This window comes from Streptomyces sp. UG1 (genome assembly GCF_049974585.1).
Taxonomy (GTDB): Bacteria; Actinomycetota; Actinomycetes; order Streptomycetales; family Streptomycetaceae; genus Streptomyces.
On the sequence record NZ_JBNGGG010000027.1, the window covers coordinates 1 to 115,343 of the forward strand.

General features: G+C 71.2%; 97 protein-coding genes, 2 pseudogenes and 1 riboswitch (1 of these 100 running past the window's edge). Of the genes and pseudogenes, 63 read left to right on the forward strand and 36 right to left on the reverse strand.

Features of this window, described 5'->3' with window-relative positions:
• The first annotated feature begins 314 nt into the window (after positions 1-314).
• Entirely contained in the window at positions 315-608 is a 294-nt protein-coding gene (locus tag ACP4J3_RS28085) for an ArsR/SmtB family transcription factor (RefSeq protein ID WP_426538840.1), read from the forward strand.
• Between the two features lie 6 nt (positions 609-614).
• Here ACP4J3_RS28085 and ACP4J3_RS28090 read toward each other — a convergent pair whose 3' ends face one another.
• A complete protein-coding gene (locus tag ACP4J3_RS28090) occupies positions 615-1,313 on the reverse strand; it encodes a haloacid dehalogenase type II (protein WP_426538841.1) in 699 nt (232 codons plus the stop codon).
• A gap of 886 nt (positions 1,314-2,199) precedes the next feature.
• Between ACP4J3_RS28090 and ACP4J3_RS28095 the strand changes: the two genes are divergently transcribed.
• From ACP4J3_RS28095 to ACP4J3_RS28135, 9 genes are all read left to right on the forward strand, one after another.
• Positions 2,200-2,583 (forward strand): YciI family protein, encoded by a 384-nt coding sequence (locus ACP4J3_RS28095; protein ID WP_426538842.1) that lies wholly within the window; start codon positions 2,200-2,202, stop codon positions 2,581-2,583.
• 2 nt (positions 2,584-2,585) lie between these two features.
• The gene (locus tag ACP4J3_RS28100) at positions 2,586-2,831 is read left to right on the forward strand and encodes a hypothetical protein (protein ID WP_426538843.1); all 246 of its coding nucleotides are present in this window, start codon (positions 2,586-2,588) and stop codon (positions 2,829-2,831) included.
• Between the two features lie 309 nt (positions 2,832-3,140).
• On the forward strand, positions 3,141-3,785 hold the full coding sequence (locus tag ACP4J3_RS28105) for a choice-of-anchor M domain-containing protein (RefSeq protein ID WP_426538844.1): 645 nt from the start codon (positions 3,141-3,143) through the stop codon (positions 3,783-3,785).
• Positions 3,782-5,449: a choice-of-anchor M domain-containing protein gene (locus ACP4J3_RS28110; protein WP_426538845.1), complete on the forward strand. Its 1,668-nt coding sequence runs from the start codon at positions 3,782-3,784 to the stop codon at positions 5,447-5,449. The genes ACP4J3_RS28105 and ACP4J3_RS28110 overlap by 4 nt, the downstream gene beginning before the upstream one ends.
• An 86-nt stretch (positions 5,450-5,535) precedes the next feature.
• Positions 5,536-7,068, forward strand: a complete 1,533-nt coding sequence (locus ACP4J3_RS28115; protein ID WP_426538846.1) for an anchored repeat ABC transporter, substrate-binding protein — start codon at positions 5,536-5,538, stop codon at positions 7,066-7,068.
• A gap of 8 nt (positions 7,069-7,076) precedes the next feature.
• Positions 7,077-8,657 (forward strand): TIGR03773 family transporter-associated surface protein, encoded by a 1,581-nt coding sequence (locus tag ACP4J3_RS28120; RefSeq protein WP_426538847.1) that lies wholly within the window; start codon positions 7,077-7,079, stop codon positions 8,655-8,657.
• Positions 8,650-9,399, forward strand: coding sequence for an anchored repeat-type ABC transporter ATP-binding subunit (locus ACP4J3_RS28125; RefSeq protein WP_426538848.1), 750 nt, complete (start codon positions 8,650-8,652; stop codon positions 9,397-9,399). Before ACP4J3_RS28120 ends, ACP4J3_RS28125 begins: the two co-directional genes overlap by 8 nt.
• A complete protein-coding gene (locus tag ACP4J3_RS28130) occupies positions 9,396-10,277 on the forward strand; it encodes an anchored repeat-type ABC transporter permease subunit (protein ID WP_426538849.1) in 882 nt (293 codons plus the stop codon). The genes ACP4J3_RS28125 and ACP4J3_RS28130 overlap by 4 nt, the downstream gene beginning before the upstream one ends.
• A 221-nt stretch (positions 10,278-10,498) precedes the next feature.
• Positions 10,499-11,263 (forward strand): class I SAM-dependent methyltransferase, encoded by a 765-nt coding sequence (locus ACP4J3_RS28135; protein ID WP_426538850.1) that lies wholly within the window; start codon positions 10,499-10,501, stop codon positions 11,261-11,263.
• A gap of 24 nt (positions 11,264-11,287) precedes the next feature.
• Here ACP4J3_RS28135 and ACP4J3_RS28140 read toward each other — a convergent pair whose 3' ends face one another.
• Positions 11,288-11,707, reverse strand: coding sequence for a (2Fe-2S) ferredoxin domain-containing protein (locus ACP4J3_RS28140; protein WP_426538851.1), 420 nt, complete (start codon positions 11,705-11,707; stop codon positions 11,288-11,290).
• Positions 11,704-13,674 carry a heavy metal translocating P-type ATPase gene (locus ACP4J3_RS28145; RefSeq protein ID WP_426538852.1) on the reverse strand — a complete coding sequence of 657 codons (1,971 nt, stop codon included), beginning with the start codon at positions 13,672-13,674 and terminating at the stop codon, positions 11,704-11,706. Before ACP4J3_RS28145 ends, ACP4J3_RS28140 begins: the two co-directional genes overlap by 4 nt.
• Before the next feature lie 97 nt (positions 13,675-13,771).
• Here ACP4J3_RS28145 and ACP4J3_RS28150 point away from each other — a divergent pair, with 97 nt between their 5' ends.
• Positions 13,772-14,164, forward strand: a complete 393-nt coding sequence (locus tag ACP4J3_RS28150) for an ArsR/SmtB family transcription factor (protein WP_426538853.1) — start codon at positions 13,772-13,774, stop codon at positions 14,162-14,164.
• A gap of 490 nt (positions 14,165-14,654) precedes the next feature.
• On the opposite strand, the gene ACP4J3_RS28155 is transcribed toward ACP4J3_RS28150, so the two are convergent.
• From ACP4J3_RS28155 to ACP4J3_RS28180, 6 genes and pseudogenes are all read right to left on the reverse strand, one after another.
• Positions 14,655-15,470 carry a sulfite exporter TauE/SafE family protein gene (locus ACP4J3_RS28155; protein WP_426538854.1) on the reverse strand — a complete coding sequence of 272 codons (816 nt, stop codon included), beginning with the start codon at positions 15,468-15,470 and terminating at the stop codon, positions 14,655-14,657.
• A 227-nt stretch (positions 15,471-15,697) separates the two neighbouring features.
• Entirely contained in the window at positions 15,698-16,537 is an 840-nt protein-coding gene (locus tag ACP4J3_RS28160; protein ID WP_426538855.1) for a metal ABC transporter permease, read from the reverse strand.
• Positions 16,534-17,376, reverse strand: coding sequence for a metal ABC transporter permease (locus tag ACP4J3_RS28165; protein WP_426538856.1), 843 nt, complete (start codon positions 17,374-17,376; stop codon positions 16,534-16,536). Before ACP4J3_RS28165 ends, ACP4J3_RS28160 begins: the two co-directional genes overlap by 4 nt.
• Entirely contained in the window at positions 17,376-18,170 is a 795-nt protein-coding gene (locus tag ACP4J3_RS28170) for a metal ABC transporter ATP-binding protein (RefSeq protein WP_426538857.1), read from the reverse strand. Before ACP4J3_RS28170 ends, ACP4J3_RS28165 begins: the two co-directional genes overlap by 1 nt.
• Entirely contained in the window at positions 18,167-19,120 is a 954-nt protein-coding gene (locus ACP4J3_RS28175) for a metal ABC transporter substrate-binding protein (protein WP_426538858.1), read from the reverse strand. Before ACP4J3_RS28175 ends, ACP4J3_RS28170 begins: the two co-directional genes overlap by 4 nt.
• 381 nt (positions 19,121-19,501) lie before the next feature.
• Positions 19,502-19,931, reverse strand: a pseudogene (locus ACP4J3_RS28180) (IS1380 family transposase); the annotation flags it as partial.
• Between ACP4J3_RS28180 and ACP4J3_RS28185 the strand changes: the two are divergent.
• The 5 genes from ACP4J3_RS28185 to ACP4J3_RS28205 all read left to right on the forward strand — a co-directional run bounded on the left by ACP4J3_RS28185 (position 19,867) and on the right by ACP4J3_RS28205 (position 24,042).
• A complete protein-coding gene (locus ACP4J3_RS28185) occupies positions 19,867-20,004 on the forward strand; it encodes a hypothetical protein (protein ID WP_426538975.1) in 138 nt (45 codons plus the stop codon). The pseudogene ACP4J3_RS28180 and the gene ACP4J3_RS28185 overlap by 65 nt on opposite strands.
• A 464-nt stretch (positions 20,005-20,468) precedes the next feature.
• Positions 20,469-21,011, forward strand: coding sequence for an IS110 family transposase (locus ACP4J3_RS28190; protein WP_426538859.1), 543 nt, complete (start codon positions 20,469-20,471; stop codon positions 21,009-21,011).
• A 186-nt stretch (positions 21,012-21,197) separates the two neighbouring features.
• Positions 21,198-22,496 carry a 4-carboxymuconolactone decarboxylase gene (pcaC, locus tag ACP4J3_RS28195; protein WP_426538860.1) on the forward strand — a complete coding sequence of 433 codons (1,299 nt, stop codon included), beginning with the start codon at positions 21,198-21,200 and terminating at the stop codon, positions 22,494-22,496.
• 74 nt (positions 22,497-22,570) lie between these two features.
• Positions 22,571-23,206, forward strand: a complete 636-nt coding sequence (locus ACP4J3_RS28200) for an MBL fold metallo-hydrolase (protein ID WP_426538861.1) — start codon at positions 22,571-22,573, stop codon at positions 23,204-23,206.
• A 56-nt stretch (positions 23,207-23,262) separates the two neighbouring features.
• Positions 23,263-24,042 carry an exodeoxyribonuclease III gene (locus ACP4J3_RS28205; RefSeq protein ID WP_426538862.1) on the forward strand — a complete coding sequence of 260 codons (780 nt, stop codon included), beginning with the start codon at positions 23,263-23,265 and terminating at the stop codon, positions 24,040-24,042.
• A gap of 83 nt (positions 24,043-24,125) precedes the next feature.
• Here the strand turns inward: ACP4J3_RS28205 and ACP4J3_RS28210 are convergent, their stop codons facing one another.
• Positions 24,126-25,892 (reverse strand): SGNH/GDSL hydrolase family protein, encoded by a 1,767-nt coding sequence (locus ACP4J3_RS28210; RefSeq protein ID WP_426538863.1) that lies wholly within the window; start codon positions 25,890-25,892, stop codon positions 24,126-24,128.
• A 252-nt stretch (positions 25,893-26,144) separates the two neighbouring features.
• On the opposite strand from ACP4J3_RS28210, the gene ACP4J3_RS28215 reads away from it, so the two are divergent.
• A complete protein-coding gene (locus ACP4J3_RS28215; protein WP_426538864.1) occupies positions 26,145-26,552 on the forward strand; it encodes a DUF6278 family protein in 408 nt (135 codons plus the stop codon).
• A gap of 260 nt (positions 26,553-26,812) precedes the next feature.
• Here the strand turns inward: ACP4J3_RS28215 and ACP4J3_RS28220 are convergent, their stop codons facing one another.
• Positions 26,813-28,381: a CocE/NonD family hydrolase gene (locus ACP4J3_RS28220; RefSeq protein WP_426538865.1), complete on the reverse strand. Its 1,569-nt coding sequence runs from the start codon at positions 28,379-28,381 to the stop codon at positions 26,813-26,815.
• Positions 28,382-28,497: 116 nt separating this feature from the next.
• Positions 28,498-29,265, reverse strand: a complete 768-nt coding sequence (locus tag ACP4J3_RS28225; RefSeq protein ID WP_426538866.1) for a hypothetical protein — start codon at positions 29,263-29,265, stop codon at positions 28,498-28,500.
• A 117-nt stretch (positions 29,266-29,382) separates the two neighbouring features.
• Here ACP4J3_RS28225 and ggt point away from each other — a divergent pair, with 117 nt between their 5' ends.
• Positions 29,383-31,182, forward strand: a complete 1,800-nt coding sequence (ggt, locus tag ACP4J3_RS28230; protein WP_426538867.1) for a gamma-glutamyltransferase — start codon at positions 29,383-29,385, stop codon at positions 31,180-31,182.
• A 23-nt stretch (positions 31,183-31,205) separates the two neighbouring features.
• On the opposite strand, the gene ACP4J3_RS28235 is transcribed toward ggt, so the two are convergent.
• Entirely contained in the window at positions 31,206-33,761 is a 2,556-nt protein-coding gene (locus ACP4J3_RS28235) for an ATP-dependent Clp protease ATP-binding subunit (RefSeq protein WP_426538868.1), read from the reverse strand.
• A gap of 259 nt (positions 33,762-34,020) precedes the next feature.
• Positions 34,021-34,788 carry a type I methionyl aminopeptidase gene (gene map, locus ACP4J3_RS28240; protein WP_426538869.1) on the reverse strand — a complete coding sequence of 256 codons (768 nt, stop codon included), beginning with the start codon at positions 34,786-34,788 and terminating at the stop codon, positions 34,021-34,023.
• Positions 34,789-34,874: 86 nt separating this feature from the next.
• On the opposite strand from map, the gene ACP4J3_RS28245 reads away from it, so the two are divergent.
• The 9 genes from ACP4J3_RS28245 (at position 34,875) to ACP4J3_RS28285 (ending at position 46,336) form a co-directional block, all read left to right on the forward strand.
• Positions 34,875-35,135 (forward strand): helix-turn-helix domain-containing protein, encoded by a 261-nt coding sequence (locus tag ACP4J3_RS28245; protein WP_426538870.1) that lies wholly within the window; start codon positions 34,875-34,877, stop codon positions 35,133-35,135.
• A gap of 130 nt (positions 35,136-35,265) precedes the next feature.
• Positions 35,266-37,176: a hypothetical protein gene (locus tag ACP4J3_RS28250; protein ID WP_426538871.1), complete on the forward strand. Its 1,911-nt coding sequence runs from the start codon at positions 35,266-35,268 to the stop codon at positions 37,174-37,176.
• A 191-nt stretch (positions 37,177-37,367) separates the two neighbouring features.
• Positions 37,368-38,210, forward strand: coding sequence for a nitrilase-related carbon-nitrogen hydrolase (locus tag ACP4J3_RS28255; protein ID WP_426538872.1), 843 nt, complete (start codon positions 37,368-37,370; stop codon positions 38,208-38,210).
• On the forward strand, positions 38,207-39,490 hold the full coding sequence (locus ACP4J3_RS28260) for an aspartate aminotransferase family protein (protein WP_426538873.1): 1,284 nt from the start codon (positions 38,207-38,209) through the stop codon (positions 39,488-39,490). Before ACP4J3_RS28255 ends, ACP4J3_RS28260 begins: the two co-directional genes overlap by 4 nt.
• Positions 39,491-39,554: 64 nt before the next feature.
• Complete coding sequence (locus ACP4J3_RS28265) at positions 39,555-41,123, forward strand: PucR family transcriptional regulator (RefSeq protein WP_426538874.1); 1,569 nt, start codon at positions 39,555-39,557, stop codon at positions 41,121-41,123.
• A gap of 155 nt (positions 41,124-41,278) precedes the next feature.
• Positions 41,279-42,121, forward strand: a complete 843-nt coding sequence (locus ACP4J3_RS28270; protein WP_426538875.1) for a nitrilase-related carbon-nitrogen hydrolase — start codon at positions 41,279-41,281, stop codon at positions 42,119-42,121.
• Positions 42,122-42,215: 94 nt separating this feature from the next.
• A complete protein-coding gene (gene hydA, locus ACP4J3_RS28275) occupies positions 42,216-43,619 on the forward strand; it encodes a dihydropyrimidinase (RefSeq protein ID WP_426538876.1) in 1,404 nt (467 codons plus the stop codon).
• 11 nt (positions 43,620-43,630) lie between these two features.
• Positions 43,631-44,656, forward strand: coding sequence for a TIGR03842 family LLM class F420-dependent oxidoreductase (locus ACP4J3_RS28280; RefSeq protein WP_426538877.1), 1,026 nt, complete (start codon positions 43,631-43,633; stop codon positions 44,654-44,656).
• A gap of 129 nt (positions 44,657-44,785) precedes the next feature.
• Positions 44,786-46,336: an NCS1 family nucleobase:cation symporter-1 gene (locus tag ACP4J3_RS28285; RefSeq protein WP_426538878.1), complete on the forward strand. Its 1,551-nt coding sequence runs from the start codon at positions 44,786-44,788 to the stop codon at positions 46,334-46,336.
• Between the two features lie 39 nt (positions 46,337-46,375).
• Here ACP4J3_RS28285 and ACP4J3_RS28290 read toward each other — a convergent pair whose 3' ends face one another.
• Together ACP4J3_RS28290 and ACP4J3_RS28295 are read right to left on the reverse strand one after the other, a co-directional pair.
• The gene (locus ACP4J3_RS28290) at positions 46,376-47,041 is read right to left on the reverse strand and encodes a hypothetical protein (protein WP_426538879.1); all 666 of its coding nucleotides are present in this window, start codon (positions 47,039-47,041) and stop codon (positions 46,376-46,378) included.
• A gap of 160 nt (positions 47,042-47,201) precedes the next feature.
• A pseudogene (locus tag ACP4J3_RS28295) lies at positions 47,202-47,798 on the reverse strand (carboxymuconolactone decarboxylase family protein); the annotation flags it as partial.
• Between the two features lie 554 nt (positions 47,799-48,352).
• Between ACP4J3_RS28295 and ACP4J3_RS28300 the strand changes: the two are divergent.
• Entirely contained in the window at positions 48,353-49,456 is a 1,104-nt protein-coding gene (locus tag ACP4J3_RS28300) for a sensor histidine kinase (RefSeq protein WP_426538880.1), read from the forward strand.
• Complete coding sequence (locus ACP4J3_RS28305; protein WP_426538881.1) at positions 49,453-50,145, forward strand: response regulator; 693 nt, start codon at positions 49,453-49,455, stop codon at positions 50,143-50,145. The genes ACP4J3_RS28300 and ACP4J3_RS28305 overlap by 4 nt, the downstream gene beginning before the upstream one ends.
• Here ACP4J3_RS28305 and meaB read toward each other — a convergent pair.
• The 3 genes from meaB to ACP4J3_RS28320 are packed head-to-tail and all read right to left on the reverse strand — an operon-like array spanning position 50,091 to position 55,080.
• The gene (meaB, locus tag ACP4J3_RS28310; RefSeq protein WP_426538882.1) at positions 50,091-51,119 is read right to left on the reverse strand and encodes a methylmalonyl Co-A mutase-associated GTPase MeaB; all 1,029 of its coding nucleotides are present in this window, start codon (positions 51,117-51,119) and stop codon (positions 50,091-50,093) included. The genes ACP4J3_RS28305 and meaB overlap by 55 nt on opposite strands.
• Positions 51,116-53,278 (reverse strand): methylmalonyl-CoA mutase, encoded by a 2,163-nt coding sequence (scpA, locus tag ACP4J3_RS28315; RefSeq protein WP_426538883.1) that lies wholly within the window; start codon positions 53,276-53,278, stop codon positions 51,116-51,118. The genes meaB and scpA overlap by 4 nt, the downstream gene beginning before the upstream one ends.
• Positions 53,278-55,080: a methylmalonyl-CoA mutase family protein gene (locus ACP4J3_RS28320; RefSeq protein ID WP_426538884.1), complete on the reverse strand. Its 1,803-nt coding sequence runs from the start codon at positions 55,078-55,080 to the stop codon at positions 53,278-53,280. The genes scpA and ACP4J3_RS28320 overlap by 1 nt, the downstream gene beginning before the upstream one ends.
• 187 nt (positions 55,081-55,267) lie before the next feature.
• Here ACP4J3_RS28320 and ACP4J3_RS28325 point away from each other — a divergent pair, with 187 nt between their 5' ends.
• Positions 55,268-56,326, forward strand: coding sequence for an enoyl-CoA hydratase/isomerase family protein (locus ACP4J3_RS28325; RefSeq protein ID WP_426538885.1), 1,059 nt, complete (start codon positions 55,268-55,270; stop codon positions 56,324-56,326).
• Positions 56,327-56,386: 60 nt separating this feature from the next.
• Here ACP4J3_RS28325 and ACP4J3_RS28330 read toward each other — a convergent pair whose 3' ends face one another.
• Positions 56,387-57,127, reverse strand: a complete 741-nt coding sequence (locus ACP4J3_RS28330) for a class I SAM-dependent methyltransferase (RefSeq protein WP_426538886.1) — start codon at positions 57,125-57,127, stop codon at positions 56,387-56,389.
• Between the two features lie 183 nt (positions 57,128-57,310).
• Positions 57,311-57,498: riboswitch (cobalamin riboswitch) on the forward strand.
• 56 nt (positions 57,499-57,554) lie between these two features.
• Here ACP4J3_RS28330 and ACP4J3_RS28335 point away from each other — a divergent pair.
• The 4 genes from ACP4J3_RS28335 to ACP4J3_RS28350 are packed head-to-tail and all read left to right on the forward strand — an operon-like array spanning position 57,555 to position 60,766.
• Positions 57,555-58,586 (forward strand): ABC transporter substrate-binding protein, encoded by a 1,032-nt coding sequence (locus ACP4J3_RS28335; RefSeq protein ID WP_426538887.1) that lies wholly within the window; start codon positions 57,555-57,557, stop codon positions 58,584-58,586.
• A complete protein-coding gene (locus ACP4J3_RS28340) occupies positions 58,583-59,596 on the forward strand; it encodes a FecCD family ABC transporter permease (protein ID WP_426538888.1) in 1,014 nt (337 codons plus the stop codon). Before ACP4J3_RS28335 ends, ACP4J3_RS28340 begins: the two co-directional genes overlap by 4 nt.
• Positions 59,593-60,366, forward strand: a complete 774-nt coding sequence (locus ACP4J3_RS28345) for an ABC transporter ATP-binding protein (RefSeq protein WP_426538889.1) — start codon at positions 59,593-59,595, stop codon at positions 60,364-60,366. The genes ACP4J3_RS28340 and ACP4J3_RS28345 overlap by 4 nt, the downstream gene beginning before the upstream one ends.
• 1 nt (position 60,367) lies before the next feature.
• On the forward strand, positions 60,368-60,766 hold the full coding sequence (locus ACP4J3_RS28350; RefSeq protein ID WP_426538890.1) for a (2Fe-2S) ferredoxin domain-containing protein: 399 nt from the start codon (positions 60,368-60,370) through the stop codon (positions 60,764-60,766).
• A 427-nt stretch (positions 60,767-61,193) separates the two neighbouring features.
• Here ACP4J3_RS28350 and ACP4J3_RS28355 read toward each other — a convergent pair whose 3' ends face one another.
• Positions 61,194-61,874, reverse strand: coding sequence for a YHS domain-containing protein (locus tag ACP4J3_RS28355; RefSeq protein ID WP_426538891.1), 681 nt, complete (start codon positions 61,872-61,874; stop codon positions 61,194-61,196).
• 206 nt (positions 61,875-62,080) lie between these two features.
• Between ACP4J3_RS28355 and ACP4J3_RS28360 the strand changes: the two genes are divergently transcribed.
• Positions 62,081-62,413, forward strand: a complete 333-nt coding sequence (locus ACP4J3_RS28360) for a hypothetical protein (RefSeq protein ID WP_426538892.1) — start codon at positions 62,081-62,083, stop codon at positions 62,411-62,413.
• An 80-nt stretch (positions 62,414-62,493) separates the two neighbouring features.
• Here the strand turns inward: ACP4J3_RS28360 and ACP4J3_RS28365 are convergent, their stop codons facing one another.
• Positions 62,494-63,030, reverse strand: coding sequence for a hypothetical protein (locus ACP4J3_RS28365; protein WP_426538893.1), 537 nt, complete (start codon positions 63,028-63,030; stop codon positions 62,494-62,496).
• 567 nt (positions 63,031-63,597) lie between these two features.
• Positions 63,598-64,119 carry a nitroreductase family deazaflavin-dependent oxidoreductase gene (locus ACP4J3_RS28370; RefSeq protein ID WP_426538894.1) on the reverse strand — a complete coding sequence of 174 codons (522 nt, stop codon included), beginning with the start codon at positions 64,117-64,119 and terminating at the stop codon, positions 63,598-63,600.
• Positions 64,120-64,288: 169 nt separating this feature from the next.
• Here ACP4J3_RS28370 and ACP4J3_RS28375 point away from each other — a divergent pair, with 169 nt between their 5' ends.
• The 3 genes from ACP4J3_RS28375 (at position 64,289) to ACP4J3_RS28385 (ending at position 66,890) form a co-directional block, all read left to right on the forward strand.
• Entirely contained in the window at positions 64,289-65,377 is a 1,089-nt protein-coding gene (locus ACP4J3_RS28375) for a PP2C family protein-serine/threonine phosphatase (RefSeq protein ID WP_426538895.1), read from the forward strand.
• Between the two features lie 34 nt (positions 65,378-65,411).
• Entirely contained in the window at positions 65,412-65,948 is a 537-nt protein-coding gene (locus ACP4J3_RS28380; RefSeq protein ID WP_426538896.1) for a MarR family winged helix-turn-helix transcriptional regulator, read from the forward strand.
• A gap of 204 nt (positions 65,949-66,152) precedes the next feature.
• Positions 66,153-66,890 carry a hypothetical protein gene (locus ACP4J3_RS28385; protein WP_426538897.1) on the forward strand — a complete coding sequence of 246 codons (738 nt, stop codon included), beginning with the start codon at positions 66,153-66,155 and terminating at the stop codon, positions 66,888-66,890.
• On the opposite strand, the gene ACP4J3_RS28390 is transcribed toward ACP4J3_RS28385, so the two are convergent.
• Entirely contained in the window at positions 66,891-67,634 is a 744-nt protein-coding gene (locus ACP4J3_RS28390) for a DUF4142 domain-containing protein (protein WP_426538898.1), read from the reverse strand.
• 47 nt (positions 67,635-67,681) lie between these two features.
• Positions 67,682-69,361, reverse strand: a complete 1,680-nt coding sequence (locus ACP4J3_RS28395) for a chloride channel protein (RefSeq protein ID WP_426538973.1) — start codon at positions 69,359-69,361, stop codon at positions 67,682-67,684.
• A gap of 388 nt (positions 69,362-69,749) precedes the next feature.
• On the opposite strand from ACP4J3_RS28395, the gene ACP4J3_RS28400 reads away from it, so the two are divergent.
• The 4 genes from ACP4J3_RS28400 to ACP4J3_RS28415 all read left to right on the forward strand — a co-directional run bounded on the left by ACP4J3_RS28400 (position 69,750) and on the right by ACP4J3_RS28415 (position 75,035).
• Positions 69,750-70,478, forward strand: coding sequence for an AfsR/SARP family transcriptional regulator (locus tag ACP4J3_RS28400; RefSeq protein WP_426538899.1), 729 nt, complete (start codon positions 69,750-69,752; stop codon positions 70,476-70,478).
• Between the two features lie 137 nt (positions 70,479-70,615).
• Positions 70,616-73,522, forward strand: a complete 2,907-nt coding sequence (locus ACP4J3_RS28405; RefSeq protein WP_426538900.1) for a polyketide synthase — start codon at positions 70,616-70,618, stop codon at positions 73,520-73,522.
• Complete coding sequence (gene redW, locus ACP4J3_RS28410) at positions 73,519-74,697, forward strand: L-prolyl-[peptidyl-carrier protein] dehydrogenase (protein WP_426538901.1); 1,179 nt, start codon at positions 73,519-73,521, stop codon at positions 74,695-74,697. Before ACP4J3_RS28405 ends, redW begins: the two co-directional genes overlap by 4 nt.
• 26 nt (positions 74,698-74,723) lie before the next feature.
• Positions 74,724-75,035: a RedY protein gene (locus ACP4J3_RS28415; protein WP_426538902.1), complete on the forward strand. Its 312-nt coding sequence runs from the start codon at positions 74,724-74,726 to the stop codon at positions 75,033-75,035.
• Positions 75,036-75,091: 56 nt separating this feature from the next.
• Here ACP4J3_RS28415 and ACP4J3_RS28420 read toward each other — a convergent pair whose 3' ends face one another.
• From ACP4J3_RS28420 to ACP4J3_RS28450, 7 genes are all read right to left on the reverse strand, one after another.
• Positions 75,092-75,715: a DNA-binding response regulator gene (locus ACP4J3_RS28420; RefSeq protein ID WP_426538903.1), complete on the reverse strand. Its 624-nt coding sequence runs from the start codon at positions 75,713-75,715 to the stop codon at positions 75,092-75,094.
• Between the two features lie 451 nt (positions 75,716-76,166).
• Positions 76,167-77,417 (reverse strand): RedV protein, encoded by a 1,251-nt coding sequence (locus ACP4J3_RS28425; RefSeq protein WP_426538904.1) that lies wholly within the window; start codon positions 77,415-77,417, stop codon positions 76,167-76,169.
• Positions 77,418-77,430: 13 nt separating this feature from the next.
• Complete coding sequence (locus ACP4J3_RS28430) at positions 77,431-78,219, reverse strand: 4'-phosphopantetheinyl transferase family protein (RefSeq protein WP_426538905.1); 789 nt, start codon at positions 78,217-78,219, stop codon at positions 77,431-77,433.
• 1 nt (position 78,220) lies between these two features.
• A complete protein-coding gene (locus ACP4J3_RS28435; RefSeq protein ID WP_426538906.1) occupies positions 78,221-79,117 on the reverse strand; it encodes a DUF6206 family protein in 897 nt (298 codons plus the stop codon).
• 7 nt (positions 79,118-79,124) lie between these two features.
• Complete coding sequence (locus ACP4J3_RS28440) at positions 79,125-79,568, reverse strand: DUF6041 domain-containing protein (RefSeq protein ID WP_426538907.1); 444 nt, start codon at positions 79,566-79,568, stop codon at positions 79,125-79,127.
• 77 nt (positions 79,569-79,645) lie between these two features.
• The gene (locus ACP4J3_RS28445) at positions 79,646-80,878 is read right to left on the reverse strand and encodes a beta-ketoacyl-[acyl-carrier-protein] synthase family protein (protein WP_426538908.1); all 1,233 of its coding nucleotides are present in this window, start codon (positions 80,876-80,878) and stop codon (positions 79,646-79,648) included.
• The gene (locus ACP4J3_RS28450) at positions 80,875-81,123 is read right to left on the reverse strand and encodes an acyl carrier protein (protein WP_426538909.1); all 249 of its coding nucleotides are present in this window, start codon (positions 81,121-81,123) and stop codon (positions 80,875-80,877) included. Before ACP4J3_RS28450 ends, ACP4J3_RS28445 begins: the two co-directional genes overlap by 4 nt.
• Positions 81,124-81,448: 325 nt before the next feature.
• Here ACP4J3_RS28450 and ACP4J3_RS28455 point away from each other — a divergent pair, with 325 nt between their 5' ends.
• The 12 genes from ACP4J3_RS28455 to ACP4J3_RS28510 all read left to right on the forward strand — a co-directional run bounded on the left by ACP4J3_RS28455 (position 81,449) and on the right by ACP4J3_RS28510 (position 102,138).
• The gene (locus ACP4J3_RS28455) at positions 81,449-82,450 is read left to right on the forward strand and encodes a beta-ketoacyl-ACP synthase III (protein ID WP_426538910.1); all 1,002 of its coding nucleotides are present in this window, start codon (positions 81,449-81,451) and stop codon (positions 82,448-82,450) included.
• A 51-nt stretch (positions 82,451-82,501) separates the two neighbouring features.
• Positions 82,502-82,750, forward strand: a complete 249-nt coding sequence (locus ACP4J3_RS28460) for an acyl carrier protein (RefSeq protein ID WP_426538909.1) — start codon at positions 82,502-82,504, stop codon at positions 82,748-82,750.
• The gene (locus ACP4J3_RS28465) at positions 82,747-83,094 is read left to right on the forward strand and encodes an acyl carrier protein (RefSeq protein WP_426538911.1); all 348 of its coding nucleotides are present in this window, start codon (positions 82,747-82,749) and stop codon (positions 83,092-83,094) included. The genes ACP4J3_RS28460 and ACP4J3_RS28465 overlap by 4 nt, the downstream gene beginning before the upstream one ends.
• Positions 83,091-84,980, forward strand: coding sequence for an aminotransferase class I/II-fold pyridoxal phosphate-dependent enzyme (locus ACP4J3_RS28470; protein WP_426538912.1), 1,890 nt, complete (start codon positions 83,091-83,093; stop codon positions 84,978-84,980). Before ACP4J3_RS28465 ends, ACP4J3_RS28470 begins: the two co-directional genes overlap by 4 nt.
• 22 nt (positions 84,981-85,002) lie before the next feature.
• Entirely contained in the window at positions 85,003-86,634 is a 1,632-nt protein-coding gene (locus ACP4J3_RS28475; RefSeq protein ID WP_426538913.1) for a D-alanine--poly(phosphoribitol) ligase, read from the forward strand.
• 11 nt (positions 86,635-86,645) lie between these two features.
• Positions 86,646-94,472 carry an aminotransferase class I/II-fold pyridoxal phosphate-dependent enzyme gene (locus tag ACP4J3_RS28480; RefSeq protein WP_426538914.1) on the forward strand — a complete coding sequence of 2,609 codons (7,827 nt, stop codon included), beginning with the start codon at positions 86,646-86,648 and terminating at the stop codon, positions 94,470-94,472.
• Between the two features lie 55 nt (positions 94,473-94,527).
• On the forward strand, positions 94,528-95,406 hold the full coding sequence (locus ACP4J3_RS28485) for a thioesterase II family protein (protein ID WP_426538915.1): 879 nt from the start codon (positions 94,528-94,530) through the stop codon (positions 95,404-95,406).
• On the forward strand, positions 95,394-96,485 hold the full coding sequence (locus ACP4J3_RS28490; protein WP_426538916.1) for an SAM-dependent methyltransferase: 1,092 nt from the start codon (positions 95,394-95,396) through the stop codon (positions 96,483-96,485). Before ACP4J3_RS28485 ends, ACP4J3_RS28490 begins: the two co-directional genes overlap by 13 nt.
• A gap of 19 nt (positions 96,486-96,504) precedes the next feature.
• Entirely contained in the window at positions 96,505-99,222 is a 2,718-nt protein-coding gene (locus tag ACP4J3_RS28495) for a PEP/pyruvate-binding domain-containing protein (RefSeq protein ID WP_426538917.1), read from the forward strand.
• A 73-nt stretch (positions 99,223-99,295) separates the two neighbouring features.
• Positions 99,296-100,465 (forward strand): Rieske 2Fe-2S domain-containing protein, encoded by a 1,170-nt coding sequence (locus ACP4J3_RS28500; RefSeq protein WP_426538918.1) that lies wholly within the window; start codon positions 99,296-99,298, stop codon positions 100,463-100,465.
• A 69-nt stretch (positions 100,466-100,534) separates the two neighbouring features.
• Positions 100,535-101,215 (forward strand): DUF1295 domain-containing protein, encoded by a 681-nt coding sequence (locus tag ACP4J3_RS28505; protein ID WP_426538919.1) that lies wholly within the window; start codon positions 100,535-100,537, stop codon positions 101,213-101,215.
• 38 nt (positions 101,216-101,253) lie between these two features.
• The gene (locus ACP4J3_RS28510; RefSeq protein WP_426538920.1) at positions 101,254-102,138 is read left to right on the forward strand and encodes a lysophospholipid acyltransferase family protein; all 885 of its coding nucleotides are present in this window, start codon (positions 101,254-101,256) and stop codon (positions 102,136-102,138) included.
• Here ACP4J3_RS28510 and ACP4J3_RS28515 read toward each other — a convergent pair.
• The 4 genes from ACP4J3_RS28515 to ACP4J3_RS28530 all read right to left on the reverse strand — a co-directional run bounded on the left by ACP4J3_RS28515 (position 102,130) and on the right by ACP4J3_RS28530 (position 104,862).
• Positions 102,130-102,636: a nitroreductase family deazaflavin-dependent oxidoreductase gene (locus ACP4J3_RS28515; protein ID WP_426538921.1), complete on the reverse strand. Its 507-nt coding sequence runs from the start codon at positions 102,634-102,636 to the stop codon at positions 102,130-102,132. The genes ACP4J3_RS28510 and ACP4J3_RS28515 overlap by 9 nt on opposite strands.
• Before the next feature lie 92 nt (positions 102,637-102,728).
• Complete coding sequence (locus ACP4J3_RS28520) at positions 102,729-103,562, reverse strand: hypothetical protein (protein WP_426538922.1); 834 nt, start codon at positions 103,560-103,562, stop codon at positions 102,729-102,731.
• Positions 103,549-104,208, reverse strand: a complete 660-nt coding sequence (locus ACP4J3_RS28525) for an ABC transporter ATP-binding protein (protein ID WP_426538923.1) — start codon at positions 104,206-104,208, stop codon at positions 103,549-103,551. Before ACP4J3_RS28525 ends, ACP4J3_RS28520 begins: the two co-directional genes overlap by 14 nt.
• A gap of 9 nt (positions 104,209-104,217) precedes the next feature.
• Positions 104,218-104,862: a TetR/AcrR family transcriptional regulator gene (locus tag ACP4J3_RS28530; RefSeq protein WP_426538924.1), complete on the reverse strand. Its 645-nt coding sequence runs from the start codon at positions 104,860-104,862 to the stop codon at positions 104,218-104,220.
• A 403-nt stretch (positions 104,863-105,265) separates the two neighbouring features.
• On the opposite strand from ACP4J3_RS28530, the gene ACP4J3_RS28535 reads away from it, so the two are divergent.
• From ACP4J3_RS28535 to ACP4J3_RS28575, 9 genes are all read left to right on the forward strand, one after another.
• Positions 105,266-107,092 (forward strand): gamma-glutamyltransferase family protein, encoded by a 1,827-nt coding sequence (locus ACP4J3_RS28535; protein ID WP_426538925.1) that lies wholly within the window; start codon positions 105,266-105,268, stop codon positions 107,090-107,092.
• 105 nt (positions 107,093-107,197) lie between these two features.
• Positions 107,198-108,046, forward strand: a complete 849-nt coding sequence (locus ACP4J3_RS28540) for an inositol monophosphatase family protein (RefSeq protein ID WP_426538926.1) — start codon at positions 107,198-107,200, stop codon at positions 108,044-108,046.
• A gap of 176 nt (positions 108,047-108,222) precedes the next feature.
• A complete protein-coding gene (locus ACP4J3_RS28545) occupies positions 108,223-109,635 on the forward strand; it encodes a phytoene desaturase family protein (RefSeq protein ID WP_426538974.1) in 1,413 nt (470 codons plus the stop codon).
• A 176-nt stretch (positions 109,636-109,811) separates the two neighbouring features.
• Positions 109,812-110,798, forward strand: coding sequence for an SCO3242 family prenyltransferase (locus ACP4J3_RS28550; protein ID WP_426538927.1), 987 nt, complete (start codon positions 109,812-109,814; stop codon positions 110,796-110,798).
• Positions 110,799-110,830: 32 nt separating this feature from the next.
• Entirely contained in the window at positions 110,831-111,694 is an 864-nt protein-coding gene (locus tag ACP4J3_RS28555) for a sugar phosphate isomerase/epimerase family protein (RefSeq protein WP_426538928.1), read from the forward strand.
• A 56-nt stretch (positions 111,695-111,750) separates the two neighbouring features.
• Positions 111,751-112,434, forward strand: coding sequence for an EboA domain-containing protein (locus tag ACP4J3_RS28560; protein WP_426538929.1), 684 nt, complete (start codon positions 111,751-111,753; stop codon positions 112,432-112,434).
• A 2-nt stretch (positions 112,435-112,436) separates the two neighbouring features.
• Positions 112,437-113,291, forward strand: a complete 855-nt coding sequence (locus ACP4J3_RS28565; protein WP_426538930.1) for a TatD family hydrolase — start codon at positions 112,437-112,439, stop codon at positions 113,289-113,291.
• A 7-nt stretch (positions 113,292-113,298) separates the two neighbouring features.
• Positions 113,299-114,456, forward strand: coding sequence for a metabolite traffic protein EboE (gene eboE, locus ACP4J3_RS28570; protein ID WP_426538931.1), 1,158 nt, complete (start codon positions 113,299-113,301; stop codon positions 114,454-114,456).
• Positions 114,453-115,343: the 5' portion of an alkaline phosphatase family protein gene (locus ACP4J3_RS28575; protein ID WP_426538932.1), read on the forward strand. Its footprint extends 498 nt past the window's final position; the window shows 891 of its 1,389 coding nt (coding positions 1-891); the start codon lies at positions 114,453-114,455; its stop codon lies off the right edge, out of view. The genes eboE and ACP4J3_RS28575 overlap by 4 nt, the downstream gene beginning before the upstream one ends.

Consider the following 115,343-nt stretch of genomic DNA (forward strand, 5'->3'; position numbering starts at 1 on the left):
CGAGCACTTCCTGGCCTTCACCAGCATCGCCTGCACCCTCATCTGCTACCGCCGACTCACCAAATGAGATGACGTCTAAGATGCTGGTGGTCCGGGAGGACAGGGTGTGGCTAATGGTGACCTGCCAGTGATGGCTTTGAGTGCGTTGGTCTTCTGGCACAGCGGTTCGCGGTGATGCGGGAGTAGGCGGTGGCACCGTGGGGTCGATCAGGTGTCGTGCCAGTCCGCATGCGAAACCACAGCTTTCTGAAGCCGGCCGATCCGTCATCGCCAGTACGGCCTGCCCGACGCCACTTCACAGCTGGTACGCGTGGATGCATGCGGAAGAGGGCGCCGCCCATGAAACCGACCTCCACCCCACGGCAGGAGCAGATGCCGCGCGGGCCGAGTGTTCGGACACCGACACCGTGGCCCGGTTCTTCCGCGCCCTGTCGGACCCCGCACAACTGCTGCGGAGTTCTGTGGAGCACGCCGGCAGCTCCCAGCCGCGGGTCTCCGTGCACCTGTCCTGTCTCGTCGACTGCGGCTACGTCACCGCACGCCGGGACGGCAGAAAGCTGCGCTACAACGCCGCCGCCCTGGACTGCTGCCCTCGCATCCCCGGATAAAGGGGTTCACGTCCTGTCGGCGATCAGGGCGTCGGCGAGTTCGCGTAGGTCCCGCGCGCTGTACGTCGGCCGGGACATCGACTGCGGATAGGCGGTCGCGCCACGCCGCAGCCACGCGCCGTCCAGCCCCGCCCGCACCGCGCCGTCGACGTCCCAGGGGTGCACCGCGACCAGCAGGGCCTGCTCCGGCCGCACCTCTACTTGATCAACGGCATACCTGTACGCGGCCTTCGCGGGTTTCCAGCACCGTGGCCCGCGCACGTCCAACAGCTCCTCGAACAAGTCCACCAGCCCCGCCTTGGTGAGCAGCCGCTCGGTCAGCGTGTTACTGCCATTGGTCATGGTCACCAGCCGGAACCCGGCATCGCTCAACTTCCGTACGCCGTCCGGCACATCGGGGTGCACCTCCAACTCGGCGAAGCCGTCCAGGACATGCCGGGCCGCAGCCTCGACGTCCCCGGCCCACTCCTTGACACCGGGCAGCAGGGACCGCAGCCCGTCCAGGGCGACGGACGCGAAGTCCGCGTACGCCCCGGCGGCCGTCAGCGCGAACCCGTCCCGCAGCACCCCGGCGAACCAGAGGGGCATCAGATCCGCCGGCGCTCCGACATCCTCGAAGCGGACCCGCAGAGGGGTGAGATCGCTGAGCGTCTCATTTACGTCGAAGACCAGAACCCGCAGATCCTGGGCGCCGTCGTCGGACATGGTCTCCTCCCGTCACGCCGCGCTGATCGCCTTGCGCGGTTGGCACCACTCAACCGCGGTCAGCCAGGGTGTGTCATCCCGCGAGCGTGGGCTACGGAGGCGACGGGCTGCTGCCCGGACTGCTCGGTCGGGCGGCAGCGCGCGGGGGCTTGCGCTCCAGCGCCCGGTGCCGTGCCTGCCTCGCGGCCGCATCGCGATCATGGACCGGCCCGCCTGGTCGACGCGGCCGGACAGCCCCATGGCGCGGAGTAAAGCCTCCTGACCACGGCGTGCCACCGGTGCCGGACACAGCCGCGCCCCGGTGGCACGGGGGAAACCACCGGGGCGGGCTACCCGGCATCGTTCGGGCGCGCCGCCCCGCTGGACACCTACTCGGTCGTCTTGACCATGGTCTTACCGCAGCAGCACGTCGGGCTGTGTTGTCCCGTGCAGGTCGGCGGGGCGCCCTTGGTCACGGTCAGCTGGCGATCACCTCACTCGAGGTTGCGGCCATGGCGCTCTCGGGACTGACGATCGGCAGGCCGCCCGAGCCGCCGGGGTCACACGCAAGGCGGTGCGGTGTGCGAAGCCAGCGGATTGCTGCCCGCCACCGAACGAACCACGGCCGGCTACCGGCTCACCCGCACTCGTCAGCGAGCCGACGCTCGGGCAGAGGACGAACCTGTCACCGTCCGCAAGCTCACCGAGGGTGCGTAGCCAGACCGGCGGAGGGGCGACGGAGCGTCAGCAAGCCCACTCAAGCGCCCCCTACGCCCTGAGGGGCGGTCCCCGAACTTGGGAGGGCGTGATCCGGTGCAGGGTTTGGGGCAGCGTGTCGATTTGCGGGAACGCCGTTCGTAGCAAGGGTGAGAGGCGGGAAGTGCCGACGATGACCAGGAGTGCCACCATGACGCGTTACCTGTTGTCCGTCCACAGCGGTGCCGGTGAGGGGCGTGCGCCGATGACCCAGGAGGAGATGCAGGAGTCCCACCGGCAGCTCAGGGCGATCGAGAGCGAGATGGCCGCGTCCGGCGCCTGGGTGTTCTCCGGTCGCCTGCACGATGCCGATACCGCCACCGTGGTGCGGGTCTCCGGCGGAGAGGTCCTGACCACCGACGGCCCCTTCGTGGAGTCGAAGGAGCACCTGGGCGGCTTCTACATCATCGAGGCCGACGACCTCGACGCCGCGCTTTCCTGGGCGGCGAAGGTCACCGCCGCCATCCACACGCCGATCGAGGTCCGCCCGTTCGCGGCGTTCGCGGACGAGCCCGACCCCGGGCTCGGGGCCTGACCTTGCCGGTCGTCGACCGGGCGGACGTCGGGCGGATCTTCCGCGAGGAGTCCGGCCGGGTCCTGGCCACGCTGATCCGCGTCCTCGGCGACATCGACGCCGCCGAGGACGCGGTGCAGGACGCATTGGCCGCGGCGCTGCGCAAGTGGCCGGTCATTTCTTTCACGATCTACATCGTCTGCCGGCTGGCAGGCACCTACCGGACCCGGCAGTGGGGAACCGGACGAACCGTTCCCGAGCCCGGCTGACCTACACCTGCGCCTGCCCTCCTGGCGCCTGATCTCCCGCGTCAACAGCGAAGTTGTCGGTGATCGCGCACGGCGGCCCGCGCTGTAGGCGGTGACGCCCCCGCCGGTGCCGCCGGTGCACACGATGTCCGGCGCAGGTGCTCCCTCGGTCCCGCATCCGGTCGGGGGTTCGCCCTCAACTCCCCTCGCCACGCTCGCCGTTCACGCCTCCGGACATCACCGCAATCTCATTGCCAACCGTTTATGAAAACGATTATCGTCTCTTGTTGTGCCCGAGGGGGCATGAACATGACCCATGGGGGGTTTCTCTTGCGCACCCGCAGACGCCTGCTGACCGTCGCCGGCATCGCCGCCGCCGCGCTCGCCACGGCCGGTCTCAACACCTCCGCCTTCGCCGCCACCACCCTGAGCAGCGGACACGTCGACGTCCTCGACGCCGAGTGGGACGGCGCCGACCTGCACCTGCACGTCCACGACGAGGAGACGAACACCGAGTACGACCCGGTCGATGTGACCTTCTCGGTGCCGGCGGCCGCGAAGGTGGCCAACCCTGGCTGCGGCTTCCTCGGCTCCGGCAGCCAGGTCTGGCTGCTGCCGGACACCGAGATCGAGGCCGACGCCGCCGGGGTGCTGTTCCCCGGCATCTCCACCGAGCACCTCACCACCGGGGTCTTCGCCAACAACAACGTCACGTACACCCTGGTCAGCGCCACTCGCAACGGTGCCGCCACCGAGGACTTCAGCATCTACGCGGGCAGCTGCGCCCGCTGGTTCGACAGCAACACCGCCACCACCAGCTTCAAGTCCAGGACCTTCGCTGTCGGCACCCACAACCACGCCAACTGGGCCTTCGAGGAGGCCGGCACCTACCAGCTCACGTTCCGCGTCCAGGGCACGGTCGGCGGCGTGACGGAGTCCGCCACCGAGACCTTCACCTTCAACGTCACCTCATGATCCGGGCCCTGACGCGCGACAGACGCGCCCTCACAAGCGCGGCGCTCATCGCGGCGACCGCGGTGCTCGCAGGCGCGGCAGGGCTGGTCGCCGGCGGCAGCGGGAACGCCCGCGCCGCCGGCGGTGCCGTCGTCCTGGACGAGGGCGAGCTCGACTTCACGCCCCGACTGGCCGACGGAAAGCTGGAGTTGCAGATCGACGACCGCAGCGGCGACACGGCGGTCGTGCGTGAGCCGTCCCAGGTCGTGCTGCACGCTCCGGCGTCCTCCCTGCAGTACACCGCGGACCCGGTGGCCACGGCGCTCGGCACGACGAACATGGACTCCTGGCAGCTCAACGGCTGGGAGGCGGAGAACATCTTCGCCCCCGAGCCGGGCTGGAACGGCTCCGCGGCGGGGGGAGACACAGAGATCTCTCTGTCCGGGTACGAAGGCCCCGGGGACTTCGGTCTGGCCCTGTACACCCGTGAGATGGACAACGCGAATGCTCCGGCGACCGCCTATCTCGGCAGTGTCGCCTCTGTCCAGCGCACGTTCACGCTGCCGCGCGAGGAGGAACGGCTGCTGCCCATCTGGCAGTTCACCACGGAGGGCGTCTACCGGCTCACCTTCACCGTGACGAGCGGTGGCACCTCGGACACAGAGACACTGGCCGTGGTGGTGGGCGACGACGTCGACCCGGCCGACGTCCTGCCCGGTGACGGCTCCACTCCGACGGCTTCCCCGACGGAGTCGCCGACCGGCTCGGCGACCGCGAGCCCGTCGCCCACCGCCCCGGCGGCGCACGTCATCGCCGAGGGCCACGTCGACCTGGCGGCCCGTCCGGCAGACGGCAACCTGGAGTTCCAGATCAAGGAGGGCACCGAGCTCAACCACAAGTGGTACGAGCCGGGCGAGGTCGTCATGCATGTACGGCCCGCCGCCAAGCGGAAGATCCCGGAGGGGTACGAGTTCCTCGGCACGCCGGGCGACGCGGTGTGGTGGCTGCCGCTGCAGCAGAACGCCGGCATCGTGTGGCCGGGCTGGAACACCACGGAGTACGCCAAGGCCGACCTCGACGGCCGCGTCTCCTTCCGGCTGGACTCCGTACAGGGCCCCGGAAACATCGCGATGTTCCACAACGGCGCGATGGGCGTCCCGGTCGTCTCGCTCAACAGCGGTGACGGTCTGCCCGACGCCCATACCCTCGGTGCGGGCACGCACAGCCACTTCGACTGGGTGTTCGGCGCCGAAGGTGTGTACCGCACTACCTTCACGGTCAGCGCGACTCTCGCCGACGGCACGAAGGTCAGCGACACGGAGACCATCGCCTGGGTGGTCGGGGACGATACGGATCCGTCGACCGTGACGCCGGGTGAGGGGGACGAGCCGACGGCGACGCCTACGGCCACCCCCTCGGAATCGGCCTCCGCGACGCCGACCACGACCCCGTCGGCGTCCGCCTCCGGCTCGCCGAGCGCCTCGGCCCCGGCGACGGACCCGGGTTCCGGCTCGTCCGGTACCGGCGGAAGTTCGTCGACGGGCGGCAGCGGCGGCACCTCGACGACCGGCGGGCTCGCCTCCACGGGTGCGCAGGTCGGCGCGATCGCAGGCATCGCCGTGGCCGCTGTGCTGGTCGGTGGCGGTGCGGTGTTCTTCGTACGACGTCGCCGTACCGCTCAGTGAAAGCTCCGCGTACGACGGACCGGCGCATGGCAGCCACCCGGTCCGTCGTACGCGGCATTGTCGTGTTCGAGAGAAGGAGGAGCCCCATGCGGGGCCACCCCAGACGCACCACCACCGTCGCGCTGATCGCGGCGAGCGCCGCCCTGCTCTCCGGGTGCAGCGGGCTTCAAACCGGAGCATCCAACGCCGAGTTGACGGTGTCGTCGACCACTGGGATCATCGCCGACCTCGTCGAGCAGGTCGGCGGCGACCGCGTCGACGTCACCTCGATCGTGCCGCACCACGGCGACCCGCACTCCTACGAGCCCAGCCCCGGCGACGCGGCCAAGGTCGCCAAGGCCGACGTCGTGTTCAGCAACGGCCTGCTGCTCGAAGAGCCCGGGATCATGAAGATGGTCCACAGCAATGCCCGTAAGTCGGCACCGAAGATCGAGATCGCCGAGAAGCTGGAGCAGTACGGCGGCACGGTGATCAAGCTGGAGGAGGACCTCGGGCTCGATGTGCTGTGGCTCGGCTGGGCCGTCGAGGGCAAGGTCGCCGGAGACGGCTCCCAAATCCGTACCACCGCGACGAAGCTGGAGGGCCCCGGCGAGCTGCGCGTATATCTCACCGACACGCTCGGCAAGCCGAAGGTGTACATCGACTCCGCCGACGGCCTCGACGACGCCGATTCCTTCACCCTGCCACCCGAGGCGCACACCCACGTCAACTGGGCCTTCAGCAAGCCCGGAACCTACCGGCTGACCGTCCAGGGGCAGACCGAGACCCTCGACGGCAAGACCGAGGAGATCGGCAGCGGCACCTTCACCTTCACCGTCGGCGACGACGCCGAGGCGCCCGAGGGGGCCAGAGTGCTCGACGGCGGGCACGCCGACGTGGCGCTGAACGCCGAGACCGGCAAGGTGTACGTCCGCGCCGACGAGGAGGCCAGTGGCGAACCGGCGCGGCTCGCCGCCGACGACGTAGTGCTCAACGTGCCCGACCGGGCCAAGGAGACCGTGCCGAAGGAGAAGCCGTACGCCTTCCTCGGCACGGCGGGCGACGACCTGTATGTGCTGCCGCAGGCCGTCATCGGCAAGCATGTGCACGGCGACATGGACCCGCATGCCTGGGCGGACGTCGCCAACGCGGCGGCGTACGTCCGGCGGATCGAGGCCGAGCTGATCAAGGCCGACCCGGACGGAAAGGCCGTCTACGAGAAAAACGCCGCCGCTTATCTGAAGACGCTCGGCGCCCTCGACGAGGAGGTCGCCAAGAAGCTCGCCGCAGTGCCCGAGCACAACCGCAAGCTGATCACCACACACGACGCCTTCGGCTACCTCGCCAAGGCGTACGGCATGGAGGTCGCGGGCTTCGTCGTGCCCGTGCCCAACCAGGAGCCCAGCGCGGCCGAGGTCGAGCAACTCGGCGACACCATCCGGGAGAAGAAGGTCCCGTCGGTGTTCCTGGAGCCGAACCTCGCGGCGCGCGCCGACGTGCTGCGCCGGGTCGCCGAGGACGAGGGGGTCGGCATCTGCACGATCTACGGCGACTCGTTCGACGACAAGGTCCACGACTACGTATCGATGATGCGGCACAACGCGACCGAGCTCGCCAAGTGCCTGGGGAGGGACGCCTGATGAGGGGCATGCGCAGAGTTCAACGGATCGCCGTGGCGGTGGTGCTCGCCGCCACTTTGGCAGGGGGCGGGGTCGCCGTCGCGGACGATGGTACGGCGCGTGCGGCGGGGTCCGGACTCGGCCGGATCGCTTACGCGGACGGGGCGCTGACCCTGGATCCGGCCGACGGCGCCCATGTGATCAAGGTCGGCAGCGCGGACGTGCCAGACGCCTCGGCACCCGGGTGGGACACCACCGGCGTACCCGAGGGCGCCGTGACCGGAGACACCGTGCGATGGTCCCTGACCGGGCTCGACGGTCCCGGTGACCTGAAGGTGTACTCGAACGAGACCGAGACCGAGACCGAGGCTGAGGACGAGGACCAGGACGCGGGCGACGGCGCCGAGGACGCGCTGCTGTTCGACAGCGCGGACGACCTGCCCGACGCGCAGAAGCTGCCGGTGGGCCACGAGGGTGCCACCCGCTGGGAGTTCAGCGAGGACGGCACGTACCGGGTCATCTTCACCGCCGAGGCCACGGCCGCGGACGGGCGGGACCTGTCCGTCGGGACCGTGTACACGGTGGTAATAGGGGACACACCGGACGGGCAGGACTCGGTCGCCGAGGAGCCGGTCGCCGAGGAGACCCCCACCGAGGAAGCCTCGGAGGAGGCGCAGACGCTGCCGACGGCCGGAAAGGCCGTGGCGGAGGCATCCGAGACCGAGCGGCGCACCGCCCTGGCCGCCACCACGGCATCCACCGACGTCGTGTCCGGCAAGAAGGTTCTCGACGAGGGCCACGTCGACTTCGCCGCCCGCGTCGTCGACAACAAGCTGCAGATCCACATCAAGGACGGCACGGTCTCGGGGAAGACCACCTGGCGCGAGCCCTCCTCCGTCGTCCTGCACGTCAAGCCCGCGGCCAAGAACACCCTCCCGGCGGGCGAGGAGTTCGCGTTCCTCGGCAAGGGCGGCGACCCGGTGTGGCTGCTCGACCAGGTGCAGCAGGACGGGCTGCTGTGGCCCGGCTGGTCCACGGACAACATCGAGGCGGGAAAGACCAAGGGAGGCGTGGAGTTCTCCCTCACCAAGGTCGACGGTCCGGGTACCTACGCGCTCTACACCTACGACGCGATGTCGGGCGCGAACGTGCTGTTCAACAGCAAGGACGGGGTGCCGGACTCCTTCGACGTGCCCGCCAACACGCACGCGCACGGCGGATGGGCGTTCACCAAGGAAGGGACGTACCGGCTCACCTTCAAGATGAGCGGCACGCTGGCGAACGGCGCGCAGGTCTCCGACACCGAGACGGTGACGTTCGTGGTCGGCGACACCGACCCCGGCACGGTGACGCCGGGCGACGGCTCGGGCAAGGGAACGTCCGGGACCGCCGGGTCGTCAGGGACGTCCGGTTCCTCTTCCTCGAACGCGGCAGGCTCCGCCTCCGACTCCGGCTCCACGGGCGGCTCTTCGACGGACGACACCGACGGCTCGATGGCCTCCACCGGCGCCGGTCAGGCCGTACTCCTGGGCTCGGCCGCCGCCGCGCTCACCGCCGTGGGCGCCGTGTCCTTCCTGGCCGCCCGGCGCAGGAGGACCGCACATGGCTGACAGATCCGATCCGCTGCTGCGGGTCACGGGCGCGACCGTCGTCCTCGGCGGACGGACCGCCCTGGAAAAGGCTGACCTGACCGTCGACGCAGGTGAGTTGGTCGGCCTCATCGGCCCGAACGGCGCCGGGAAGACGACGCTCCTGCGCGCCGTGCTCGGGCTCGTTCCGCTGGCCGCAGGCGAGGCGGCCGTCGAGGGCCGCACCGGCCGACGGGTCGGGCGGAGCATCGGCTACGTGCCCCAACGGCATGAGTTCGCCTGGGACTTCCCCATCGACATCGCGGGCGCGATCCTGAGCGGCCGTACCCGGCAGATGGGCTGGCTGCGCCGGCCGGGCGCGGCGGACCGGGAGGCGGTGGAGGAGGCGCTGGAGCTGACCGGGCTCGCCGACCTGCGTCGGCGCCCGATCGGGGAACTGTCCGGCGGTCAGCGACAGCGGGTCCTGGTGGCCCGCGCCCTGGCCGCCGGCCCGCGCGTCCTGCTCCTGGACGAGCCGTTCACCGGAGTCGACGTACCCACGCAGGAGTTGTTGAACGAGCTGTTCGGCCGGCTGGCCGGGGAAGGCAGGGCGCTGCTGATGACCACCCACGACCTGGCGGCCGCCGCCCGCACCTGCCACCGGGTGGCACTGATCAACCGCACGGTCGTCGCCGAGGGCGGCCCCGAACTCCTCGCCGACCCCGACCAGATGCTGCGTGCCTTCGGCCTCGACCGCGCGATCGGAACGGTGACCGCGTCATGAGTGACCTGATCGCTTTCTTCGCTGATCCCTGGCAACTGCCTTTCATGCAGCGGGCCTTCGCCGTGGCGGCGATCATCGGTGTGGTGTGCGGCGTGGTCGGCGTGTACGTCGTGCTGCGCGGCATGGCGTTCATCGGCGACGCGGTCGCCCACTCCGCCTTCCCCGGCGTCGCCCTCGCCTACGCCTTCGAGGGCAACCTCCTTCTCGGCGGCGCCGCGGCCGGCATCACCACGGCCGTGCTCATCGCCTTCGTCTCCCAGAACCGGCGGCTGAAGGAGGACACCGTCATCGGCGTCTTCTTCGCCTTCGCCTTCGGCCTGGGCATCGTCCTGGTCTCCACGAGGGACAGCTGGACAACAGACCTGTCCTCCTTCCTGTTCGGCCAGGTACTCGCGGTGAGTGCGACGGATGTGTGGACGGTGGCCGCCATCGGCGCCGTACTCGTCCTCGCCGTGCTGGCGATCGGCAAGGAACTGGTCGCCGTCAGCCTCGACCGCGAAACGGCACGTGCTGCGGGCCTGCCCGTCTTCCGCCTCGACTTGGGGCTCTACGTCGTCGTCACCACGACGATCGTGATGTCCCTGGAGGCAGTCGGGAACATCCTGGTCCTCGCCCTGCTCATCACCCCCGCAGCCACCGCCCGCATGCTCACCGAACGGCTGTGGGCGATGGCCCTCCTGGCCTCGCTCATCGGCTGCGCCGGCAGCGTCGCGGGTCTGTACGTCTCCTACACGTACGACCTGGCCGCGGGCGGCTCCGTGGTCGTGGTCCTCACGGCCCTGTTTGCCGTCACCTGGTGCCTGGCACCCCGCCACGGGCTCCTTGCGAAGCTCGTCCGGCGACCGGACCCCGCCGCTGTCTTGTCCGCCGGACCGTGAACGCCCAACGAGCAGCCCCGGGCACCCTGCCCCGATGGCATGCGAGGGTGTTGTGGTTCGGGCGGAAGACACGGCAGGGCGGCGTCGAGCTCCCGTTCCGCCGACTCCGTTGCGCGCTCCGACTCCGGAAAGCGCCGGTGTGCTCGCGCGACCGCGCACCGATGCCTGGGCGATCGGTTTGGAGAGGTACCTGCTCATCACCGAGAAAGGCCACTGCACAGATGACCAAGACCGCCGCGAGTGAGGCCGACCGCGCCGAGCAAGGGCTCGGTTATGCCGTCAACGGCCCCTACTACGACGTGATCTTCCCCGAGCCGGTACGGGTCTCGCTCACGGACGCCCTGCGGCGGCTGGTGTCCGGATCCCGCGCGGTGGCCGAGATCGGCCCCGGCACAGGGGTGTTCACCGAGACCCTGCTGGAGCTGCTCGGGACGGACGGCGAGATCTTCGCGATCGAGCCGACGCGCATCATGCGCGCCGCCCTGGTGACGCGCCTGTCCCGCATACCGGCAGCCGCGGACGCAGTGACCGTGCTGCCCGAGGACGCGCTGACAGCCGAGGTGGACACACCGCTGGACGCCGTGGTGATGTTCAACATGATCATGCACTTCTCGCCGGAGCAGCGGGCTCGGCTCTGGCGCACGTGGGCCGGTGCGCTCCGCCCGGGCGGAGCGCTGATCATGGAGTCGCAGCACCCTCAGACGGCGACCGCCATCCCGCCCTCGGTGATCCCTGGCGGCACGCTGGGACGGTACCGCTACGACACCCTCGCGCGGGCAGACGTCGTGGATGAGGACCTGATCCGCTGGGTGATGACCTACCGGACCTGGCGCGGCGACGAACTGATCCGGGAAGAGACCGCAGGGTTCGACTGCCATGTCATCTCCGACGAGACGCTGGCCGCTGAGTTGTCGGCGGTGGGGCTCGAACGACACCCGGCCGCGCCCGAGGGTATCCAGGCATGGCGGCGTCCGCAGGCCCTGTGAGCCTCTTCCCCGGCGTCTCGTGCGTCAGCCCTCCACCTGCCCCCGCACGCGGCGGGAGGGAGTGAAGCCGTACAGGTCGAGGATGCCGGGCGGGTCGGCGAGCCCGGGCCCGCCCTGCTCGATCCAGGCGGTGATGTCGGCGGTGGCGTCGGTGTCGTTGACCAGGCCGAGCCACTCGGGGCGGCCGCCGGCCGCGCGGCCGGCGGGTGAGGGCTGCACGACGACGACGTTGGCGTGCTCGCAGGCGTCCAGGCAGTCGGTGACGCGGACGGTCGCGGTGCCGTCGAGTGCCTGGCGCAGGCCGCGCAGCTGAGCCGCGTGGTCGAAGCCGGGGATCTTCGGCGTGCCGCAGCAGCACCCCCGGCACACGGTGACCGTGCACCGCGCCGCCCTCGCCCTGTCGGCGGGGGCGGCAGCAGCGGTACGGCGGGAGCGCTTGCTCACGCGGTGTCCTTCCCGGGGCTGGTCCAGGCGGCCTCGCGCAGCAGACGCAGGCCGTTGAGGCCGACGATGACGGTGGAGCCCTCGTGTCCGGCGACGCCGAGCGGCAGCGGCAGCGTACCGATCAGGTCCCAGGCGACCAGTACGGCGATGAACGCCCCGGCGATGACGAGGTTCTGGATCACCAGGCGGCGGGCGGTGCGGGACAGCCGTACGACGGTGGGAATGGTGGCGAGTTCGTCGCGCACCACGACGGCGTCGGCGGTCTCCAGAGCGAGGTCGGAGCCGGCCTTGCCCATGGCGATGCCGGTGTGCGCGGCGGCCAGGGCCGGTGCGTCGTTCACGCCGTCGCCGACGACCAGAACCTTCCGGCCTTCCTGCTCCCAGGTGCGGACGGCGGCGACCTTGTCCTCGGGCAGCAGCCCGGCGCGGACTTCGGTGATGCCGACCTCGGCGGCCAGATGCTGCGCGGCGCGTTCGTTGTCGCCGGTCAGCAGGGTCGGGGCGCGGCCGGTCAGGGCGGTGAGCGCGGCGACGGTCGCGGCGGCGTCAGGCCGCAGCCGGTCGGAAAGGCCCAGCACCCCGGCCGGTTCCCCGTCGACCAGGACCACCACCGTGGTGCGCCCGGAGTCCTCCAGCCCCTGGACGACCGCGTGGACCCGGCCCGCGTCGGCGGGCAGGAGCCGGTCCGGGGAGCCGACCTGGACGGTGCGGCCCTCGACGGTGGCCGTGACGCCCTGGCCGGGCACGGAGGCGAAGCCGTCCGCGTCCGCGAGGGTCAACCGGCGTTCGCGGGCGGCGTCGACGACGGCGCGGGCCAGCGGGTGCTCGCTGGGGTGTTCGGCTGCCGCGGCCAGGGCCAGCAGCTCATCTTCGCTCAGGTCGCTGCCGGTCAGCGGGCGGATGTCGGTGACACGCGGGGTGCCTTCGGTGAGGGTGCCGGTCTTGTCCAGGGCGACGGTGTCGATCTGGCCGAGGCGTTCCATGGCGACGGCGGACTTGGCGAGCACGCCGTGGCGGCCGGCGTTGGCGATGGCCGACAGCAGCGGCGGCATCGTGGACAGCACCACCGCGCACGGCGACGCCACGATCATGAAGGTCATCGCGCGCAGCAGCGCCGACTGCAACTCGTCGCCGAAGAGCAGCGGGACGGCGAAGACCGCCAGCGTGGCGGCGACCATCCCGACCGAGTAGCGCTGCTCGATCTTCTCGATGAACAGCTGGGTCGGCGCCTTGGTCTCGGAGGCTTCCTCGACCATCTTCACGATCCGGGCGATCACCGAGTCCGACGGATCCCGCTCCACCCGCACCCGCAGGGCGCCGGTGCCGTTGACCGTGCCGGCGAACACCTCGTCGCCCGCCTCCTTCGTCACGGGCAGCGGCTCGCCGGTGATGGTGGCCTGGTCCACCTCGCTCGCGCCGGCTACGACCCGGCCGTCCGCGCCGACCCGCTCACCGGGCCTCACCAGGATCACGTCCCCGACCGCCAGCTGTTCGGCCGGCACGCTCTCCTCGCCGCCGTCGGGCAGCAGCCGGGTCGCGGTGGAGGGCGCGAGGTCGAGCAGGCCGCGCACCGAGTCCGCGGTCCGGGCGGTCGCCACCGCCTCCAGGGCGCCGGAGGTGGCGAAGATGACGATCAGCAGCGCGCCGTCCAGGACCTGGCCGATGGCGGCGGCGCCGAGCGCGGCGACCACCATCAGCAGATCCACGTCCAGGGTCTTGTCCTTCAGAGCCTTCAGGCCCTCCCAGCCCGGCTCCCAGCCGCCGGTTATGTAGACGGCCGTATACAGCGGCCCCCACAGCCACACCGGGGCGCCGAGCAGATGCAGCGGGAGGGCTAGCAGGAACAGGACCAGGGCCGCGAGCGCCCAGCGGGCCTCGGGCAGCGCCAGGATCCGGGTGCGCCGACGCGGTGGCGCACCGGCGGTGCGGTGCCCCGGTGGCGCGGGGGCGGTCAGCGTGGAAGTCATAAGACGGGTGCCTTCGATGGGGACGGGTTTCCGACTCCTCCACCGTACAGGAATATCTGAACAGCTATTCATGGATTCATTCCCGTACGATGGGCCCATGGGCCACGGACAGAAACCCCCCGCGCGCGACTACGCCGCCCCGCGCACCCGGCTGACGCCGGAGAACGCGCCGAAGGTCGCCGAGACCCTCCAGGCCCTCGCCACCCCCTCCCGGCTACTGATCCTGGCCCGGCTGCGCGAAGGCCCCTGCGCGGCCACCGAACTCGCCGACGCCGTCGGCATGGAACAGTCCGCCTGCTCCCATCAACTGCGCGTGCTGCGCAACCTCGGCCTGGTCACCGGCACCCGCCGGGGCCGCTCCGTCGTCTACGCCCTGCACGACAACCACGTCGCCGGACTCCTCGACCAGGCCCTGTATCACATCGAGCACCTGCACCTGGGGATCACCGACGAGCCCGAGGAAGAGCCCGTGCCGGTCGCGATCCCCTGACGGCCGGCCGCGCGGGCAGCCTTCGTAGATGCGCGTCCTCTCAGCCTCGGCGGCGGGCGTCCGGGTCGCGTTTGGCGATATGGCCGCGCTTCTGAAGACGGCCCCGGCGCCGACGGCACTGCCACAAGCCGCCGCAGGCCGCAGCCGGCGGCCAGGTGTGTCGGCCCGGCACGTTGGTGACAGTACGGTCTTGCGCGGTGACACCCTTCGCCCGCCGTATCCGTTGTCCGCAGAGGGCTTGGCGCTTCTGTGGATAACATTGCTCGGGCTCGGCGCAGAACGCCACTTACTGGCTTCGTTCACTTCCAGTGCCGCCGCGCGGCCGTCCGCGACCCAGGACGTGAGCGGAAGGTCGGCGTCAGTAGCGGAAGGAACCCGTCATCACACACCGGTCAGGTCTGGGCCCGTACCCGCCTCGGTGCGGTCGGGTGCTCCAGTTGGCCACTTTGAGCGTCGCAGTTGGCCACAGGGCCGAGTCGGCTCCGCGGACTCAGTCGTGACGCGCGAGCTTCACCGCGGAGACGAGCAGGATCACGGCCAGGACGGGGATGAGTACCAGATCCGAGAACACACCGAGGAGCAGCCCGCCCAGCATGGCGCCGACGATCGAGCCGAAGACCATCACCAGGGTGAAGCGGCGGTTGGCGCGCAGCACCGCGAAGCTGCCGTCACGACTGTAGCGGGCGAAGGCAACGAGCATGGTCGGCAGGGACACCAGCAGGGACAGGCTTCCGGCCGTCTTGATGTCCACACCGAACAGCAGCACGACCGTCGGGATCAACAGCTCGCCCCCGGCCACGCCCATGATCGCGGCGACCACCCCGATGCCGAACCCGGCCACGACGCCGCCGGGCACCTCCGCCCACAGCGGCAGCGCGAGCGTTCCCAGGGCAGTGGTGTGCGTGACCAGCAGGGCCGCGGCCATGAACACCATCAACCCTGCCAGCACCTTGTAGAGAGTGGAGCTGCGCATCCGCACCGCCCAGGATGCTCCGGCCCAGGCACCCGCCAGGCTCCCGGCCAGCAGGTTGACCGCGACAGGCCAGTGCGCGGCCACTTCGGAGGCCGACACCGCTGCCAGGCGGGCGGGAAGTGCGATCACGACCACCACCAGGCTCATCGCCTTGTTCAGGATGACCGCGGAGAGTGCGGCGAACCCGAACAGGCTGATCAGCAGCGGCAGGCGGAACTCCGCGCCGCCCAACCCGATCATCCCGCCCAGAACACCGATGGCCGCTCCCGCGCCGAACACCGCGGGAGCCGAGTGCGTCGAACGAAGCAGGGCGAGCTCCTGGTCGGTGGTCATGGCGGGCATCTTCCCTGGCCGCGGGTCCTGCCCGCTACGGCATGGCCCCACCTTCAGGGAATGGCACCGATCCCTCACCCCAAGACTCGTCCGGTCCTCTGAAGCACCTGGTAGACCTCGGCCAGCTGCGATGCTCAGCGTGGCCACAGCCACCGCGCGGCCTTGGAGACCCTCGCCGAACGCATCCCCCTGGCCGCCAACCTCGCCGCCCAGCTGCCGCCCTGATCTCAGCCAGTCGGCACGGCGCGGCGCCGCAGAGGCAGCCCGAACAGGCCGCTGTGGGGGGAGAGGACCAGGGAGATCAGGAAGACGGCGGCGATGACGAGGGTGATGGTGCCGCCGGCGGCGAGGTTCCAGTGGGCGGACAGGGCGAGTCCGAGGGCGCAGGAGCCGGTGCCGAGGGCGACGGACAGCAGCATTGTCAGGCCGATGCGGTCGGTCCACAGGCGGGCGGTGGCGGCGGGGCCGACGATGAGGGCCATGGCGAGCATGACGCCGATGGCAGGAGCGGTGACGACGATGACGGCCTCGATGAGGACCAGCAGGAGGAGGTCGAGGGCGGCCGCGGGGTATCCGGCGGCGCGCTGGCCGTCGGGATCGAAGGCCCCGTACACAAGCTCTTTGTGGAGGGCGGCCAGGAGCAGCAGGACCAGCGCGCCTACCCCGGCCGTCACGGCGAGGTCGTGCCCGGTGACGGTGACGATGGAGCCGGTCATGAAGGCTTCGAGGTCGCGGCTGAAACCGTCGGAGGCCGACAGCAGGGCGACGCCGAGGGCGAAGCCGGCGGCCAACACGATGCCGGTCGCGGTGGTGGCGCCCTGGTCGCGGCGGCGGGAGACGGCAAGGACGCACAGGCAGACCAGCACGCCCATGGCGGCGCCGCCGAGGTAGATGTCGATGCCGGCCACGGCGGCGAGGACGACGCCGGGGAAGGTGGCGTGAGTCATGGCCATCGTGAAGAAACCCATGCGGCGCAGGACGACGTGCACGCCGATCGCGCCGCACACGGCGCCGACCAGCGCGGCCTCCAGCAGCGCGCGGTGGGTGTAGGAGTCGAGCCAGCTCATGCCCGTACCGCCTTCCGTGCGGCGAGCAGCAGGGCGTACGCGGCCGTCATCAGCAGGACGACCGCTGGTCCGGCGGCCAGTTGTATGCCGTGGCGGACCGATGCCTGGTAGCTGGCTGCCAGTCCGAGCCAGCCGCACAGCGCGCCGAAGGCCGCGCCGATGGCGGCGATGACCGGGATGCGGTGCGAGAGCAGCCGGCCGAAGGCGGCGGGCACGATCATCAGCGCGATCACCAGGACTGTGCCCACCGCGCGGACCGCCGCCACCACGACCAAGGCGATCAGGACGTTCAGCGCAAGGTCGAGCAGCCAGGTGCGGTAGCCCATGGCGCGGGCGCCTTCCGGGTCGAAGGCCCGCAGCGTGAAGTACCGCCCGAGCAGCGCCAGTGCGACCAGGCAGCCCGCGGCGAGCACCGCGCTCTGCACGATCTCGGCGCGGGTGACGGTGAGCACCTGTCCGAAGAGAAAGGCGTTCAGGTCGTGCCGGTAGTCGTGCTGCCGGGAGACCAGGACGACGCCGAGCCCGAAGCACGCGGTGAGGATGACGGTCAGCGCCGAATCCTCGCTGATGCGCGGCGCGCGGGTGAGCAGCATCAGCAGGACGGCGGTGAGCAGCCCGGCGACCAGCGCACCCCAGAAGACCCCGTCCGCCGCCCCGGCGGCGAACCCCACCACAACACCGGGGAACACGGTGTGTGTGAGCGCGTCGGCGACGTACGCGAGACGGCGTACGAGGACGAAGACGCCGACGGCGCCGCCCAGTACCCCTAGGATCAGCAACTCCACAAGGGCGCGGGCCATGTACGGCACCTGGAAGGGGTCGTAGAGCGGTGAGCCCATCACATCCCCGCCACGATCGTGCTGCCGTCGACTTCGAGCACGTGTGCGCCGTAGCAGCAGCGGAGATTGTCGGAGGTCAGCGTCTGCTCCGGCGGGCCGAAGCCGTACTGCCGCCCGTTGAGCAGACAGACCTGCCGGCACAGGGCGTGCGCGACCGACAGGTCATGCGTGGAGACGAGGACCGCGGCGCCGCCTGCCAGCAGTTCGCGCAGCGCGCCGAGCAGCGCGTCGCGGCTGACGGCGTCCACGCCGTTGAACGGCTCGTCGAGGAGGAGCACATCGGCCTGCTGGGCGATGGCGCGGGCCAGCAGGACGCGCTGGCGCTGGCCGCCGGAGAGGGTGCCGAAGCGGTCCCGGGCCCGGTCGGCGAGCCCCACCAGGTCCAGGGCGTCGGCGGCGATGGCCCGGTCGCGTTTGCCGGGGCGGTGCAGCCAGCCCGCCGCCCGGTAGCGGCCCATGAGCACCACCTGGCCGACGGTGACGGGGAATTCGGGGTCGAGGGTGTCTGCCTGGGGGACATAGGCGGTACGGGATCGGGCGGCGGCCGGGCGCTGCCCGCGCACGGTGACGGAGCCGGAGGCCACCGTGACCAGGCCGAGCGCGGCCTTGATGAGGGTGGACTTGCCCGCGCCGTTGGGCCCCACGAGGGCGGTTGCCTCGCCGACGGGCACTGTGCCGTGCACATCGCGCAGCACGGTCGCGGAGCCGTAGGCCAGGGTGGCGTGGTCGAAGACGATCGCCGGCGGCGGACCGTCCTCCGTGCGCGGCTGGGGTACGACGGCGGTGGCGGTCACTTCAGGGCGTCCACGACCGTCTTGGTGTTGAACTCCATGCTCTTGAGGTAGGTGTCGCCGGCCGAACCCTTCGGGCCGAGCGAATCGCCGTACAACGAGCCGTCGCCCGCGACCACCTTCACCCCGGACTGGCGGGCAATGGCCTGGGCGGTCTTGGGAGGCAGCGAGGTCTCGCCGAAGACGGCCTTCACCTTCTGCTTCTTGATCTTCTCCACCAGGCCGTCCAGCTGGCTGCCGGACAGCTCGGCCTGGTCGCTGAAGTCGGGGATGACCGAACCGACATAGGTCAGCTGGTAGCGGTCGATGTAGTAGCCGAAGGCGTCGTGGTTGGTGACGAGCTTGCGGTCGTCGGCGGGCAGGGAGTTGATCTGGCGCGCGATGTCCCTGTCGAGGGCGTCGAGCTTGGCCGCGTACTCCGTGAAGTTGTCCTGGTAGTCCGCCTTGTGCGCTGGGTCGGCCTTGATCAGGGCTTTCTCGATGGTCTCGCTCATGATCCTGGCGTTGAGCGGGTTGTGCCAGATGTGCGGGTCGTCGGCGGTCTCGCCGGTTTCGTGGTCCTCGCCCTGGCGCAGGGTGATGCCCGTGCTGGTGTCGACGGTTTCGCCGTCGAAGCCGGACGCATCAACGGTCTTGGGCAGCCACTCGTCTTCCAGGCCCACGCCGTTCTTCACCAGCAGTGTGGCCTCGCCGATCGCCTGGAGCGCGGCCGGGGTCGGCTCGTACTCGTGGGGCGAGGCATTGGGCTTGACCAGCTGGGTGACCGTCACCCGGTCTCCGCCGATGTTGCGGACGAAGTCGGCGACCTGGGTGGTGGTGGCCACGACCTTGACCGTGCCGTCGGCCTGGGCGTCGCCGCTGTCGGCATCGGCGGTGGTGCCGCAGGCCGTGAGCGAGGTGGCGGCGACCGCCGCGAGGGCGGCTGCGGCGGTGAGGCGCTGGGGGTGGTGCACGGTACTCCTCCGACCGATGGCCTTAATAGATATGGAAATCATTTTCATCTAGCATTCCGTATGGACCGGCTAACGGTCAACCGGCGGCGTAGATCGGTCGGCGCGTCGAGCAACTACCCCGCGGCCACGACTGGGTGGCCGGCGAGGACGGGCATCTGACGGAGGGTGTGGCGCAGCGGATCTCCCTTCCCCGAGGGCTGCCGGCCGACGTGACGGGCTCGATGGGGGCATATGGGCACTGCGGGTGTGCGTAGCGTTGTGGCGAGGACTGGCCTGAATACGGGCTCATCGGCGTGTACGGGGTCTTGGCGACCTTGGCGGCGACGCCTTGAAGTCCGCGTCGGCAGCCTTGTCGTTGTAGGTGACCCAGACAGCGCCGATCGTGATGTGATCGGCGGCGGTGTTGCTGCCGGCGTTTCCGGGCCTGAGCAGAGCAGGCACCGGCTCGACGGGACCCGCCCGTCCCGTGGTCGACGAAGCCCATCAGCCGGTGCTGGCCGAAAGTCTTCTTCCAGGCCGCAGCCGTGTCCCCCTTGTCGGAGCGCGCGATCACCAGGACGCCATCCAGGTCCACGGTCACAGAGCCGGCCGCATCCGGTGCCGTCTCCCCGGCCCGATGTCGGCCAGGCAGTCGCCACCTAGGCGACCGCGAGCGCCACACCCAGCAGGATCTTGCCCGGATCGTGCACGCCCGCAGCTTGCGCCAGGATGCCAGAGCCGCAGAGATCCCAGTATCCAGTCCCGTCTTGCGGACCGACTCCACCAGCAGCACGGTCTGCGAGACCACCGTCACGAGCCACAGCGGTGTCAGGCCGTCGTTCACCGCGGTGCGCGTCGTGTTGTTCACAGAGCCACTCGCGATCGGCGAGATCTGGATCTCGTAGCCGATCTTCTTACCGCTGGGCCCCGGCGACCGTTACATCAGTACGACGGCGACCATGTACGGCTCGGTCTTCGACGGAGACGCGGAAGCCCTGGCGGCCGTTCTTCTCGACGATGGTCATGAACCCGGGGCAGACGGTCCCGTAATCGTGGGCCCCGAGGCAGTACTCAAGCCACTGACAACGGAGTTCGTTGCCACAGCGGGCCTGGTCGGTGGCGGTGCCTCTGCCGACGAGCGACCGCCGCCCCCTGAACGCGTTGCTTGACTTCGTGCGCTGTTGTGGTCGGCTGGGATCAAGTTCTGGGTGTGGCGTGAGGGGGATTGAGCATGTTCTGCGGCCCTTGAGCGGGGATGAGATGGCGGCGGGAGGATGGGTGGGTGCTTGCCATGTCCAGTTCGGTCATGTCGAGTACGTCGCCTGCTTCACGGACCCGTCGTCGCCCTGTGGGGGAGGTGGTTCTGGGAGTGGATACGCACCGGGATACCCATGTGGCTGCGGTGCTCTCCGTGATGAGGATTGTGCTTGCCACCGACGAATTTCCGGCCACCGCGGCTGGATACCGCGATCTGCTGAAGTGGGCCAGGAAGTTGGGAGCCGTGAGGCGGGCCGGGGTGGAGGGGACCGGCTCCTTCGGCGCGTCCCTGTCGCGCTATCTGCTGGCCCAGGGCATAGACGTGTTCGATGTGAATTGGATGGACCGGGCAGATCGTCGTCGGCGCGGCAAGTCTGATCCGCTCGATGCTCAGAACGCGAGAATGTACAAGCTTACGAAGGTGTCGGCGATCAAAGCGCGTACCCAGGCGAGCAACCAGCTTGCGGGAAGGCTTGCCGGAGTGGGCAATGCCGAACTCTTCCGTACCTGTGCGCGGTTCACCGACGTGGGCAGTCGCGAGGAGGCCGGCGAGGAGTCTGTGCTGCAGGCCACTCGGATCACGCTGAGTCGTGGAATGTCATGCCCCGCAGCTGCTCGACGTGGTGGGGATCGGACCGGACACGGCCGTCACTGAGGCGTCCTTCGCTGCGCTGTGCGGGGTCAGTCCTGTCGAGCGTTCCTATCAAGGAGGGCAAGACCCGGCGCGAAAACGTCCGGTGTCTCAAACGCTACGTCGCCCGAGAGGTCTTTCACCTGATCCGGCCCGTTTCCTCACAACCCCCGTCATAGGGCGGTTGTGAGATGTGGGAGCGTGAGTCGGGTGAGCGAGAGTACGTCCAGCACCCTGCAATACCGCTTTGACGGGCCGGAAGAGGCACCCGTACTGATCTTGGCGCCGTCCCTTGGTACCACTTGGCACATGTGGGACCGCCAGGTCCCCGAGCTGACCCAGCATTGGCGCGTCTTCCGGTTCGACCTGCCCGGACACGGCGGCGCGCCCGCGTACCCGGCGGGTTCCGTCACCGACCTCGCCGAGCGGCTGCTCGCCACCCTCGACGGCCTCGGCGTGCAGCGCTTCGGCTACGCGGGCTGTGCGTTCGGCGGTGCCCTGGGCATCGAACTCGCCCTGCGCCACCCCGAGCGCATCGCCTCGCTCGCGCTGATCGCCGCCTCGCCGCGCTTCGGCACGGCCGACGAGTTCCGGCAGCGGGGCGTGATCGTGCGCACGAACGGCCTCGACCCCATCGCCCGTACCTCGCCGGACCGTTGGTTCACCTCCGGTTTCGCCGCCGCCCAGCCCGCGATCACCGAGTGGGCGGTGCAGATGGTGCGCACCACCGACCCGGGCTGCTACATCTCCGCCTGTGAGGCGCTGGCCTCCTTCGACGTACGGGACCGACTCGGCGGCGTCACCGTGCCCACGCTCGTCCTCGTCGGCTCGGACGACCAGGTCACCGGCCCGGCCGAGGCCCGCACCCTGGTCGCCGGGATACCGGACGCCCGGCTCGCCGTGGTGCCCGGCGCCTCCCACCTCGTCCCGGTCGAGCAGCCCGCCGCCGTCACCGACCTGCTGGTCCGGCACTTCTCCACCGCCTGGCAGCCCGCCTACGACACCAACACCGGCCAGATGGCCATCGTCGCCGCCCCCGCCAAGCCGGTGCTGGCCCCCGTACAGCCGCAGCCCGCCCCCGTCGCCGAGATCGCCCCGGCCCTCGTACCGCCGCAGACGACGGGCCGGCCGGATCCCTACGACGCCGGGATCAAGGTCCGTCGCGAGGTGCTCGGCGACGCGCACGTCGACCGGGCGCTGGCGCAGGCGGACGAGTTCTCGGGGGACTTCCAGGAGTTCATCACCCGGTACGCGTGGGGTGAGATCTGGGACAGACCCGGTCTCGACCGGCGTTCCCGAAGCTGTGTCACCCTCACCGCCCTGGTCGCGGGCGGCCATCTGGACGAACTCGCCTTCCACACCCGCGCCGCCCTGCGCAACGGCCTGACCCCGGTCGAGATCAAGGAAGTGCTGCTGCAGGCGGCGGTGTACTGCGGCGTGCCGGCGGCCAACAGCGCGTTCAAGGTCGCCCAGCAGGTCATAAGGGAGGAGACCACCCCGCAGGAGTGAGCCCCGCACGAGTGAGCCCCGCAGGAGTGAGCATGGTGTGAGCATCCCGAACGGGTGCGCGCCAGGATGGACCCATGAAGCTCACGAAGAAGTCGCACGCCTGTGTGCGCCTCGAGAAGGACGGACAGACGCTCGTCGTCGATCCCGGCGGGTTCAGCGAGGAGGACGCCGCGGTCGGCGCCGATGCGATCCTCGTCACGCACGAACACCCCGACCACTTCGACGAGGGCCGGCTGCGGGCGGCCATGGAGGCCAACCCCGCCGCCGGGATCTGGACGCTGAAGTCCGTCGCGGAGCAGATCTCGGCGGCGTTCCCGGGCCGTGTGCACACCGTCGGCCACGGCGACACCTTCACCACCGCCGGCTTCGACATCCAGGTCCACGGCGAGCTGCACGCCGTCATCCACCCGGACATCCCGCGCATCACCAACGTCGGCTACCTCATCGACGGCGGCCGCGTCTTCCACCCCGGAGACGCCCTCACCGTGCCCGACCACCCCGTCGAGACGCTGATGCTCCCGGTCATGGCGCCCTGGAACAAGATCGCCGAGGTCATCGACTACGTCCGCGAGGTCAAGCCGCAGCGCGCCTACGACATCCACGACGCCCTGCTCACCGACCTGGCCCGCCCGATCTACGACCGCCAGATCGGCGGCCTGGGCGGCTCGACGCATCTGCGGCTCACGCCGGGGGACTCGGCGGAGCTGTGACCGGTGCCACCCCGGGCGGGGCCGGGTTGTCAGTCCCGCCCGGTAGGTTGTGAGACATGCGCATCGCGACCTGGAACGTGAACTCGATCACCGCCCGCCTGCCGAGGCTCCTGGCCTGGCTGGAGAGCAGCGACACGGACGTGCTCTGCCTCCAGGAAGCCAAGGTCGCCGAGGAGCAGTTCCCGTTCGACCCGCTGCGCGACCTCGGCTACGAGGCGGCGGTCAACGCCACCGGCCGGTGGAACGGCGTGGCGGTGCTCTCCCGCGTAGGCCTCAAGGAGGTCGTCAAGGGCCTGCCGGGCGACCCGGGCTACGACGGCGCCGAGGAGCCCCGCGCCATCTCCGCGACCTGCGGCCCGATCCGCGTCTGGTCGGTGTATGTGCCGAACGGCCGTGAGGTGGACCACCCCCACTACGCCTACAAGCTCCAGTGGTTCGAGGCCCTCAAGGCCGCCGTCGCCGGCGACGCGGGCGGCAGCCGCCCGTTCGCGGTGCTGGGCGATTACAACGTGGCGCCGACGGACGACGACGTCTACGACCGCTCCGTCTTCGAGGGCTCCACCCACGTCACCCCGGCCGAGCGCGCCGCCCTCGCCTCCCTGCGCGAGTCCGGCCTGTCCGACGTGGTCCCGCGCCCCCTGAAGTACGACCACCCGTACACCTACTGGGACTACCGCCAGCTCTGCTTCCCCAAGAACCGCGGCATGCGCATCGACCTGGTGTACGGCAACGAGCCGTTCGCCAAGGCGGTCACCGACTCCTACGTCGACCGCGAGGAGCGCAAGGGCAAGGGCGCGTCGGACCATGCGCCGGTGGTGGTGGATCTCGACGTGTAGGGCACGCCCTCCAGTCCGTCCGGCGTTTGAGGACGAGGCCGTTCAGGCCGATACGGGGGTCCGGGGGCAGAGCCCCCGGACGGTCACGGCACCAACGCCCGCAGATCCACCGACTCGGCCAGCGCAGCGAGCCCCGCGTCTCCCGGATGCAGATGATCCCCACTGTCGTACGCGGGCAGCATCCGGGAGGGCCGCGCCGGGTCCCGAACCACGGCGTCGAAGTCGAGGACGCCGTCGAACACCCCGGCACCGCGGATCCACGCGTTCACCGCGGAGCGCTCGGCATCGACGGCGGCCGTGCACCGAGCCTCCCCCTCGCACGGCAGAATCGTCGCCGCCAGCATCCGCAGCCCCCGCGCATGCCCCCGGTCCGCGATCGCGCGCAGACCGGCGATCACCTGCTGCGAGGTCGTGCCCCACCGCACATCGTTGATGCCCTCGAACACCACCGCCGTACGTACTGACGTCTGGGCCACGACATCCCGGTCGAACCGGTACAGCGCACTCACCCCGGCCGTGTCCGTGGAGACCCCGTCCCCGGGATAGCGGTCGGAGACCACACGGTTGCCCGAGATCCCCTGGTTGAGCACCCCATAGCGCGGGACCACACTCTGGTTCAGCAGCCGTGTGGCCAGCACATCGGGCCACCGCCGGTTCGCGTCCGGCGTCGACTTGTCGCCGTCGGTGATCGAGTCCCCCAGCAGCACCACGGACCCCGGACCGCCGCCCACGTCGACGCCGGTCAGCAGCGGCCAACTGGTCAGGACGGTGCCGTACGCCGCCGCGGACGTGTCCGCCGTGTGGTCGCCCGGCGCGCTCACATATGACCGCTGCTGCGCGAGCCGGTGCACGGGCGCGGCCGGCACGGTCCCCGGCAGATGGAAGCTCACCAGCAGATTGGCGTCCGCCGGCACGGCGAAGCCCAGCGGATCGCTGTACGCCTGCGCCCCCGCCGGGATCTCGACGCCCGCCGCGCCCCGGAACGCCACCCGCACCGGCGTCGCCTTCGCCGCCGCGCCCGCCCGCTGCACCGCCACCGTGGCGCTGCCGATCCGTACCGGCCCCGCCGCGAAGGTGTTGTCGAACCGCAGCCGCACCCGCGGCCCGCCCACCGAGGTGTGCACCACCAGGCGCAGCGTCCGGTCGGTCCACGGCCCCACGGCCGGGTAGCCGCCCGTCGCCGTCGCCCAACTCCCCGTCCAGCCCGGGGTCGGGGCACGTACCGCCACCGCGAACACATGCAGCCCACTCGCCTGCGGCAGCCGTACGGCGGCGACCTCGCGGCCCCGCAGGATCGGGACGGTGACGACGTACAGCCGCGCCCGTTCGGCGAGTTGGCCGCCGGGGGTGTTGATGTGCGGGAGGGCGACCGCCTTCGTGGCGAGCGGGCCGGTGCGCCAGTCGGGGGCGGTCAGGTGGTAGGCGGACCGGGCGCCGTCGGCGTAGAGCACCGTCCCCGCGCCGCCGGTGTCGGTGCCGGCCGTGCCCGCCACCAGGAAGGCGAGCGCGTCGCCGTGGCCGTGCATGCGCACGTCCTGACCGGCGGCGAGGACGTTGTCCGGCTCGCCCGGCCGCCGGTTCGGCCAGGTCAGTGCGGCGCCCTGCACGGTCAGCGCGCGGCCGGGCGTCCAGCCGGCGGCCGCGAGGTCCCGCGCCGACAGGGAGGCGCCCGACCCGTCGAAGTTCGCCGCGGCGGGCCGGGCGTCGTCGCTGACGGCCCTGTTGTCGAAGAGCTGTTCCAGCGGGAGCGGCGCGGCTGCGCGCCGGCCCGCCGCCTGTGCGGAGACGCTCGGCACCAGGGCCGCGAAGAGGGCGAGGACGACCGCGGAGATCCACACACATCGGCGCACTGCCGACTCCTCCCGTTTCACGACCGCTCAGGACTGCGTATGACTGCGCATGACTTCAGGCGACACACTCGGGCGAGACGTTCAGTGAGACGTTCGACGAGACGTTCCGACGAGACGCAAGACGCACGGAGAAGTTAGAGAGGCGCCCGTGACCCGTCAACGAGCCATGCCAGAAGTCGACGTGAACTCGACCGGAATCGGGGGTCCGCGCGCCTGTGGTGCGTTCGGCAGTGCGAATGACACGCTGTGCGTATGAAGATCCCTTTTCTGGGCCACCGGCCCGAGAAACGCGGGGCCCCCGACCCCGAGGGCATCGCCGAACTCCTCTCCGAGTGCGAACTCCTGCGCTCCCACGCGTCCAGAGCCGGGATCCAACTCGATGACACCGCAGCATCGTTGGAGGCCCTGGATCAGTTGCTCCCGCGCTGGCGGGACGACGAGGAGGTGCTGCCCTGGCTGGGCAACGACGCCGGGCTGTATCTCGGCACCGTCATCGTGCGCACCGTGCCCGGGGCCGTCTGGGAGATCTGGCCGGACGGTCAGCCGGTCGTCCGGCTCGCCTCCGGCCGTGAGTTCGACGTCGTGTCCTCGGGCCGGGAGTGGGCCGCGAGCGGGGTGCCCGAGCTGTCGCAGGTGTACGCGGAGGTCGCGGAAACGTGAGGCCCTGATCCCGGCCCGACATAAGCGCGACGTAAATACGGCTTATGCCCGAAAAGTGCGTGTCGTGCGCTATGTTCAGTTTTGTCCGGATAGTTTGCGATCATCGCCAGACCGCTGAACAGGGCCCCCATCTCGCCGTGTCCGACCTCGACTACGATGTTCCGTCCGTCCCCAAGGCCGTGGCGGTGGCACCAGCCACGACCGGGGACGCTGCTGCCGCAGCAGTCACAGAGCCATACCCGTCCGGCGCCGGCCGGAGATCACTGCTCGCGCAGTGGGATCGACACGTACGACGGGTCGTTCGCCGGCGAGGAGAAGGTCAGCCGCGCGCCGGACGGGTTGTGCTCGATGTAGAGCGGGTCGACCGTGTCGACGACCAGGGCGAGATGATGCCCGGCCGGGACGTCGTAGGCCGTGGAGTACAGCTCCAGGTCGACGCCGAACGGCTGTCCGGGCGTTCGTCCGTGGAAGGTGTACGGCGCGTTGCTGACCAGCTTGCCGAGGCCGAGCGGGCCCATGTCGTAGAGGTAGGCGACGAGGGTGCCGCTCTCCTTGGTCGGGGTGACGGTGGTGTGCAACTTCGTGGTGCCGCGCACGCGTTGCGCCGTGGGGTACTTCTCGGACTGCCATACGGCCGCCCAGCGGCGGGGCAGCAGCGGGATCGAGGCCATCGGGGGCAGCTTGGCCACCTGGTCGAGGATGCTGGAGAGGAAGACGACGCCGCCGTTCGCCCCCGAGTCGATGTTGGTGTGGATCGTCTTCGTGCCGCCGAGGGCGATCTTCCTGTCGGTCGCGGCCACCGACTTCCAGTCCGGGTAGCCCTCGTAGCCGTCGCCGGAGCGGGACTTGAGCCGGACCGGCAGCTCGCGGTTGATGCCGTTGTCCGCGCCCTTGAGGTAGTGGTCGAACCAGCGCTCGGTGTCCTTCCACACGTCGTTGGGCAGGCCGAACAGCCCGGTCAGCTCGGCGGTGGCGTGGTCGCCGGGACGGAACTCCAGCCGCTTGGGGCCGGTCAGCTTCTCGTAGAAGCCCGCGTACTGGTTGGGCGGGAAGATCGTGTCACCCCAGGCGTTGGCCATCATGACCGCCGCGCCGCTGTCGTTGAGTTGGTCCACATATGTGGCGACCGAACGTTTCTTCCCCCAGTTGATGATGTCCTGTTCCCTGGACAGGTTGGAGGCGTAGAAGTCGTTGAAGATCTGCCGCAGTTCGGCGCTCTGGCGGCCGGTGACCAGGCTCGCGCCGTCGAGCAGGGCCGCGGCCTGGACGCTCTGGGTGCGGCCCGAGTAGATCGAGCCGATGAGGTCGGCCCAGCCGCTGAGGGCGGCGACCGCCCGGACCCGCTTGTCGTGCGCGGCGGCCAGCAGGCTGATGCCGGCGCCGTACGAGACGCCCGCCATGCCGACGCGCCGAGTGTCGGCCGGGGTGTTGGCGAGCGCCCAGTCGATCACCCTGGACGCGTCGGCTATGTCGGGCGGGCCCGCCACTTCTATCTCGCCGCCCGACTGCCAGAACCCGCGCACGTTGTAACTGACCACGATGTAGCCCGAGTTCGCGAGCCTCTGCGCCTGCGCGAAATACTCCACCTGGGGCAGGCCCCAGCTCGTGGGCAGTACGAGCAGCGGGTAGCGGCGGCTGCCGTCGGCGCCGGCCGGAGTGACGACGTTCGCCTTGAGGGTGGTGCCGCCGTCGCCGGTGATGTCGACGAAGCGGACGCTGGCGGGGGCCGCCTGGGCGGCGGGGGCGAGCCCGAGGGCGCTACCGGCGACCAGGGTCGCGGAGACGGCGCCCACGGCGGTCGTACGCAGGGCCTTGCGTTGGGTTCCCACAGGTCACTCCTCACTCGTGTCAATGCAAAGTGACCGAACGGTAACCGGGGCCTCTTACCGCAAGTAACCCGCCGGTAAGTTACGTGGGGGTAACGATTGCCGGAATGTGATGGACCTCAGGAGGCGCGGTGTGAGTTTCGTGCGGGGGCGGCCTCCGTGGACGGCAGGGGAGCCTGCGCGGCCCGCGTCACATCCGCGACCAGTTCGACGACGTCCGGGCCGTACGCCTGCGAGTTGACGACCTTCAGCAGCAGGACGAAGGAGGAGTTGCCGTGCTTGCGCAGCAGCTTCCCGTGGTTCCGGGCGAGGTAGCGCACGGCGGCGTGGTTGGTGTTGGAGTGCTGGCCGCAGGCGAGGAAGACGGGGCGGGCGTCCGAGCTCGTCCGGCCTGCCGTCAAACGGGCCAGCAGTACGTGCTCGACTGTCCCTCTTTCCCATCGGTAGCGTTCGCTGCCCACCCGGATGGCGCCCCGGTCCGGCCCCGGCTCGCTGTCCGTGTTGACCTCGACGCCAGGCAGCAGTGACCGCAGGTGCGCCGCCATCCGCTGGTTGGACACCGGCCCGCCGACACAGAACTCCGTGCGCTCGCCGAAGCCCTGCTGCATCGCGTCATGGGCCACGATCTGCGCGTGTGCCCCGCAGTCCTTGATGATCGCGGACAGCTCCAGCAGTGCGAACACATCGCGCCGTGCCACGGTCCAGTCGCCGCCGCCCGCCGACCGGTTGACCACCAGCAGGCACTCGGAGTTGTCCGGCAGCCCGAAGAACCGCTGCTTTCGGCGGAGCCTGCGCTTCCACAGGTAGGTGCGGGCCAGCCAGCCGAGCGCGGCACTGATGCCGGCCGCGACCACGCCCAGGACGATGTTGCGCACGTCGTCATTCATGGGCGCGCATGGTAGCGGGCGAACGCAAACCGTTGTTCGAGACAGGTGCCCGTGCGCTCCTGACGAGGGCATGCCGATCGAATAGGCTGCGCGAACGGTCCCTGACTGGAGGTGCGGATGCGTCGCCCTGTCGTGCGGAAACTGTCGGTCCTGGCGGTCTCGGCCGCCGTGGTGTCGGTGGGCGCGGCGGCGCCCCCCGCCGCCCAGCACAGCCCCGTCCAGAAGGTCCCGGTCGCCGTCGGCCACGGCGGCGCGGTCGCCAGCGTCGACGCGGACGCCTCCGCGGCCGGCATCGAGGTCCTGCGCAGGGGCGGCAACGCCGTCGACGCCGCCGTCGCCACGGCCGCCGCGCTCGGCGTGACCGAGCCCTACTCGGCCGGCATCGGCGGAGGCGGCTACTTCGTCTACTACGACGCCAAGTCCCGCACGGTGCGCACCATCGACGGCCGGGAGACCGCGCCGCTGAGCGCCGACTCCGAGCTGTTCGTCGAGAACGGCACCGCGATCCCCTTCGCCCAGGCCGTCAGCAGCGGCCTGAGCGTCGGCACCCCCGGCACGCCCGCCACCTGGCAGCAGGCGCTGGACAAGTGGGGGAGCAAGAGCCTGCGATCGGTGCTCGGGCCCGCCGAGCGCCTGGCCCGCGACGGCTTCACCGTCGACGACACCTTCCGCGCGCAGACCGCCGCCAACGAGACCCGGTTCCGCTACTTCCCGGACACCGCGAAGCTGTTCCTGCCGAACGGGGCGCTGCCGGTGGTCGGCTCCACCTTCAAGAACCCCGACCTCGCCCGCACCTACGCCGAGCTGGCGCGCAAGGGCGTCGGCGCGCTCTACCGGGGCGGCATCGCCGAGGACATCGTCGACACGGTCAACAAGCCGCCCGTGGACCCCGCCTCCGGCTGGAACGCCCGCCCCGGTGACCTGTCCGCCAAGGACCTGGCCGCCTACCGCGCCAAGTTCCAGGCGCCCACCAAGACGTCGTACCGCGGTCTCGGCGTCTACTCCATGGCGCCCTCTTCCTCCGGCGGCACGACGGTCGGCGAGGCCCTCAACATCCTGGAGAACACGGACCTGTCGAAGGCGAGCGAGGTCCAGTACCTGCACCGCTATATCGAGGCCGGCCGCATCGCGTTCGCCGATCGCGGGCGCTGGGTCGGCGACCCCGCCTTCGAGGACGTACCCACGAAGGAACTGCTGTCGCAGCGGTACGCCGACTCGCGCGCGTGCCTGATCAAGGACGACGCGGTGCTGACGAGCCCGGTCGCGCCGGGCGACCCGCGCAACCCGGCGGCCTGCGACGCCAGTGGCACGGCGGCGCCGACCACGTACGAGGGCGACAGCACCACCCACCTCACGGTGGCCGACAAGTGGGGCAACGTCGTCTCCTACACGCTGACCATCGAGCAGACCGGCGGCAGCGGCATCACCGTCCCCGGCCGCGGCTTCATCCTCAACAACGAGCTGACCGACTTCTCCTTCACCCCGGCCAACCCGGCCGTCCACGACCCGAACCTGCCCGGACCCGGCAAGCGGCCGCGCTCGTCCATGTCGCCGACCATCGTGCTGGACCGGCACGCCAAGCCGGTCGTCGCGCTCGGTTCGCCCGGTGGCGCGACCATCATCACCACCGTGCTCCAGACCCTGACCGGATTCCTCGACCGGGGCCTGCCGCTGGTCGACGCGATCGCCGCGCCGCGCGCCAGCCAGCGCAACCAGACCACCACCGAACTCGAACCGGGCCTGTACGACAGCCCGCTCAGGGCCCGGCTGGAGGCCATCGGACACGGCTTCCGGCGCAACCCCGAGATCGGTGCCGCCACGGCCGTACAGCGGCTGCCGGGCGGCAAGTGGCTCGCCGCCGCCGAGAAGGTACGGCGGGGCGGGGGCTCGGCGATGGTGGTGTGGCCGGCGTCCTAGGGCCTCGGAGTCCGGCGCAGGCCTCAGAGTTCAGGGGCGGGCGGCAGGTCCTCCGTGCGGAAGGCGAGCCGCCCGTTCTCCACGTCCACCGTCACCCGGCCGCCCTCGCCGATCCGGCCGTCCAGGAGCAGCCGGGAGAGCTGGTTGTCGACCTCCCGCTGGATGGTGCGGCGCAGCGGGCGGGCGCCGTACTCGGGCTGGTAGCCGCGCTCGGAGAGCCAGTCGACGGCCGCGCCGGTGAAGTCGACCGCCACGCCCTGGGCGTGCAGCAGCCGGCGCGTTTTGTCCAGCAGCAGGCTGGTGATCCGCTCCAACTGCTCGGGGGTGAGCTGGCGGAAGACGACGATCTCGTCGATGCGGTTGAGGAATTCGGGCCGGAAGTGCTGGCGCAGCGGCCGCAGGATGCGCTCCTGCCGGGCCTCCTCGTCGGCCTCCCGGTCGCCCGCGCCGAACCCGATCCCGGCGCCGCCCCGGCTGATCGCCTCCGAGCCGAGGTTGCTGGTCATCACGACGACCGCGTTGGTGAAGTCGACGGTCCGGCCCTGCGAGTCGGTCAGCCGGCCGTCGTCGAGCACCTGCAGCAGGATGTTGAAGACGTCCGGGTGGGCCTTCTCGACCTCGTCGAGCAGCAGCAGCGAGTACGGGTGCCGACGCACCACCTCGGTGAGCTGTCCGGCCTCCTCGTGGCCGACGTAGCCGGGCGGGGCGCCGATCAGGCGGCTGACGGTGTGCCGTTCCTGGTACTCGCTCATGTCGAGGCGGACCATGCGCTCCTCGCTGCCGAACAGCGCCTCGGCCAGCGCCCGGGCCAGCTCGGTCTTGCCGACGCCGGTCGGGCCGAGGAAGAGGAAGCTGCCGATCGGCCGGTCGGGGCTGGCCAGTCCGGCCCGCGAGCGCAGCACCGCGTCGGAGACCACGCGCACCGCCTCGTCCTGCCCGACGACCCGCTCGTGCAGATGCTCCTGAAGGCCGAGCAGCCGGTCCTTCTCCTCCTCGGTGAGGCTGCTCACCGGGATGCCGGTCTGCCGGGACACGACCTCGGCGATCGCCTCGGCGGTGACCTCCAGGTGCATGCCCTCGTCGACCTCCTCGTCGCCGGAGGCGTCCACGATGCGCTTCTTCAACTCGACGATGCGGTCGCGCAGTTGCGTGGCCTGCTCATAGCTCTCGTCGGCGACGGCCTGGTCCTTGTCCCGGGTGAGCTGCTCGACCTCGCGCTCCATGGCCCGTACGTCCGTGCCCTTGGTCCGCGCGCGCAGCCGCACCCGGGCGCCCGCCTGGTCGATCAGGTCGATGGCCTTGTCGGGCAGCCGGCGGTCGGTGAGGTACCGGTCGGACAACTCGACGGCGGCGACGAGCGCCTCGTCCGTGTAGCGGACCTGGTGGTGGGCCTCGTAGCGGTCGCGCAGCCCGCGCAGGATCTCGATGGCGTCCGCCGTCGTCGGCTCGGGAACCATGATCGGCTGGAAGCGGCGGGAGAGCGCCGCGTCCTTCTCGATCCTGCGGTACTCCTCCAGCGTCGTCGCGCCCACGACGTGCAGCTCGCCGCGGGCGAGGGCCGGCTTGAGGATGTTCCCGGCGTCCATGGACCCGCCCTCGCCGCCGCCTCCGGCGCCCACGACGGTGTGCAGCTCGTCGATGAACACGATCAGCCGGTCGGAGTGCGAGCGGATCTCGTCGACGATGTTGGTGAGCCGCTCCTCGAAGTCACCCCGGTAACGGGTGCCGGCCACCACGGCGGTCAGGTCCAGCGCGACCACCCGGCGCCCACTGAGCACGTCCGGCACGTCGCCGTCGGCGATCCGCTGCGCCAGGCCCTCCACGATCGCGGTCTTGCCGACGCCCGCGTCACCGATGAGCACCGGGTTGTTCTTGCCGCGCCGGGAGAGCACCTCGACGGTCTGCTCGATCTCCTCGTCCCGGCCGATCACCGGGTCGATACGGCCCTGGCGGGCGAGGTCGGTGAGATCGCGGCCGTACTTGTCGAGGGTGGGCGTACCGGTGTCGACGCGGGGCCGCTGGTCGACGCGGGGAGCCCGGGGCTGGGCGGCCTCCGGGACCTCGGGCGGCCTGCCGGACGGGGCGAAGTGGGCCGCGTTCAGGATGTGCCCGGCGGCCGAGTCGGGGTTCGCGGCCAGGGCGCTGAGCACATGCTCCGGGCCGATGTAGCCAGCGCCGCGCGCCCGGGCCAGGTCGTGCGCGTCCAGCAGGGCGCGCTTGGCGGCCGGGGTGAGCGAGAGCGACGTCGGCGGCGGGGCCTCGCCCGGCGGGTGCTGCACCGGGCCCGACCGCTCGTCGATCTCCGTCGCGAGCGAGTCGGGGTCCGCGCCGGCCCGCGTCAGCAGAGTCCGCGTCGGCTCGGCGGACAGCGCGGCGCGCAGCAGATGCTGGGTGTCCAGGTCCCGGCTGCCGTGCTCGGCGGCGTACTGGGCGGCGCCCCGCACCAGCTCCCGGGCCGGCTGACTGAGCAGCCGGCCGATATCGATCTGCCGGGGCCCGGGGCGCGGTCCGCCGAAGAAGCGGGCGAGGAATTCTCCGAAGGGGTCGTAGTCCTCGGGACCACTGAAGCCGCTGGTCATGGCGTTCCCATCCGGCGTCCCTGCGCGGGCAGGGTCGCCCTCGCTGATCGACGTGCCGGAATCGGGTAACCCGGGCGAAAGCCGGTTACACCTGGCCGCGCGTTCGTAGAACACCTTCGCACGAACGGGGGCGGGGGGCACCTTCAGGGACGGCGGGAATCTGTGTGAGCGCTCCGCTGGAAGTGCCGCGATGGGTCGTGTTTTGTCTGAGGCTGTGTGGGGGCTGGTCGCGCAGTTCCCCGCGCCCCTCGGGGCCCGCTCAGCGTGCCGTCAGGATTCGCGGTCCCGTCTCCGTGATCGCCACCGTGTGCTCCATGTGGGCCGCGCGGGAGCCGTCGTTCGTGCGTAGGGTCCAGCCGTCCGGGGCCGCGTGGTAGCCGTCCTTGCCGCTCGCGATGAGCATCGGCTCGATGGCGAGGACCATGCCGTGCCGCAGCGGCAGGCCTCGCCCGGGGCGGCCCTCGTTCGGCACCCCCGGATCCTCGTGCATCTTGCGGCCGATGCCGTGCCCGCCGAAGCCGTCCGGGATGCCGTACCCGGCTGAGCGGCACACCGTGCCGATCGCGTAGGCGATGTCGCCGATGCGGTTGCCGACCACGGCCGCGTCGATGGCCGCCGTCAGCGCCCGCTCCGCCGTCTCGATCAGCCGTACGTCGGCCGGACGCGCCCTGCCGACGGTGAAGCTGATCGCCGAGTCGCCCGCCCAGCCGCCCAGTTCGGCGCCGCAGTCGATGGAGACCAGGTCGCCGTCGCGCAGCCGGTAGCCGGTCGGGATGCCGTGCACGATCGCGTCGTTCACCGAGGCGCAGATGACGGCGGGGAAGGGGACGGGCGCGAAGGCGGGGCGATAGCCGAGGAAGGGCGACGACGCCCCCGCCCCGCGCAGCACCTCGCGCGCCACCTCGTCCAGCTCCAGCAGGGAAACCCCCACGTCGGCGGCCTTGTGCACGGCCGTCAGGGCCTGCCCGACGACCTGCCCGGCCTCGTACATCGCATCGATCGACTTGTTCGTCTTCAGCTCCACCATGCCAATTACTATACCGGTATTTGAATGGGGGGTGAGTGGGGTGGTGAGTGGGGCGGGCGGACGGAGGCGGTATTAGAATGGGTGTCATGGTGCGCACCCCTCTCACCCCCGAAGAGCGCGAACGCGGCGAGCGGCTGGGCCTGCTGCTGCGCGAGGCCCGTGGCGGTCGCAGCATGGCGGAGGTCGCGGCGAGCGCCGGCATCTCCGCCGAGACGCTGCGCAAGATCGAGACCGGCCGGGCGCCGACCCCGGCGTTCTTCACGGTGGCCGCGCTGGCGGACGTACTCGGGCTGTCGATGGACGAGCTGGTCGGGCGCTGCGCGTCGGTGGTCGAGGCCGCCGCCTGACGGGTGCGCACGTCACGTTCCGGCAGTTGGGGCGTACTCTGCGTTCAATTCGAAAACTTCCCGTAGCGCGCCCGTAACACGGCTGGTGTTGCCTAACGGACCGGAGTGTTCCGGTCTGGCGGGAGTTGAGATGTCAGTGGATCAACTCCCGGCTCGGATGCGGGAGTTCGTGGACTACCTGGACGGCCTCATGGCGCGCCTGGATCAGGGCGGCGGTTGGTGTGGGGTGTTCTGGCAGCGCGATCCCGAGGGCATGCGGGCCTGTCTCGACGGGCGGGAAGTACCGCCCTGGGACGTGGTGGCGTCCCTGCTGCACGACCTCGCCGCCCAGTACGGCACCGGCGGCGCCGGCCCCGAGACCGAACGCGCCCGCGCTCTGCACACCGCCGCCCTCGCCGCGTACGACGCCCGTCCCGGCGGGCGCGACGCCCTCGGGGACCGCCTCGACGTGATGCTCCGAGAACAGCGTTACGCCGCCGAACGGCAGGCGGAACTGGGCCGGTTGCTCGCCTCCGCCACCACCCGGGAGGAGGCCGACACCATCCGCCTCGACCTGGCCTGGGCCCGCGACGACCACGAACGCGCGACCGCACGATGCGCCGAACTCCGGGGCCGGATGGCCGACTTGGAGTGGCAGGCGGCGGGTGCGCGCGGGCAGGAGATACGGCGGGAGCGGGTGGGGGAGGGGGCCGTTTTCCGCGTCGATGAGGGGGGCGAGGGGCACGGGTCCGCTGGTGACCGGTCCGGCGACGACGGCGGGTTCGGCGAGGACCGGTTCCGGGGCGGTCGGACGGGCAGCGAACGGCATGGTGGCGGCGGCTCGCTCGCCGGCGAGGGCGAGTGGCACTCCCGTGCGGGGGCGACGGAGCGCCCTGGCTCCGATCGGGGGCGACCCGCGGGCCTCTACAGCGCGGGAGACCTCGCGGGGGCGTCCGACCGGCCGCAAGCGCACGGCCCTGCTGCCGACGGTCGCCGATCCGCAGCGGGTTCGATGGGCCACGCCGGTCCCGTGGAAGCCACTGGGGCCCGCGACTGGCCGCAGGTGCATGGCTCTGGTGTCGACGGTCGCGGATCCGCAGCGGGTTCGATGGGCCACGCCGGTCCCGGGGAGGCCACCGCGGCATCCGATCGGCCGCATGCGCCCGGCACCGGCACCGACGGCCGCCGCTTCGCCGCTGATCCGATGAGTCACCCCGGTCCCACGGCACCCGACCGGTCGGAGACGCAGCGGGCCCCCGCTCCCGCCGCGTCCGGCAATCCCGACCCGGCCCCGTCGAGCACCCCCGAACCCACCCCCAAGCAGCGCAAACGCCGCCGGGGCAGCGCGCGCTTCGCCGGGATCGTCGAGGAGGAGGCCGCCCCCGTCGTCGTACCGCCGACCGAGCAGCCCGTGCTCCCCGCTCAGGCCGCCGTCACCAGCCGCCGCACCCCGCGTGGAGCCCGGTTCGCCGGGGTCGCCGCCCAGGAGGCTGCCGTGCCGCCCGTGGAGTCGCAGGACCGGGCGCTGGGCACGGGGGATCGGCAGGAGGTCGCCGGGGTCGTGGAGGCGCTGGTGCGGCTGCGGGGCGAGGGGCGCAGCGGTGAGGCGCATGTGCTGCTCGTCGAGGCCGCGCACTGGCCCGCCGAACGCCTGCCGCTGCTGGCCGCGGAGATGCGGCGCGCCGGGCTCGGGGCGGACTGGGCGACCCTGCTGTGGGAGGCCGCCTCGCTGCCCGCCGAGCGGCTGGTCGCCGCCGCCGACGCGCTGACCGCGGCGGGGCGGGCCGAGGACGGGGAGCAGATCCTGCGCCAGGGCGTGCTGCGGCCCGCGCCGGAGATCGGGCAGGCCGTACTGGGGCTGGTCGGCGAGGGGCGCCGCCGGGAGGTCCGCGCGCTGCTCGACGCGTACGTCCGCATGCGCACCCCGGAGGAGGCGGCGCGCAGCGTCGCACCCGATCCGAAGACGCTTGTGCCGCTCCTGCTGGAGGCCGCCAAGGGCGTCTCCGAGGAGCGCCAGTGGGATCTCGTCCACGCCCTCCGGGTCGCCGGCGTCACGGCCTGATCCTTCCGGCGCGCCATGCCGTCCCACCCCTCCCACCGGCCCCATCCATCACCCACAGGAGGGTGAAACCTGATCGACTCGGCGGGTTAACGGCGACGGTCTTGGCAAGGCTCTCCCGGGGGCTTACTTTCGAGCCTCTACGGCCCCTCTACGGGCGTAGAGGCTCTGACGTCCCGTCGAAGGAGCAGCTCATGGCCAACGTCGTACGCGCCGCCCTGGTCCAGGCCACCTGGACCGGCGACACCGAGTCCATGGTGGCGAAACACGAGGAGCATGCCCGGGAGGCGGCCCGGCAGGGTGCGAAGGTCATCGGCTTCCAGGAAGTCTTCAACGCTCCCTACTTCTGCCAGGTCCAGGAGCCCGAGCACTACGACTGGGCCGAGCCCGTCCCCGACGGGCCCACCGTGCGCCGTATGCGGGAGCTGGCGCGCGAGACCGGCATGGTGATCGTCGTGCCCGTCTTCGAGGTCGAGGGCTCCGGCTTCTACTACAACACCGCCGCCGTGATCGACTCCGACGGCACCTTCCTCGGCAAGTACCGCAAGCACCACATCCCGCAGGTCAAGGGCTTCTGGGAGAAGTACTACTTCAAGCCCGGCAATCTGGGGTGGCCGGTCTTCGACACCGCCGTGGGGAAGGTGGGCGTCTATATCTGCTACGACCGCCACTTCCCGGAAGGGTGGCGGCAACTCGGGCTCAACGGCGCTCAGTTGGTCTACAACCCGTCCGCCACCTCGCGCGGTCTGTCCGCCTACCTCTGGCAGCTCGAGCAGCCCGCGGCGGCCGTCGCCAACGAGTACTTCATCGCCGCGATCAACCGGGTGGGCCAGGAGCCGTACGGCGACAACGACTTCTACGGGACGAGCTATTTCGTCGATCCACGTGGGCAGGTTGTCGGGGAGATCGCCAGCGACAAGAGCGAGGAGCTCGTCGTGCGCGACCTCGACTTCGACCTGATCGACGAGGTGCGGCAGCAGTGGGCCTTCTACCGCGACCGCCGCCCCGACGCCTACGAAGGACTGGTGCAGCCGTGACCAAGGACCTGCTGGGACGCCACCGAGCCGTCATGCCCGACTGGCTCGCCCTGTACTACGAGGAGCCGCTGGAGATCACCCACGGCGAGGGCCGCCACGTCTGGGACGTCGAGGGCAACCGCTACCTCGACTTCTTCGGCGGCATCCTCACCACGATGACCGCGCACGCGCTGCCCGAGGTCACCAAGGCGGTGAGCGAGCAGGCCGGGCGGATCATCCACTCCTCCACCCTGTACCTCAACCGGCCCATGGTCGAACTCGCCGAGCGCATCGCCCAGTTGAGCGGCATCCCGGACGCCCGCGTCTTCTTCACCACCTCCGGCACCGAGGCCAACGACACCGCCCTGCTGCTCGCGACGGCCCACCGGCAGAGCAACTCGGTCCTGGCGATGCGCAACAGCTACCACGGCCGCTCCTTCAGCGCGGTCGGCATCACCGGCAACCGCGGCTGGTCGCCGACCTCGCTGTCCCCGCTGCAGACGCTGTACGTCCACGGCGGGGTGCGCACCCGCGGCCCGTACGCCCAGCTCTCCGACGACGACTTCATCGCCGCCTGCGTCGAGGACCTGAAGGACCTGCTCGGCCACACCCGCCCGCCCGCCGCGCTGATCGCCGAGCCCATCCAGGGCGTCGGCGGCTTCACCTCGCCGCCCGACGGGCTGTACGCCGCCTTCCGGGACGTCCTCGCCGAGCACGGCATCCTGTGGATCGCCGACGAGGTGCAGACCGGCTGGGGCCGCACCGGCGACCACTTCTGGGGCTGGCAGGCGCATGCGGAGTCCGGCCCGCCGGACATGCTGACCTTCGCCAAGGGCATCGGCAACGGCATGTCCATCGGCGGGGTCGTCGCCCGCGCCGAGATCATGAACTGCCTGGACGCCAACAGCATCTCGACCTTCGGCGGCACCCAGATCACCATGGCGGCCGGCCTCGCCAACCTCTCCTACCTGCTGGAGCACGACCTCCAGGGCAACGCCCGGCGGGTCGGCGGACTGCTCCTGGAACGGCTGCGGGCCGTCGCCGCGCAGGTGCCGCACGTACGGGAGGTGCGCGGCCGGGGCCTGATGCTGGGCCTCGAGCTGACCAGGCCCGGCACGGACGAGGCCGACCCCGCTGCCGCGTCCGCGGTGCTGGAGGCGGCCCGCGAGGGCGGACTGCTCATCGGCAAGGGCGGCGGACACAACACCACGTCCCTGCGGATCGCCCCGCCCCTGTCCCTCACCGTCGCGGAGGCCGAGGAGGGCGCCGCGATCCTGGAGAACGCACTGCGGAGCATCTAGCAGGACCCACCTGAGCACACATGCAGCACATGCGGCACATGCAGCACATGTAAGGGAACCCGCCATGACCACCATCCCGGAACCCCTGGAACCCGCCCTGTCGGTCCGGCAGGTCCTCACCCTGGAGCGGGTGCTGGCCGGGGAGCCCGAGGTGGTGGCCGGCGCCGGTCAGCTCGACCGGCCGGTGCGCTGGGTGCATGTCGCCGAGGCGCCGGACGTCGGGGTGATGCTCACCGGCGGCGAGATGGTGCTCACCACCGGCGTGCTGCTCGCCGGGGACGAGGACAAGCAGGCCGAGTACATCCGCTCCCTGTACCGGGCCGAGGCGGCGGCCGTCGTCCTCGGTCTCGGGCGGGCGTTCCCGGCCCCGCCGGACGTGATGCGCCGGGCCGCCGAGCGGTGCGGGCTGCCCATGGTCGTCCTGCACCGGCCGTTCCCCTTCGCGGAACTGACCGAGGAGGTCCAGTCCCGGCTCGTGCGGCGGAAGTTCGCCGCCGTCAGCCTCTCCGAATCCGTACGGACCACGCTCACCGCGCTCATCACCGCCGGTGCCCCGCTGCAGAGCCTGCTCGACGAGGTCGCCTCGCACAGCGCCTGCCCCGTCGTGGTCACCAACCTCGCCCACCGCGTCCTCGCCACCGCGGGGGAGCGGTCCGCGGTGGACGACGTGCTGCGCGACTGGGAGCGCATCGCCCGGCAGGCCGGCGGCAGCGAGGGCGACGGCTGGATCCGCGCCGAACTGGGCGGACGCGGCGAGCGGTGGGGGCAGATCGTGCTGTGCGGGCACCGCGGCGACACCGCCACCGGACGCCTGCTCGCCGACCGTGCCGCCGAGGCCCTCGTCCTGCACCGCATGCTCGGCGGCAACTCCGCGCACACCTGGGAGGAGCAGTCCGCGCAGAGCCTGCTGACCGACCTCGTCAGCGGGGTCGTACCGGCGCGCCAGTTGCTGCCACGCGCGCGTGCCGCCGGGCTGCCCGTCAACCGGCGCACCTTCGTGCCGCTCGTGGTGCGGGACGGTGACGCGGCCCAACTGGAGCGTGTGCTACGGATGCTGGGGCTGTCCGGGATCGTGGCCGAGCTCGCCGACGGGGCCACCGCCGTGCTGCTCAGCCTCGCCCGGGACCAGGACGCCGCCGTGCTCGTCGCGAACTTCGCCGCCCGGGTGCGCTCCGAGTCGGGGGCCGCCCAGGCCGTCGTGGCCGCCGCGGACGCCCGTACCGCCTGGGACGACGTGCCCGCCGGGCTGCGCGAGGCCCAGCACGTCGCCGACGCCGTCGCCGACTCCTCGGGCGCCCTCGACCTGCCGGCCGTCGTACGCCTGAAGGACGTCCATCTGCGCGGCCTGATCCGGCTGTTGCGCGACGACCCGTATGTGCAGTCCTTCGCGGAGCGGGAGCTGGACGGGCTGCTGTGCACAGCGGCCGACGACGACATGCTGTCCGTGCTGCGGACCTATCTCGCGACCGGCCGGAACAAGTCCCGCACCGCCCAGCTCCACCATGTCTCGCGGCCCGCGCTCTACCGCCGCCTGGAGGCGATACAGACGCGGCTCGGCGTCGACCTCGACGACTTCGAACAGGCCGCGTCCGTGCACATCGCCCTCCTCGCACACGACGCGCAACAGCGCTGAAACCTGCCACGACCTGGGAAAACGGCGGTGAAACATGGGACCACGACAGGGTGACACCGTGGCACGCCGCACGCCCCCAGACGTGACACCGTGCAACTCAAACCGACGGACCGGACTTCCTAGGCTCCTCGCACACCGAGCGACCGGAGGTCCCGATGAGCCGAGTGATTCGTGCCGCCCTCTTCCAGACCGCGTGGACCGGCGACAAGGAATCCATGATCCAGGTACACGAGCAGGCGGCCCGCGACGCGGCCGCACAAGGTGCTCAAGTGCTGTGCTTCCAGGAGCTGTTCTACGGACCGTACTTCTGCCAGGTGCAGGACAAGGCGTTCTACGAGTACGCCGAGCAGATCCCCGAGGGCCCGACCGTGCGGCGCTTCCAGGCGCTCGCGAAGGAACTCGGCATCGTCCTCGTCCTGCCGATGTACGAGGAGGAGCAGCCGGGCGTCCTCTACAACACCGCAGCCGTGATCGACGCCGACGGCTCCTACCTCGGCAAGTACCGCAAGACCCACATCCCCCAAGTGCAGGGATTCTGGGAGAAGTTCTACTTCCGCCCGGGGAACAGCGGCTGGCCCGTCTTCGAGACCGCCGTCGGGAAGATCGGCGTCTACATCTGCTACGACCGGCACTTCCCGGAGGGCTGGCGGGCGCTGGGCCTGGGCGGCGCCGAGATCGTGTTCAACCCCTCGGCCACCTCCCGCGGGCTCTCCCGCTATCTGTGGCAGCTCGAGCAGCCGGCCGCGGCCGTCGCCAACGAGTACTTCGTGGGCGCGATCAACCGCGTCGGCGTGGAGGAACTCGGCGAGAACGACTTCTACGGCACCACCTACTTCGTGGACCCCGAGGCCCAGTTCGTCGGCGAGGTGGCCAGCGACAAGGAGACCGAACTGGTCGTACGCGACCTGGACTTGGCGAAGCTCCGGGAGGTCCGAGACCGCTGGCAGTTCTACAGGGACCGCGCCCCGGGGGCGTACGGACCACTGACAGCCCCGTAAAAACGCCGTCAGCGCCGCCAACCCAGGGGCGCGGGGAACTGCGCGACCAGCCCCACACAACCGCCACTTCGACACTGTGAGGAGCGACCACGACATGACCGGCCGAACAGTAATCCGCGGCGGCCTCGTCATCACCGCATCCGACGAGATGCACGCCGATGTCCTGATCGAGGACGGCCGTATCACCGCCCTCGCCGCCGCCGGAACGTCCGCCGCCGAGGCCTTCACCGCCGAGCGGACCATCGACGCCGCCGGGAAGTACGTCATCCCGGGCGGCGTCGACGCCCACACCCACATGGAGCTGCCGTTCGGCGGCACCTTCGCCGCCGACACCTTCGAGACCGGCACCCGGGCCGCCGCCTGGGGCGGTACGACCACCATCGTCGACTTCGCCGTGCAGAGCGTGGGCCACTCGCTGCGCGAGGGCCTCGACGCCTGGCACGCCAAGGCCGAGGGCAACTGCGCGATCGACTACGGCTTCCACATGATCGTCTCCGATGTGAACCAGGAGACGCTCAAGGAGATGGACCTGCTGGTCGAGGAGGGCGTGACCAGCTTCAAGCAGTTCATGGCCTACCCGGGCGTCTTCTACTCCGACGACGGCCAGATCCTGCGCGCCATGCAGCGCTCCGCCGAGAACGGCGGCCTGATCATGATGCACGCCGAGAACGGCATCGCGATCGACGTGCTCGTCGAACAGGCGCTGGCGCGCGGCGAGACCGATCCCCGCTACCACGGCGAGGTCCGCAAGGCGCTCCTCGAAGCCGAGGCAACCCACCGCGCCATCAAGCTCGCGCAGGTCGCGGGGGCGCCCCTGTACGTCGTGCACGTCTCGGCCATGGAGGCAGTGGCCGAGCTGGCACGGGCCCGCGACGAGGGGCTGAACGTCTTCGGCGAGACCTGTCCGCAGTATCTGTTCCTGTCCACCGACAACCTCGCCGAGCCGGACTTCGAGGGCGCGAAGTACGTGTGCTCGACGCCGCTGCGGCCGCGCGAGCACCAGGCCCAGCTCTGGAAGGGCCTGCGGACGAACGACCTCCAGGTCGTCTCCACCGACCACTGCCCGTTCTGCTTCGTGGGCCAGAAGGAGCTGGGGCGAGGCGACTTCTCGAAGATCCCCAACGGCCTTCCCGGCGTCGAGAACCGGATGGACCTGCTGCACCAGGCCGTCGTCGACGGCCACATCTCGCGCCGCCGCTGGATCGAGATCGCCTGCGCGACCCCGGCCCGGATGTTCGGCATGTACCCGAAGAAGGGCACCATCGCACCGGGCGCCGACGCCGACGTCGTGATCTACGACCCGCGCGCCGAGCAGGTCATGTCCGCCGGCACCCACCACATGAACGTCGACTACTCGGCGTACGAGGGCAAGCGCACCACCGGCCGGGTCGAGACGGTCCTCTCGCGCGGCGAACCCGTCATCACCGAGCGGGAGTACACCGGCCACGCCGGGCACGGCGTCTACACGCCCCGCTCCACCTGCCAGTACCTCAACTAGGAGCGGAGCCCATGGACTTCGGACTCGTCCTGCAGACCGACCCGCCCGCCTCGCGGGTCGTCAGCCTGATGAAACGCGCCGAGCGCAGCGGTTTCACCTACGGCTGGACCTTCGACTCCGCCGTGCTGTGGCAGGAGCCGTTCGTGATCTACAGCCAGATCCTGGCCAACACCCAGATGCTGACCGTCGGCCCGATGGTGACCAACCCCGGCACCCGCACCTGGGAGGTCACCGCCTCCACCTTCGCCACCCTCAACGACATGTTCGGCAACCGCACGGTCTGCGGCATCGGCCGCGGCGACTCGGCCATGCGCGTCGCCGGCCGCAAGCCCAACACCCTGGCCCGCATCAGCGAGGCCATGAAGGTCATCCGGGCGCTCGGCAGCGGCCAGGAGGCCGACCTCGGCGGCGGTACGGTCGTCAGGTTCCCGTGGATCAAGGAGGGCGCCCAACTCCCCGTGTGGATGGCGGCGTACGGCCCGAAGGCCCTGAAGATGACCGGCGAGGAGGCCGACGGGTTCATCCTGCAGCTCGCCGACCTCTATCTCACCGAGTACATGGTCAAGGCCGTGAAGGACGCGGCGGTCGCCGCTGGCCGCGACCCCTCCGAGGTGAAGATCTGCGTCGCCGCCCCGGCCTACGTCACCGAGGACGACTCGCCCGCCGCGCTCGCCCACGCGCGCGAGCAGTGCCGCTGGTTCGGCGGGATGGTCGGCAACCATGTGGCCGACCTGGTGTCCAGGTACGGCGAGCACTCCGCCGCCGTACCCGACGAACTCACCGACTACATCAAGGCCCGCGAGGGGTACGACTACTCCCATCACGGACGCGCCGACAACCCCGACACCGCGTTCGTGCCCGACGAGATCGTCGACCGGTTCTGCATCGTCGGACCGGTCGAGAGGCACATCGAGAAGCTGAACGCGCTGCGTGAGCTGGGCGTCGACCAGTTCGCCGTCTACGACATGCACGACGCGCAGGAAGCCGTGATCGAGGCCTACGGCCAGAAGGTCATCCCCGCGGTCAACGCCGCCTGACGTACGCCCCATCGCCTCGCACCGCTCCACCCGACCCCCCACCTTGTTCTCCCCTCCCGCCGTCCCGGGAGGGGGCCCAAGGCCCCCGCACGGCCTATCCCGTCCCGCTGCTCATCGATTGGCCTGCCCATGACCGACATAGCCCCCACGGGGTCGCCCAGCACCCTGAGAGCCCCCGACGGCCGGATCGAACTCGGCCCCGACGCCTTCCCCGCCGACAGCCCCTTCGCCAACGAGGACCTGCGTCCGGTGCCGCTCGCCGAGCGGCGCTGGACGACGTACAACTTCGCCGCGCTGTGGATCGGCATGGCGGTCAACGTCCCGTCGTGGACGCTCGCCGCCGGTCTGGTCGCGCTCGGCATGGACTGGAAGCAGTCCGTGCTCACCATCGCGCTCGGCAACGTCATCGTGCTGCTGCCGATGCTGCTCACCGGGCACGCCGGACCGAAGTACGGCATTCCGTTCCCCGTGCTGGCCCGTGCCTCCTTCGGGGTGCGCGGCGCCAATCTGCCCGCGCTGCTGCGAGGGTTGGTGGCCTGTGCGTGGTTCGGCATCCAGACCTGGATCGGCGGGCAGTCCATCTACTTCCTCGCCGGGAAGATGTTCGGCGCGGGCAGTTGGTGGAGCGACGCCGGCAAGGTGGGCGGCTATCCGTGGACGCAGTGGCTGTGCTTCCTGCTGTTCTTCGCCGTGGAGATCGTCATCATCCTGCGCGGCATGGACGCGGTGCGGAAGCTGGAGAACTGGGCGGCTCCGCTGATGCTGGCGGGCGCGGTGGCGCTGCTGGTGTGGATCGCGAACAAGGCGGGCGGCTTCGGCCCGCTGCTCGACCAGCCCTCGCAGCTCGGCTGGGGCGCCGACTTCTGGAAGGTCTTCTTCCCGGCGCTGATGGGCATGATCGGCTTCTGGTCGACGCTCTCCCTCAACATCCCCGACTTCACCCGCTTCGGCGCCGGGCAGAAGGCCCAGGTGTGGGGCCAGTCGCTGGGACTGCCCACCACCATGGCCGCCTTCGCGCTGCTGTCGGTGCTGGTCACCTCGGGCGCACAGGCCGTGTACGGCGAGCCGATCTGGGACCCGAGCCAGCTCGCGGCCCGGATGGACAGCACGGTCGGAGTGCTCTTCGCGCTCTTCATCCTGCTGCTCGCCACGCTGTCCACGAACATCGCCGCCAACCTGGTCAGCCCGGCCTACGACCTGTCCAACCTGGCCCCGAAGCTCATCAGCTTCCGTACCGGCGCGCTGATCGCCTGCTTCGTCGGCGTGATCATCTTCCCGTGGAAGCTGATCGAGAACCCGGACATCTACATCTTCACCTGGCTGGGCACGGTCGGCGGCCTCCTCGGCACCGTGGCCGGCATCCTCATCGCCGACTACTGGCTGGTCCGCCGCACCCACCTGGACCTGCCCGGCCTCTACACCGAGGGCAGCCGCTACTGGTACGGCTCCGGCTGGAACTGGCGGGCCCTGGTGGCCTTCGCCGTGGGCGCCGTCCTCGCGGTGGGCGGCTCGTACTCCAGTGTCGACGCCGACGGCAACAAGGCCGGCCCCTTCCCGGCGGACGGACTCGTGCCGTTCCTCAAGCCGCTCGCCGACTACGGCTGGGCGGTGGGCCTGGGCGCGTCGCTGGTGCTGTACGTGGTGCTGATGGGCGGCCGCAAGGAGCGGGCCGAGGCCTGACGATCCATCCTCGGAGTCCTCGGAGTCCTCGGAGGGCGGTCACTCCTTGCCGTCCTCCAAGGACGCCACCGCCTCCTTGGCCGCCTTGATCGCGCCCTTGTTGATCTCGTCCGTGTCCGGCGCCTTCTTCGACTCGAAGTCGCTGCCGCTGTAGGTGATGGAGACCAGCGCGTTGGAGGAGCGGACCATCACCACGCCCTCCCGGGTCTGCTGCTTGTCCTCGGTGGTGAGGTTCACGACGGAGTAGCCCGCGTCGCCGATACCGGGAACCTCGCCGCCGCCGCTCTTGGCCGCGACGCGCTCCTTGAAGGACTCCGCCGCGGCCTCGTCCGACGCCGTGATCTCGAAGGAGACGTCCAGCCAGCGGTAGTCGTAGCCCTTGAGCGCGTTCCACGAGCAGGTGCGGCGCAGCTTCGAGTCCGTCGACGGGATCTCCTTGCCGGCCGTCCTGGCGCCCGGCACGAGGTCCTTTATCGACGTCTCGGCGAGGCTGCCGCAGGGCGAGGGAGCGGCGGAGTACGTCTTCGACACGGCCGCCGTCGCGGGCGCCGAGGGTGAGTCGCCCTCGGTCTTCTGCGTCGCCGTCCGGTCCTCGGCGGCCGGCGTCGCGGCGGGGCCGGACGACAGCGCCCAGCCCGCCGCGGCGAGCACGACGACGGGCGACAGGCGCGCGGTGAGGGCGAGCGGCAAGGGAAGAGAACGCACGGCGCACTTTTCGTGGGGGACGGTGCGGAGGGGGTCCGCACTGCGGACGGGACGCCAGTGTCACACGACTCCCTGTGGGGCGGAAGTGCCAACTCGCTCCGTGCCGACGCCATTACGCAAGGGTCCCAATTGCGCGGTGACCTGGGGGAGTTACATGGCTTTACCGGGCCTCCTGGATGATTTGGGCGGAGATAGCGCTTTCAATCCGGTCCACGGCGAGGAAGGCGCCGTACGCGACCAGGTGCACCAGACAGTGGTCGGTGTGCTCCGGCCGGCGCCAGGCCGCCACGTCCTCGTCCGTGATCCGGTACGGCGCGAGGGCGGCCAGCAGCGCCAGCCGCGCCCCGGGACGCTCCCGGCGGTCCGGGAAGCCGTCCGGGGTGAGCGGCGGATGGGTGCCGTCCCAGTCCTGGAGGGCCGCCTCCAGGAAGTGGTGGTCGTCGGCGTCCAGCAGGCCCCCGCCCCGCATGGCCGCCCTGAGCAGCGCCGCGTACGCGAGACCGACGGGCGTGCCGCCCGCCCACGCGGGTGCCTCGCCGGGGTCGATGGCGTCGAGCAGCGCGAGGGAGTGGCCGGGACGGGCGGGGCGGCGCACGGTCCGGGACAGCGCGCGGCCCGCGATGCTCCGTACGGCCCGGAAGCGCTGGGCGCCCGCCGGGAGCAGGTTCTCGGTCAGCAGGGCCGACGCGATCCGGTTGATGAAGTGGAAGGTGAGCGCGGTGCCGAGGTAGGCGGGGGCGTGCTCGCGCGGGAAGGGTGGCAACTGCTCTCGAGGGGTGCATATGAGGCTGGCTTAGCTCGATCGTGTGATGACCGGCTTCCGGGCTTGCAGTGCGCTGGGCCGTTCGGGTTAGCGTTGCTGTGCGATCTGGGACGCCGGGTGCGGTGCCAGCGTGCGGGGCCCCTGTTTCACCGGAGTGATGGTTCAGGGCCTCCCCGTCGCCTCTGGCCGCACCCACATGGCCAGGTCGCGCAGGGAACTGGCCTCCCGGGCTCGGACCACGCACGCGATGCGTGTCGCCGCCCCGGGGTCGAGTACGCCGGGGACCAGTGCGCTCAAGACCGTTCGGGGCGTGCGGCTGATGGGCTTGGCTCCTGCTCAGCCTTCAGGAACGGTTCGGTGTGACGGAAGGGTGTGGACCCCGGCAGCAGCACGGGCTGCCGGGCTGGACAAGTCGTCTTACCGCCGACGCCAGTTGGGTCCGCGGCGGCCGGGCGGGCCGGTGAGCCGCACTACTACGCCGGGAGTAGTGCGGGAGCCGTCCACAGGGCTGACGTCACTGTCGGTGGCACGGTCTAGTGTGCGGGCATATGAGCGGGCACCGAATCACACGCGAGCGGCTCGCCGATCTGGCCGTCGCGGTCGTGGTCGGCGCGATCACCGTGCTCGCCGCCGTGGCGGACGACCGCGCCGGGCTCCTCGACTGGGCGCTGATCCTCGCCGGTTCGCTGGCCCTGGCCGCGCACCGCACCGCCCCGCGCGTGGTGCTCGCCGTCACCGCCGGCTGCCTGCTCGCCGACGTCTTTCACACCGGGCCCGCGAGCGCCCTGGCCATCCCCGTCGTCGGCGCCGTGCACACGGCCTCGAGGTCCGGGCACCGGGGCACGGCCGCGGCGGCGGCCGCCGTCTTCCTCGGTGGATACGCGACGGCGGGCTCGGCGGCCTCGGACGTGGTGCGCGAGACCCTGCTGCTCGCCGGGTGGTTCCTGTGCGCGGTCGTGACCGGTCTCGCCGACCGCAACTGGCAGGCGTATCTGCGCCAGACCGAGCAGCGCGCGCTGGAGGCCGAACGCACCCGCGAGGAGGCGGCACTGCGCCGGGCGGGCGAGGAACGCCTGCGCATAGCCAGGGAGCTGCACGACTCCCTCACCCACAGCATCTCGATCGTCAAGCTCCAGGCCGGCGTCGCCGTCCATCTCGCCCGCAAGCGCGGCGAGGAGGTGCCGCCCGCGCTGCTGGCCATCCAGGAGGCGAGCGGCGAGGCCATGCGCGAGCTGCGGGCCACGCTGGAGGTGCTGCGCACCGACGAGCCGACCGGCTCACCCGCGCTGCTCGTGGAGCGGGCGCGGGCGGCCGGGCTCGCGGTCGAGCTGACGGTGACGGGCGACGAGCGGCCACTGGCCGCCGCGGTCGACCGGGCCATGTACCGCATCGTCCAGGAGGCGCTCACCAACGCGGCGCGGCACGCGGGCCCGGCGAAGGTCGGCGTGCGACTCGACTACGGCGAGGGCGACTTGACGATACGCGTCGAGGACGACGGCACCGCCGACCCGGCCCGCCCGCCCACGCCCGGCATCGGCCTGACCGGAATGCGCGAGCGCGTCGCGGCCCTCGGCGGCACACTGGACGCGGCCCCGCGCGAGGACGGCGGATTCGCGGTGCGGGCCCGGCTGCCGTTGGGGGAGGCGGGATGACGGACCGGGCGATCAGGGTGGCGCTCGTCGACGACCAGGCGCTGATGCGGGCGGGCTTCAGGGCCCTGCTGGAGGCCGAGGACTGCATCGAGGTGGTCGGCGAGGCGAGCGACGGCGAACGGGGCCTGGAGCTGATCCGCGCCCACGTCCCCGACATCGCGCTGATCGACGTGCAGATGCCGGTGATGACGGGCATCGAGGCGACCCGCCACATCGCAGCGGACCCGGCGCTTTCGGCGGTCCGCGTGGTGATCCTCACCAACTACGGCCACGACGAGTACGTCTTCGAGGCGCTGCGGGCCGGCGCGAGCGGCTTCCTGCTGAAGGACACCGAGCCGGCCGACCTGCTCCAGGCCATCGAGGTGGTGGCCCGCGGCGAGGCCCTGCTGTCCCCGGCGGTGACCCGCACCCTCATCGGCGAGTTCGTCTCCCGCCCTCCGGACCGGGCCACGGCACCGGGCCTGGAGTGCCTGACCCGTCGTGAACGCGAGGTGACGGCGCTGGCGGCACGCGGCCTGACCAACGAGGAGATCGCCGAGCACATGGTGATCAGCCCGTTCACGGCCAAGACCCACATCAGCAGGGCGATGACCAAGCTGGGGGCGCGGGACCGGGCCCAACTCGTCGTGTTCGCCTACGAGTCGGGACTGGTGGCGCCGCGGAGCGCCGACCCGGCGGCGTCCGGCTGAGAGCCCGTGAACGCCGCGAGGATCCGCTCGGCGGCCAGCGTCGCCGTCAACGCGCCGTCCCTGACCTGCTGTTCGAGCGTCGGTGCGACGGCCCGTACGGCCGGGTCGGCGTGCAGCCGGCCCAGCAGCTCCTCGCGGACCATGGTCCAGGTCCAGTCGACCTGCTGCTCACGCCGCTTGGCGGCGAGCCGGCCGGTGGAGTCGAGCAGGGTCCGGTGCTGTTCGAGGCGGTCCCAGACGGTGTCCAGGCCGATCGACTCCCGCCCGCTGCAGTGCAGCACGGGCGGCGTCCAGGCGGCGTCCTTGCCGTGCATCAGACGCAGGGCACCGGCCAGTTCCCGGGCCGCGGCGCGGGCGTCGCGCTCGTGCGGGCCGTCGGCCTTGTTGACGGCGAGCACGTCGGCCAGCTCCAGGACGCCCTTCTTGATGCCCTGCAACTGATCGCCCGTGCGGGCCAGCGTCAGCAGCAGGAAGGAGTCGACCATGTTCGCGACCGCGGTCTCGGACTGTCCGACGCCGACCGTCTCCACCAGGATCACGTCGTAGCCGGCCGCCTCCATCACCACGATCGACTCCCGGGTGGCCTTGGCGACCCCGCCCAGTGTGCCCGCCGTGGGGGAGGGACGGATGAAGGCCGCCGGATCGACCGCCAGGCGCTCCATCCGCGTCTTGTCGCCCAGGATCGACCCGCCCGTCCGGCTGGAGGACGGATCGACGGCCAGCACCGCCACCCGGTGGCCCAGCGCGGTGAGCATGGTGCCGAAGGCGTCGATGAAGGTCGACTTCCCGACCCCCGGCACCCCGCTGACCCCGATCCGCCGCGCCTTCCCGCTGTGCGGCAGCAGCTCGGTCAGCAACCGCTGTGCCAGCACCCGGTGTTGCGGACGGGTGGACTCGACAAGGGTGATGGCGCGCGCGACGATCGCCCGCTTCCCGTCGAGGACCCCCTTCACATACGCGTCGAGGTCGATCACAGCTCGTGCCCGAGGTCGGCTCCCAGCCGCCGCACGAGGTCGTACGCGGCGTCCGGGATCACCGTCCCGGGCGGGAACACGGCCGCCGCGCCCATCTCGAGGAGCGTGGCCACGTCCTGCGGCGGGATCACTCCGCCGACCACGATCATGATGTCCTCGCGGCCCTCCTCGGCGAGCTGTTCCTTCAGCGCCGGTACGAGGGTGAGGTGACCGGCGGCCAGCGACGACACCCCGACGATGTGCACGTCCGCCTCGACGGCCTGCCGGGCCACCTCGGCCGGGGTCTGGAACAGCGGGCCGACGTCCACGTCGAAGCCGAGGTCGGCGAACGCGGTCGCGATCACCTTCTGGCCCCGGTCGTGGCCGTCCTGGCCCATCTTGGCGACCAGGATGCGCGGACGGCGCCCCTCGGCCTCCTCGAAGTCGGACACGAGGGTGCGGGTGCGGTCCACGTTCGGGGACTCTCCGGCTTCGTTGCGGTACACGCCGGTGATGGTACGGATCTGGCTCGCGTGCCGCCCGTACACCTTTTCCAGGGCGTCGGAGATCTCGCCGACGGTGGCCTTGGCGCGGGCGGCGTTCACGGCCAGCTCCAGCAGATTGCCCTCGCCGCCGGCGGCCCGGGTGAGCGCGTCGAGCGCGTCCTGACAGGCCCGCTCGTCCCGCTCCGCGCGCAGCCGCCGCAGCTTGTCGATCTGCTGGGCGCGGACGGCGGAGTTGTCGACCTTGAGGACCTCGATCGCCTCGTCGCTGTCCACCCGGTACTTGTTGACACCGATCACCGGCTGGCGCCCGGAGTCGATCCGGGCCTGGGTGCGGGCCGCGGCCTCCTCCACGCGCAGCTTGGGGAGGCCGGCGTCGATGGCCTGCGCCATGCCGCCCGCCTGCTCGACCTCCTGGATGTGCTGCCAGGCCCGGCGGGCGAGGTCGTACGTCAGCTTCTCGACGTAGGCGCTGCCGCCCCACGGGTCGATGACCCGGGTGGTGCCGGACTCCTGCTGGATCAGCAGCTGGGTGTTGCGGGCGATGCGCGCGGAGAAGTCGGTGGGCAGCGCGAGCGCCTCGTCGAGGGCGTTGGTGTGCAGCGACTGGGTGTGGCCCTGCGTCGCCGCCATCGCCTCGATGCACGTACGCGTGACGTTGTTGAACACGTCCTGCGCGGTCAGCGACCAGCCCGAGGTCTGCGAATGGGTGCGCAGCGACAGCGACTTGGCGTTCTGCGGGTCGAACTGCTGCACCAGCTTCGCCCACAGCAGCCGCGCCGCCCGCAGCTTGGCGATCTCCATGAAGAAGTTCATGCCGATCGCCCAGAAGAACGACAGCCGGGGCGCGAACGCGTCCACGTCCATCCCCGCTGCACGGCCCGCGCGGATGTACTCCACGCCGTCCGCGAGCGTGTACGCCAGCTCCAGGTCGGCCGTGGCCCCGGCCTCCTGGATGTGGTAGCCGGAGATGGAGATGGAGTTGTAGCGCGGCATCCGCTGCGAGGTGAAGGCGAAGATGTCGGAGATGATCCGCATCGACGGCTTCGGCGGATAGATGTAGGTGTTGCGGACCATGAACTCCTTGAGGATGTCGTTCTGAATGGTCCCGGCCAGCTTCTCGGGCGGTACGCCCTGTTCCTCCGCCGCCACGATGTACAGCGCCAGCACCGGCAGCACGGCGCCGTTCATCGTCATCGACACGGTCATCTTGTCCAGCGGGATGCCGTCGAAGAGCTGGCGCATGTCGTAGATCGAGTCGATCGCCACGCCCGCCATGCCGACGTCGCCCGTCACGCGCGGGTGGTCGCTGTCGTAACCCCGGTGCGTGGGCAGGTCGAAGGCGACCGACAGGCCCTTCTGGCCGGCCGCCAGGTTGCGCCGGTAGAAGGCGTTGGACTCCTCGGCGGTGGAGAAGCCCGCGTACTGGCGGATCGTCCAGGGCTGGTTGACGTACATCGTCGGGTAGGGTCCGCGCAGATATGGCGCCATGCCCGGGTAGGTGCCGAGGAAGTCCAGGCCCTCCAGGTCACGGCCGGTGTACAGCGGCTTGACCGCGATGCCCTCGGGGGTCTCCCAGAAGGTTCCGTCGCTCCCCGCGGCCTTCTGCCACGCGTCGGCGTCGACGTCGGCCCTCGGCTCCCCGAGTTCGATTCCGGAGAAGTCGGGGATTCCCATCAGGACACTCCCAAGCGGTCGAGGGTGGCGGACAGCACGGCGACGGCGTCACAGCCCGCGAAGACGTAACCGTCGACACCGGGGTGGTTCCCGGGCCGCCCGGCGAGGAACACATGCGAGGCGCCCGCGGCCTTCAACTGCCCGGCCACCGCCTCCGCCTGCTTCTCGTACACCGCGTCACTGGAGCACAGGCACACCTCGGTGGCGCCGCTCTCCTCGAAGGTGCCCTCGGTGACGGGCTCGATGCCGCCCGCCTGGAAGAGGTTCGAGGCGAAGGTGAGGCGCGCGGTGTGGGCGGCGGCCGGGCCGAGGGCGGCCAGGAAGATCCGGGGCCGGGAGCCGGTCGCGGCCAGGTGGGCGTCGGAGCGGGCGCGCAGGGCCTCGTACGCCTCGTCGCGGCGGACGCGGGGCAGGCCGCCGGACGGGGCCTCGGGCGCGGGCTCGCGCTCCACGGGCTGCTCGGCGAGGTGCGGGAACTCGCTGACGCCGGTGACGGGTTCGCGCCGCTTGGCGAGCTTGCCGGTGCGCGCCTCCCAGGTGTTGGCCAGGTCCTGGCCGAGGCGTCCGGAGCGCAATGCTGCTGCCTGACCGCCGATCCGCTCGATCCGCTGGAAGAACTCCCAGCCCGCGTGGGCCAGTTCGTCCGTCAGCCGCTCCACGTACCAGGAGCCGCCCGCCGGGTCGATCACGCGGGCGAGGTGCGACTCCTCGATGAGGATCGTCGAGGTGTTGCGGGCGATGCGCCGCGCGAACGCGTCCGGCAGGCCGAGCGCGTGGTCGAAGGGCAGCACCGTCACGGAGTCGGCGCCGCCGACCCCGGCGGCCAGCGTGGCGACCGTCGTGCGCAGCATGTTCACCCACGGGTCCCGGCGCGTCATCATCACCGGCGAGGTGACGGCGTGCTGCACCTGGGCGCTCGGCGCCCCGCACACCTCGGTGACCCGCGCCCACAGCTTGCGCGCGGCCCGCAGCTTGGCGACGGTCAGGAACTGGTCGGCGGTGGCCGCGTAGCGGAACTCCAGTTGCGCACAGGCCTGTTCGACCGGCAGCCCCGCCTCGGTCAGCTGGCGCAGATAGGCGACACCGGTCGCCAGCGAGGCGCCCAGCTCCTGGGCGGCCGAGCCACCGGCCTCGTGGTACGGCAGCGCGTCCACGGTCAGCGCCCGCAGCCCCGGGTATTCCTCGGCACACAGCCGCGCCAGCGAGGCGACAGGAGCGAACTGCGAGGACTCTCCGGTACGGGCCTGAAGGCCGAGCGGGTCGGCGCCGAGGTTGCCGCGCGCCGCCTCCTTGGCGACGCCGCGCTCCTCGTACAGCCGCAGCAGCTCGCGCGCGGCGGGCTCCACGTCGCCGCCCGCGTCGAGGACGACGGGGGCCAGGTCGAGGTAGACGCCGTCCAGGGCGCGGCGGAGGTCCGGCACCGGGATGCCGCCCTGGCCGAGGACCAGCCACAGCGAGGTGACGCCGTTCTCCAGGTCCGCGAGCACCACGCCGTCGGTGAGCGCCGTGTGCCGCTGGCGCACATCCCAGCCGCCGGCCGTGTTGCCCTCGGCGCGAGAGCCGCGGACGAACGGGGCGAACCCGGGCAGACCGGGGTCGGGCGCGGTGTCGCGCGCGGTGTACAGGGGGCGGGTGCGAAGCCCGTCCTCCAACGCAGTGGACAGGGCGTCCTCGGCGGCCGTACCCGAGACGTCCTTGCCCGACTTGCGCAGCACACCTGCCACCAGGTGTTGCCACTGCTCATGGGTTGCGTCAGGGAACTCGGCGGCCAGCGAGAGCCCGTCGTCAGGCAGGACCGTCATGCTCGGATGCTAGGTCAGATCGTCAAAGGAGCAGCAGTGGGCACGGCTGTGACCTTTCCCTCTTCCGCACTGTGACCTGGGTCTCCGGGTCGTAGTGTGGCACCCTCGGCGGTGGATTTACTAGGACGTCCAACTATATAACGGTGCCGGGAAGATCGTCCGTGACCTGGAAGGGGCCAACGAGATCATGAGCGCCGCCGAAGAGCCGGTCCTGCTGCACACCACCGGCCGGGCGGGCCGCATCATCCTCAACCGGCCGAGGGCCCTCAACGCCCTCACCCACGCGATGGTCCGCCGCATCGACGAGGCCCTCACCGCCTGGGAGCACGACCCGGCCGTCGAGACCGTCGTGATCACCGGCGCGGGCGAACGCGGCCTGTGTGCGGGCGGCGACATCCGCGCCATCCACGACGACGCGCGCGACGGCGACGGCACCGCCGCGGCCGCGTTCTGGCGCGACGAGTACCGCCTCAACGCCCGGATCGCCCGCTACCCCAAGCCGTACGTCGCCCTCATGGACGGCATCGTGATGGGCGGCGGCGTCGGCCTCTCCGCGCACGGCGCGTTCCGCGTGGTCACCGAGCGGTCCCGGATCGCCATGCCCGAGACCGGCATCGGCTTCGTCCCGGACGTCGGCGGCACCCATCTGCTCGGCCTCGCGCCGGGCGAACTGGGCACCCATCTCGCCCTCACCGGGGCGCAGATCGGGGCCCGGGACGCCATGCTGTGCGGGCTCGCCGACCACTACGTGCCGTCCGCCGCGCTCGGCGACCTGGTCGCCGACCTCGCCGAATCGCCCGTACGGGACGCGCTCGCCCGGCATGCGCGGCATTCCCCGCCCCCGGGCGAACTGGCCGAGTGGCGCGACTGGATCGACGCGTGCTACGCCGCCGACACCGTAGAGGCCATCGTCGATCGGCTGTTCACCTGCGGTGACCCGGCCGCCAAGGAGGCCGCCGAGACCCTGCTCGCCAAGTCGCCGACCGCCCTCAAGGTCACGCTGGCCGCGCTGCGCCGCGCCCGCCGGCTCGGCGCGCTGGAGCGGGTCCTGGACCAGGAGTTCCGCGTCTCCTGCGCGGCGCTGGCCTGCCCCGACCTGGTGGAGGGGGTCCGCGCCCAGATCATCGACAAGGACCGCGCCCCGCGCTGGTCGCCGGCCACCCTCCCCGAGGTCACGGAAGCCGACGTGGAGCGCTTCTTCGCGTCACTCGGCGAGCGCGAACTGGGGCTCGCCGTCGCCGGCTGACCGTGAGGAGATGGAGGAAATGACGGACTCGGAGCGGCTGATCGCCGGCCCGGACGGCCGTCAGGCGCGGCAGCGCAGCATCTCCAGTGGCGGGTTGGCGCGGAAGTCCGCCCAGAAGTCGGCGCCGTACTCGCGCAGGCCGGCCTCGGACACCTCCAGCGGGACCCAGGTCACCTCGCTGAATCCGGCCGCCCGCAGGGACGCTTCGTAGACCTCGCGGCGCGGGGCGGCGCTGATGATGCTGACCGGCGGGTCCAGCAGCGCCGTGACCCGGAAACGCGGCCCGGTCGCGGCTTCCTCGCCGGTCGGCTCACAGCGGAAGCCGTACTTCTCCAGCGACGACGGGTCGGGGCGGTAGTCGGGGGACTGGGCCAGCACGAAGAACTCGGCGCCGGGCAACAGGCTGCGGTGCACGTTGCGGCACATCCGCTCCATGGCGGCGACATCCTGGGCGTAGTTGAGCAACTGCACCCCCAGTGCGATGTCGAACTGCCGGTCCATCGGCCGCAGTTCGGTGACATCCCCCACCTCGTAGCGCACCCCGAGCGGCTCACGCGCCTCCAACTCGCGCGCCGCGGCCACCATTTCCCGGGAGATGTCGACGCCGAACACCTCCGCGGCGCCGCGCCGCATGAACTCCCTGCTGTAGAAGCCGGTGCCGGAGGCCAGGTCGAGGACCGCCTTGCCGCGCACGTCCCCGACCATGGCCAGGAAGCCGGGCACCTCCGCATACCGCGTCAGCGGCAGGGACTTGAAGCCCTCGAACGCCTCACCGATCTCGTCGTACTGCTGCACGCTCACCGCGTCGTCCTCCCGTGTGCATCGTCGATGCCCTCGGCGTCGGCCCCCGCGCCCCGGGACACACCGTGGCCTGTGGCGGGCAGTCTTCCCGCACCTCGGCGCAGGGCCGTACTGGCAGAAGCCACAAAGATCCGGACCTCGCCCCGGGTTCCCGTACAGGCGGGTGGGGCGGCCATACGGACTTGGTAGCCTCATCAGGCCAGTCGAGCCACAACCGAGGCCAGGGAATCCGGTGGGAATCCGGAACTGACGCGCAGCGGTGAGGGGGACGGGCGGGGCACGGCAGGTTCACAACGCCACTGGGAGACCGGGAAGGCGGCCCCGACCGGACGAACCCGAGTCCGAAGACCTGCTGGCACCTCACCGCCGCCCGGCGGGGAGGACGTCCGTAGGCCAGGCTCCGCGTACGAGCCCCGACACCCGAGGCATGCCCGTGCTCCGTACCCCCGCACTTCTCCTTGCGTCCGCCCTGCTGCTCACCGCATGCGGCGGCGGCGCCTCCGACGCGGACACCGCGAAGCCCGCCGGCGCGGGCTACCCCCGCACGATCGACAACTGCGGCCACAAGGTCACCCTGAAGTCCGCCCCGCGGCGCGTCGTCTCCCTCAACCAGGGCACCACCGAGATCCTGCTCTCCCTCGGCCTCGCCGACCGCATGGCGGGCACGGCGACCTGGACGGACCCGGTGATGAAGGGGCTGGAGAAGGCGAACGCGGCCGTGACCCGGCTGGCCGACGACAACCCCTCCTTCGAGAAGGTCCTGGACGCCGAACCCGACTTGGTCACCGCCTCGTTCGTCTCCACCCTCGGCAAGGGCGGCGTCGCCACCCGCGAGCAGTTCGAGAAGCTCGGCGTGCCCACGTACGTCTCGCCCTCCGACTGCTCGACGGGCAAGGACAACGACAGCGGCGGCGACGGATCGCGCAGCGAGCCGCTCACCCTCGACGCCGTGTACGGCGAGATCCGCGACCTGGCCCGTGCCTTCGGCGTCGACGAGCGCGGCGAGAAGCTCGTCGCCGAGCTGAGGCAGCGGGTGCGCGCGGCCACCGACGGGCTGCACGCCCCCGATGTCTCCCTCATGTACTGGTTCGCCAACTCCCAGTCGCCCTACCTCGCCGGCTGCTGCGGCGCGCCCGGCGCCATCACCCGCGCGGTCGGCGCGAAGAACGTCTTCTCCGACACCCACGACGAGTGGCCCCAGGTGGGATGGGAGACCGTCGCCGACCGCGACCCCGACGTCATCGTGATCGGCGACCTGACGCGCAGGCAGCAGACCGCCGAGAGCGCCCGCGCCAAGATCCGCTTCCTGGAGACCAACCCCGCCACCCGCAACCTGACCGCCGTGAAGGAGAAGCGGTACGTGCTGCTCAGCGGGCAGGCGATGAACCCGACCATCCGCACGGTCGAGGGGATCGAGAAGGTCGCCGCGGGGCTGCGCGACTTCGGGCTCGCCAAGTGAGCGTGCGCACCCTGGTGTTGACCGGCGGCGGACTGGCCGCGCTGCTCGCGTCGGTCGCCGTCGCGGTCACGATCGGGCCGGCCGACATCTCCACGGCCGACGTGTGGGCGTCCGTGGCCGCTCATCTCGGGCTCGGCGAGGGCGCGTTGGCGCCCCTGCGGGACGGCATCGTGTGGAACCTGCGGATGCCGCGCACCCTGCTCGCCGCCGTGTGCGGGGCCGGGCTTGCCGTGTGCGGGGCGGTCATGCAGTCGCTGCTGCGCAATCCGCTGGCCGACCCGTTCGTGCTCGGGGTGTCCTCCGGCGCGTCGACGGGGGCCGTCGCCGTCGTGGTGCTGGGAGTCGGCGGGGGAGCGGTGTCGCTGTCGGCCGGTGCCTTCCTCGGCGCGCTGCTCTCCTTCGCGATGGTGCTGCTGCTCAGCCATCTCCTCGGCGGCAGCACGGACCGGGTCGTGCTGTCCGGGGTGGCGGCCATGCAGCTCTTCTCCGCACTGACCTCGTTCATCGTGCTGACCTCCGCCGACGCCGAGACCACCCGGGGCGTGCTGTTCTGGCTGCTGGGCTCGCTCACCGGCGCCGACTGGGGGCAGGTGCTGCTGTGCACCGCCGTCCTGGCCCTGGTCCTCGCCGTCTGCCTCGGCTACGCCCGCACCCTGGACGCCTTCGCCTTCGGTGACGACGCCGCAGCCGGGCTCGGCGTCCGCGTCGCCCGCACTCGGCTGGTGCTGCTCTGCGGAACCGCGCTGCTCACCGCCGCGCTGGTGAGCAGCGCCGGCGCGATCGGCTTCGTCGGCCTGGTCCTGCCGCATCTCACCCGCGCCCTGACCGGCTCCGGCCACGCCCGCCTGCTGCCGGTCACGGCGCTGACCGGAGCCGTGTTCCTGGTGTGGGTGGACACCGCCGCCCGCACCCTCCTCGACCCCCAGGAGGTCCCGGTGGGCGTGGTCACGTCCCTCATCGGCGTACCGGCGTTCGTGGCCGTGCTCTACCGGGGACGGAGGAAGGCATGACGAGCCTGCGGGCCCAGGGTGTCGTACGGCGTGTCGCCGGCCGGGTCATTGTCGACGGCGTCACCCTCGCCCTGCGCCCCGGCGAGACCGTCGGCCTGCTCGGACCCAACGGCTCCGGAAAGTCGACGCTGCTCAGACTCCTCGCCGGCGTCCTCGCACCCACCGCCGGGGTCGTCACCCTGGACGGACGCCCGCTCGGCGACGTCGGCCGCCGTGCCGCCGCCCGGCGCGTCGCCACCGTCGAGCAGGACGCCCACACCCAGACCGAACTCACCGTCCGCGACGTCGTCGCCCTGGGCCGCATCCCGCACCGCCGCGCCTGGACCCCGGCCACGGCCGCCGACGCCGAGGCGGTCCGCGCGGCCCTGGAGCGCACCGGACTGACCGACCGGGCCGGCCAGTCCTGGCACACCCTGTCCGGAGGCGAACGCCAGCGCGCCCAGATCGCCCGCGCGCTCGCCCAGGAACCCCGCGAACTCCTCCTCGACGAACCCACCAACCACCTCGACATCCAGCACCAACTCGACCTGCTGGACCTCGTCGCGGCCCTCCCGGTCACCACCGTGATCGCCCTGCACGACCTCAACCTCGCCGCGATGTACTGCGACCGCCTGCTCGTCCTGCACGCCGGCCGCGCGGTCGCCGAGGGCACCCCGGCCGAGGTCCTCACCCCCACCCTCATCGAGCAGGTCTACGGCGTCCGCGCCGAGGTCACCGACGACCCCGGCCACCCGGTGATCCGCTACCTTCGGCCGGCCGGGCGGTGCTGACGTGCCGACACCGCCCGAACAGCCCGTACCCAGCCGGATCGTGGTCTGCCGGGACTGCTGCTGCGGGACCCCGAAGGTGCCCGGGGTCGATCACGCCCAGCAGACCGCGCGCCTCGCCGAGCACGCGCCGGTGCGCATCTCCGACTGCCTCGGCGTGTGCGAACACGCCAACGTGATCGTCGTCCAGCCCTCCGCCGCCGGCCGCGCCGCGGGCGCCCGCCCCGTCTGGCTCGGCCTCGTCAACGACCTCGACGCCACCGAGGACATCCTCACCTGGGTCCGCTCCGGCGGCCCCGGTGTCGTACCCTGCCCCGACATCCTCGACCTCTACACCTTCACCCCGCCCGGGCGGGCCAGACCGAAGCCGGGAACCACCGCCGAGGCCCAGCCGGACGACTGAGGCGGCCAGGGCGGGGGCCTCGGGTGCCGTTGCTCAGGGCTGCGGCGAAGGCCGGGGGCCGCTCGCAGGCCGGGACGGGGAGCCGTGAGCGACGGCATTCGGTGGCTGATCGACGGGATTCGGTGGCTGATCGGGCACGCGGGGAGGGGCCCGATGGTCGGCGCGGTCTTCGCCGGGCGACGGAGCCGGGGGCCCGTGACGGGGCGCCGCGCTACATCGAGAACAACGCCCACCGCCGTGCGGGAGGCCGCGTGTATAGGGCCGGTGCTCAAGCGGCTGTGGGAGCAGGGTGCGTGGGGATCCGGTGACGGTGCGGGCGGCCCGGCATGACGACGCATGTGTCACGGCGTTCGTGCAGAAAGCCCAACCACGGTGTCCGGGCCAACGACCCGTACCCGGAGACCAACTGCTTCGAGCCGCCCCACGGTCACTGAACGACCTCGTCCCGGCGGTTCTCCTCGAGCGATACGCCATGCTCCTCGGCGAAGATCCGCCGGCACTGGCCGTGGCAGAAGCCGTGGACGGTGCCGTCGTACTCCAGGGTGAGGTCGGTGGTGTTCAGGTCCACGGTCATGCCGCACACCGGGTCGACGACATGGCCCGGCGGCAGGTCCGCGGTGGACCTGCGGGCGATGGCGTCGCGGTGCGGGGCGGTGAGGTGGCGGATGAGGTCCAGGCTCCCCATGGCGCGGCCCAGTACGCCGAGGCTGCCTTCGGTGACGCCGATGACATGGATCCACGCATGCGGCTCGTGCCGCAGCCGGTCGGGGTCGCGGCCGGCCGCCTTCTCGGCCTCCGCCAGGGCCTGGGTGAGGCAATCGATGACATGGCCGCTCATGTCCTTGCGCCAGGCGGCCGGTGCGCTGACCCGCACCACGTAACGGGGCGGGTCGGCGGGATCCACCGACTGCCGTCCGCCCACCACCCAGGTCGTCGGCTCGTGGATCAGTACTTGCGTCCAGGACCGGGCCGCTTCGAGGACTTCGGGGGCATGGGAGTCGTCCGGCTGGTCGGACGCCATGAGTAGCTCGATCATCCGGCGGGCCAGCCACTCGCGCTGTGCGGAGTCCAAGGCGCCCGGGGGTGCGAAGAGTTCGATGAGAATCACCCTCTCAGGCTGTCCCCGAGCACTGCCGTCGGGCGTCGCCCCGAGGGCGTCACTCGGGGCTACTCCCCGGGGAGTGGCGGGGCTACTACGCGCGGAGTACCGCCGAGACGGGGGCGTGCGCTGTCCGTCCGGCGTGCCGCCATGCGGCGGTCGGCGGGGTGCCGCGCGCCCGCGATCGGCACGATTCCAGAAGTAGGCTCGTGCCCATGGACGTGTTCTTACCGTTCCTGGTGCTGGTCGCGGGAGGCATCGTCGCGCTGGGCGCCTTCGTGTTCCTTGCGGATCGTGTTCTGCTGGCGATGGAGGCCCGGGGCTGGATCTACTGGCGCAAGACCAAGAGCCTGTCGTCGATCGGTGTCGACCTGATCCAGGAGGGCGACCCCGGGGCCCAGGCCGTCAAGCGCGCCATGGAGCAGGAGCGCGTACGCAAGAACGTCAGGCCGGCACAAGACCCGCCCTTCCTGGTGAACCTGGACGCGGGCACGGTGCGCATCCGCCAGCCCGGCGGCGAGGGGCAAGAACCGACATCGCCTTCCTGATCAGGCACCACGTCACTCAGCGTCTGGGAATGCGGGTGTTCCAGCGGCGAACCCGGCCCGTGGCGGAGGGCCGCCGGCTCCTATTCGACGGAGGCGACGGGCGAGGACGGCTCCGTCGCGGACCGGGACGGGAAGTCGGTTGCCGTGGGCGGCTCGTGTCGGGCTCGCTCCGACTGCTGCACGGTGATGTCGTCCAGCCCGCCGTCCGGGGCACCCGCTGCGGTGGACAACCAGGACCAGGCCCCTACGGCCACGGCGATCGCGGCCGCCGTGGCGAGCACGCGAACGACCCGCCGGGCTCTGGCTCGGCCGTCGAGGTCCCGCCAGGCCGGTCCGGACCGGTACTCCTCCGGCTGCCACAGCTCGCCGACCGCGTCGGACTCGGCGGCCGTCGGCGTGTGGTGCCGCAGCCGCTTGCGCTCCGGTGTCCCGTCCAGGGGGTGGGGCCGGGGGCGCCGCCCCAGCGCCCGTTCCTGCGCGGAGGGTTCCCTGGGGGCGGATGTGCGGATGGCACGCTCGTCGTCCGTGAGGAACTTCAGCCATATCTCCTCGGAGCCGGACGCGCCGCCGTCCCGCTCCTCGGGCGTCCCGTCGCTGCCTGTACCGGGTCTGGTCACGGCCCCGTTCTCCCCTCGCGCGCGCACTGTGAACAGCGCCGCCTCACTCCTGTGCGCACACAGTCTGCCGTCGCTCGTGCCTCGGCCGGTAACGCCGGGTGCGGGCAACCTTGTTCGGGACAGCGCCCCGCTGCGGCGCTCGTGAGCACAGGCGCCGGAATGACGTCCTCGGCCGCGGCCGAGGAACTGTGGGAGGGGGGCCGGCGACGGCCGGTGTGGCGTGCCGTGCCGCGTAACCTTGCCGATATCACTCCTGGGCGCCGCACGGCGATCGATCGCCGGCTCCCCCTCGCCCGATCATTGCAGAGTGCAAAAACAGATCGCCAGGTGTTCCCGCCGATTTTCACAAGTGGCCTCGATGCCCCGCCGGAGGAAGGCCGAGGAAGCCGTGGACCTTACGAGGGCCTGACATGATCGAGGAAAGCCTGTGCCCCGCCTGACTCGTGGGCCACTCTGGTACTGCCCGACGGCCGGGTCGACGGCGACTGCGGCCGCTGGAGCGTGTCGCCGCGGTGTAAGGGAAAGCGGCCACTGCGGCACGGCGCCCCGGACTCCGTGTCCGGGGCGTCACGCGCGTCCGCGTGTGTGCCCGCGCTGTCCGAGGGCGGCCTCCAGCCGGACGAACGGGATGGACCTGCCCGCCTCGCGGAACGACGCCTTGCCGCCGTCGGCGGGCAGTCCCATGAACGCGCACAGGCGCAGTGCCGTGCGCGGGTGCCGGTGCGCGTAGCCGACCATGACCTCGGCGCCCTCGTCGGGCGGGAGGAAGCGGGCGGTGACGGCGTGCGGACGGTTGCCGAACTGGATGAGCGTCTTGGGCTCCTCGCGCAGGTTCCGGTACCAGTCGGCCTCCGGCCCGAAACTGCAGGCGACGGTCCAACTCCGGTCGACCGGCTCGTAGGACATCACTTCCAGCACTACCATGCGGTCGAGCCCGGTCGCGCGGCCGGTGTGGTGCAGCAGGAGAAACCGTTTCCCGAACAGGGGCCCAAGTCCCGCGCGAAAGAGCAGGATCGGCAGCCGCGCTGCCTGTCTCCGCCATCCGGTGGGGGGTTGAGGGCGGCGGCGTGCGGTGTCTCTCTGCGTCATGGTCGCCTTCCGCGGGTCGGGAATGTCGGCTCTCGGACTCGATTGGGTAAAGGACCGGAGTTGAGAGCCGTGTCACCCGGACCACCTTTGCATAGTCTAAAGGTGGGGGAGGGGCGCCCGCAGTGGCAAGGGGCGGCTCTCGAGTGCCGCGACACTGCTGGAGTACTTCATGACCGACAAGAAGTCGCCATCGAGCCGGACCGTGCTGTCCTCCATGCCGGTCGTGGTGATGGCGATGGTGGCGGTCGCGGACGTGGTGGCGGGGCCGGGAGTGGGGTTCCTCCCGCTCGTGTCGCTCGGTCCCGCCTTCTCGGGGCTGGTCGGGGGATGGCGCCGTACGGTGGTCTTCGGGCTGGTGGCGCTGGTGCTGTGCGTGGGTCTCGGGCTGTACGACGGGCTGTTCGAGGAGCGCCGGGGGTTCACCGCCATGGCCGCGGTGGCCGGTGTGACCGCCATCGGCGTCGCGGCGGCCGTGATGCGCTCGCGCCGGGAAGCGGAGCTGGCCAGCGTGCGGTCGATCGCGGAGGTCGCGCAGCGGGTGCTGCTGCGGCCGGTGCCGTTGACCGCGGGGCCGCTGCAGGCGGCGGTGTCGTACACGTCGGCCGTCGCCGAGGCGCGCATCGGAGGCGACCTGTACGAGGTCGTCGCCTCGCCGCACGGCATCCGGGTCATCGTGGGCGACGTCCAGGGCAAGGGCCTGGCCGCGGTGGAGACGGCGGCCCTCGTCCTCGGCGCATTCCGGGAGGCCGCCCACGAGGAACCCGACCTGGTCGGGCTCGGCGAACGCCTGGAGCGGAGCGTGGCCCGGGAGCTGGAGGGTGAGAAGTTCGTCACCGCGATCCTCGCCGAGATCGGCACCCGCCACGAGGCCGTCTTCCTCAACTACGGCCATCCGGCCCCGATGGTCGTACGCCGGGACGGCGCCGTCGACTTCCCGAAGCCGCCCACCTATGCCCTTCCGCTGGGCCTCGGTGCGCACGGGACCGAGGGCCCGAAGCCCTATCGGGTGGACTTCGCCCCCGGCGAACAACTCCTGCTGTACACCGACGGGGTCACCGAAGCCCGTGACGACGAGGGGCGCTTCTATCCCGTCGGTGAGCGGGCGCACCTGCTGAAGGATCCCCATGCGCACCGCGCCCTGGAGGCCCTGCGCGCGGATCTCGCCCAGCACTCCGGCGGACCGCCCCACGACGACGCCGCCATGCTCCTGCTGCGCTACCACGGTCATGAGGAAGGAAAATCTGTTCCCACCGCGTGAGTGAACAGCGACTTCGGCACGATAGAAAGGACATATGCCGGAGCGTGAGACCCCCACGGGGGCGATGGACGATGTCGATGCGGTGACCCGCGCGGTGCTGACCGCGTCCCGGCTGCTGGTGGCGGTCTCGGCCCGCTCCCTCGCCGAGGTCGAGGAGGGGGTGACGCTCCCGCAGTTCCGGATGCTGGTGGTCCTGCACACCCGGGGTGCCACCAAGCTGGTCGCGCTCGCCGACCTGCTCCAGGTGGCGCCCTCCACCGCGATGCGGATGGTCGACCGGCTGATCGCGGCCGGACTCGCCGACCGGCATCTGAACCCCGGCAACCGCCGCGAGACCCTGCTGCAGCTCACCGACGAGGGGCGGCGTACGGTCGAGGACGTCACCGCCCGGCGCCGCACCGAGATCGCAGCGATCGTGGAGCGGCTCACCCCCACGCAGCGGCTGGCACTCATCGAGGCGCTGGCCGCCTTCAACGAGGCCGGGGGAGAGCCCCTGGCGCCGGCGCTGGACGACGCGCAGCCGCACCCCCTGGGCTGGGCCGTGGACGTCCCGGTGGCCCGTGACGCCTGAGCTGTGCCGGGGCCTCGCCGGACCCGGGCCGAACTTCTCGGTCCGCCGCTCGTTTTGCATAATGCAAGGGAATCGCGAAGGGGCGGCTCCTTGCCTGATGTCGGCAACGCGGACCGCGTGGGTGTGTCCGCCCGAGGGCAATGCGCACCGTGCGCTCGGTGCACCAGGATGACGGACGCGGAAGGACGCGGGAAGGGAAGACGCATGCGGCGAAGACGTCAGCCCGTGTCCGCGCCGGAGGCGCACCTGATGGGGCATCTGCGCAGCACGGTGTGGGGACCGGCCGAGTTCGTCGGCCTGCCGCCCTGGTGGCTGACCGCGGAGGGGCTCCTGGCCGGGTGCGTGGCAGCGGGCGCGATCGTCGGTGCCGCCCTCGCCGGGGCCTGGTACGGGGTTCCCGGGCTGGCGGACGGTGAGGGCGGCCTGGTGTGCGCCGGCGCGCTCGTGCTCTACCTCTGTGTGGTGCGCGCGGGGCGGGCGCTGATCGGCATCGTCGCCGTCCTCGGGATCTGCCTGGCGCTTCAGACGCCCCAGGCGGCCGTGGGCGTGGTGCTCGCGGAGCGGGGGCAGGTGGAGTCCGTGGTGGTGACCGCGGTCGAGGGCGGACCTGGAGCCGTCTCCAGTCGCGGCCGCTACCTGTGTGCGGTGGCCGACCAGGACGGGGTCCCCCTGAAGGTGCGCCTCTGGCGGGGCTGCGGGCAGGCCACCCGGCCCGGCGACGCGCTCGCGATGGTGTACGACCCGAAGGGTGCGGTGCCGCCGCGCGGTGTGGAGACCGGAGCGTCCCCGTCGCACCCGCTGCGCACGGTGGGCGGCTGGGCCGCGGCACTCGTCGCCGCCTGCACGGTCGCGGTCGTACGCTCCTTCCGGCTCGCCCACACCGCCTCGCACGGCCCTACGGCCTCGGGCGCGCCCGGTGACGACCCGGCCGCCGCCTCCTGATCATCCGGAACTCGGCGACGGGCCCGGGGAGGCCAGGCCGCCGTAGAAGTTCGGCAGGTCCGGGCGCGGAGTCAGCGCCACGACGGGGGCGCCGGGCTGGGGCACGGGCGGGGTCAGTTGCTCCCTGGGCAGCTTCGGCGGGGTGGTCTGCTGGAAGTTGGCCTGGTCGAAATTGACCAGTCCGGTCTTTTCCAGAACCGTGATGTGGTCCAGGACGACGTCGTTGGCCTGGTCGGCGAGCCGGCGCACCAGTGTGTTCTGTGTGGTGGCGCGGATCTTGCCGATGGTCGGAAAGATCTGGCCGTGCGTGACGCGCATGATGTTCACCGCAGTGGAGTCGAACTCCTTGCCGCTCTTCGCGTCCACGGTGGCGACGAACTGCTGTTGCTGCGGACTGGCCTGGTTGGGCAGGGTGATGTTCAGCTCGGCGGCGACCTTGCGGGAGCTGGCGTCGAGCAGGGCGTGCCCGACGACCAGGTGCTCGCCGGCCTCCTTCACCGCCTTCGTCGTCCCCTTTTCCATGGACAGCTCGCCCAGGGGGTACTCCCACAGCCCGGCGGAGCGCACCTTGACCACGAAGTCGCGATCCGCCTCGGTCAGCGGTCCGTAGGGGGTGTTGGCGATGATCCGGGCCGTGTTGTTCGAGGCGTTCTGCACGCCGGGCACGGACGGGTAGGCGAGGGCGGAGCAGGTGAGGACCAGCGCACCGCCCACGAAGACGGTGGTACGGATGCGCCGCTCCATCCGATCATTGCACTGGGTAAATTTTGCATCATGCCTTGTGCTCGACGTCACGCCGCCTCGTGCACCGCTCGCAGTGCGCTCTGGTGGCTGAGCCAGCCGACCGGCCTGCCGTGTGCGGGGTCGAGGACCGGTACCCCGGTGCCCGCCGCCGAGAGCAGGGTGTGCAGCGCCTGAGCGAGGGGCTGGTCGGTCGTGACCGGTGCGGGCGGTTCGGCGAGCTGCCCCACCACCGCGGGGACCGCGTCCGGCTGCTCCGCCAGCGCCTCGGCGACCGCCCGGGCGGTGACCACACCCACATAGCGCCCGGAGGCGTCGACCACGGGCAGCGCCCCGTATCCGGACAGGCTCAACCGGTCGGCCGCGTCCGCGAGTTCGGTCGCCGCGGGCAGTGGCGAGGGCAGGGGGTCCATGACGGAGCCGACCCGCTGGGAGCCGATCCGGGCGCCGGGGGCGGGGCCGTCGAGGTCGATGCCGCGGCGGCGCAGTTTCAGGGTGTAGACGGTGTCGCGGGTCAGCAGCTTGCTGACGGCGGCGGCCAGCACGATCGCCAGCATCAGCGGCAGGATGATCGAGTACTCGCCGGTCAGCTCGAAGAGGATCACCACGGCGGTGATCGGCGCGCGGGAGGCCCCGGCGAACACGGCACCCATGCCCACCAGCGCGTACGCCCCCACCGAACCGGCCGTGCCGGGCAGCAGGTGGTTCACGCCCGCGCCGTACGCCGCACCGAGCATCGCCCCGATGAACAGGCTGGGCGCGAACACCCCGCCCGAGCCGCCGATCCCGATGGTCAGGCTGGTGGCCAGCACCTTGCCGACGAGCAACAGCAGCAGGAAACCGGCCGCGTATCCGCCCTCGGTGGCCTTCTCCAGGACCGGGTAGCCGACGCCGTACATCTCCGGCAGCGCGAGCAGCACCAGGCCGAGCGCCAGGCCGCCGACCGCGGGGCGCAGCCACTCGGGGCCGCGCCAGGCCCAGTCGCAGACGTCCTCGACCAGATACAGCACCCGGGAAAAGCCGACGCCGACCACCGCGGCGATCACACCGAGCAGGGCGAACAGGCCGTACTGCGTGAAGTGCGCGACATGGAAGGCGGGCAGGGCCAGGAAGGCGACGTCGCCGAAGGCGGCCCGGCCGATCACGCTCGCGGTGACGCCGGCCAGGACGGTCGCCCCGAACGCCTCCGCGGAGAAGGTGCCCAGGATCAGCTCCATGGCGAAGAACACCCCGGCCAGCGGCGCGTTGAAGGTCGCGGCGATGCCGCCCGCCGCGCCGCACGCGACCAGCAGCTTCATCCGCCCCTCGGCCGCCCTCGTCACTCGCCCCAGCGTGGCGCCGAGGGCGGCGCCGATCTGCACGATCGGCCCCTCGCGGCCCACCGAGCCGCCCGAGCCGATGGTGAGGGCGGAGGCGAGCGTCTTGACCACCGCGACCTTCGGGCTGATCCGGCCGCCGCGCTGGGCGACGGCCAGCATCACCTCCGGCACCCCGTGGCCGCGCGCCTCCTTGGCGAAGCGGTGCACCAGCGGCCCGTACAGCAGACCGCCGACCACCGGGGCGAGCAGCACGAAGTACGGGCCCAGCCAAGGCACATGGGGATTGCCCGCGCCGGGCGAGGCCGCGTAGTCGGTGTGGCCGGAGAAGAAGCGCGTGAAGGTCGTGATGCACCAGCGGAAGACGACCGAACCGGCCCCTGCCCCGGCGCCGACCACCACGGCGAGCGCCATCACGCCCCAGGGCGCGGACCTGCTCCGCTTGCTGCCGGCGACCGTCCGAGTGCTGTCCATTCCTTCCCCTTCCGTACTTTTGCATTATGCAAAACGTGTCAGGGGGGTCGCCACGCGGGGTGTCCTCAGGGCGGTGTCTCAACGAATGGTGGAGGCGGCCGTGTGGTGCGGGTCAACCTATTGTGGAGTGCAGAAATACATCAATGGATTGATGACAGGAGTCAATCCTGGCTGAAAAACTCGAGCCAGAGTTGAGCGGATCACTGGTTCTTGCGATTTCATTTTGCGTCAAACTCGGGGGAGCGACTTGCACATCAATCTACTGGGCCCGGTTTCCGTTGTCGTAGACGGGCAGATACGGGCCATTCGAGCCAACAAGGTGCGGGCCATGCTCGCCACCCTTGCGCTCGAGGCGGGGCGAGCGGTGTCCAATGAAGACCTCGTGGATGAACTGTGGTCCGGGCATGCCATCGGCAATGCCCGAAACGCCTTGCAGGCGACCGCGACCCGACTGCGCAGGGCGATCGAGCCCGGCTTGTGCCGGCGGGGCAGCTCTGTGCTGCGCGGTGTGAACAACGGCTATCTCCTCGAGGTGGCACCGGAGTGCGTGGACGGCAACAGGTTCCTCGATCTGGCCGCCCAGGGGGCCGCGCACCTGCCGATGCGGCCCGAGCGCTCACTGGAGGTCCTGCAGTCGGCTCTCGATCTCTGGCGCGGTCCCGCCCTCCTCGACGCCGGCGACGGCCTGCGCGTGCGGGGTGCGGCGGCTCTCTTCGACGAACGCCGGCTGACCGCCTGCGAGGATCTGGTCGGCGCCCTGCTGTCGGTGGGCGACGAGGCACGCGCGATCGCGGAGCTGCGCCAGCTCGTCGCCCTCTACCCACTGCGGGAGCGACTCTGCGAACTACTCATGGTCGCCCTCTACCGCACGGGGCGTCAGGGGGAGGCGCTGGATCTCTTCCGGTGGGCAAGGCGGCGACTCGATGAGGAACTGGGGATCCAGCCCGGAGCGCCACTGCAGCGCCTCCATGCCGAGATCCTGGCCCAGGACCCGGCCCTGAGGCTGCCGGGCGCGGTCCTGCCGAGCCAGGGCGAACCCGCAGCGGTCAGCAGGTAGCGGACGGCTCGGAGCATGGGGTCGGGCCCGCCCTGATTTGTCCGTCCGACCCCCCGTGTTCTTCCCTTCCCGCCTTCGGTCCTTGCGGAATTTCGCCCGGGTGACGGGCCGGAACAACATGTAGGAGAGGCCGCATCATGCCGTCCGATTCGGAATTGCGCCGCGACGAGTGCGATTCCCTGAAGGAGCCCGTGGCGATCGTGGGGATCGCGGCTCTTTATCCCGGTGCTTCGGGGCCGGACCAGTACTGGGAACTGCTGAATCGGGAAATTCCGCTCGGCGCCGGGAGGACCCCTCCCGGTTCACTGGACGACCTGCACATCGATATTGCCCGATTCGGGATTCCGCCGGCTCAGGCGGGGGCCATGGCTCGGATGCAGATTCTCATGCTGGAAGCGGCGCGCCAGTGCCTGTCGGACGCCGGACATCCCGGACGGGCCCTGCCGACGGACCGTACCGATGTCATCACCGGCACCTGCTTCGGCCTGGACCGCCAGCACGCCAACGCACTGCGGATCGAAGCCGCCCGCTACGCCCATGAGGTCGAGCTGGCGGCGGTGGCGGAGGGTGTCGACGAGGCAGCGGCGCGGGCCGCCGCCCGGGAACTGCGGTCGCTGGTGGCACGGCACGCGGGCGCCTCTCCGCACGACCGGGTGGGAGAGATGGCGAGCACCATCCCCGCCCGGATCGCCACCGCGTTCAGGTTCCACGGCCGAACGCTCGCGGTCGAGTCGGCGGACGCGACATCGTTCGTGGCCCTCGACAACGCGGTGCGCAACCTCCGCCGCGAGGTGTCCGACGCGGTCCTCGTGGTCGCGGGGCAGCGGTGGGAGAGCCCCTTCGTCACCAGGGCCCTGCAGGCCAAAGGACTCATGGGGCCGATGAGCGGGGGCAGCACCGGGCACGACTCCGGCCGGGTCGGTGAGGGCGTCGGCGCGCTGTTGCTCAAGCGGCTCTCCCGCGCCGTCCGGGACGGCGACCGGATCTACGCCGCGATCCTCGACTCCTCCGTACGCCATGACTCTCGTCCTGGCGCCTTCCGCTCCTCACGGTCCGCCGAGTTGCGCCGCTCACTCGCCCAGTCGTCTCTGCGCGCTGCCGGGGTGCGGCCCGGGTCGGTGACGTATGTGGAATGCGTGGGCTCGGCCGTCGCCGCCGAGGCCGAGGCGGAGCTGGCGGCGCTGGCCGGGATTCACGGGGGTGCCGCTCCGGCGTCCGTGGCCGTGGGCAGTGTGCGGGAGCGGCTCGGGAACACCTTCGCCAACGCCGGTGTCGCCGCCGTCACCAAGGTCGCTCTGGCCCTGCAGCACCGGCGGATTCCTCCCCAGCGTGCACTGGGCGGTGCCACTGAGAGCGATTCCCTGGGCGGCGGCACCCCGCTGCGACTGCCGCCTCGGAGCGAGGAGTGGCGTGCGAGCGCCGACGCGACTCCGCGCCTGGCCGCGGTGCTCGGGGCCTCGTTCACCGGGACTGTCTGCCATCTCGTCGTCCAGGAGCACGCGGCGGACGGGGCCGGCGACGTCGACGAGCCGAAGGGGTCGGCCGGACGCCGTACTTCGTCCACGCCGGGCCGGGCTCAGGGAACCGTGGGCAGGACCGCGGCCGTGCCGGGCCCGGAACCGATCGCGGTGGTGGGTGTCGCAGGCCGCTTCGCGGGCGCCGCCGATGCCGAGGGCTTCTGGCGGGTCGTCAGCTCCGGCGAGACCCGCATCGGCCCCGTCCCGGAGTCCGTGCTCGACCGGGATCTGTACTACGAGCCGGGGGCACTCAGTCTCACCCACAGCTACACCGACCAGGGCGGTCATGTGCCGGTGCCGCAGGAACCTTCCGGCGATGTGCGGATCATCCCGTTGCGCCACGCGGCCATGGACGACACTCAGAGCCTTGCGCTCGCAGTGGCCGCCGAGTTGTTCCGGGGACGGGCCGCGCAGCCGGGTGGGGATCCGGGTGCGCGCGGTGCGGCGGGACGGCTCGCGGGCAGGGGACTCGTCGCGATCGGCACCAACCTGGGCCTGACGCGCGAGCGCCGTACCCATGCGCAGATGTCCCTGCAGTCCTGGGACGAGGCGGTCGGACGACTCGCCGGCCTTGACAGCCTGTCGTCACTGCAGAAGAAGGCCCTGCTGGCAGCGGTGCGCGAGAGGATGCCGGGGGCGCCGGAGCAGGCGATGTCACCGGCTCTCCTCGACGGCTGCCTGGCGAGTGGCGTGGCGGCACTGCTGGCCAACGAGTACCGGCTCGACGCCGTGCCGCTCGGCGTCGAGGCCGCGTGTGCCTCGTCCCTCGCGGCGCTGGACCTCTGCGTCGGTGCTCTTCGGCAGGGGACGGCGGACTTCGCCGTGACGGGTGGTGTCGAGCTGGCCTGCAACGCCCGGGACATGGTGCTCTGTTCGGCGCTCGGGTTGTTGTCGCACAGCACGAACGCACCCTTCGACCGGGCAGCCGACGGTTTCAGCCCGGGCGACGGCTGCGGCATGTTCCTGCTCAAGCGATACGGCGACGCCCGCCGCGACGGTGATGAAGTCCTAGGAGTCATCAGAGGCATCGGTGCGTCCAACGACGCCAAGTCCCTCATCGCCCCGGACGTGGAGGGCCAGCTACTGGCCATGCGACGGGCCTTCGCGGAGGTGGACTTCGGGCCGTCCGCGGTCGACTACCTGGAGGCCCACGGCACCGGAACCAAGGTCGGGGACCGTGTGGAGATCGCGGCCGCGGCACGGATGTACGGCAGCGAACAGCGTTCCCGGCCCCTGGAGATAGGTTCGGCCAAGTCGTTCTTCGGGCACACGTTCGCGGCCGCCGGCAGTGCCGGGCTGCTGCGCACGCTGCTCGCCATGCGGGCCGGGACACTGCCCCCCAACGCCAACCTGCGGACGCTGAATCCGGCCCTCGACCTCGACGCCGTCCCGGCCGTCGTCCCGACCGAGCCCGCACCGTGGAACTGCCGGCCCGGGCAGCCGAGGCGCGCGGCCGTGAGTTCCTTCGGCACGGGCGGCATCAACTACCACGTACTCATCGAAGAGCACCTGGACGGAGCGCGATGAACTTCGAACTCGACGCGGACAGCGAGGAGATGCGTGCCATGGTCGTCGCGTTCGCCCGGCGCGAGCTCGCCGCCCGAAAGGATGCGGCGCGCACCGTGTTCGACCCCGGTGACTTCCGCAGGCGCTGGCGGCTTGCGGGCGCACAGGGGCTCGTGGGCGGTGCGGTGCCCGTGGAGTACGGCGGCAGCGGTCTGGACGCGGTCACCTCCTCGGTGGTCATGGAGGCACTGGGCTACGGCACCGAGGACACCGGTTTCGCATTCTCCGTCGCCGCCCATCTGTTCGCCTCACTGATGCCCCTCGTCGAGTTCGGAACGGAGGAACAGAAGCGGGAGTGGCTGCCCGCGCTCTGCTCGGGCGAGCGGATCGCCGCGCACGCCATCACCGAACCCGAGGCCGGTTCCGACGCGCTGAACCTGCGCACCCGCGCGGAGCGCAAAGGCGACGAGTACGTGCTCCAGGGCAGCAAGTGCTTCACGACGAACGCACCCGTCGCCGACGTCTTCGTCGTGCAGGCGGCGACCGAGCCGAACGGAGGCTTCTTCGGGCTCACGGCGTTCATCGTCGAGGCCGGCACCCCGGGACTCGGCGTCGGTCCGGTCTACGACAAGGTCGGACTGCGCGGATCGCCCACGGCCGACGTCCACTTCGACGGCTGCGTCGTCCCGGCCCGCCAGATGCTCGGCGCCGAGGGCGCGGGGGCCAGTGTGTTCTCCGCGTCCATGAAGTGGGAGCGCGTCTGCCTGTTCGCGATATACCTGGGCGCGATGCGGCGCATCCTGGAGTCCACGATCGAATACGCCGGGGAGCGCGAACAGTTCGGTTCCCCCATCGGCGGCTTCCAGGCGGTCAGTCACCGGATCGTCGACATGACGCTGCGCCTGGAGTCCGCCCGGCTCCTGCTGTACAAGGCCGCCTGGCAACTGACGCGGGGCAGCCGGGACGAGATCGCACCGGCACTCGCGAAACTCGCGGTCAGCGAGGCCGCCGTACAACTGGGCCTGGATGCCGTCCAGGTGCGTGGCGGCCTGGGGATGGTCGAGGGAGAGGCCGAGGCCTTCCTCCGTGACGCCCTGCCCGCACGCGTCTTCTCGGGCACCAGCGAGATCCAGAAGAACAACGTCGCACGCGCGCTGGGTCTGGGGGACAACCGACGCCCGCGCCGTCGCCGTTGACGGCCGGTACCGGATGGAGGTTCACCTTGACGATCATCATTCACCGCATACGACTGCACGACGGCGTCGACGCCGAGCGCTTCGAGAAGTGGGTGCGGGAGGTCGACTACGCGACCTGCCCCGAGCTGCCCAGCGTCCTCGCCTTCGGTGTTCAGCGGGTGGTGGCCGTGTCGCCTCCCCTTCACTACTTCGAGATCATCGAGGTGACCAGTCGCGAGGAGTTCGAGCGTGACATGGAAAGCCCACAGTTTCAGCGGCTGGTCGAGGACTTCGGTCAAATGGCCAAAGTCCTCGACGAAGTGACGGGAGAGCGGATCGGCGACGGGTACCGGGCGTAGAAGTTTCACGCAGTGAGGTTGAAAGGGATACTGACTATTTTTCAGTCGATCTGGTCTCAGGTGGCCGGTTTTCGGCCAATGGCGGAGATGAGTCCCGACTCATAGGCGACGGCCACGGCCTGGGCGCGCGTGCCCACTCCGAGCTTCCTCAGTAAATGGTGAACGTGGGTCCGTACGGTCGCCGTGGAAACTGACATTTTCTCAGCTATCTCGGCATTCGACTTTCCTTGGGCGAGCAGCACAATCACTTCTGATTCCCGTGGTGTCAGGGTCGTCACCAGGCTCGCGGCAGGCGTCGAGCAGGCCTCGTCCGGTGGGTGGTACAGGAGGCTCGGCCTGGCCTCCTCGGGCATGACGATGGCCCCGCCGGCGCAGACCGTCCGCAGTACATGGATCAGCTCGTCGGCCGAGGTGCCCGGAGTCAGGACCGCCCGGACGCCGACGCGCAGGGCCTCGATGGAGCGCGGCGCGTTCTCCGCCTTCGCGATGAGGATCACCTTCGTACCGCTGGCCAGAGCGGCGAGTTCCTGCTTGTCCTCCACGGTCAGAGCAGGTGACACGATGACGAGGACGTCAGGCTGCTGCTCCTTGGCGGCTGCCGCGGATTCGGCGCCGGTCGCGTTGCCGACCACCGTGATGTCGGGTTGCTGGTCGAGCAGTGCTCGCATACCGGCGCCCATGATTGCGTCCTCGCAGCAAATGAGTACGCGAATGATCACCGACTGCCTCCCATGAGGTGGGACCGCGCGGGTGCATGGGTGGTTCACCCGTCATGGCCAGGGATGTGACGTTGGCCGGAGGTGCCCTTATCGGGCGATGGCAGGGTGGACCGTCCGGGTGGGCCGGCAGGCGGATTTCGGTCGTGCTCGCTTGCGGTGGTGCAAAGTGCGTGCCTCCCCCGAGAGGGCGCCGAAGCGCTCTTCCGACACTCATTGCTGCCTAAGGCGACTGATTGGTGGTCAGTTTTTCGCCGCCCATATAGTAATTCGTATAAGCGCACTTTGAGGCTAGCACGTAACGCGGCAGTAGCAGGGGACTTGGGGAGACGCTGAACATCCACATACCGCTTGCCAGGCGCTGGTGAATGGCCGGTGGTTTAGCTTTGGCCGACAGCCACGTATCCGGAGAGCGTCATACGAGCCGCTGCACGCGGGACGCCGTGAGCCGGCGGGACGGCGGGAACTCCGTGACCGCACGTCCCAGTCTGCTCACGAAGAACGCCCGCCCGGACAGGCCGAGCCGTTGCTCCAACTCGGCCCGGACATCGTCGTGCTGGAGAATGACGCTCACGGGGTGCAGGACCAGTCCGGCGCGGGTCGCACCGAGCCAGTAGTCGGCCAGAACGGCGCCGCCGCGGACGACGGACCCGGCGCCGGGCGCCTCGTCGTCGAGACACAGGGCAACGGCGGCTGGAGAGCGCCGCACCATGGCGGCGAGTTGACGAGCGAGGATCCGGTGGTAACCCACGTGCCGCAGGATCCGCATGGTCGCGGGCGCCAGGGCGATCCGCATGCCGAACCGACGCGGCCAAGACAGTGGTCCGAAGAGCTGACCGAGGGTGAAGCCGTCACCGCTGCTCTCGGCGTCGGCGTCGTCGCGGCGTATGAACGAGTGCGTCTCCCGCCAGGCGGCGCGGTGGCTGAAGTCGCGCCCGCCGTGCCGAGAGACCAGGCCGGCGACCGCGGCGCGCTCGGCATCGGCCACCACATGGCGCACGGTGACCTCCGAGTCGCCCGGTGCCGCCCGGAACAACGACAGCGCCGACCGTGACGTCGACAGTCCCGCGAGCACGGCGGGGTCGATCCTGCCGGGCCGGTAGGGGCCCCGGTTGGTGTGCCGGGCGCGCACGGTGTCGCGCAGCTCGGCGAGGTCACTCGAGGGGGTGTGCGCGGGTGACAGGCGGACGACGCACAGCGGCACCCAGGCACTCGGCCAACGGCCGCCGAAGATCCGGCCGGGGTCGTCGTCCTTCGGCCCGTGGGCCGCTGGGGTCGGGGCGACGAAGTGGACCCGGTCGGCCCGCCAGCCCTGGGCGGCCAGGGCCCGCAACAGGATCTCTCCGTACGCACCGCAGCTCACCAGCATCTCGACCCGGTGCGAGGCCAGCGCGGTGAGCTGCCGTTCGTGGTCCAGGGCGAGGACCAGGTATTCGACCTCGTCCTGTGTGGCGCCGTAGTCGGCCCCGTTCTGCTCGGCAGTCTCCGCGAGCAGTGCCGCCGCGCTGTGCCGGGCGGCCGCGCCGGTCGCCCAACCCACGCCCCAGGGCTGGCAGTTGTGCGAGGACGGGCTGTAGGCGGCGATCCCGGCCGCCACCTGGAGCGCGTCCTGGAATGCCACGCCCCGGTTCGCGGGAGTGGACTGGGAGGGGGATGTCGATGTCACTGCCGCTGAGCTCCTATCGCCACACCAACGCCACGGAGTAGCCGTCGACTTCACGTGCCCAACTGTCGAACCGCGTCCCGTCGCCCTCGGACACATGACGCCTCAGGCCCGGCCCGGCACGCCACGAGAAGCGGCCGTCGGGATGCCAGCCGGTCAACTCGACCTCTTGCGGGTCGACGCGCAGTCCGAAGCCGAAGTGCTTCAGCACCGCCTCCTTGCACGCCCAGCGCAAGGACAGCGGCATGGCCCGCACGCCGGCGGACTCCGCGTCCGTCGGCGCACCGGGCGGATGAGTGAGCAGCTTCGTGAGCATCGGGGGCATGCGCCGGGTGCGCTCGATGTCGATGCCGACGGCGCGCGGTCCGCACGCGGCGACGGCGAAGTCCGCCGAGTGGGACAGCCCGACCTCGACCGGGAGGTCGACCCACGGTCTGCCGGCCCGCAGACCGTCGGTGACGGCGCTGATGTGGACATCGCGTGTGGCGGTCCGCGCGTCGAAGTGCCGCCGCTGGTAGGCGCATACCCCGTGCTTGAGCGCCAGGCGTCCCGCCAGCCACTCCAAGCGCCGCTTGGGCAGGGCCAGTTGCCGCACCTGCAACGACTCGGCATCGCTGAGGTGCCGGGACGCGAGGGCCGTACGAGCGCGGTCGCCGATCGCGTGCAGCCATGCGATCGACACGACGGACAGGGTCAGGGGCCCGCGTACATGGCAGACGTACAAGGGCCGCTGCGGATCGAGAGTCAGGCGGTCGTCGAGCCCGGGCACCGTGACGCGGGCCGGCGGTGTGGTCACGGTGCTCACGTCAGCGGTCCACGGGCGGCGGCAGCAGGAACGGGTAGGGGCGGCGCAGGACGTTGAAGTGCCAGAAGCGGTCGGCTTTGCGCAGCCGCTGGATCAGCTCCCACATCCGGGCGTCACCGCGGTAGTAGGCGGCGACTTCCCCGGCCGTGATCGGCTCGGTGAGCCGGCCGTTGGCCTGATCCAGGAAAGCCGGGATCAGCGGGCCGAGCCGCTCCTTGTGGAGATTGCCGAGGAAGTCCAGGAGTACACCGCGCGTCCCGTAGAACTTGTCGAAGATCGACTTGCTCATCGACAGCCGGACGGCGTCGCGCAGCCCCCACGGCAGCGAGGTGAAGAAGAGCCGTACGTCGAGCTTCTCGCGGCCACGGTCGTCCCGCATCAGGGGGGTGGTGACGTCGAGATACACCAGCTCACCGCCGATGTCGAACCAGTTGGACGCCTGGGCGTCCAGTCCGAGCGTGGGGGACACGGCCCGGTCGACCTGGTCGAGGAAGCGGGAGAAGAAGTCCTTGGCCCATGTCTCGTCCTCGGTGTGCAGCAGCCGGGAGCACAGCCGCCGCTCCGGCAGCGCGCGCTGCACGCAGTACGCCACGACCCGTCCGTCCGGCCGGTGGGTGTGCCACAGCTCCGTGTCCGCGACGTTCAGGCCGCCGTCGGTGAGGCGTCGCAGGTACTCGTCCAGACCGTGCCGGTAGCGCTCGAAGCGCGCCCGGTCGGGGAAGACCGGGAGCCGTTTGCAGGCGTAGGCGCCATGGTCGGTCCGCAGCCGGAGCACCACGGTGACTTCGCCATGGCTCAGGACGTCCAGGGCGCTGTCGTCGGCGGTGCGCAGCGCCCCCTGGACCTGTGTCTCCAGGTGGGCGAGCTCGTCATGGGGAAGGGCGAAGGACATGGGCATCGGGCCTCTACGTATCGGTGTCTGTCCGGGTTCCCGGGACGAGATGTGAGGACGCGGCCGGTGCACGGCGGTGCACCACGATCAGATAGACGGCGGCGGCGAAGAACGCGGCGTCGAGCACAAGGATCTGGGGCACGCTGCTGACCAGGATGATCACGAAGAGGACCAGCATCAGCAACTGTCCGTAGAGCGCGGCGAGCACCAGTTCCCGGTTGCGGATCAGCACCAGGCCGCTGACGACCATCGCGGCCGCGACGAAGACGGTGACGCCCGTCGGGTACCCCGCGAGCCAGTCGGTGAAGTCCCCGATCACGGCGATGTCGTGGTTGGCGTCGGCGGCGTCGTCGAGACGCTGCTCCACCGACTCGATCTCCGGGAAGAACTTGCCGACGCCCGCGATGATGTAGAGGACGCCGACGACGCGCTGCAGAATCAGGATTCGTTTGGTCACCTGTCGGATTCTTCCGATGTCGTGGCCGACTGGCCGGGGCTTTTTCCGGACAAGATCCGTCGACCGCGCCCGGCCGCTCACGCGGCCGTGACGACCAGGACGGCGTTCTGGCCGCCGAAGCCGAACGAGTTGCTCACCGCCACCTCCACGCCGCGCCGGCGCGGGGACCCGGCGACCACGTCCAACTCGATGCCGGGATCCAGCCGTTGCATGTTGGCCGTCGGAGGAACGGTCCCGCGCTCGACGGTGAGCACGGTCAGCGCGGCCTCGATCGCACCGGCCGCCCCCAGCGTGTGACCGACGACGCCCTTGGCCGACGTCACGGCGGCGCCCTCGCCGAGTACCTTGCGCACCGCCCGTGCCTCCGCCGCGTCGTTCAGCGGCGTGGACGTGCCGTGGGCGTTGACGTGATCCACCTCGTCGGGCATGACGTCCGCCGCGGCCAGTGCCGTGCGCAGGGCCTGGACGACGCCGGCGCCCTCGGGGTCCGGGGCGGTCATGTGGTGGGCGTCGGCCGACGCCCCGTATCCGGCCAGTTTCGCGCGGACACGCGCTCCCCGGGCCCGTGCGTCCGCCTCCCGCTCCAGGACCAGCATGCCGCTGCCCTCGCCGATGACGAACCCGTCGCGGTCCACGTCGAACGGCCGGGAGGCCGCGGAGGGTTCGTCGAGCCGCCTCGACAGCGCCCCCATCTGGGCGAAGCCGGTCACCATGAGGGGACTTACGCCGGCTTCGCCGCCACCCGCGATCACGACGTCGCAACTGCCGTCGCGCAGCAACTGCAGCGCGGCGCCGATCGCGGTGGCCCCGGACGCGCAGGCCGTCGCCGTGACGAAGTTGGGGCCCGTAGCGCGCAGGTCCATGGCCAGGTGGCCGGCGACCATGTTGGGCACCAGCATCGGGATCAGCAGCGCGGACACCGCCTGGGGCCCCTGCTCCAGCATGCGCCGGTGCTGGGTCTCCCACGTCGCCACACCGCCCAGACCGCAGCCCACGACCACTGCGACGCGCGCACCGTCCCAGGTCTGCGGGTCCAGGCCGGAGTCGGCGACGGCCTCGCGCGCCGCGGCGATGGAGAGCTGGATGAACCGGTCGTGGGTCAGGGAACTGCGCCGCCCCACGTGCTCGCGCGGGGAGAAGCCCGGGACCGTGCAGGAGATGTCCACGGAAAGGCCGGCCAGCAGCGGGTTCCGGGCGGCGGCCGACCTGCCCGCGCACACCCCCTGCCAGGTGGCGTCGGCACCGATGCCGGCGGCGGTGACCAGACCGATCCCGGTGACGGCGGTGGCGGGTGGGGTGCGTGCGGTCATGACGAGGCCGTGGAGGTGGTGTGCCGTTCCAGCAGCTCGGCGACCTGGCCGATGGTGTCGCCGGGCGAGGCGGCGTCGTCGTCGATGGGCACGCCGAACTCCGACTGGATCACCAGGAGCAGTTCCACCAGGAACAGGGAGTCCATGTCGAGGTCCTCGAACGTGGTGTCCGGGCCGATCTCGGCGCGGTCCACCTCGAAGCGGTCGACGAGAAGGCCGACCAGCCTGCCGTACATCGCACTCATGGGATGCGCCCTACCTTTCCGGAGGCCGGTGTTCGCCGTACCGAGTCTGGGCCCCGGGGCTGACCGCCCGCTGACGGATGGCTTACGGCTCGCTGACCGGCCGGCACCTCGCCATCGGGGACCCAGGAGTCACGGACGGCCCCGGAACCGTGGTGACACGCCGCGTCAGTCATCGGTCAGTGCTCGGTAAGTCATCGGTCAGGCCACCGGGCAAGACTCGGCTCGGACAGCAGATGGGATCCGGAAGACGAGGAGCTCACGTGGTGACACGTCGTGCGGACAGGCCGGAGCCGGGCACCGTCGGCAACCCTTGCGGCGGACTCCGGTGAACCGGGCCGCGGTCATGGCCGGCGTCGGCAGCTGCCTGCCGGCCCGGGCCGTGTCCAACGACGAGCTGGCCACGCGGCTGGACACCTCCGACGCCTGGATACGGTCGCGGACCGGCATCGAACAGCGCTACTTCGCGGCGCCGGGCACGGCGACCTCGGACCTCGCCGTCGGGGCGGGCGCGAAGGCCCTCAAGTCCTCGGGCGAGCCCACCGTGGACGCCGTGATCGTGGCCACGACCACGCCGGACCGCCCCTGTCCGGCGACCGCTCCGGTCGTGGCCGCCCGCCTGGGCATGACGGGGACGGCCGCCTACGACGTGTCCGCCGTGTGCACGGGCTTCGTGTACGGGCTGGCGACCGCGGCGGGCCTGATCCTCGCGGAGGTGGCCGACCGGGTCCTGGTGATCGGGGCGGAGACCTTCTCGACCCTTCTCGACCCGGACGACCGGTCCACCTCCGTCATCTTCGGAGACGGAGCCGGCGCCGTGGTCCTGCGCTCCGGCACCGGCACCGAACCCGGCGCGCTCGGCCCCTTCGACCTGGGCAGCGACGGAGAGGGCGAGACCCTCATCACCGTGCCCGCGGGCGGCTCGCGGCAGCGCCTGTCCGGGGTGGCGCCGCACGCGGGCGAGACGTACTTCGCCATGTCGGGCAAGGACGTGTTCCGCCACGCGGTACGCCGTATGACCGGGTCGGCGAAGGCCGTGCTCGCCCGCGCGGGCTGGCACGCCGGGGACGTCGACCACCTGGTGAGCCATCAGGCCAACCTCCGGATCACCCACCACGTCGCGGAGGGGATCGGGCTGCCGAGGGAGCGGTGCTTCAACAACATCGCCGAGGTGGGGAACACCGCGGCCGCGTCCATCCCCCTCGCGCTCGACCAGGCGCACGCCCGGGGGGTGCTGCAGCCGGCGCAGCGGGTGCTGCTCACCGCGTTCGGCGGCGGGCTGACCTGGGGATCGGCGGTGTTGACCTGGCCGCAGTTGGACCGGTCCTGACCGACGGCAGCCCGCCGACGACCGAGAACGAGAGAGAGCAGGAGCTCAGCCATGAGTGCGATGTACGGCAGGCTGGTCGGCCTTCTCGTCGACCGTTTCGAGGTGGACCGCGCCGAGATCGGCCCGGACACCACGTTCGAGGACCTCGACATGGACTCCCTGTTCCTGGTGGAACTGCTCCTGGTGATCCAGTCGGAGTTCGGCGTGCCCATCGACGACGACGCCGCCTCGCCCGGCGACACCATCGGCCAGGTCGCCGAGCTGCTGGAACGGCACACCACCTCCACGGCCTCGTCATGACCGCACGCACCCCACCCGCCACCGCCGCCGTCGACCCGTGGCAACCCGGCCAAGGGCTGCCGGACACACAGCCGAGGACGACCATGAGCACCCAGCAGTCAATCATCGACCACATCGCCGAGGTCTGGCTCGACGGCGACGCCGACGGGCTCGACGCGCAGGTCCCCCTCGCCGAACTCAACATCATCGACTCGGCGGAGATCTTCTCTCTCGTGCACTACCTGCAGGACCGCTTCCGGATCACCGTTCCGCTGCGGGAGGTCTCCCCGGCGAACTTCCGGACCGTCGACGCGATCGCGTCACTCGTCGAACGGCTCCAGCGCGAGGGGGAGGGTGTCCGATGACGAACGCCACGGGGGACACCCGGCACGGCGGAGCCGTCCACCGGCAGATCGTGGACATCGTCGCCTCCCGCACGCTGTACGACGAGTCCTACCTCCTGCCCGACAGCCATTTCGAGGCGGATCTCGGGATCGACTCGGTGATCCTCGAGTCCATCCTTGCGTCGGTCAACGAGCACTTCACCCTGAGCCCACCGCTGGCCGCGGGGCCCACGACGATCCGAGAGCTCGTCGACGCCGTCGAGCAGGCGCTGGGCGGCGATGCCGGTCCCGCCGAACGCCGTGCCGACGCGGGCGGGAACGGCGACGCGGTGCTGGAGACGGTCGTCGCCGCGGCCCAACGGCACACCCAGTACCAGCGTCACCAACTGCCCGTCGACGCCGACTTCGAGAGCGAGCTCGGCATCGACTCCGTCGTCCTCGCCTCGATCGTCGCCGACGCCGCACGCGAACTCGGCCTCGCCGACGGCCTGGTGGACCCGAGCGGCGCGACGTCCCTGCGCGCACTCGCGGCCGGGCTGCGCTCCGCCCGCGAGAGCACCGGGCCCGCGGACCGGGCGCCGTCCGTCGACGTCGCCCCGCTCCCCGGGCCGGGGGCGGGCGACGGACCCGCCGAGGACGACCCCGAGTGGGACGGCCGCTCCATGAAGGACTTCGTGGAGGAGCGCAGCCGGGACCTGTTCGCCAAGGCCCGCAGCTTCGGCACGTACCTGCGGCGGCGCGAGGCCGAACAGCTCTACTGGTACGGGATGCCGCTGCGGTCCCGGTGCGGGAACCGGGCCGTCATCTTCGACGAACTCGTCGGCCGCGAACGCGAGTTCCTCATGTTCGCCTCCAACAACTACCTCGGTCTCGCCAACCACCCCAAGGTGATCGAGGCGGTCTGCGACGCCACCCGCACCTACGGAGCGACCCACACCGGCTCCCGCTTCATCGGTGGCACCAACGTTCTCCACAAGGAGCTGGAACGCCGGCTCGCGGCCTTCAAGCAGCGCCCGGCCTGCATCGTCTATCCCGGCGGCTACGCCGCCAACCTGGGTGCGATCTCCGCGCTCGTCAAGAGCTACGACACCCTCGTGGTCGACCGGCTCAACCACATGAGCATCGTCGACGGCGCCCGGCTCTCGGGCGGCATCCGCAAGATCTACCAGCACAACGACATGGCGGACCTGGAGCGGATCCTCAAGCGCGCCGACGACCGGTCCGGGGGCCGGCTGATCGTGGCCGACGGCGTGTTCAGCATGCACGGCGACATCTGCGACCTGCCCGAGATCGTCCGCCTGGCCAAGGAGTACGACGCCAGGATCATGATCGACGACGCCCACGCCACCGGCGTCCTGGGCGAGCGGGGCTCCGGCACGACCGAGCACTTCGGCCTCAAGGGCGAGGTCGACCTCGAACTCGGCACGATGAGCAAGACGCTGGCGGGCATGGGCGGCTTCGTCGTCGGCGAGGAGGAGGTCGTCGAGTACCTCCGCTTCTACTCGAACTCGTACGTGTTCGCCGCCAACATCCCGGCCGGAGTGGCCGCCGGACTGATCGCGTCGATCGACGTCATCGAGTCGGAGCCCGAGCGGATCACGCGCCTGTGGTCCAACATCCGCCTGCTGCACGGCCAGTTGGCCGACGCGGGCTTCGACCTGGAGAACACGCGGAGCGCCATCCTGCCCCTCGTCATCGGCGACGAGCGCAAGGCCATGGAGATGGGACGCGCGGTGCGGGCCCGCGGACTCTACTGCCAGACGGTGGTCTTCCCGGGAGTGCCGCTCGGCGACGCCCGACTGCGCGTCAGCGTCACCTCCGAGCACACGCGGGAGGACCTGGAGAACGCCGCGGGGATCTTCGTCGAGGCGGCCCGCGAGGTCGGTGTGCTGCCCTCGGCGGCGTGAGGCAAGGGTGACGGGAGCAGACATGACGCACACGACCAGCGAGTCCGACACCGCGTTGATCCGTTTGCCACGGTCCCTCTCACCGGAGCAGTCGGCCCGTCCCGCCCTCGTGGGGGAGCGGACGGTGACCTACGGCGAGCTGCAGGCGGGCGTCGCCTCGGTGGCCTCGGGGCTCCTCGGCATCGGTGCCGTGGTCGGCGACCGCGTGGCGATCTGGATGGACAAGCAGCCGCGCTACGCCGAGGCGATCCTCGGCGCGCTGCAGGCGGGTTGCGCCTACGTTCCCCTCGACGGCGGCCAGCCGGCGAGCCGGGTGCGCACCATCCTCGCCGACTGCGAACCGGTGGCCCTCTTCACCGACCGCCACCACTGCGGGCTGCTGGCCGGCCTCGAACTGCCGGGCTCGGTCAGGACGATCGTCGTGTCGGACGGCACGGCCGACCAACCACCGCACACCCTGCCCACGGCCGCCGGCACCCGGGCCTCGGTGGAGAACTGGGAGGGCTTCGCGGTCGGCGCCGCGCGGCACATCGTGTTCCTGCCCGCCGTGGACCGCGACGACCTCGCCTCGATCCTCTACACCTCCGGCTCGACAGGCACGCCCAAGGGCGTCCGCATCAGCTACCGCAACCTGGCGAACTTCATCCGGTGGGCGCGTGCCGAACTGCTCGTGGGACCGGACGACGTCTTCGCCAACCACGCCTCGTTCAACTTCGACCTGTCCACCTTCGACCTGTTCACCGCGCTGTCCGCCGGCGCTCGCGTCTGGATCGTCGCCGACGACCGGACGCGCGACACTGCCGCGCTCGCCGCGGGCATCCGCGAGCACGGCGTCACCGTGTGGTACTCCGTGCCGTCGGTGCTGCACCTGCTCACCGCGTCCGGAGCGCTCACGCCCGAGATCGCCCGCACCCTGCGCTACGTCCTGTTCGCCGGCGAGGTCTTCCCGATCCCACAACTTCGGGCGCTGGCCGAGCTGTTGCCCGCCGCGACGGAGCTGTACAACCTGTACGGCCCCACGGAGACCAACGTCTGCACCTACCACCGCGTCGGCCCCGAGGACCTGACCCGCGTCGAACCCGTGCCGATCGGCCGACCGGTCACCGGCGCCCGGGTGTTTGTCGTCGACGAGGACGGGCGAGTGCTCGACGGGGAGAACGCCTTCGGCGAGCTGGTCGTGGAAGGCGACTGCGTCACGCCCGGCTACTGGCGCCGGGAGACGGAGCCCGCGGCGGCGGATCACTGCAAGGGTCGCCACGCCACCGGTGACCTCGTCAGCTACGAAGGGGGCGAACTCGTCTACCGGGGCCGCAAGGACCGCATGGTCAAGCTCTCCGGCTACCGCGTCGAACTGGGAGAGATCGAAGCCGCCGTGCTCCGGCACCCGGACATCTCCTCCGCCGCCGTGGTCGTCGACACGCAGAGCGCGGACCGGCGCATCGCCCTCTACTACACGCTGCGGACCTCCGGCCGGGGGCCGGGCCTCATCGAGATCAAGCGGCACTGCGCGCGGTATCTGCCCCGCTACATGCTCCCGCAGACGGCGACCCGCCTGGACGCCCTGCCGCGCAACGCCAACGGCAAGACGGACTACCGCCGGCTGTGCGAGACCGCCGGCGCGGCCCGGCCTGCGCGGGCCCTGCCCGGAAAGTGACGGAGACGCTCATGAACCAAGGCCCGAGTGGCACCTCCCGGCGGGGCGAGGAACCGACGACCGTTGCCGGGCTCCTGCGACACCACTGCGAACAGCGCCCGGACGCCCTCGCGTACCGCTTCCTCACCGGCGCCGGCACCGGCGGCGACGGCGAATCGCTCACCTACCGTGAACTCGACCTGCGCGTCAGGGCGGTGGCCGTCCTCCTGCAGCGCGAGAACCTGGCCGGCAAGCCGGTCCTGCTGCTCCACCCGCCGGGGCTCGACTACATCGCCGGGTTCCTCGGCTGCCTGTACGCGGGAGCCATCGCCGTACCGGCGTACCCACCGGACACCCGGCGGTTCGGCCGGACCATGCCCCGCCTCGCCGCGATCGCCCGGGACGCGAGGGCCACCCACGCGCTGACGACGGGGGAGATCTCCCGCTTCGTGGCCGGCCGGCACGACGAACTGGCCGCGCTCGGCCTGGCCGGCCTGCGCTGGCTGGTGACCGGCGGACCCGACACCACCGACGCCGACGACTGGCGCGCCCCGGGGCCTTCGGGGCAGGCACCGGCCTTCCTCCAGTACACCTCGGGCTCGACGTCGTCCCCCAAAGGCGTCATGGTCGGCGACGACAACCTGATCCACAACCTCCGCGCGATCCACCGGCGACTGCGGCACGACGCCGACTCGGCCATGGTCTCCTGGCTGCCGCCGTACCACGACATGGGCCTCATCGGGGGCATCCTGACCCCGCTGTACGGGGGGTTCCCCGCGCACCTGATGGCGCCCATGTCCTTCGTACGGCAGCCGCTGCTGTGGCTGCAGACACTGTCCCGCACCCGGGCCTCCACCAGCGTCGCGCCCAACTTCGGTTTCGAGCACAGCGTCCGAAGGATCACCGACGAGCAGTGCGAGAGCCTGGACCTGAGCCACTGGCGGCTGGCGCTGAACGGCGCCGAGCCGGTGCGAGCCGACACCCTGCGGCGCTTCACCGCCCGCTTCGCGTCCCGCGGCTTCCGGCAAAGCGCCCTGCTGCCGTGCTACGGCCTCGCCGAGGCGACGCTGATGGTGACCGGTGTGCCGGCCGACGTGGCGCCCACCGTCGGCACCTTCGCGTCCCAGGCCCTGGGGGACGGCACGGTCCAGCCCGCGGCCGGGACGGATGACGGCCGGGTGAGCGAGGTCGTCGGGTGCGGCCCGGCCGTCGACGGCGTGGACGTCGCGATCGTCGACCCGGGCACGCGGCGACGGATCACGACACGGGACCGGATCGGGGAGATCTGGATCGCCGGGGGCAACGTCGCCCACGGCTACTGGCGTCGGCCCGAGGCCACCGACGAGGCGTTCCGGGCCCGTATCGAAGGAGAGGACGACACACCCCATCTGCGCACCGGCGATCTCGGCTTCCTGCGCGACGGCGACCTGTATGTCGTCGGCCGCACCAAGGACGTCGTCATCGTGCAGGGCCGCAATCACTACCCGCACGACATCGAGCTGACCGCGGAGCGGACCGACGCGCGTCTGCGTACGGGCAGCGGTGCCGTGTTCTCGGTGGAGGTGGACGGCGCCGAGGAGATGGTCGTCGCCTACGAGGTCGAGGGCCGGCGGGTCGAGAACGCCCCCGAACTGCTGGCGCGGCTGCGCACCGCCATCGCCGAGGCGCACGACGTCACACCCCACGCCGTCCTCCTGCTCAAGCGGTCGACGGTGCACAAGACGACCAGCGGCAAGATCCAGCGCCAGGCGTCCAAGCGGGACTTCCTCGATCTCAGGCTCACCGCGATCGCGGCCAGTGTCACACGGGACACCGAGGCCCCGGCCGCCGACGGGGCGCTCACCGGGCTGCCCGCCGACCGGCGCGGGCGAGTGGTGATCGACGCGGTGACCGAGGCGCTGACCGGCCTCGCCCCGGCGGACGACGCCCCGGACATCACCGACTGGACGTTCGCCGAGCTGGACCTCGACTACCCGACGCTCCTGACCACCGTGCGCGAGCTGGAGCGACGGCTCGGCACCGCGATCCCGATCGGCGAACTGCTCGTGCGGCCACGGGTCGACACGTTGATCGCCCGCTTCCTCGGCGAGCGGCCCGGGGCGGACACGGTGCCGCCCGGCCCCGAGTCCACCGACGCCGCGCGGCGGACCGCGCCGCACGGGCCCGAGGCCATCGAGGACTGGCTCGTCCAGCGGATAGCGGGCCGTCTGGGACTGCCGGCGGCGGCGATCGACGCCACCAAGCCGCTGGCGTCCCTGGGACTGGATTCGAAGCAGGCCGTGGAGATCGTGGCCGAACTCGGCTCGGTGACGGGCCGTGAGGTGACCACCGGCGCGGTCTTCGACCATCCGACGGTGCGCGCCATCGCCCATCACCTCGGCGCCGACGACGCGCCCATGGCGACACGAGAGGCGCATTCCCTTCAGGCCCCGGTCGGGAACGCCTCCCTCGACGGGGTCCGGGAACCGGCCGGCCCGGGCGAGCCCGTAGCGATCGTCGGTGTCGGCTGCCGCTTCCCCGGGGCACCCGACGCGGACAGCTTCTGGCGTCTCCTCGTGGACGGCCGCGACGCGATCACCGAGGTGCCCCGCGGCCGTTGGGACGCCGGCCGGGTGAACGCGCCGGCATACGGCGGCTTCCTCGACCGCGTCGACGAGTTCGACGCCCGCTTCTTCGGCATGTCGGCGCGGGAGGCCACCCGCACGGACCCGCAGCAGCGGCTGCTCCTCGAGGTCGCCTGGCAGACCCTGGACGACGCCGGCCTCGACCCGGGCCGGCTCGCGGGCAGCGCCACCGGAGTCTTCGTCGGCATCAGCAGCCACGACTACTCCGAGCTGCAGATGAGCCGACTGGAGGCCATCGACGTCCACGGCGCCACCGGTAACGCCCACTCCATCGCCGCGAACAGGCTGTCGTACACGCTCGACCTGCACGGGCCGAGCCTCGCCGTCGACACGGCGTGCTCGTCGTCGCTGCTGGCCGTCCACCTCGCCTGTGACAGCCTGCGCCGCGGGGAGTGCACGGCGGCGCTCGCCGGCGGTGTGAACCTCGTGGTCACACCGGGTCTCTCCGTGGCCTTCGCCGCGGGCAACATGCTGTCGCCGCAGGGCCGTTGCCGCACCTTCGACGACTCCGCCGACGGCTATGCGCGCGGCGAGGGCGCGGGCCTCGTCCTGCTGAAGCCCCTCTCCGCCGCGCTGGCCGACGGCGACCGGATCCACGCCGTGATCCGGGGCTCGGCGACGGGACACGGCGGCCGGAGCAACGGTCTGACGGCTCCGAAGGGTTCGGCGCAACGAGCCGTCTGCGAACGGGCCCTGGACCAGGCGGGCCTGGCCCCCGGCGAGATCCACTACGTCGAGGCTCACGGCACCGGAACCGCGCTCGGCGACCCCGTCGAGTGGGAGGCGCTGGCCGCCGTCTACGGCCGGGACCGCGCGGCGGGCGAGCCCTGCCTCGTCGGCTCCGTCAAGACCAACATCGGTCACCTGGAGGCAGCCGCGGGCATCGCCGGCCTGATCAAGGCGGCCCACGTCGTACGCCACCGCCGGGTACCGCCGACCCTGCACCTGCGCACCGCGAACCGCCATCTGGTGCGCGATGCGGCGCTCGACGTGCCGACGCGACTCACGAGCCTCCCGGAAGGGACCGTCGCACGGGCCGCCGTCAGCTCTTTCGGGTTCGGCGGCGCCAACGCCCACCTGATCCTCGAAGCGGCCCCCGAGCGGCCCCGGGACGGGACGGCTCCACCGAGGCGCCCGGTGCACGCGCTGTGCCTCTCGGCCCACACACCGACGGCACTCACCGCGCTGGCCCAGAAGTGGCGCACCCACCTGGCCGCCCGCCCGGACGCGGACATCGCCGACCTGTGCCACACGGCGAACACGGGCCGCCCCCGCCTCGGCCACCGTGCAGTCGTCACCGGCGGCTCCGCCGAAGCCCTGGACACCGCACTCGACGCCCTGATCCGCGGCGAGGCGTCGACCGCCGTGGTCCGCGACCGGCCCCGGTCCGGCCCGGCACCGAAGACGGCCTTCCTCTTCAGCGGCCAGGGCACCCAGTACACCGGCATGGGCAAGGGGCTCTACGACACCCACGGCGGCTTCGCCCGCACCATCGACCGCGCGGACGGCGTACTGCGTCCCTGCCTCGGCGTGCCGCTGCCGGACCTGCTCTTCACCGACGGCGGCGAAGCCCGGCTGCGCAGCACCCGCTACTGCCAACCCGCCCTGGTGGCACTGGAGGTGGCCCTCGCCGAGGTGTGGATGTCGCTGGGCGTGCGGCCGGCCGCGCTGCTCGGCCACAGCATCGGGGCGTACGGCGCCGCGTGTGTGGCCGGTGTGATGTCGCTGGAGGACGCGTTGACGCTGGCGGCGGTACGCGGTCGGCACATGGACGAACAGCCGGGCGACGGCGCGATGATCGCCTGTGTCGGAGCCGCGGACGTGATCCACTCGGTCGCCGACGCGTTCGCCTCCGTCTCGGTGGCCGCCGTCAACGCTCCCGACCACCTGGTCCTCTCCGGGGCCCGAGCGGAGATCGACGAAGCCCGGTCCCTGCTCCAGAACCGGAACGTCGTGGTGCGGCCGCTGGCCGTCTCCCACGCCTTCCACTCCGCGCTGATGGCCGGTGCCGCGGGGCCACTGCGGGAGGCGGCCCGGGCCGTGAGGTTCGCGGAGCCGAGCATTCCGTGGATCTTCGACGGCACCGGCGAGCAGATCACCGGGCGCATCGGCGCGGACGACCTGGCCGAGCACATGCTCGGCACGGTCCGCTTCGCCGACGGATTCGCGACGCTGCGCCGCCTGGGCTGTGACGCCTTCGTCGAGATCGGCCCACACCCCACCCTGCTCAATCTGGCCCGCACGACGACATCCCCGGACCGCGAGAACCCGATGCTGTGGCTTCCCTCGCTGCGCAGGGGCGGTCCGGTGGGCAGCTCCGACTGGGAAACCCTTCTGCAGTCGCTCGGCCGCCTCCACTGCGCCGGCGGCGAGGTGGACTGGGCGGCGCTCGACGAGGGACACCGGCGAGAGCGCGTGCCCGTACCGCACACGGTCTTCGAGCGCCGGCCGTATTGGTTCACGTCGCCCACGCAGGAGGCGCCGACGATGCAGAATCCCGCGAGCGATACGAGCGATACGACCGGCGCGACCGATGCGACCGAGGCCACCGGACCGGCCAATGCAGCCGCGTCCGCGTTCACCACCCCCGTGCCGTCGGTCGGCGAGCCCGACGGGCGCCGGGTGGTCCTCGAACACGTCGCACGGGTGTGCTCCTTCCCTGTCGACCAGATCTCCCTGGACGCGCACCTGGGCAGGGACCTCGGTTTCGACTCGCTGATGCGTACCGAACTGGAGCGGGCGCTGGCCCGCCAGTACCCCGGATGCCTGGAAAGGCACCGCCAGTCGCTGTCCGACGACCCCAGCGTCCGGGAGCTGGCCGACCTGCTCGGCCCGGAGCCGGCACCGGCCGTCGCGAGCGGTGAACCCCTGCCTGAACCCCTGCCCGAACCCCTCCAAGAACGCACGCCCCGGCAGGAGCGGGACTTCGAGGAGTGGCCCGAGTACGCGGAGCTGCAGGGCAGGCTGCGCCAGGCCAGGTCGAGCGGCGCCAACCCGTACGGCCGCATCCACGAGGGACACAACGCGGGGCGCGCCACCGTCGACGGCCGTACCGTGCTGAACTTCGCGTCCTTCAACTACCTCGCCCTGTCCCACCACCCGCGCGTCCGCAAGGCGGCGCAGGAGGCCATCGACCGCTACGGCACGTCCAGTTCGGCGACGCCTCTGCTGTTCGGCGAGACCCCGCTGCACCATGAACTGGACGCCGAGGTCGCCTCCTTCCTCGGCACGGAGGACGCGATCGTCTTCGCCGGGGGCCACGCCACCAACGTGGCGACGATCGGCCACATCCTCGGCCCCGAGGACCTGGTCCTGCACGACGAGTGGATCCACGACAGCGCCGTACGCGGCGCCATCCTGTCCGGAGCGCGGCGCAGGCCGTTCCCGCACAACGACTGGCGCGCCCTGGACTCGATGCTGGGCTCACTGCGCGCGCGGCACCGCCGGGCACTGGTGCTCATCGAGGGCGCCTACAGCCAGGACGGCGACATCCCCGACCTGCTCCGATTCATCGAGGTCAAGCAGCGTCACGGCGCGATGCTGATGATCGACGAGGCCCACTCCATCGGCGTGCTGGGCCGCACGGGCCGGGGCATCGGTGAGTACTTCGGCGTCGACCGCCGCGACGTCGACCTGTGGATGGGCACGCTGAGCAAGGCACTCGGCAGCCTCGGCGGCTACATCGCCGCCCGAGGCCCGCTCATCGAGTACCTCAGGTTCACCGCGCCCCTGCACATCTTCAGCACGGGAATCTCGCCGGCGAACACGGCCGCGGCCCTGGAGGCGATCCGGGTCGTCAGGGACGATCCGCGGCGGGTGGCCCGGGTGCGGCGCCTGGCCGAGCACTTCCGCGACGAGGCCCGGGCCCGCGGCCTCGACATCGGCGTCTCCCGCGCGTCCGCGGTGATCCCGGTCATCATCGGCGACTGGGAGAAGACCATGGCGCTGTCCAACACCCTGCTGGAGCGGGGCGTGAACGTGATGCCCATCGGCTACCCGGCCGTCGCCCGCGACGAGTGCCGCCTGCGCTTCTTCATCAACGCCGACCACAGCGAAGAAGACCTGGAACATTCCCTCGACATCCTGGGGCGTGCCATGGCAGACCACGCGACCGAGACTCCCCCCACGGCCTCCGGGGCGGCGGAGCGGACCGCACTCGGCGAAACGTCCTCCGAAGCCCTGCCGGAGGCCACTTCCCGAGCCCCGCATGTCCCGCTGCCCGACTCCGGCGCGGACGTGCTGGTCGCGGGCGCGAGCGGCTTCATCGGAGGGCACCTGACCCGGCGGCTGGCCGAACACGGCCACCGCGTACGGGTGCTGGTCCGCGACGGCAGCGACCGCTCCGCCTTCGACGGCGTCGACGTCGAGATCGCCACCGGTGACCTCGGCGACCCCGACAGCCTGCGCCGCGCCACGGCCGGCGTACGGCACGTCTACAACTGCACCGGCATGTCCGCAGACTGGGGCCCCTGGGAGCAATTCCGGAGCATCAACGTCGACGGCAGCCGCCGCCTCGTCGAGGCGGCGCACCACGCGGGCACCGTCGAACGCTTCCTGCACGTCAGCACCACCGACGTCTACGGCTACCCGGCCAGGCCCTGCGACGAGTCCGCGCAGCCGCGGGACATCGGGCTGCCGTACAACCGCAGCAAGGTGCTCGGCGAGCGCGCCGTGCGGGAGACGGCCGAGCGAGCCGGACTGCCCCTGACCGTCGTACGGCCGGTCTCGGTCTACGGGCCGCGCAGCAAGGACTTCGTGATCGAGATCGCGACCCTCCTGCTGACCAGGCAGATGGTGTACATCCGCGGGGGAGACGTCCCGGCCGGACTCGTCTACGTGGGCAACCTCGTCGACGGCATGATCGCCGCCTGCACCTCCGAGACCGCGGCCGGCCGGGCGTACAACCTGCGCGACCCCGATCTGACCACCTGGCGCGAGTACGTGGAGGCCCTGGCGCACGGCCTGGGCGTCAGGCCGCCGGCCTTCAGCCTGCCGACGCCGCTGGCGCGCGGTGTGGCCACGGCGTCCGAGAAGATCTACGGCGCCCTGGGGGTCAAGGCCCGTCCGGTACTCACCCGGCACGCCGTCCACCTCTTCGACCGGGACCAGTCCTACGCCATCGACCGCGCCCGGGACGACTTCGGCTTCAAGAGTGAGGTCGGCTTCCAGGAAGGCATGGACCTCACCCTGGCCTGGCTGAACTCGCCCGAGGGCCGCAAGCACGTCCCTCGCTGAAACCGGCACCCCCAACACCCACGAACAGCGACGACCGAGGACTGCGAGGATCCACGTGCCCATCACCGAGCGGCCGCCGGGGCCCGCCACGGCCCCGCGGCCACCCGCCGTCGGCTGGTTTCCGGGGCTCACGCCCGCAGGCGGGGCTCATGCCGCGCCGCTACGACTGATCTGCTTCCCGTACGCGGGTGGCACCCCCTCCGTGTACCGCGGCTGGGACGCCGGGCTGGGTGCGGGCGTGCAGGTCGTCCCCGTGCTGCTGCCCGGGCGCGGGCTGCGGATGCGCGAGAGGCCCTACTCGGCCATGCGGCCACTGGTCCGCGACATCGCGCAAGCGCTGATCGAGGGCGACCTCGCCCATGACTACGCCCTGTTCGGCCACAGCATGGGCGCACTGGTCGCCTACGAGGTCGCCTGCGAGCTGCGCGAGCGCGGACACGGCGCCCCCCGGCACCTGTTCGTGTCCGGGAGCAGGGCGCCCCACCTCTACGGCGACCGCGACGACCGGACGCTGTCCGACGCGGACCTGCGGCAGTTGGTCCGCGCCCTCGGCGGCCTCGGCGACGACCACACCATCGGCAGCGCCTACCTGGACCGGCGCCTGCCCGTGCTGCGCGCCGACCTGACCGCGTGCGAGGAGTACCGCTGGGTTCCACGGGCCCCGCTGGACTGTCCCATGACCGCGTTCTCGGCCACCCGCGACCCCATCGCGCCGCGCCCCTCCGTGGAGGCGTGGCGGTCGTACACCAGCGGCTCCCTCCTCCACCACCACCTGGAGGGCGGCCACTTCTTCCTCAACGGCCTCTCGCGGCCGGCACTCCTGCGCGAGATACGGAGCGAACTCGCCCGGCTCACCGACGAGCCGGGCCGGCCGGCCCCGGACGCGCCCGACCGACTCCCCACTCCGAAGAGGGAACCCTCATGGATCTGCTGAGCCTGGCCAGGAACGTCAAGCACCGGGTGGAGGAACCGCTCACGGACGCGCTGACCGTGGTGAAGATCGTCACGGACCCGCGCAACCCGGTGCTGCTGACGCTGTCGACCGCACTGGTCAACCCGCTGTACCGGGCGGCGTTCCTGGCCTCCGCCGCGGGCTCGGGCGTCCTGCGGTGCCTGGCCGTACGCCCGTGCGACCTCGAGAGCCTCGCCGAGTACCTGGACATCCCCGAGGACGACCGCCCCCGGCTGCGGGCCTGGCTCGAAACCGGCGTCCGGCTCGGTGAGCTGGGCCGGCGCGAGGGCTGCTACCGGGTCAAGAGCCCCACGGCCAGGCTCCTGGCCCAGCCCGGGAACGACGCCGTCGCCGCGGCCCTCGAAGAGATCCTGCGCTTCCATGTGCCGGTGCTGCTGGACGCGCCCCGCATGCTCTGCGCCGGCCGCCGCTTCTCCCTCGAGGACCAGGACGGAACCGTCATCGCCCGCTCGTCCCTGGCGCTGCGCGCCATGGTCCAGGCCGCCATCGACCGGACGCTCGACCGCGACGGCCCGGTCCGGCTGCTGGAGATCGGCTGCGGGACGGGTGCCTATGTGCGCTACGCCGCCGAGTCGAATCCCCGGCTGACCGCCGTCGCCGTCGACCTGCAGGAGGAGGTCGCCGCGCGGGCCGCCGACAACATGGCCGAATGGGGCCTCGCCGAGCGCGTGGAGACCCGCCAGGGAGACCTGCGCACGCTGGACCTGCAGCCCCAGTTCGACCTGGTCACCCTCCACAACAACATCTACTACTTCCCCGAGACCGAACGCGTCGAGGCGCTTCAGCGGGCTCGCTCCCTCCTCGCCCCCGGCGGCCGGCTGCTGCTCACCACGTCGTGCCAGGGCGGCGGCAACCTCGGCCTCGACGTGCTCAACCTCTGGTTCACGTACGCCGACTTCGGCGGCCCCCTGCCCCGGGCGGACGAACTGGCCTCCCAGATGGAGAAGGCGGGCTTCACCGACGTGCGGGCCACGCGGGTCATCCCCGGTCAGCCGTTCCGCGCCTTCGTCGGCACCAACTCTCCCGCCCACAGCGCCTGACAGGCCAGGAGATCTCATCATGGACACCCGAACCGACAGCACCCCGGCCGCCGCGGCGGTCTCGCAGGCGCCGCACGCGGACCTGGTGATCGTCCTCGGCCGCACCGCCGCCACCGTCGAGACGGCCGGGGGCAAGGCCGCCCGGCTGGGCGAGATGACCGAAGCCGGCCTTCCGGTCCCGCCCGCCTTCTGTCTGAGCACCGGCCTGTTCGACCTCTTCCTGCGCGAGACCGGTCTGGCGGCCGAGATCCGCGCCGCCGAGGCACGCGGTACGGACGGCCGGACCATCCGTGAACTGATCGTCGACCGGGAGATACCCGAGGCCGTCGCCCGGACCGTCCTCGCCGCCTACGAGGACCTGGGCCGCCCGCGGGTCGCCGTCCGCTCGTCCGCCTGCCGGGAGGACTCCGCCGCCCAGTCCTTCGCCGGACAGCACGACACCGTCCTGGACGTCGCAGGTGACCAGGCGCTGCTGGAGGCGGTCAAGACCTGCTGGGCCTCGCTCTGGTCCGACCGCGCCGCGGCCTACCGGGACAGCGGCTCCGCGGGCTCGATCGCCGTGGTCGTGCAGGAGATGGTCCATGCCGACGTCAGCGGTGTGCTGTTCACCGTCGATCCGGTCGGCGGACAGCCCAACCGGATGGTCGTGGAGGCCTGTTGCGGCCTGGGGGAGGGCCTGGTGTCCGGGCGTGTCTCCAGCGACTTCTTCGCCGTCGACGACCGCACGCTGGAGGTGGTCGAGGAGCGCGTCCGCTACAAGGTGACCAAGTGCGCCTCCGTGACCCCCGGCACCATCGGCATGACCAAGGTCGATGCCGCCGACCGCAACACCCCGTGCCTGACCCGCGAACAGCTCACCGCGCTGGCCCGGCTCGCCCTCGACGTCCGTGCTCAGTACGGCACCGAGCAGGACATCGAGTGGGCCCTGCGGGACGGCACGCTGTATCTGCTGCAGACCAGGCCGATCACCACACGGCCCCGCCAGAACACGGCCGAGGAGAAGCACAGCCCCTATGTCGCACCGCAGCCGGACGCGGTGCGGCAGGGCACGCTGTGGTCCAGGATGGACATCGGCGAGATCTTCGTCGGCCTGATGTCCCCGCTGGGCCTGAGCTTCGCCCGCTACTACCAGCAGCACGTGCACCGCGACTGCGCCGCCGCCCTCGGCGTCCGCGACACCGGCGACGTCGACCTGCACATGGGCTACCTCCAGGGCCACGTCTATCTGAACATCTCCTACACCGCCCATCTGCTGGGCCAGTGCCTGCCCACCCGCGACCAGCGCCACTTCACCAGCCGCTTCGTCAGCGAGGAGGCCGACCTCTCCACCTACGACAACCCCTTCGGCACCTTCCCGGGCGGCGTCGAGGACCTTCTGTCCACTCTCCACTGGGTGCGGTCGACGGCCACCGAGATGCTGACCATGAAGCACCGCGCCGAGGAGATGGTCGCCACCCGGCTGTACGAGTTCGACCGCGCACGGCGACTGGACCTCACCCGGATGAGCCGCCGCGAGCTCAACGCCGAGCTCATCCGCTACCTCGACTTCTTCCACGACGCACACGTGGGCTACATGCCCTACTACATCAATGCGTTCGGCTTCTACGGAGTCCTGACGGAGCTGTGCCGGAAGTGGCTCGGGGCCGACGGCGACAATCTGCAGAACCGCCTCAAGACCGACATGTCCAGCCTGCGGACCGTGGCCTCCGCCCAGGAGATCTGGAAGGTCGCCCAGGCCGCCAAGGCCCGGCCGCGGGTCATGAAGATCATCGACGAGGCGCCGCTGGAAGAGATCGCGCGCCGGCTGCGCGACGACGACGAGGGCCGCGCCTTCTGGAACGCCGAGATGGAACCGTTCCTGCGGGCCAACGGCACCCGCGGCCGGCAGGAGATGGAGCTCACTCATCCGCGCTGGATCGACGACCCCGCGTACATCTTCCAGATGATCCGCCGCTACGCCGCCGACGGGTTCTCCGTCGACGACATCATGGGGCGCAGCCGGGCCCGGGCGGAGGGCGACGCCCGGTCGGCGCTGGAGAAGCTGCCGCTGCCCCAGCGCAAGACGCTGGAGACGGTCATCGCGATGTACTCCCTGTGCAGCGAGCTGCGCGAGACCACACGCATGTCGATGATCACGTCGATCTGGCTGGTCAGGAACGTGGTGTACGAGGTCGGCCGCAGGCTGTGCGCGGAGGGCGTCCTGCACTCCCTGGACGAGGTCGCGTACCTCGACTTCGAGGATGTCCGCGCCTACCTGGCCGGTACGCGCACGGGCCGCGAGGCGTTCTCCCGCGCGGAACTGGACGAGCGCCGGCGCGCGCACGACTACCACAACCGGCTGCCCGAGCCGCCCCTGACCTTCATCGGCGAGCACGACCCGACCCGGTCGGTGCGGCCCGCGGCCGGCGGCACGCGCCTGGAGGGACTGGGCTCCAGCCCGGGACGGATCGTCGGGCGGGCCCGCATCGTGGAGGACCTGGTCTGGCAGGCGGACGAGTTCCAGCCGGGGGAGATCCTGGTCACCCGCTACACCGACGCCTCCTGGACGCCGCTCTTCGCCATCGCCGGCGGCGTGGTCACCGACGTCGGATCGATGCTCTCCCACAGCTCGATCGTCTCGCGGGAGTTCAACGTGCCGTCGGTGGTCAACACCAAGTACGCCACACAGCGCATCAACACGGGCGACATGGTCATGGTCGACGGCGACACCGGTGTCGCCGAGGTCGTCGACGGCTGAACCGGTGCCGCCCATCCGCCAGTACACCGCGCCTGGTCCGCCACGGCGCGGGTGACGAGAGGAAGACAGCCGGATGATCCCCAACCAGTGGTACCCGATCCTGCAGACCGGTGACATCAAGCGCGACAAGCCCACCGGGGTGCGCCGTCTGGGCGAGGAACTCGTCCTGTGGCGCGACCTCGACGGCAACCTCGTGTGCCAGACGGCGCGCTGTCCCCACAAAGGCGCCAACATCGCCGACGGCCGGCTCAAGGGCAACACCGTCGAGTGCCCCTACCACGGCTTCCGTTTCAACGCCGAGGGCACCTGCAAGGTGGTGCCCGCCCTGGGTTCCGACGCGCGCATCCCCGCCTCGCTCAAGTTGCGTACCTACCCGGTGCGTGAGGAGCACGGCCTGGTCTGGCTGTGGTGGGGAGACCAGCGTGAGGAACTTCCGGCGATCGAGCTGCCGACCGAACTCGTGAGCAATCCCAGGCCCTACGAGACCATCTCGTGGACCCGGCCCATCCACTACACGCGCTACATCGAGAGCCTGCTCGAGTTCTACCACGTGACCTTCGTGCACCGGGATCACTGGACGAACAACATCGACTACACCTTCATGTACGGCACCGCGCGCAACTTCTGGATGGACGGCCGCGACCGCTACCTCGCCGCCAACAAGATCGTCAACCACGAGGTCGAGGTCGACGGGACCACCATCCGCTCCACCTTCGACCAGTGCGAGGAGGCCAATCCGGAGAACAGCTCCCACTTCAACCTCATCTACCAGGCACCGGGACTGACGCACGTCAAGACCGGGCTCCTGGAGATCACCACCTGGCTCACCCCCATCGACGACGAGAACACCCTGGCGATCATGCGGCTGTACGAGTACCCGAGGCTGCGGACCATGGTGCCGGTCAAGCAACTGCGGCCCTGGGTGCTGCGGGCGTCGCTGCTCATGGAGAGGCTCGTCCAGGACCCGCAGGACGTGGGCATCATGCTCCGTCAGGAGCCCAAGGTGAGCGAGCGCGGTGTGAACAAGCTCATCGCGGTCGATGAGATGAACGCCAAGTTCCTGCAGCTGCGCGACCGCCTCAAGGCGGAGGCCGCGGCCCACTCGAACGCCCCGGCGGGCGAACCGGGCGACACCCAGGCCGCGGCCGGCGGCAACGGTTCCAAGGGGACGAACGGCACCCGCCAAAGGCGCACGGCCGAGTCGAGGAGCCGGACCGGCAACCTGGCCAAGGCCCGGTCATAGGGGACCGATCCCCCCTGCGGCACCCCTCACTTCCCACCCCCCCACCCCCATGGAAAGCGAGCGTGAGAGATGTACGGCGGGTACGACACGTCGATCGGCCCGAAGACGCTGGTGACCACGTGCAACACCGCGGCCGTGGTGATGGCCGCCTGGTTCCTCTTCGGAGGCACGGACACCGTGGCCGACTGGTTCGGCATCCACCTCGACCAGGCCGAGTTGCTCCGTCGTGGACTCCTTCTCGCCCTGTCGGCGATCTACCTGCTCCGGTTCATCGCCACGACCTTCGTCATGCTCAAACGCAGCATGGAGTGGTCCGAGGCCGCGACCGTGGGCGTCTGGGTCGTCATCATCCACGGCACGATGGCCTACCTGGGCGGCACCAACGCCGCCTCGGTGGGCGCGTTCGCCTGGCTCGGCGTCGTGCTCTACCTCGTCGGGTCGTACCTCAACACCGGCTCGGAGTACCAGCGCAAGCTGTGGAAGCAGGTGCCGGAGCACAAGGGAAAGCTCTACACCGAGGGCCTGTTCAAGTACTCCATGCACATCAACTACTTCGGTGACGTCGTGCTCTTCACCGGATTCGCGCTGGTGACGGGCAGTCCGTGGGCCTTCGTCATCCCGGCGATCATGGCGTGCATGTTCGCTTTCCTGAACATCCCCATGCTCGACAAGTACCTGGCCGAGCGATACGGCGACGCCTTCCAGGAGTACTCCAAGAAGACGGCCAAGTTGGTGCCGTTTGTCTACTGAGAGAGATCCGTCCACGGAGAGAGCAGGAGGAGAGGCGTATGGACCGGGTGAGCCCCCGGGACCTGTTCCTGGAGACGGTCGCCCAGGGCATGCTCGCCCTGGCCCGGGGGCGCGACCTCCTCGACCGCTGTCTCACCGACGAGCAGAGCGTGGACGACTTCGGCTACGACCCCGAACTCACCGACGACGTCCTGCTGGCGCCTCTTCGGCAGCTGTACGGCAAGTACTTCCGCGTCGATGTGGAGGGCCTGGACCACGTACCGGCCGAGGGCGGCGCCCTCATCGTGGCCAACCACTCCGGAACCCTGCCGATGGACGCGCTCATGCTGCAGATCGCCCTGCGCGACCATCACCCCGCGCACCGGGCGCTGCGGCTGCTCGCCGCCGACCTGGTCTTCGAACTGCCGGTCCTGCGCACACTGGCCCGCAGGGCCGGCCACACGGTCGCCTGTATGGACAGCGCACTGCGGCTGTTGGAGCGCGGCGAACTGGTCGGCGTCATGCCCGAGGGCTACAAGGGGCTCGGCAAGCCGTTCGCCGAGAGGTACCGGCTGCGCCGCTTCGGCCGGGGCGGCTTCGCGGCCGTCGCGCTGCGCACCGGGACCCCCCTCGTGCCCTGCTCCATCGTGGGTGCCGAGGAGATCTACCCGATGATCGCGGACGCCCGCCCCCTGGCCCGGCGCCTCGGCCTCCCCTACTTCCCGATCACGCCCACATTTCCCCTGCTCGGCCCGTTGGGCGCCGTGCCCCTGCCGACCAAGTGGACGATCCGGTTCGGCGAGCCGGTCCGGACCGACCACTACTCCCCGCAGACGCTGGAGGACCCGATGTTCGTCCACAAGCTCTCGGACGAGGTCCGCGACACCATCCAGGAGACGCTGACCGCGATGGTGCGCGAACGGGGTTCGCTCTGGTCAGGATGAGGAAGGCAGCGGCGTGCCCTCGAGCCGTACGAACGGGGTGGCCTCTCCGATGCGCCGGTAGGCGGCCTCGCTGCCGTCCACGGAAAAGCCCATGAGCGAGGCCAGGCGGCGGGCGGCTCGTGGGTGTCGACGGGCGTAGTCGGCCATGACGTCGGCGCCCTCCTCGGGCGACAGGAAGTGAGCCGTGACGGAGAAGCGTCGCCTGCCGAACTGGATGACGGCCTGCGGCCGATGACGCAGATTCTGGTACCAGTCGGATTTCGGGCCGAAGCCCGAGGCGACGGTCCAGGTGTCCGTGTCCCGGTCGTAGGACACCACCTCGAGCACCCCTTGGCGTTCGCGCCCGGACTTGCGACCGGTGTGGTGCAACAGGAGGAAGCGTTTGCCGAGCAGTGGCCCCAGTCCGGCGTGATACAGGCGGATGGGGAGTCGGAACGCCAGCCGCCGCCATCCGGTGGGAGGTTGCGGGCGACGGGGCGTGCTCTGGTGTTGCGTCATTGTCGCCTTCCTGGCTTCGCGGAGGTGCGGCCTTTGTGCCAACTGGCAGCGAGACAATGAGAATTCTGTGTCCATGGAAAGTTTTGCACAGTCTAAAGGTCCCGGGCAAGGCCGCTCGCGGAGTGCCGCACGGCGGGGCGGTTGCGGTTGCGGGTCCTGATGCGGAAGATGGCCAGCCCCACCGCGCTGAACGAGGCCGCCCACACCAGTCCCAGGGCGAGGTGACCCCACAGCGTGGTGTCGCCGAAGGAGCCGCCTGCCGCGAACTGCATGGGGCCGAAGGACGGGAACCACTGCAGGACGGGCTTGTTGGCGAGGGGGTTGCCCAGCGGGTTCTGCAGGAAGGTGTCCATCAGCCCGCCCATGATGATGAGGAAGAAGCCCTCCAGATCGCGCTTGACCAGCACGCCGAGGAGCAGTCCGAGGGCTCCGTAGGTGAGGGCGATGACGGTGTAGCCGGCGAGCACGGCGAACCAGCCGCCCACCGCCGGGCGCCAGAAGAGCAGGATCGCGAGCGCGGTGTAGAGGGCGATCGCGGTGGCGACCACGGCGATGGCCAGCGTCTTGGCGCCGAGGAGGGTGGACTGCCGGTATCCGGCGAAGACGAGCCGCCGGTCGAAGGCGAGGGCTTTGCGGACGGCGTCGAAGACCACGAACCCGGCGATCATCGTGACGGAGTTCAGGCCCGCCGAGATCAGGGTGAGACGGCCGCCGTCGACATGCAGGACCCGGCCGGTCGCGTACAGCTTGAAGTCCAGTACCTCACCCGAGGCCAGGGTGTCCATGAGCAGGTACCACAGGGGCACGAACAGCACGAGCAGCAGCCCGGCGAGCCGGTTGCGGGTCTGGTCGCGCACCGAGAAGCGCAGCGCGGTGGGGAACTGCCCGTACTGGGCCCGCGGTTCGGTCGTGTCAGGCGTCGACATGGTGGTCCTCCTCGGCCGTGGTGCGGGGGGTGACCCGGCCGTCGGCGAGATCGGCGAGCAGGTCGAAGCGGTCCTGTTCGAACACGAGGTGGGTGATGATCACGACGGCCTTGCCGCGGGTCCGCAGGTCCTCGACCAGGGTCCAGAAGCGCAGGTAGGTCTCCCAGTCGAAGCCCTGGTAGGGCTCGTCGAGGAGCAGGACGTCCGGGTCGTGCAGAAGGGAGAGGGTGAGGTTGAGCTTCTGCCGGGTGCCGCCGGAGAGTTCGCCGGCCACGGTCTGTGCGTAGCGCTCGTAGCCGAGGAGGCGCACGAGTTCATGGCCGCGGCGCAGGTCGGGCAGATGGTGGGCGGCGGCGAAGTAGCGCAGGTGCTGCTCGACGGTCAGGGCGGTGTTGAGCACCGGGTCCTGCGGACAGTAGCCGAGTGTCCCGGACAGGGACACCTCGCCGCGATCCACGGGGAGGGTGCCCGCCAGAATCCTGAGCAGGGTGGACTTTCCGGCGCCGTTCTCCCCGACGACGGCGACGAGTTGCCCGGCGGTGACGGTGAGGTCGGCGCCGCGCAGGACGTGGTGCCTGCCGTAGGACTTGTGGACGTCGTGGGCCTGGAGCACGGGTGAGGGGGTGCGGGTGGATCCGGCCGGCATGGAGGTTCCCTAGCCTTTCTCGAATGCGTCTCCTTGCGGTGATGCGTTCAGTCCGCCCGTGTAGATGCTGAGCATCTCCGGCGCCCAGCGGGCCACGCCCTCGGCCGACAGCGGGTCGGCGCCCAGGACTTCGGCGAGCCGGTCGCGCAGGAGGAAGACGGCCAGGTCGTTGGCGAGCAGGAAGGCCGCGCGGATCGCCGGCTCCCGGCCGGGTGCGGCCAGTCCGGCCGCCGCCAGGCCGTCCAGGGCGGCTCGACTGAGGTCGAACAGGCGCTGGAAGAGCTGCCTGCCGACGTCGGTGTCGGACAGCAGCAGCCGGCGCAGGTAGCCGGGCAGCGGAGAGCCGGCCGGCAGGTGGCGGGCGAACGCCTCGCTGAGGGACCTCGCCCCGGTACCGGGGTCGAGGAGCTGAGCCCCGCTCTCGCCGGTCAGTTCGCCCAGCATCGCCTCGAACACGGCCAGGACGTACCCGTCGACCTCCTGGCGCAGGCCGTCCTTCGAACCGAAGTGGTGCACGACGAGTCCCGCTGACACGCCCGCGGCCTCGGCGATCTGGCGCACCGTCACCGAGTCCGGCCCGCGGGCGGCGAACAGCCGCAGGGCCTCGTCGCGGATCACCGCGCGAGTGGTCCGGTCATCCGGGATTGAACGCATGTGCAGCACGCTAAACAATCGTTCAATGCCGCGTCCAGGGGGTGCCCCGGGTTGAGTTGATCCGGGGTCCCCGCGCGTCCGGGCTGGCCGTCAGCCTCGTCCTGACGACAACCAGGTGATTTCAACAGTCAGGCCGGCCGGTAGACGGCCCGCTCCGGATCAGGTCGCACGGTCACCCAGGGCCTTGATCACCGCGGCGAGTGCCTGCTTGTGCGTCAGAGGCTTCTCGGCCATCTCGTCCTCCCCCCTCCCAGAAGCCGCTACAGGGGCGCGGGGTGATCGATAGCCTGCCGGGGAGCGGTGTGGGAGGAGGGCCCCGGCCGGACTCCCCGGATTCTCCGCAGGACCGGTCCGAGCGCCGTCGGCCTGGCCGATGTGCGCGAACAGCGAGGTGAGAGGCCGTATGTTCACCACCCGTCCCACCCTTCAGGGCACCTTCGGCATGGTGTCCTCCACCCACTGGCTGGCTTCGCAGTCCGCGATGGCCGTGCTGGAGCGCGGCGGCAACGCCTACGACGCCGCGGTGGCGGGCGCGTTCGTGCTGCACGTCGTCGAGCCGCACCTCAACGGTCCGGCCGGCGAGGTGCCGATCCTCATCGCCCCGGCGGGCGGCGAGGTGCGGGTGCTGTGCGGGCAGGGCGTGGCGCCGGCGGGGGCGACCGTCGCGCACTACCGGGGCCTCGGCCTTGAGCTGGTGCCCGGGACGGGCCCGCTCGCCGCCGCCGTGCCCGGCGCCTTCGACGCCTGGATGCTGCTCCTGCGCGACCACGGGACCAGGACGCTCGCCGAGGTGCTGGAGTACGCCATCGGGTACGCCGAACACGGGCACGCGCCAGTGGAGCGGGTCGGCGAGACCGTCGAGACCGTACGAGAGCTGTTCGAGACGGAGTGGACCTCGTCGGCCGAGGTGTATCTGCCGGGCGGGAAGCCGCCCCGTCCCGGGGAGCCGCTGCGCAATCCCGCTCTCGCCGCCACCTGGAAGCGACTGCTCGCCGAGGTCGCCGGCGCCGGGGACCGGGTCGCGCAGATCGAGGCCGCGCGGGAGGTGTGGCGCTGCGGATTCATCGCCGAGGCCCTCGTACGGCAGGCTCGGCGCCCCACCATGGACACCAGCGGCGAGCGGCACTCCGGCACCCTCACGGCCGCCGACCTCGCCGGCTGGTCCGCGACCTACGAGGCGCCCGCGACGTACGACTGGAACGGCTGGACCCTGTGCAAGGCCGGCCCCTGGAGCCAGGGCCCGGTCCTCCTCCAGCAGCTCGCGCTGCTCCCGCCCGAGCTGCCGCGGTACGGCTCCGCCGAGTACGTCCATGTGCTGATCGAGGGCTGCAAGCTGGCCATGGCCGACCGGGAGGCCTGGTACGGCGACGCGGCCGCAGTGCCGCTGGCCGAGCTGCTGTCGGACGAGTACAACGCCGCCCGGCGAGAGCTGGTCGGCGACAAGGCCTCCCACGAGCTGCGGCCCGGCAGCCCGGGCGGCCGCACCCCACGGCTGTGCGCACACGCGCGCGTGGTGGCCTGCGACGCACCCGGCTTCGACGTGCTGGGCGTCGGCGAGCCGACCGTCGCCAAGCGGCCGACCTCACCGGTGCCGGGCGAGCCCGACGTCGCCACCGACGGCGGCACCCGGGGCGACACCTGCCACCTCGACGTCGTCGACCGCTGGGGCAACATGATCGCGGCCACGCCCAGCGGCGGCTGGCTCCAGTCCAACCCCGTCGTACCCGAGCTGGGCTTCCCGCTCGGCACCCGGCTGCAGATGACCTGGCTGGAGGAGGGCCTGCCGAACTCCCTGACACCGGGCCGCCGCCCCCGCACCACCCTCACGCCCTCCATCGCCCTGCGCGACGGCGTGCCCGTCATGGCCTTCGGCACGCCCGGCGGGGACCAGCAGGACCAGTGGCAGCTCCACTTCTTCCTCGCGGTCGCCCTGCGCGGCCCGGTCCGCGGCGGCCTCGACCTCCAGGGCGCGATCGACGCCCCGAACTGGCACAACGACAGCTTCCCCGGCTCCTTCTTCCCACGCGGCATGCGGCCGGGCAGCGTGACGGTGGAGTCCCGCACGGACGCCGCAGTGGTCGAGGAGCTGCGGCGACGCGGTCATGACGTCACCGTCGGTGACGCCTGGTCGGAGGGGCGGCTGTGTGCGGTCGCGCGGGACCCGCAGACCGGCGTCCTGTCGGCCGCGGCGAACCCGCGGGGGATGCAGGGATACGCGGTCGGGCGCTGAACACGTCTCCGACCTGCTGATACGCGCCCCTCGTATTCACGTCGGCGCCATCCGGCGGCCACCGGGCGGGCGGGGATTGTCAGTGGGGCATGTTCTTATTGACACGTGATCGAAGACAACGAAACCATCGAAGAGTTTCTCGCACAGCACTCGGTCGACGTGGAGGAAGCGGTCCGCAAGGCGGCCGCGGCCGAGATCATGCCCCGCTTCCGGCAGCTCGCCGCGCACGAGGTCGACCAGAAGGCGGGACCGCACGACCTGGTGACCGACGCCGACCGGCTCGCCGAGCAGTACCTCACCGGGGCGCTGCGCGCCCTGCTGCCCGGCTCGGCCGTGGTCGGCGAGGAGGCGGTGCACGCGGATCCGGCGTCGTACGGGGCGTTGCGGGGCGACGCCCCGGTGTGGATCGTCGACCCCGTCGACGGCACCCGCCAGTTCGTGCACGGCGACGAGGGCTTCTGCACCCTGATCGCGCTCGCGCGGCGCGGCGTCCTGCTCGCCTCCTGGACCTACGCCCCCGCCCGCGACCAACTCGCCACGGCGATCCGGGGCCAGGGCGCGTTCCTCGACGGCGAGCGCCTGCACTCCGGCACGCCGGAGCCCGGCCGCGCCCTCGAAGTGGCCACGTCCCACCCGGACTACACGACCGACGAGCAGAAGCGCGGCCTGCTCGGCCTGTGGACCGACGGCATCGCACCGCGCGCGTGCGGCTCGGCGGGGCTGGAGTATCTGGCCGTCGCGCGGGGGGAGTTGGACGCGACCGCGTTCAGCTGGGAGGCCGCGTGGGATCATGCCGCGGGCATCCTGCTGGTCGAGGAGGCGGGCGGCGCGCACCTGACTCGTGCGGGGGAGCCGTTCCGGATCACCGGGGGTAACGCTCTGCCGTTCACGGCGGCACGGGACGTAGCGACGGCCAGGCGGGTGGCGGGACTCTTGCAGCAAGGGGTCGGCTGACGCCCTTAAGGGGCGCGGGGAACTGCGCGACCAGCCCCCACATACCCGCAGCCGCAAGACAACCGATCGGACCGAGATCTTAGGCGATGTCGGCCGCACTCACCTCAGTCAGTGCCCCGGCATATCCTGATCCTTCAGTGGCCATCGGCTGACGAAGGAGTCCGAACGTGCCGGCGATGCTCGATGCGGTCGTGGTGGGAGCGGGGCCGAACGGACTGACGGCTGCCGTGGAGCTGGCCCGCCGCGGCTTCTCCGTGGCCGTGTTCGAGGCACAGAGCACCGTCGGCGGGGGAGCCCGCACCGAGGAGCTGACCCTCCCCGGCTTCCGGCACGACCCGTGCTCCGCCGCCCACCCCCTCGGCATCAACTCACCCGCGTTCCGGACCATGCCCCTCGACCGCTACGGCCTGGAGTGGCTGCACGCCGAGCTGCCGATGGCGCACCCGTTCACCGACGGCACCGCAGCCGTGCTGGCCCGCTCCGTCGCCCAGACCGCCGCCTCCTTCGGCCCGCGCGACGCGGGTCCGTACCGCAAGCTGGTCGCGCCGTTCCTGGCCAGGTGGGACACCCTGGCCCGGGACTTCATGTCCCTGCCCCTGACCGCGCTCCCCCGGGACCCGGTCACCCTCGCCCGGTTCGGCCTGGTCGGGCTGCCCCCGGCCACCTGGCTGATGCGGCGCTTCAGGGACGAGCGGGCCAGGACCCTGTTCTCCGGCCTCGTCGCGCACGTCATGGCCCCGCTCGGCGGCTTCGCCACCGGCGCCATCGGCCTGGTCTTCGCCCTCGCCGCACACGCCCGCGGCTGGCCCGTGGCCCGCGGCGGCTCCCAGTCCGTCTCGGACGCCCTCACCGCGTATCTGAAGGACCTCGGCGGCGGCGTCCACACCGACTACGAGGTCAAGCGCCTCGACGACCTGCCACCCGCGCGCGCGTACGTCTTCGACACCTCACCCACCGCCCTGGCCCGCATCGCCGGCTTCGGCGACTACTACGCGGGCTATCGCTACGGCCCCGGCGCCTTCAAGATCGACTACGCGCTGGACGGCCCGGTGCCGTGGACCGCGCCCGAGGCCCGGCGGGCCGGCACCGTGCAGATCGGCGGGGACAGCGGCGAGATCGGCGCCGCGCTGCGCGCCGCGTCCCGGGAGGGCCGGGCACCCGACAAGCCGTTCATGATCACGGTGCAGCCCAGTGTCGCCGACCCGAGCCGGGCCCCCGAGGGCAAGCACGTCTTCTGGGCATACGGTCATGTGCCCAACGGCTGGACCGGAGACCTCACGGACGTCATCGAGCGCCAACTCGAGCGCTTCGCCCCGGGGTTCCGCGACCGCGTCCTCGCCCGCGCGACGGCCGGACCGCCCGAACTCGCCGCCCGCAACGCCAACTACGTCGGCGGGGACATCGCCTCCGGAGCGGCCTCCGGACTCCAACTCCTGCTGCGACCCAAGCTCTCGCTGTTCCCCTACACCACCCCGCACCCGGCCGTCTACATCTGCTCGTCGGCGACCCCGCCCGGACCGGGCGTGCACGGAATGTCGGGGCACAACGCGGCCAAGGCGGTGTGGCGGCGACTGCGGCAGGAGCAGTGACACTGCCCAAACGACCCACGTTTACCGTCAGTTCGGCCCGCTCGGTAAGAAAAAGACCGTGTCTACTTTGTCACTCGTCTTACCTAGGGGTAGGTACCTGAAGGGTCAACCGCCGCGAGTAGGGTGCGGCCATGAAAGATCGGAAAGCGGTTGTCCGCTTCGGATCCCGGTCTGCCGTGCGCCTCGCCGACCTCGCCCTGCTCGTCAGAGCCCCGGCCGCGCTGAGTGTCCCCGGTGACGTGATCGCGGGAGCGGCCGCGGCGGGGCGCCCGCTGGGCGCTCGGACCCTCGGAGTGATCGGCTCCTCAATCTGCCTGTACTGGGCCGGCATGGCCCTCAACGACTACGCCGACGCCACGGTCGACGCCGTCGAGCGACCGGACCGGCCTGTGCCGTCGGGGCGGGTTCCGCGGCGCGCTGCGCTTGCTGTGGCCGGGGGGCTCACTGGGGCGGGGCTCGGGCTCGCCGCGGTTGCCGGTGGGCGCCGTAGCGTGTCCGTCGCGCTGCCCCTGGCCGGGCTGGTCTGGGCGTACGACCTGAAGCTCAAGTCCACGCCGGCGGGTGGTTTTGCCGTGGCGGGAGCCCGGGTTCTGGACGTCGTGGCCGGAGCGGTTGTGGCCGGGCCCGGGGCTGGATCGGTCGGTGGCGCGCTTCGTCGGGCCGCTGTGCCTGCGGCGCTGGTCGGGGTGCATACCGGTACGTTGATGGCGCTCAGCCGGCATGAGATCTCCGGGGCGACCGTGCGGGTGCCTGCGGCGACTTTGGCCGTGTCGGTGGTGACTGCGGTGGCCACGGCCGTTCCGGTCGGGCGAGACGACGTAGGAAGTGCCGCGAAGGGTGGTGTGTCGTCTGCTGCGCCGTCTGGGCTTGTCGCGCAGTTCCCCGCGCCCCTTAGGGGCGTTGCAGGCGCCGTTCGTTCCAGGAAGCTGTTCGCCGCCGTTGGTGCTCTCGGCTACCTCGGTACCTACGGAACCGCCCAAGTCCGTGCCGTGCGGAAGCCCTCGGGGGAGAATGTCCGGCGGGCCGTCGGGGCCGGGATTCTCGGGCTGATGCCTCTTCAGGCGGCGCTCACCGCGCGCGGCGGGGCACCGGCCGTCGCCGCGGCGCTCGGCGTCGTCCACCCCCTGGCGCGACGGCTGGCCCGGCGCATATCCCCCACCTGAGTCCACCCACCTCCGTGTGAGGAACCCGCAGCATGAGACCTCCCCCCACCCCACTGAAACTCGGCTACGGCACCAACGGCTTCTCCCACCACCGGCTGAGTGACGTCCTCGCCGTCCTCGCCGACCTCGGCTACGACGGCGTCGCCCTCACCCTCGACCACAACCATCTCGACCCGTACGCCGACGACCTGCCCCGTCGCGTCACCGCCCTCGCCCGCCAGCTCGCTCGGCACGGACTGGACGTCACGGTGGAGACCGGCGCGCCCTACTTCCTCGACCCCTGGGGCAAGCACCTGCCCACGCTGATGTCGGACGGCTCCGAGCGCCGGGTCGAGCTGCTGCGCCGCGCTCTGCGCATCGCGGCCGAACTCGGCTCGTCGACCGTCCATCTGTGCAGCGGTCCGGCGCCGGACGGGCTGCCGGAGCGGGACGCCTGGAAGCGGCTCGCGGCGGGCATCGGGGTGGTGTTGAAGACCGCCGAGAGGTACGGGGTGGCGCTGGCCTTCGAGCCCGAGCCGTACATGTTCGTCGACACCGTGGAGCGGTGCCTGCGGCTCGCCCGACTGGTCGACGGACACGAGCTGTTCGGGGTCACCCTGGACGTCGGCCACGCGCACTGCGTGGAGGAACGGTCCGTGCTGGACTGTGTGCGGCAGGCGGCCCCGCTGCTGCGCAACGTGCAGATCGAGGACATGCGGCGTGGCGTCCACCAGCACCTCGAATTCGGCTCGGGCGAGATCGACTTCCCGCCCGTGCTGGCCGCCCTGCACGACCTCGGGCACCGCGGCCTGGTCTCCGTGGAGATCCAGGGCGGCTCGCTCGACGCGCCCGAGGTCGCCCGCCGCTCCATCGAATTCCTGCGCGCGGCCGAACGGACCGCCGTGGCCGCCGCCTAGGACACCGTCCAGCCCAGCTCCTCCCCCTCTTCCCCTCTCCGGGAGTTGTTCCCCCCATGGCTGTCACGACCGCCTCCCCCTCCGCCCCGCCGGACCCCCGACCCGCCCTGCACGCCGCACTGGACCCCACGGCCCGCGCCTGGCTGGACGAGAGTGCCGCCAAGGCCGCCGCCGAACCGGCCGCCGTACGACGGCTCTTCCCCGCCGCCCGAAGGCGCTGCGGGCACAAGCGGCTCACCGAGCACTGGACCGTCGACGAGGCCGCCCGCGCCGTCCTGCTCACCGCCCTGCCCCTGCGCGGCCAGGCCCTGGCCGACGAGGTCGCCGGCCTCCACCGGCACGGCGACCCGGCCGAACAGCGCGCCGTCCTGCGCACCCTGCCGCTGCTCGACCTCGGTGACCTCGCCCTGCCCCTGGTGCGGGAGACCCTGCGCGGCAACGACACGACGCTGATCGAGGCCGCCCTCGGGCCCTACGCCGCCGCGCATCTGCCGGACGCCGAGTACCGGCAGGCCGTACTGAAGTGCGTCTTCTGCGAGATCCCGCTCGACCGCGTGGCCGGCCTCGACACCCGCGCCGACCGTGAACTGGCCCGGATGCTCGCCGACTTCGCCCACGAGCGGATCGTCGCCGGACGGGACGTACCCAGGGACATCCACCCCGTCGTCCGCGCCTTCCCGGACGCCGTCGCCGCCGAACTCGAGCCCGCGCTCATGGACGTACTCAAGGAAGAGGGCTGACCGTGCGCATCTTCGACCCCCATATCCACATGACCTCCCGCACGACCGACGACTACGAGGCGATGTACGCCGCCGGGGTGCGTGCGCTTGTGGAACCCGCCTTCTGGCTCGGCCAGCCCCGCACCTCGCCGGAGAGCTTCTACGACTACTTCGACGGGCTGCTGGGCTGGGAGCCGTACCGCGCCGCCCAGTTCGGCATCCAGCACTTCTGCACGATCGCCCTCAACCCCAAGGAGGCGAACGATCCGCGCTGCGTCCCGGTCCTCGACGAACTGGACCGCTACCTCGCCAAGGACCGGGTCGTCGCCGTCGGCGAGATCGGCTACGACTCGATGACCCCGGAGGAGGACGAGGCGCTCGCCCGCCAGCTCCAGCTCGCCGTCGAGCACGAGCTGCCCGCCCTCGTGCACACCCCGCACCGGGACAAGGCCGCCGGCACCCGCCGCACCCTGGACGTCGTGCGGGAGTCTGGCATCGCCCCCGAACTCGTCGTCCTCGACCACCTCAATGAGCTCACCGTCGGCATGGTCCTCGACAGCGGCTGCTGGGCCGGGTTCTCGATCTACCCGAAGACCAAGATGAGCGAGGACCGCATGGTCGAGATCCTCAAGGAGCACGGGACCGAGCGGGTGCTGGTCAACTCCGCCGCCGACTGGGGGCGTTCGGATCCGCTGAAGACCCGTAAGACCGCCGATGCCATGCTCGCCGCCGGGTTCGACGAGGACGACGTCGACAAGGTGCTGTGGCGCAACCCCGTCGCCTTCTACGGCCAGAGCGGGCGGCTGGAGCTGGAGGAACCCAAGCCGGACGAGGAGGCCACCTTCCAGGGCAACTCCATTCGTCGCGGGGGAGCGTGAACATCCCATGCGCTTCCAGCACCCGGACGGCAGCACCGTCCACCTCGGCTACTGCAGCAACGTCCACCAGGCGGAGGACCTTCAGGGCGTGATCGCCCAGCTCGCCGAGTACGCCGAGCCCGTGCGTGAGCGACTCGGTGCCGACCGGCTCGGCATCGGGCTGTGGCTGGCGCGGCCCGTCGTCACCGAACTCGCCGAGGACGAGGCGGCGTTGGCGCGGCTGAAGGGCGAGTTGCGGGCGCGCGGTCTGGAGACCGTCACCCTCAACGCCTTCCCGTACGCCGGATTCCACCGCGAGGTCGTCAAGAAGGACGTCTACGAGCCCGACTGGGCCGACGAGGCCCGGCTGCAGTACACCCTGGACTGCGCCCTCGTCCTCGCCGCCCTGCTCCCGGACGACGTCGCCCACGGCAGCGTCTCCACCCTGCCGCTCGCCTGGCGCACTCCGTGGCACCGCGCCTGCTCCGAGGAGGCCCGCCACGCCCTGGACCGGCTCACCACCGGGCTCGCCGCGCTGGAGTCGTGGACGGGCCGCCGTATCCGCGTCGGCTTCGAACCGGAACCCGGGTGCGTCGTCGAGACCACCACCCAGGCGGTACGGGAGCTGGGCGGACTGGACCCCGACCGGCTCGGCATCTGCCTCGACGCCTGCCATCTGGCGGTCCAGTTCGAGAACCCGGCCGAGGCGCTGCGCCGGCTCGGCGAGGCCGGGCTGCCCGTGGTCAAGCTCCAGGCGTCCTGCGCCGTGGAGGCCGCCCGCCCGGCCGACCCCGCGGCCCGCGCGGCACTCCAGCGGCTCGCCGAACCCCGGTTCCTGCACCAGACCCGCACGGTGACCGACGGCGACGTCGTCGGCGTCGACGACCTCCCTCAGGCCCTGGACGGCGACCTGCCCGACGACACCGGGCCCTGGCGCGTCCACTTCCACGCCCCGCTGCACACCGAGCCCGAGCCCCCGCTGCGGACGACCGCCGACCAGCTCGAGCAGGTACTCGACGGGCTGCTGGGCGGCCCGGCGGCCCACTGCGACCACATCGAGGTCGAGACCTACACCTGGTCCGTCCTCCCCGAACCCCCCACCGACCTGCCCGGCGGCATCGCCGCCGAACTCGCCTGGGCCCGCGACCGGCTGACCGGCCTCGGCCTCAAGGAGGACCTCTCATGACCCGCGTGGTCGTACTCGACATCGTCGGCCTGACCCCGAAGCTCCTGCAGCACATGCCGTCCGTCGCCGCCCTCGGCGACCGCGGCTTCCAGGCCCGGCTCGACACCGTGCTCCCCGCCGTCACCTGCACCGTCCAGTCCACCCTCCTCACCGGCGAACCGCCCTCCACACACGGCGCGGTGGCCAACGGCTGGTACTTCCGCGACCTCGGCGAAGTCTTCCTCTGGCGCCAGCACAACGCCCTCGTCGGCGGCGAGAAGATCTGGTCCACGGCCCGCAAGGCGAACCCCGACTACAAGGTCGCCAACATCTGCTGGTGGTACGCGATGGGCGCCGACGTCGACTGGACGGTCACCCCGCGCCCCGTCTACTACTCCGACGGCCGCAAGGAACCCGACTGCTACACCTGGCCCCCGTCCCTGCACGACGAACTCACCGACCGCCTGGGCCCCTTCCCCCTCTTCACCTACTGGGGCCCCAACGCCGGCATGCCCTCCACCCAGTGGATCCTGGGCGCGGCCCGCCACGTCTTCGACGAGAAGCGACCCGACCTCACCCTCGTCTACATCCCGCAGATGGACTACGAGCCCCAGCGCACCGGCCCCGACTCACCCGAGACCATCCGCGCCGCCCGCCGACTCGACGACGCCCTGCGCCCGTTGATCGACCACTTCCTGCGCGAGGGCGCGACGGTGGTGGCGCTCAGCGAGTACGGCATCGCGCCCGCCTCCCGCCCCGTCGACATCAACCGGGCGCTGCGCCGGGCCGGCCTGCTGGAGGTGTACACGCAGGACGGCATGGAGTACCTCGACCCGTGGACCTCGCGCGCCTTCGCGGTCGCCGACCACCAGATCGCCCACGTGTACGTCCGCGACCCGGCCGACACC

Bases quoted from the DNA above. Each gene is read 5' to 3' on its own strand.
- ACP4J3_RS28085 (WP_426538840.1), top strand. From the start codon at position 315: ATGCATGCGGAAGAGGGCGCCGCCCATGAAACCGACCTCCACCCCACG.
- ACP4J3_RS28090 (WP_426538841.1), bottom strand. From the start codon at position 1,313: ATGTCCGACGACGGCGCCCAGGATCTGCGGGTTCTGGTCTTCGACGTA.
- ACP4J3_RS28095 (WP_426538842.1), top strand. From the start codon at position 2,200: ATGACGCGTTACCTGTTGTCCGTCCACAGCGGTGCCGGTGAGGGGCGT.
- ACP4J3_RS28110 (WP_426538845.1), top strand. From the start codon at position 3,782: ATGATCCGGGCCCTGACGCGCGACAGACGCGCCCTCACAAGCGCGGCG.
- ACP4J3_RS28115 (WP_426538846.1), top strand. From the start codon at position 5,536: ATGCGGGGCCACCCCAGACGCACCACCACCGTCGCGCTGATCGCGGCG.
- ACP4J3_RS28120 (WP_426538847.1), top strand. From the start codon at position 7,077: ATGCGCAGAGTTCAACGGATCGCCGTGGCGGTGGTGCTCGCCGCCACT.
- ACP4J3_RS28125 (WP_426538848.1), top strand. From the start codon at position 8,650: ATGGCTGACAGATCCGATCCGCTGCTGCGGGTCACGGGCGCGACCGTC.
- ACP4J3_RS28130 (WP_426538849.1), top strand. From the start codon at position 9,396: ATGAGTGACCTGATCGCTTTCTTCGCTGATCCCTGGCAACTGCCTTTC.
- ACP4J3_RS28135 (WP_426538850.1), top strand. From the start codon at position 10,499: ATGACCAAGACCGCCGCGAGTGAGGCCGACCGCGCCGAGCAAGGGCTC.
- ACP4J3_RS28145 (WP_426538852.1), bottom strand. From the start codon at position 13,674: ATGACTTCCACGCTGACCGCCCCCGCGCCACCGGGGCACCGCACCGCC.
- ACP4J3_RS28150 (WP_426538853.1), top strand. From the start codon at position 13,772: ATGGGCCACGGACAGAAACCCCCCGCGCGCGACTACGCCGCCCCGCGC.
- ACP4J3_RS28155 (WP_426538854.1), bottom strand. From the start codon at position 15,470: ATGACCACCGACCAGGAGCTCGCCCTGCTTCGTTCGACGCACTCGGCT.
- ACP4J3_RS28160 (WP_426538855.1), bottom strand. From the start codon at position 16,537: ATGAGCTGGCTCGACTCCTACACCCACCGCGCGCTGCTGGAGGCCGCG.
- ACP4J3_RS28165 (WP_426538856.1), bottom strand. From the start codon at position 17,376: ATGGGCTCACCGCTCTACGACCCCTTCCAGGTGCCGTACATGGCCCGC.
- ACP4J3_RS28200 (WP_426538861.1), top strand. From the start codon at position 22,571: ATGAAGCTCACGAAGAAGTCGCACGCCTGTGTGCGCCTCGAGAAGGAC.
- ACP4J3_RS28205 (WP_426538862.1), top strand. From the start codon at position 23,263: ATGCGCATCGCGACCTGGAACGTGAACTCGATCACCGCCCGCCTGCCG.
- ACP4J3_RS28215 (WP_426538864.1), top strand. From the start codon at position 26,145: ATGAAGATCCCTTTTCTGGGCCACCGGCCCGAGAAACGCGGGGCCCCC.
- ACP4J3_RS28225 (WP_426538866.1), bottom strand. From the start codon at position 29,265: ATGAATGACGACGTGCGCAACATCGTCCTGGGCGTGGTCGCGGCCGGC.
- ggt (WP_426538867.1), top strand. From the start codon at position 29,383: ATGCGTCGCCCTGTCGTGCGGAAACTGTCGGTCCTGGCGGTCTCGGCC.
- ACP4J3_RS28235 (WP_426538868.1), bottom strand. From the start codon at position 33,761: ATGACCAGCGGCTTCAGTGGTCCCGAGGACTACGACCCCTTCGGAGAA.
- map (WP_426538869.1), bottom strand. From the start codon at position 34,788: ATGGTGGAGCTGAAGACGAACAAGTCGATCGATGCGATGTACGAGGCC.
- ACP4J3_RS28245 (WP_426538870.1), top strand. From the start codon at position 34,875: ATGGTGCGCACCCCTCTCACCCCCGAAGAGCGCGAACGCGGCGAGCGG.
- ACP4J3_RS28250 (WP_426538871.1), top strand. From the start codon at position 35,266: ATGTCAGTGGATCAACTCCCGGCTCGGATGCGGGAGTTCGTGGACTAC.
- ACP4J3_RS28255 (WP_426538872.1), top strand. From the start codon at position 37,368: ATGGCCAACGTCGTACGCGCCGCCCTGGTCCAGGCCACCTGGACCGGC.
- ACP4J3_RS28265 (WP_426538874.1), top strand. From the start codon at position 39,555: ATGACCACCATCCCGGAACCCCTGGAACCCGCCCTGTCGGTCCGGCAG.
- ACP4J3_RS28270 (WP_426538875.1), top strand. From the start codon at position 41,279: ATGAGCCGAGTGATTCGTGCCGCCCTCTTCCAGACCGCGTGGACCGGC.
- hydA (WP_426538876.1), top strand. From the start codon at position 42,216: ATGACCGGCCGAACAGTAATCCGCGGCGGCCTCGTCATCACCGCATCC.
- ACP4J3_RS28280 (WP_426538877.1), top strand. From the start codon at position 43,631: ATGGACTTCGGACTCGTCCTGCAGACCGACCCGCCCGCCTCGCGGGTC.
- ACP4J3_RS28285 (WP_426538878.1), top strand. From the start codon at position 44,786: ATGACCGACATAGCCCCCACGGGGTCGCCCAGCACCCTGAGAGCCCCC.
- ACP4J3_RS28300 (WP_426538880.1), top strand. From the start codon at position 48,353: ATGAGCGGGCACCGAATCACACGCGAGCGGCTCGCCGATCTGGCCGTC.
- ACP4J3_RS28305 (WP_426538881.1), top strand. From the start codon at position 49,453: ATGACGGACCGGGCGATCAGGGTGGCGCTCGTCGACGACCAGGCGCTG.
- scpA (WP_426538883.1), bottom strand. From the start codon at position 53,278: ATGGGAATCCCCGACTTCTCCGGAATCGAACTCGGGGAGCCGAGGGCC.
- ACP4J3_RS28320 (WP_426538884.1), bottom strand. From the start codon at position 55,080: ATGACGGTCCTGCCTGACGACGGGCTCTCGCTGGCCGCCGAGTTCCCT.
- ACP4J3_RS28325 (WP_426538885.1), top strand. From the start codon at position 55,268: ATGAGCGCCGCCGAAGAGCCGGTCCTGCTGCACACCACCGGCCGGGCG.
- ACP4J3_RS28335 (WP_426538887.1), top strand. From the start codon at position 57,555: ATGCCCGTGCTCCGTACCCCCGCACTTCTCCTTGCGTCCGCCCTGCTG.
- ACP4J3_RS28345 (WP_426538889.1), top strand. From the start codon at position 59,593: ATGACGAGCCTGCGGGCCCAGGGTGTCGTACGGCGTGTCGCCGGCCGG.
- ACP4J3_RS28360 (WP_426538892.1), top strand. From the start codon at position 62,081: ATGGACGTGTTCTTACCGTTCCTGGTGCTGGTCGCGGGAGGCATCGTC.
- ACP4J3_RS28370 (WP_426538894.1), bottom strand. From the start codon at position 64,119: ATGACGCAGAGAGACACCGCACGCCGCCGCCCTCAACCCCCCACCGGA.
- ACP4J3_RS28375 (WP_426538895.1), top strand. From the start codon at position 64,289: ATGACCGACAAGAAGTCGCCATCGAGCCGGACCGTGCTGTCCTCCATG.
- ACP4J3_RS28380 (WP_426538896.1), top strand. From the start codon at position 65,412: ATGCCGGAGCGTGAGACCCCCACGGGGGCGATGGACGATGTCGATGCG.
- ACP4J3_RS28385 (WP_426538897.1), top strand. From the start codon at position 66,153: ATGCGGCGAAGACGTCAGCCCGTGTCCGCGCCGGAGGCGCACCTGATG.
- ACP4J3_RS28390 (WP_426538898.1), bottom strand. From the start codon at position 67,634: ATGGAGCGGCGCATCCGTACCACCGTCTTCGTGGGCGGTGCGCTGGTC.
- ACP4J3_RS28395 (WP_426538973.1), bottom strand. From the start codon at position 69,361: ATGGCGCTCGCCGTGGTGGTCGGCGCCGGGGCAGGGGCCGGTTCGGTC.
- ACP4J3_RS28400 (WP_426538899.1), top strand. From the start codon at position 69,750: ATGCTCGCCACCCTTGCGCTCGAGGCGGGGCGAGCGGTGTCCAATGAA.
- ACP4J3_RS28405 (WP_426538900.1), top strand. From the start codon at position 70,616: ATGCCGTCCGATTCGGAATTGCGCCGCGACGAGTGCGATTCCCTGAAG.
- redW (WP_426538901.1), top strand. From the start codon at position 73,519: ATGAACTTCGAACTCGACGCGGACAGCGAGGAGATGCGTGCCATGGTC.
- ACP4J3_RS28420 (WP_426538903.1), bottom strand. From the start codon at position 75,715: ATGGGCGCCGGTATGCGAGCACTGCTCGACCAGCAACCCGACATCACG.
- ACP4J3_RS28435 (WP_426538906.1), bottom strand. From the start codon at position 79,117: ATGCCCATGTCCTTCGCCCTTCCCCATGACGAGCTCGCCCACCTGGAG.
- ACP4J3_RS28445 (WP_426538908.1), bottom strand. From the start codon at position 80,878: ATGACCGCACGCACCCCACCCGCCACCGCCGTCACCGGGATCGGTCTG.
- ACP4J3_RS28450 (WP_426538909.1), bottom strand. From the start codon at position 81,123: ATGAGTGCGATGTACGGCAGGCTGGTCGGCCTTCTCGTCGACCGCTTC.
- ACP4J3_RS28460 (WP_426538909.1), top strand. From the start codon at position 82,502: ATGAGTGCGATGTACGGCAGGCTGGTCGGCCTTCTCGTCGACCGTTTC.
- ACP4J3_RS28465 (WP_426538911.1), top strand. From the start codon at position 82,747: ATGACCGCACGCACCCCACCCGCCACCGCCGCCGTCGACCCGTGGCAA.
- ACP4J3_RS28470 (WP_426538912.1), top strand. From the start codon at position 83,091: ATGACGAACGCCACGGGGGACACCCGGCACGGCGGAGCCGTCCACCGG.
- ACP4J3_RS28475 (WP_426538913.1), top strand. From the start codon at position 85,003: ATGACGCACACGACCAGCGAGTCCGACACCGCGTTGATCCGTTTGCCA.
- ACP4J3_RS28480 (WP_426538914.1), top strand. From the start codon at position 86,646: ATGAACCAAGGCCCGAGTGGCACCTCCCGGCGGGGCGAGGAACCGACG.
- ACP4J3_RS28490 (WP_426538916.1), top strand. From the start codon at position 95,394: ATGGATCTGCTGAGCCTGGCCAGGAACGTCAAGCACCGGGTGGAGGAA.
- ACP4J3_RS28495 (WP_426538917.1), top strand. From the start codon at position 96,505: ATGGACACCCGAACCGACAGCACCCCGGCCGCCGCGGCGGTCTCGCAG.
- ACP4J3_RS28500 (WP_426538918.1), top strand. From the start codon at position 99,296: ATGATCCCCAACCAGTGGTACCCGATCCTGCAGACCGGTGACATCAAG.
- ACP4J3_RS28505 (WP_426538919.1), top strand. From the start codon at position 100,535: ATGTACGGCGGGTACGACACGTCGATCGGCCCGAAGACGCTGGTGACC.
- ACP4J3_RS28510 (WP_426538920.1), top strand. From the start codon at position 101,254: ATGGACCGGGTGAGCCCCCGGGACCTGTTCCTGGAGACGGTCGCCCAG.
- ACP4J3_RS28515 (WP_426538921.1), bottom strand. From the start codon at position 102,636: ATGACGCAACACCAGAGCACGCCCCGTCGCCCGCAACCTCCCACCGGA.
- ACP4J3_RS28520 (WP_426538922.1), bottom strand. From the start codon at position 103,562: ATGTCGACGCCTGACACGACCGAACCGCGGGCCCAGTACGGGCAGTTC.
- ACP4J3_RS28525 (WP_426538923.1), bottom strand. From the start codon at position 104,208: ATGCCGGCCGGATCCACCCGCACCCCCTCACCCGTGCTCCAGGCCCAC.
- ACP4J3_RS28530 (WP_426538924.1), bottom strand. From the start codon at position 104,862: ATGCGTTCAATCCCGGATGACCGGACCACTCGCGCGGTGATCCGCGAC.
- ACP4J3_RS28535 (WP_426538925.1), top strand. From the start codon at position 105,266: ATGTTCACCACCCGTCCCACCCTTCAGGGCACCTTCGGCATGGTGTCC.
- ACP4J3_RS28545 (WP_426538974.1), top strand. From the start codon at position 108,223: ATGCTCGATGCGGTCGTGGTGGGAGCGGGGCCGAACGGACTGACGGCT.
- ACP4J3_RS28555 (WP_426538928.1), top strand. From the start codon at position 110,831: ATGAGACCTCCCCCCACCCCACTGAAACTCGGCTACGGCACCAACGGC.
- ACP4J3_RS28560 (WP_426538929.1), top strand. From the start codon at position 111,751: ATGGCTGTCACGACCGCCTCCCCCTCCGCCCCGCCGGACCCCCGACCC.
- eboE (WP_426538931.1), top strand. From the start codon at position 113,299: ATGCGCTTCCAGCACCCGGACGGCAGCACCGTCCACCTCGGCTACTGC.